The sequence below is a fragment of the Paenibacillus sp. R14(2021) genome (genome assembly GCF_019431355.1).
Classification (GTDB): domain Bacteria; phylum Bacillota; class Bacilli; order Paenibacillales; family Paenibacillaceae; genus Paenibacillus_Z.
In genome coordinates this window covers 2,577,501-2,692,843 of record NZ_CP080269.1, presented here as the reverse complement: position 1 = coordinate 2,692,843, position 115,343 = coordinate 2,577,501, and the positions used below count along the sequence as shown (strand labels likewise).

At 52.6% G+C, this 115,343-nt stretch carries 100 protein-coding genes and 3 pseudogenes (1 of these 103 only partly in view); 89 read left to right on the top strand and 14 right to left on the bottom strand.

All coding sequences use genetic code 11. The features are described 5' to 3' along the window. Together KXU80_RS12565 and KXU80_RS12560 are read right to left on the bottom strand one after the other, a co-directional pair. A protein-coding gene (locus KXU80_RS12565) for an MFS transporter (protein WP_219838531.1) crosses the window boundary here: on the bottom strand, positions 1–780 show its 5' portion. Its footprint begins 633 nt before the window's first position; only the first 780 of its 1,413 coding nucleotides appear in the window; its start codon is at positions 778–780; its stop codon lies beyond the left edge, outside the window. 34 nt (positions 781–814) lie between these two features. Continuing rightward, the gene (locus KXU80_RS12560; protein WP_219838530.1) at positions 815–1,531 is read right to left on the bottom strand and encodes a DsbA family oxidoreductase; all 717 of its coding nucleotides are present in this window, start codon (positions 1,529–1,531) and stop codon (positions 815–817) included. A 602-nt stretch (positions 1,532–2,133) separates the two neighbouring features. Here KXU80_RS12560 and KXU80_RS12555 point away from each other — a divergent pair. From KXU80_RS12555 to KXU80_RS12545, 3 genes are all read left to right on the top strand, one after another. After that, the gene (locus tag KXU80_RS12555; protein WP_258171371.1) at positions 2,134–2,679 is read left to right on the top strand and encodes an RDD family protein; all 546 of its coding nucleotides are present in this window, start codon (positions 2,134–2,136) and stop codon (positions 2,677–2,679) included. Between the two features lie 159 nt (positions 2,680–2,838). Further along, entirely contained in the window at positions 2,839–3,021 is a 183-nt protein-coding gene (locus KXU80_RS12550; RefSeq protein WP_219838529.1) for a hypothetical protein, read from the top strand. Between the two features lie 39 nt (positions 3,022–3,060). Then, positions 3,061–4,236 carry a phosphodiester glycosidase family protein gene (locus KXU80_RS12545; RefSeq protein WP_219838528.1) on the top strand — a complete coding sequence of 392 codons (1,176 nt, stop codon included), beginning with the start codon at positions 3,061–3,063 and terminating at the stop codon, positions 4,234–4,236. Positions 4,237–4,310: 74 nt separating this feature from the next. Here the strand turns inward: KXU80_RS12545 and KXU80_RS12540 are convergent, their stop codons facing one another. Together KXU80_RS12540 and KXU80_RS12535 are read right to left on the bottom strand one after the other, a co-directional pair. Beyond that, positions 4,311–4,571 carry a hypothetical protein gene (locus tag KXU80_RS12540; RefSeq protein ID WP_219838527.1) on the bottom strand — a complete coding sequence of 87 codons (261 nt, stop codon included), beginning with the start codon at positions 4,569–4,571 and terminating at the stop codon, positions 4,311–4,313. A 53-nt stretch (positions 4,572–4,624) separates the two neighbouring features. Next, positions 4,625–4,921: a DUF3055 domain-containing protein gene (locus KXU80_RS12535; protein ID WP_219838526.1), complete on the bottom strand. Its 297-nt coding sequence runs from the start codon at positions 4,919–4,921 to the stop codon at positions 4,625–4,627. A gap of 274 nt (positions 4,922–5,195) precedes the next feature. Between KXU80_RS12535 and KXU80_RS12530 the strand changes: the two genes are divergently transcribed. Further along, positions 5,196–6,206 carry an HRDC domain-containing protein gene (locus tag KXU80_RS12530; RefSeq protein ID WP_219838525.1) on the top strand — a complete coding sequence of 337 codons (1,011 nt, stop codon included), beginning with the start codon at positions 5,196–5,198 and terminating at the stop codon, positions 6,204–6,206. Here the strand turns inward: KXU80_RS12530 and KXU80_RS12525 are convergent. Continuing rightward, a complete protein-coding gene (locus KXU80_RS12525) occupies positions 6,201–7,190 on the bottom strand; it encodes a zinc dependent phospholipase C family protein (protein WP_219838524.1) in 990 nt (329 codons plus the stop codon). The two genes, KXU80_RS12530 and KXU80_RS12525, sit on opposite strands and share 6 nt — an antisense overlap. Positions 7,191–7,344: 154 nt before the next feature. Here KXU80_RS12525 and KXU80_RS12520 point away from each other — a divergent pair, with 154 nt between their 5' ends. From KXU80_RS12520 to KXU80_RS12495, 6 genes are all read left to right on the top strand, one after another. Beyond that, positions 7,345–7,806 carry a chemotaxis protein CheX gene (locus KXU80_RS12520; protein WP_219838523.1) on the top strand — a complete coding sequence of 154 codons (462 nt, stop codon included), beginning with the start codon at positions 7,345–7,347 and terminating at the stop codon, positions 7,804–7,806. 110 nt (positions 7,807–7,916) lie between these two features. Further along, entirely contained in the window at positions 7,917–8,690 is a 774-nt protein-coding gene (locus KXU80_RS12515) for an SDR family NAD(P)-dependent oxidoreductase (protein ID WP_219838522.1), read from the top strand. A gap of 23 nt (positions 8,691–8,713) precedes the next feature. Beyond that, positions 8,714–10,180 (top strand): DEAD/DEAH box helicase, encoded by a 1,467-nt coding sequence (locus tag KXU80_RS12510; protein ID WP_219838520.1) that lies wholly within the window; start codon positions 8,714–8,716, stop codon positions 10,178–10,180. A 324-nt stretch (positions 10,181–10,504) separates the two neighbouring features. Then, complete coding sequence (locus tag KXU80_RS12505) at positions 10,505–11,716, top strand: S-layer homology domain-containing protein (protein WP_219838519.1); 1,212 nt, start codon at positions 10,505–10,507, stop codon at positions 11,714–11,716. Between the two features lie 135 nt (positions 11,717–11,851). Then, on the top strand, positions 11,852–12,622 hold the full coding sequence (locus KXU80_RS12500; RefSeq protein WP_219838518.1) for an ABC transporter ATP-binding protein: 771 nt from the start codon (positions 11,852–11,854) through the stop codon (positions 12,620–12,622). Beyond that, complete coding sequence (locus KXU80_RS12495) at positions 12,606–13,847, top strand: ABC transporter permease (RefSeq protein ID WP_219838517.1); 1,242 nt, start codon at positions 12,606–12,608, stop codon at positions 13,845–13,847. Before KXU80_RS12500 ends, KXU80_RS12495 begins: the two co-directional genes overlap by 17 nt. Before the next feature lie 422 nt (positions 13,848–14,269). Here KXU80_RS12495 and KXU80_RS12490 read toward each other — a convergent pair whose 3' ends face one another. Beyond that, positions 14,270–14,803: a GNAT family N-acetyltransferase gene (locus KXU80_RS12490; RefSeq protein WP_219838516.1), complete on the bottom strand. Its 534-nt coding sequence runs from the start codon at positions 14,801–14,803 to the stop codon at positions 14,270–14,272. 255 nt (positions 14,804–15,058) lie between these two features. On the opposite strand from KXU80_RS12490, the gene KXU80_RS12485 reads away from it, so the two are divergent. The 9 genes from KXU80_RS12485 to KXU80_RS12445 all read left to right on the top strand — a co-directional run bounded on the left by KXU80_RS12485 (position 15,059) and on the right by KXU80_RS12445 (position 23,344). Further along, positions 15,059–15,955, top strand: a complete 897-nt coding sequence (locus KXU80_RS12485) for a LysR family transcriptional regulator (protein ID WP_219838515.1) — start codon at positions 15,059–15,061, stop codon at positions 15,953–15,955. A gap of 186 nt (positions 15,956–16,141) precedes the next feature. Continuing rightward, positions 16,142–17,008 (top strand): transporter substrate-binding domain-containing protein, encoded by an 867-nt coding sequence (locus tag KXU80_RS12480; RefSeq protein ID WP_219838514.1) that lies wholly within the window; start codon positions 16,142–16,144, stop codon positions 17,006–17,008. A gap of 21 nt (positions 17,009–17,029) precedes the next feature. Next, positions 17,030–17,818: an amino acid ABC transporter permease gene (locus tag KXU80_RS12475; RefSeq protein WP_219838513.1), complete on the top strand. Its 789-nt coding sequence runs from the start codon at positions 17,030–17,032 to the stop codon at positions 17,816–17,818. Beyond that, entirely contained in the window at positions 17,815–18,525 is a 711-nt protein-coding gene (locus KXU80_RS12470) for an amino acid ABC transporter permease (RefSeq protein WP_219838512.1), read from the top strand. The genes KXU80_RS12475 and KXU80_RS12470 overlap by 4 nt, the downstream gene beginning before the upstream one ends. After that, entirely contained in the window at positions 18,522–19,274 is a 753-nt protein-coding gene (locus tag KXU80_RS12465; protein ID WP_219838510.1) for an amino acid ABC transporter ATP-binding protein, read from the top strand. Before KXU80_RS12470 ends, KXU80_RS12465 begins: the two co-directional genes overlap by 4 nt. 22 nt (positions 19,275–19,296) lie before the next feature. Beyond that, a complete protein-coding gene (locus KXU80_RS12460) occupies positions 19,297–20,313 on the top strand; it encodes an LLM class flavin-dependent oxidoreductase (protein ID WP_219838509.1) in 1,017 nt (338 codons plus the stop codon). A gap of 16 nt (positions 20,314–20,329) precedes the next feature. Continuing rightward, complete coding sequence (locus tag KXU80_RS12455; protein ID WP_258171370.1) at positions 20,330–21,490, top strand: amidohydrolase; 1,161 nt, start codon at positions 20,330–20,332, stop codon at positions 21,488–21,490. A gap of 26 nt (positions 21,491–21,516) precedes the next feature. Then, on the top strand, positions 21,517–21,996 hold the full coding sequence (locus tag KXU80_RS12450) for a DinB family protein (protein WP_219838507.1): 480 nt from the start codon (positions 21,517–21,519) through the stop codon (positions 21,994–21,996). A gap of 13 nt (positions 21,997–22,009) precedes the next feature. Further along, entirely contained in the window at positions 22,010–23,344 is a 1,335-nt protein-coding gene (locus tag KXU80_RS12445) for an LLM class flavin-dependent oxidoreductase (RefSeq protein WP_219838506.1), read from the top strand. A gap of 123 nt (positions 23,345–23,467) precedes the next feature. Here KXU80_RS12445 and KXU80_RS28020 read toward each other — a convergent pair. Beyond that, positions 23,468–23,647: pseudogene (locus KXU80_RS28020) on the bottom strand (GNAT family N-acetyltransferase); the annotation flags it as partial. On the opposite strand from KXU80_RS28020, the gene KXU80_RS28450 reads away from it, so the two are divergent. From KXU80_RS28450 to KXU80_RS12350, 19 genes are all read left to right on the top strand, one after another. Beyond that, positions 23,595–23,933 (top strand): hypothetical protein, encoded by a 339-nt coding sequence (locus KXU80_RS28450; protein ID WP_219838505.1) that lies wholly within the window; start codon positions 23,595–23,597, stop codon positions 23,931–23,933. The pseudogene KXU80_RS28020 and the gene KXU80_RS28450 sit on opposite strands and share 53 nt — an antisense overlap. A gap of 412 nt (positions 23,934–24,345) precedes the next feature. After that, entirely contained in the window at positions 24,346–25,542 is a 1,197-nt protein-coding gene (locus KXU80_RS12435; RefSeq protein WP_219838504.1) for an NAD(P)/FAD-dependent oxidoreductase, read from the top strand. Beyond that, complete coding sequence (locus KXU80_RS12430) at positions 25,539–26,540, top strand: proline racemase family protein (RefSeq protein ID WP_219838503.1); 1,002 nt, start codon at positions 25,539–25,541, stop codon at positions 26,538–26,540. The genes KXU80_RS12435 and KXU80_RS12430 overlap by 4 nt, the downstream gene beginning before the upstream one ends. 34 nt (positions 26,541–26,574) lie before the next feature. Continuing rightward, the gene (locus KXU80_RS12425) at positions 26,575–27,576 is read left to right on the top strand and encodes a proline racemase family protein (protein WP_219838501.1); all 1,002 of its coding nucleotides are present in this window, start codon (positions 26,575–26,577) and stop codon (positions 27,574–27,576) included. Between the two features lie 58 nt (positions 27,577–27,634). Next, positions 27,635–28,507: a dihydrodipicolinate synthase family protein gene (locus tag KXU80_RS12420; RefSeq protein WP_219838499.1), complete on the top strand. Its 873-nt coding sequence runs from the start codon at positions 27,635–27,637 to the stop codon at positions 28,505–28,507. A gap of 46 nt (positions 28,508–28,553) precedes the next feature. Then, a complete protein-coding gene (locus tag KXU80_RS12415; protein ID WP_219839009.1) occupies positions 28,554–29,990 on the top strand; it encodes an aldehyde dehydrogenase family protein in 1,437 nt (478 codons plus the stop codon). A gap of 10 nt (positions 29,991–30,000) precedes the next feature. Further along, positions 30,001–30,276, top strand: a complete 276-nt coding sequence (locus KXU80_RS12410) for a (2Fe-2S)-binding protein (RefSeq protein ID WP_219838497.1) — start codon at positions 30,001–30,003, stop codon at positions 30,274–30,276. Then, the gene (locus KXU80_RS12405; RefSeq protein ID WP_219838496.1) at positions 30,277–30,606 is read left to right on the top strand and encodes a (2Fe-2S)-binding protein; all 330 of its coding nucleotides are present in this window, start codon (positions 30,277–30,279) and stop codon (positions 30,604–30,606) included. After that, complete coding sequence (locus tag KXU80_RS12400) at positions 30,603–31,835, top strand: NAD(P)/FAD-dependent oxidoreductase (protein WP_219838495.1); 1,233 nt, start codon at positions 30,603–30,605, stop codon at positions 31,833–31,835. The genes KXU80_RS12405 and KXU80_RS12400 overlap by 4 nt, the downstream gene beginning before the upstream one ends. A gap of 7 nt (positions 31,836–31,842) precedes the next feature. Next, entirely contained in the window at positions 31,843–33,282 is a 1,440-nt protein-coding gene (locus KXU80_RS12395; RefSeq protein ID WP_219838493.1) for an NAD-dependent malic enzyme, read from the top strand. Positions 33,283–33,357: 75 nt separating this feature from the next. Then, entirely contained in the window at positions 33,358–34,437 is a 1,080-nt protein-coding gene (locus KXU80_RS12390; RefSeq protein WP_219838491.1) for a M24 family metallopeptidase, read from the top strand. A gap of 176 nt (positions 34,438–34,613) precedes the next feature. Then, entirely contained in the window at positions 34,614–35,159 is a 546-nt protein-coding gene (locus KXU80_RS12385; protein WP_219838489.1) for a helix-turn-helix domain-containing protein, read from the top strand. Between the two features lie 44 nt (positions 35,160–35,203). Continuing rightward, positions 35,204–36,739: a response regulator transcription factor gene (locus KXU80_RS12380; protein ID WP_219838487.1), complete on the top strand. Its 1,536-nt coding sequence runs from the start codon at positions 35,204–35,206 to the stop codon at positions 36,737–36,739. Then, complete coding sequence (locus KXU80_RS12375; protein ID WP_219838485.1) at positions 36,708–38,567, top strand: cache domain-containing sensor histidine kinase; 1,860 nt, start codon at positions 36,708–36,710, stop codon at positions 38,565–38,567. Before KXU80_RS12380 ends, KXU80_RS12375 begins: the two co-directional genes overlap by 32 nt. A 109-nt stretch (positions 38,568–38,676) precedes the next feature. After that, entirely contained in the window at positions 38,677–40,083 is a 1,407-nt protein-coding gene (locus KXU80_RS12370) for an ABC transporter substrate-binding protein (protein WP_219838483.1), read from the top strand. A gap of 163 nt (positions 40,084–40,246) precedes the next feature. Continuing rightward, positions 40,247–41,050, top strand: a complete 804-nt coding sequence (locus KXU80_RS12365; RefSeq protein ID WP_374987786.1) for a carbohydrate ABC transporter permease — start codon at positions 40,247–40,249, stop codon at positions 41,048–41,050. 4 nt (positions 41,051–41,054) lie between these two features. Then, positions 41,055–41,885, top strand: coding sequence for a carbohydrate ABC transporter permease (locus tag KXU80_RS12360; protein ID WP_219838479.1), 831 nt, complete (start codon positions 41,055–41,057; stop codon positions 41,883–41,885). Positions 41,886–41,891: 6 nt separating this feature from the next. Continuing rightward, positions 41,892–44,198, top strand: coding sequence for a glycoside hydrolase family 127 protein (locus KXU80_RS12355; RefSeq protein WP_219838477.1), 2,307 nt, complete (start codon positions 41,892–41,894; stop codon positions 44,196–44,198). A gap of 29 nt (positions 44,199–44,227) precedes the next feature. After that, positions 44,228–45,298 (top strand): M24 family metallopeptidase, encoded by a 1,071-nt coding sequence (locus KXU80_RS12350; protein ID WP_219838475.1) that lies wholly within the window; start codon positions 44,228–44,230, stop codon positions 45,296–45,298. Positions 45,299–45,642: 344 nt separating this feature from the next. Here KXU80_RS12350 and KXU80_RS12345 read toward each other — a convergent pair whose 3' ends face one another. Further along, positions 45,643–46,944 carry an aminotransferase class I/II-fold pyridoxal phosphate-dependent enzyme gene (locus KXU80_RS12345; RefSeq protein WP_219838473.1) on the bottom strand — a complete coding sequence of 434 codons (1,302 nt, stop codon included), beginning with the start codon at positions 46,942–46,944 and terminating at the stop codon, positions 45,643–45,645. A gap of 224 nt (positions 46,945–47,168) precedes the next feature. On the opposite strand from KXU80_RS12345, the gene KXU80_RS12340 reads away from it, so the two are divergent. Next, positions 47,169–47,954: a helix-turn-helix domain-containing protein gene (locus KXU80_RS12340; protein WP_219838471.1), complete on the top strand. Its 786-nt coding sequence runs from the start codon at positions 47,169–47,171 to the stop codon at positions 47,952–47,954. A 25-nt stretch (positions 47,955–47,979) separates the two neighbouring features. On the opposite strand, the gene KXU80_RS12335 is transcribed toward KXU80_RS12340, so the two are convergent. Next, positions 47,980–48,612: a pyridoxamine 5'-phosphate oxidase family protein gene (locus KXU80_RS12335; protein WP_219838469.1), complete on the bottom strand. Its 633-nt coding sequence runs from the start codon at positions 48,610–48,612 to the stop codon at positions 47,980–47,982. A 134-nt stretch (positions 48,613–48,746) separates the two neighbouring features. Here KXU80_RS12335 and KXU80_RS12330 point away from each other — a divergent pair, with 134 nt between their 5' ends. Beyond that, positions 48,747–50,237, top strand: coding sequence for a MocR-like pyridoxine biosynthesis transcription factor PdxR (locus tag KXU80_RS12330; protein WP_258171369.1), 1,491 nt, complete (start codon positions 48,747–48,749; stop codon positions 50,235–50,237). A gap of 45 nt (positions 50,238–50,282) precedes the next feature. Here the strand turns inward: KXU80_RS12330 and asd are convergent, their stop codons facing one another. Continuing rightward, a complete protein-coding gene (gene asd, locus KXU80_RS12325; protein ID WP_219838467.1) occupies positions 50,283–51,071 on the bottom strand; it encodes an archaetidylserine decarboxylase in 789 nt (262 codons plus the stop codon). Between the two features lie 151 nt (positions 51,072–51,222). Between asd and KXU80_RS12320 the strand changes: the two genes are divergently transcribed. From KXU80_RS12320 to KXU80_RS12265, 13 genes are all read left to right on the top strand, one after another. After that, positions 51,223–51,513, top strand: coding sequence for a hypothetical protein (locus KXU80_RS12320; RefSeq protein ID WP_219838465.1), 291 nt, complete (start codon positions 51,223–51,225; stop codon positions 51,511–51,513). Positions 51,514–51,621: 108 nt separating this feature from the next. After that, positions 51,622–52,779 (top strand): glycosyltransferase family 4 protein, encoded by a 1,158-nt coding sequence (locus KXU80_RS12315; RefSeq protein ID WP_219838463.1) that lies wholly within the window; start codon positions 51,622–51,624, stop codon positions 52,777–52,779. Positions 52,780–53,066: 287 nt separating this feature from the next. Further along, on the top strand, positions 53,067–54,005 hold the full coding sequence (locus KXU80_RS12310; protein WP_219838461.1) for a copper amine oxidase N-terminal domain-containing protein: 939 nt from the start codon (positions 53,067–53,069) through the stop codon (positions 54,003–54,005). Positions 54,006–54,966: 961 nt separating this feature from the next. Further along, entirely contained in the window at positions 54,967–60,885 is a 5,919-nt protein-coding gene (locus tag KXU80_RS12305) for a glycoside hydrolase family 78 protein (protein WP_219838459.1), read from the top strand. Positions 60,886–61,059: 174 nt separating this feature from the next. Further along, entirely contained in the window at positions 61,060–67,383 is a 6,324-nt protein-coding gene (locus KXU80_RS12300; protein WP_219838457.1) for a WIAG-tail domain, read from the top strand. An 844-nt stretch (positions 67,384–68,227) separates the two neighbouring features. Then, on the top strand, positions 68,228–68,611 hold the full coding sequence (locus KXU80_RS12295; RefSeq protein ID WP_219838455.1) for a hypothetical protein: 384 nt from the start codon (positions 68,228–68,230) through the stop codon (positions 68,609–68,611). Then, positions 68,569–68,712, top strand: coding sequence for a GT-D fold domain-containing protein (locus KXU80_RS28445; RefSeq protein ID WP_374987766.1), 144 nt, complete (start codon positions 68,569–68,571; stop codon positions 68,710–68,712). The genes KXU80_RS12295 and KXU80_RS28445 overlap by 43 nt, the downstream gene beginning before the upstream one ends. Then, positions 68,712–68,870 (top strand): GT-D fold domain-containing protein, encoded by a 159-nt coding sequence (locus KXU80_RS12290; protein WP_258171448.1) that lies wholly within the window; start codon positions 68,712–68,714, stop codon positions 68,868–68,870. Before KXU80_RS28445 ends, KXU80_RS12290 begins: the two co-directional genes overlap by 1 nt. Before the next feature lie 48 nt (positions 68,871–68,918). Then, positions 68,919–70,238, top strand: a complete 1,320-nt coding sequence (locus KXU80_RS12285) for a glycosyltransferase family 2 protein (RefSeq protein ID WP_219838451.1) — start codon at positions 68,919–68,921, stop codon at positions 70,236–70,238. Positions 70,239–70,364: 126 nt separating this feature from the next. Next, on the top strand, positions 70,365–70,652 hold the full coding sequence (locus KXU80_RS12280) for a nucleoside-diphosphate sugar epimerase (protein WP_219838449.1): 288 nt from the start codon (positions 70,365–70,367) through the stop codon (positions 70,650–70,652). A 26-nt stretch (positions 70,653–70,678) separates the two neighbouring features. Continuing rightward, positions 70,679–71,014: an alpha-helical endospore appendage domain-containing protein gene (locus KXU80_RS12275; RefSeq protein WP_219838447.1), complete on the top strand. Its 336-nt coding sequence runs from the start codon at positions 70,679–70,681 to the stop codon at positions 71,012–71,014. Further along, positions 71,014–71,352 (top strand): hypothetical protein, encoded by a 339-nt coding sequence (locus tag KXU80_RS12270; RefSeq protein WP_219838445.1) that lies wholly within the window; start codon positions 71,014–71,016, stop codon positions 71,350–71,352. The genes KXU80_RS12275 and KXU80_RS12270 overlap by 1 nt, the downstream gene beginning before the upstream one ends. A gap of 52 nt (positions 71,353–71,404) precedes the next feature. Continuing rightward, entirely contained in the window at positions 71,405–71,596 is a 192-nt protein-coding gene (locus KXU80_RS12265) for a hypothetical protein (RefSeq protein ID WP_219838443.1), read from the top strand. 133 nt (positions 71,597–71,729) lie between these two features. Here KXU80_RS12265 and KXU80_RS12260 read toward each other — a convergent pair whose 3' ends face one another. Beyond that, on the bottom strand, positions 71,730–72,332 hold the full coding sequence (locus tag KXU80_RS12260) for a metal-dependent hydrolase (protein WP_219838441.1): 603 nt from the start codon (positions 72,330–72,332) through the stop codon (positions 71,730–71,732). A gap of 312 nt (positions 72,333–72,644) precedes the next feature. Continuing rightward, entirely contained in the window at positions 72,645–72,857 is a 213-nt protein-coding gene (locus KXU80_RS12255; protein ID WP_374987765.1) for a cold-shock protein, read from the bottom strand. Positions 72,858–73,149: 292 nt separating this feature from the next. Between KXU80_RS12255 and KXU80_RS12250 the strand changes: the two genes are divergently transcribed. The 14 genes from KXU80_RS12250 (at position 73,150) to KXU80_RS12185 (ending at position 87,103) form a co-directional block, all read left to right on the top strand. Next, positions 73,150–73,386 carry a hypothetical protein gene (locus KXU80_RS12250; protein ID WP_219838438.1) on the top strand — a complete coding sequence of 79 codons (237 nt, stop codon included), beginning with the start codon at positions 73,150–73,152 and terminating at the stop codon, positions 73,384–73,386. Beyond that, the gene (locus KXU80_RS12245; RefSeq protein ID WP_219838437.1) at positions 73,376–74,359 is read left to right on the top strand and encodes a polysaccharide biosynthesis protein; all 984 of its coding nucleotides are present in this window, start codon (positions 73,376–73,378) and stop codon (positions 74,357–74,359) included. The genes KXU80_RS12250 and KXU80_RS12245 overlap by 11 nt, the downstream gene beginning before the upstream one ends. Next, on the top strand, positions 74,356–75,189 hold the full coding sequence (locus tag KXU80_RS12240; RefSeq protein WP_219838435.1) for a dTDP-4-dehydrorhamnose reductase family protein: 834 nt from the start codon (positions 74,356–74,358) through the stop codon (positions 75,187–75,189). The genes KXU80_RS12245 and KXU80_RS12240 overlap by 4 nt, the downstream gene beginning before the upstream one ends. A gap of 94 nt (positions 75,190–75,283) precedes the next feature. Next, the gene (locus KXU80_RS12235; RefSeq protein ID WP_219838434.1) at positions 75,284–75,580 is read left to right on the top strand and encodes a hypothetical protein; all 297 of its coding nucleotides are present in this window, start codon (positions 75,284–75,286) and stop codon (positions 75,578–75,580) included. Between the two features lie 176 nt (positions 75,581–75,756). Then, positions 75,757–76,989: a GIY-YIG nuclease family protein gene (locus KXU80_RS12230; RefSeq protein WP_258171368.1), complete on the top strand. Its 1,233-nt coding sequence runs from the start codon at positions 75,757–75,759 to the stop codon at positions 76,987–76,989. Between the two features lie 182 nt (positions 76,990–77,171). Continuing rightward, positions 77,172–79,904, top strand: a complete 2,733-nt coding sequence (locus KXU80_RS12225; protein ID WP_219838433.1) for a winged helix-turn-helix domain-containing protein — start codon at positions 77,172–77,174, stop codon at positions 79,902–79,904. A 211-nt stretch (positions 79,905–80,115) separates the two neighbouring features. After that, on the top strand, positions 80,116–80,430 hold the full coding sequence (locus KXU80_RS12220) for a DUF8691 family protein (RefSeq protein WP_219838432.1): 315 nt from the start codon (positions 80,116–80,118) through the stop codon (positions 80,428–80,430). Continuing rightward, positions 80,427–81,128: a hypothetical protein gene (locus KXU80_RS12215; RefSeq protein ID WP_258171367.1), complete on the top strand. Its 702-nt coding sequence runs from the start codon at positions 80,427–80,429 to the stop codon at positions 81,126–81,128. Before KXU80_RS12220 ends, KXU80_RS12215 begins: the two co-directional genes overlap by 4 nt. Further along, positions 81,106–81,870 (top strand): DUF2306 domain-containing protein, encoded by a 765-nt coding sequence (locus KXU80_RS12210; protein WP_219838431.1) that lies wholly within the window; start codon positions 81,106–81,108, stop codon positions 81,868–81,870. Before KXU80_RS12215 ends, KXU80_RS12210 begins: the two co-directional genes overlap by 23 nt. A gap of 254 nt (positions 81,871–82,124) precedes the next feature. Next, positions 82,125–82,685, top strand: a complete 561-nt coding sequence (locus KXU80_RS12205) for a GNAT family N-acetyltransferase (RefSeq protein WP_219838430.1) — start codon at positions 82,125–82,127, stop codon at positions 82,683–82,685. A gap of 13 nt (positions 82,686–82,698) precedes the next feature. Continuing rightward, the gene (locus KXU80_RS28290) at positions 82,699–83,754 is read left to right on the top strand and encodes a GNAT family N-acetyltransferase (RefSeq protein ID WP_219838429.1); all 1,056 of its coding nucleotides are present in this window, start codon (positions 82,699–82,701) and stop codon (positions 83,752–83,754) included. Positions 83,755–83,775: 21 nt separating this feature from the next. Beyond that, positions 83,776–84,711 (top strand): cysteine synthase A, encoded by a 936-nt coding sequence (cysK, locus tag KXU80_RS12195; protein WP_219838428.1) that lies wholly within the window; start codon positions 83,776–83,778, stop codon positions 84,709–84,711. 63 nt (positions 84,712–84,774) lie between these two features. Beyond that, positions 84,775–85,566, top strand: a complete 792-nt coding sequence (locus tag KXU80_RS12190) for a lipid II flippase Amj family protein (protein WP_219838427.1) — start codon at positions 84,775–84,777, stop codon at positions 85,564–85,566. Positions 85,567–85,972: 406 nt separating this feature from the next. Next, positions 85,973–87,103 carry a sn-glycerol-1-phosphate dehydrogenase gene (locus tag KXU80_RS12185; protein ID WP_219838426.1) on the top strand — a complete coding sequence of 377 codons (1,131 nt, stop codon included), beginning with the start codon at positions 85,973–85,975 and terminating at the stop codon, positions 87,101–87,103. Positions 87,104–87,324: 221 nt separating this feature from the next. Here KXU80_RS12185 and KXU80_RS12180 read toward each other — a convergent pair whose 3' ends face one another. Together KXU80_RS12180 and KXU80_RS12175 are read right to left on the bottom strand one after the other, a co-directional pair. After that, positions 87,325–88,236, bottom strand: a complete 912-nt coding sequence (locus KXU80_RS12180) for a J domain-containing protein (protein ID WP_219838425.1) — start codon at positions 88,234–88,236, stop codon at positions 87,325–87,327. A 123-nt stretch (positions 88,237–88,359) separates the two neighbouring features. After that, positions 88,360–89,352 (bottom strand): ketoacyl-ACP synthase III, encoded by a 993-nt coding sequence (locus KXU80_RS12175; protein WP_219838424.1) that lies wholly within the window; start codon positions 89,350–89,352, stop codon positions 88,360–88,362. 275 nt (positions 89,353–89,627) lie between these two features. On the opposite strand from KXU80_RS12175, the gene KXU80_RS12170 reads away from it, so the two are divergent. The 22 genes and pseudogenes from KXU80_RS12170 (at position 89,628) to KXU80_RS12070 (ending at position 114,803) form a co-directional block, all read left to right on the top strand. Then, on the top strand, positions 89,628–91,127 hold the full coding sequence (locus tag KXU80_RS12170) for a spore germination protein (protein ID WP_219838423.1): 1,500 nt from the start codon (positions 89,628–89,630) through the stop codon (positions 91,125–91,127). After that, positions 91,124–92,245 (top strand): Ger(x)C family spore germination protein, encoded by a 1,122-nt coding sequence (locus tag KXU80_RS12165; RefSeq protein ID WP_219838422.1) that lies wholly within the window; start codon positions 91,124–91,126, stop codon positions 92,243–92,245. Before KXU80_RS12170 ends, KXU80_RS12165 begins: the two co-directional genes overlap by 4 nt. A 31-nt stretch (positions 92,246–92,276) precedes the next feature. Continuing rightward, positions 92,277–93,380, top strand: coding sequence for a GerAB/ArcD/ProY family transporter (locus tag KXU80_RS12160; protein ID WP_219838421.1), 1,104 nt, complete (start codon positions 92,277–92,279; stop codon positions 93,378–93,380). Positions 93,381–93,554: 174 nt separating this feature from the next. Beyond that, positions 93,555–93,803 (top strand): annotated as a pseudogene (locus KXU80_RS27995) (spore coat protein); the annotation flags it as partial. A gap of 21 nt (positions 93,804–93,824) precedes the next feature. Further along, positions 93,825–94,043 (top strand): annotated as a pseudogene (locus KXU80_RS27990) (spore coat protein); the annotation flags it as partial. A gap of 784 nt (positions 94,044–94,827) precedes the next feature. Continuing rightward, entirely contained in the window at positions 94,828–95,832 is a 1,005-nt protein-coding gene (locus KXU80_RS12150) for a LacI family DNA-binding transcriptional regulator (RefSeq protein ID WP_219838420.1), read from the top strand. A 16-nt stretch (positions 95,833–95,848) separates the two neighbouring features. Further along, entirely contained in the window at positions 95,849–96,721 is an 873-nt protein-coding gene (locus KXU80_RS12145; protein ID WP_219838419.1) for a carbohydrate ABC transporter permease, read from the top strand. Positions 96,722–96,734: 13 nt separating this feature from the next. Next, positions 96,735–97,553, top strand: a complete 819-nt coding sequence (locus KXU80_RS12140; protein WP_219838418.1) for a carbohydrate ABC transporter permease — start codon at positions 96,735–96,737, stop codon at positions 97,551–97,553. A gap of 140 nt (positions 97,554–97,693) precedes the next feature. After that, entirely contained in the window at positions 97,694–99,049 is a 1,356-nt protein-coding gene (locus KXU80_RS12135; RefSeq protein WP_219838417.1) for an ABC transporter substrate-binding protein, read from the top strand. A 70-nt stretch (positions 99,050–99,119) separates the two neighbouring features. Further along, positions 99,120–100,373, top strand: coding sequence for an amidohydrolase family protein (locus tag KXU80_RS12130; RefSeq protein WP_219838416.1), 1,254 nt, complete (start codon positions 99,120–99,122; stop codon positions 100,371–100,373). 24 nt (positions 100,374–100,397) lie between these two features. Next, positions 100,398–102,434 (top strand): YyaL domain-containing protein, encoded by a 2,037-nt coding sequence (locus KXU80_RS12125; protein ID WP_219838415.1) that lies wholly within the window; start codon positions 100,398–100,400, stop codon positions 102,432–102,434. A gap of 68 nt (positions 102,435–102,502) precedes the next feature. Further along, entirely contained in the window at positions 102,503–103,192 is a 690-nt protein-coding gene (locus KXU80_RS12120) for an aspartate/glutamate racemase family protein (protein ID WP_219838414.1), read from the top strand. Between the two features lie 77 nt (positions 103,193–103,269). Next, entirely contained in the window at positions 103,270–104,190 is a 921-nt protein-coding gene (locus KXU80_RS12115; protein WP_219838413.1) for a class II fructose-bisphosphate aldolase, read from the top strand. Between the two features lie 72 nt (positions 104,191–104,262). Further along, entirely contained in the window at positions 104,263–106,695 is a 2,433-nt protein-coding gene (locus KXU80_RS12110) for an alpha-mannosidase (protein ID WP_219838412.1), read from the top strand. A 1-nt stretch (position 106,696) separates the two neighbouring features. Then, positions 106,697–107,389 carry a class II aldolase/adducin family protein gene (locus tag KXU80_RS12105; protein WP_258171366.1) on the top strand — a complete coding sequence of 231 codons (693 nt, stop codon included), beginning with the start codon at positions 106,697–106,699 and terminating at the stop codon, positions 107,387–107,389. Next, complete coding sequence (locus KXU80_RS12100; protein ID WP_219838411.1) at positions 107,386–108,720, top strand: four-carbon acid sugar kinase family protein; 1,335 nt, start codon at positions 107,386–107,388, stop codon at positions 108,718–108,720. Before KXU80_RS12105 ends, KXU80_RS12100 begins: the two co-directional genes overlap by 4 nt. Positions 108,721–108,742: 22 nt before the next feature. Next, complete coding sequence (locus KXU80_RS12095) at positions 108,743–109,372, top strand: D-sedoheptulose-7-phosphate isomerase (RefSeq protein ID WP_219838410.1); 630 nt, start codon at positions 108,743–108,745, stop codon at positions 109,370–109,372. Beyond that, the gene (locus KXU80_RS12090; protein ID WP_219838409.1) at positions 109,369–110,340 is read left to right on the top strand and encodes an ROK family protein; all 972 of its coding nucleotides are present in this window, start codon (positions 109,369–109,371) and stop codon (positions 110,338–110,340) included. Before KXU80_RS12095 ends, KXU80_RS12090 begins: the two co-directional genes overlap by 4 nt. Before the next feature lie 30 nt (positions 110,341–110,370). Beyond that, positions 110,371–112,500, top strand: a complete 2,130-nt coding sequence (locus tag KXU80_RS12085) for a Sip1-related alpha-galactosidase (RefSeq protein ID WP_219838408.1) — start codon at positions 110,371–110,373, stop codon at positions 112,498–112,500. A gap of 102 nt (positions 112,501–112,602) precedes the next feature. Beyond that, positions 112,603–114,099 carry an FGGY-family carbohydrate kinase gene (locus KXU80_RS12080; protein WP_219838407.1) on the top strand — a complete coding sequence of 499 codons (1,497 nt, stop codon included), beginning with the start codon at positions 112,603–112,605 and terminating at the stop codon, positions 114,097–114,099. A gap of 193 nt (positions 114,100–114,292) precedes the next feature. Beyond that, positions 114,293–114,457: a hypothetical protein gene (locus KXU80_RS12075; RefSeq protein WP_219838406.1), complete on the top strand. Its 165-nt coding sequence runs from the start codon at positions 114,293–114,295 to the stop codon at positions 114,455–114,457. Positions 114,458–114,584: 127 nt separating this feature from the next. Continuing rightward, complete coding sequence (locus KXU80_RS12070; protein ID WP_219838405.1) at positions 114,585–114,803, top strand: hypothetical protein; 219 nt, start codon at positions 114,585–114,587, stop codon at positions 114,801–114,803. The last annotated feature ends 540 nt before the right edge of the window (positions 114,804–115,343 follow it).

Here is a 115,343-nt window from a genome sequence, read left to right as displayed (position 1 = left end):
TCGGAGCGGCATGAGCGGGTTTTTGGCGTATTTCTCGATCATGACGAATCCGACCAGAATAAGCGCTCCGATGATTAAGGTTCCGATTTTCGCGGTCGACCAGCTGCCGTCTACATCGGGCATGGACAACCTGTACACAAGAACGAATATGCCTAACAGCACGGCAATCGCGCCTGGCAAATCGACGGATTGTTTGTTCTTCTGCTCCATCGGTCTTTCTTTAACAAAAACTAACCCGATTATGATCGCAATCCCGAGCGGAACGTTCAAGAAAAACAATGACCGCCAGCCGACCGAGTCCGTCAGCAGCCCGCCGACGATCGATCCCGCTGCGAAACCGCCAGAGCCTAAAGCGCCGAAGATGGCAAAAGCTTTATTCCGTTGCGCGCCTTCGGGAATCGACGTACTAATCAACGACATTGCCGCGGGAATGGATAGCGCCGCGCCGATTCCTTGTATCGCCCTGCTCGCGATAAGCCAAACCGGATTCATCGCGAATCCGCCGGCAAGCGAAGCGGCTGCGAAGATCGCTAAACCAAGCGTTAACACGCGTTTCCTCCCGATCAAGTCGCTTGCGCGTCCGCCGATGAGCAAAAAACAAGCGAAGGTGAGGACATAAGACGTGACGATCCACTGTAGATTATTCGCATTCATATGAAGCGCCGTTTGGATCGACGGTATCGCTACGGTTACCGTGGAAGAATTCATGACTTCCAGAAATTGTGCGAAACAAACTAAAATCAATAACAACATATTCGCTTTAGAAATCCGATCGCTCATGTAAGTAACCCCTCTCTTTTAATATTCTTAAGTCTTAGCGCTCCAATGAGCATGAACCATCCAAGCAAGCCGGCGCTTCCGTATCCTCGACTGCGGAACGAAATTGAACGACGGGATGCTCTTCCGCCCAAGCCTGCTCTAACACCTCGGTAAATACTTCCTTCGTCTGTGCGCCGGAGGTGGCGTATTTTCCGTTGATTACGAAATAAGGAACGCCTCGAATACCTAATTTTTGCGCTTTAAGCTCATCCGCCCTTACTTCGGCGGCGTATTGCTCACTTTCCAGCATCGCGGCCGTCTCCGCGGCGTCCAGTCCGGCTTCTAAGGCAATCGCCACAAGCGTATTCAAGTCCCCAATATGCAAGGAATCGGTAAAATAGGCTTTGTACAGCCGTTCCAACAACTCTTTCGTTTTACCGAATTGCGCCGAATAATGCAGTAGACGGTGCGCGTTAAACGTATTCGTGTGTATCGCAGTATCATAATTAAATGTCAGGCCGTCTTGTTCTGCACGCTTTGTGATATCGTCATGTACGGTTTTCATATGTGCTCTCGTCGATCCGAATTTTTTGGCGGATAGCCCATAAATATCGTCATTTACGTTAATTTCCATGTGAGGATCAAGTTCAAAGCTGCGGTATACGATCTCCACCGAATCGCGATGCTCGAACTTCTTTAACCCTTCTTCAAACTTTCGCTTTCCGATATAACAATATGGACACACGATATCTGTCCAAATCTCTACCTTCATATGGTTCCCCCTGCTTTCTGGATGCATGCTGGATAAGGAGAAACATGCTCCTCCTCTTCATAACCGTTACCTTTTAGGCCTTGCTTAAGTTTACATTTTGTATTCACGCCCTAATCTATAATTGGCGATCGCGGTCCTCGAACTTACCTGCCTATAGAAGATGGATAAGATATGTTCTAAAAAGAGTCATCCGAGCACATAAGTGGACTGTGTTCCGCTTGTTAAAAACTATAACCGGACTACGTTCCGGTTGTCAACTGGATAATGCTCACGAATAGTTGGAAATCTTTCGCAAAGATGGGCAAGAACGCAGACATATCATTTTAGAAGCGTGTGATGACATTCATGGCGACTGCCTTGTGGATCTAAATTGGTTCAGAATGTGACTTAGATTTTAAAACAATGTGCCTATCCAATTGGATAGGCATTTTTGAAGAATTACAGATGTGCTTATTATGGCAGAATGTTACAATTGTAGTGGGCTTGCGGCAAGTGCATGGCTATGGAACCCGGTGTAACAATGTGAACCAGTACAAAGATAAGGCGTAGAAAAAATCCGGAGCCCGTACAACGAAATATCCGCTTGGGTCAGGAGGGGTAGAGTGGAACGAGGGCATGAAGAAGGTAAACGTGCATCTATTCGAATTCGAATGATGTCGTTCGTATGGGACTACGTTATCATTTCGGGTTATCTCCTGCTGTTATTCGGCGTCTCTTTTCTTGCAAAACCTCTGCTGGTTCCGTTGTTTACGACAAGTCCTTGGTCGGGGGAGATCACGGGGTTTCTATTGATTACGCTGCCCGTTTATCTCTACTTTGCAATAAGCGAAGGTAGCAAATCGCACGCGACATGGGGAAAGCGGAAAATGGGAATCGTAGTGGCGGGCGTGCATGGCCAGTCGATCGGATTGGGAATCTCTTTTTTTCGCTCGGCTCTGAAATTCCTTCCTTGGGAGTTGGCGCATTTTACGATTTGGCATATTGTTATCCCGACTGCGTACGGGGATTATTTACTTTATTCGTTATTTGCTGCTGTTTACGGGCTTGCCCTCATTTACTTGATAAGTCCCTTATTGAACACAAATAAACAAACCGTATACGACTTTATTGCGCGGACCGTTGTCATTTCCAAGGATAAAGCTGCATAGACCTCCGGCGGAGAAGCTGGGCCGGACATGTCATGAAGAAGCTCTGTGACCGCGTTTACCGGTCTTGGAGCTTCTTGTCGTTCTGCTTCACAATAGCCTTCTATCTACCGAAATAGGAGAGAGGAACAACGGAATGATGAACAGAGGAGATTGAACATCATGATGAAACGAAGATTGCGAACGATTGCCGCGGGTACCGCATTGACGGCAATGCTCACGGTTTCGCCAGCCGCATGGGCGTCACAGCCCGCCGCTCCTTACGCTGCAAGCATTGGAGCAGTGCAGCCGGTGCAGGTTAAGCTGTCTTATCCGGCAGCTGTCATCGACCTGCCGCTCGGATAGCAGCTGCCTGTCGCGGCGAAGCTCCAGCTGTCCGCGCGCGTGCAGCTGATCTATACCACGGGAAATCCGGTTATCGCGAAGGTGAACGAAGCAGGCGTGCTGATTCCTGTGTCGACGGGCCAAACGACACTGACGATCACCGTTTCGCAAGCCTCACCCGGATATGTCGGCTCGTTCAAGCTCCCGGTCAGCGTGACCGGCACGAAAAGGGCGCAGCTTGTCTTTACGCCGAAGCTTGAGGTGCGCACCGTGAAAGCAGGCGGAGGAAGCTTTACGGTACGGACGGTGGCCATACCGAAGGGAATGCCTGTAACGACAGGCTATGCGAACCGCAAGGTAGGCACAACGCAGCCGCTGAGTGCCTTGGACGCAGCTTATCATGCCGATATGGCCATTAACGGAGCTTTTTTTGATTCGTACAGCGGCGTGCCGGACCCTTACGACAACCTGATCAGCAGCGGACTTCCGCAGCATATCGGCAATACCGGTACTTCGATCGGTTTCAAATGGGACGGCAGCGCCGTCATGGATTCGCTGCGTCTTAGGATTAGCGGCACGGCTTTGACTTCGGATGGCCGCTCGAACTCGTGGTACGCATACGTTATGAACAGGCTTCCTTCCGGCCGAACGACCGCGACGCTCTTCACGCCGCAGCGGGGCAAAGCGATCGGCTTCTCGGCCGAGAACGCCATCGTCGTTCGGAAGGGGATCGTGACGGCCATTCACCACGGCGTGAATACTTCTATTCCGGCAGATGGCTGCGTGCTTGTTTATGAAGGCGGGGAGGCTGGTCAAGCCAAGCGATTTGAAGTCGGCGCTCGGATTGCATATTCGCTGCGAACGACGAATATGGACGGAGACGCTGTCGACTGGAGCGATGTTCACACGGCTGTAGGCGCTGGGCCAAGGCTTGTCACGAACGGCAAAGTCACGCTTCATCCGGCTGCTGAAGGCTTCCGGGATCCGAAGATTCTGACCGGCGACGGAGCCCGAAGCGGCATTGCCATTCGTAAGGACGGGTCGATTCTGCTTGCGACCGTGCCCGGCGCGACGATGAAGCAATGGGCGGACATTATGGTGCAATTAGGCGCGCAGCAGGCGATGAATCTGGACGGCGGCGCTTCCTCCGGCATGCTGTATGAAGGCCGTACCGTTACTGTGCCCGGCAGAGAGCTCAGCAATGCGCTGCTGTTCGGCAAGCAGCTGCGATACTAGGGCTGGAAGACAAAAACCCGCTTGCTTGCAATGGCTGTCAGCCTCGCAAGCAAACGGGTTTATTTTACATGCAATCAAGGTTCATCTATCGCATCCGGATAACTGTCCTCGCCGGGATAATTCCGGTCCATGCCGGCATGCTGCTCGCGGTCCTCGTAATCGAACCGGTTCGGCGAACGCATGTCGATCCGCCACGGGGTGCTTTTTCCAAGCGATGCAGTGACAATTCCAGAGCCGTAAGGCCCTTCGGGAAACTCTTGCGCAACAAGGTCGTTGCGCTGCGATTCCACCGACTTCAAATCGGTATACAATTGGCGATCTTCTTTCTTAAACATGGCAGCTACCTCCTGAGACGGTTTTGGTTGACTACCGTTTCAGTGTACCCACGTTAGTCGGTAAAATTCACCGTGCCTACCACGAGTTCTAAAAACTGGCGAAGATCGGCGCCTTCTTCTTCCGTAAGCTTGTACGTATATTCCAAGAACCCTTCTTCGTCCAAATCGTCTTGTCCGACGATCGCCGTGCGGCCGCTCTGGAGATCGGTAATCAGCTTCTTCCCGTAGAAGCGGTTCGTCGTCATGATCGCAAGATCAAACCTTTTCAGGTTCGGCGTTATGAAGGTAACGAAACGAGTCGTCGTTTGTTCGGTCGTATCGGACATGAAATCGTAATCAGGCAAAAGCATAGCATGATCCTCCTTTATTGGCTCTATCATAGCATAGCATTGCGTTCCGCTGGCGGGCAATACGGTACGGGTTCGAGAAACTTGGCTATTGCCATCCATGTAAGCGCTGTGCTATGATGTGAGCAATCAAATCGATGTACGTGAGGAAGCACCTCTTTTGCCATTAATGATGGCTGAAGGGGTGCTTTTTTTGCGTTTACCGGCCGCTCTATTGGCGCCATTCTCGCAGCGTTCGGGTTTGATCCATACCAATTTCTAATGGAGGTGTAGCTGCATGCAGGTCGTATTTCTAAACACATTCGAAAAAACGGACAGCGATAACGGGGCGGTTGGACAAGCACAGCTGTCGATTTGCGAACAGAACGGAGTTTGGTCGGTGATCTGGACGGATTCCGCGCAGGCTCAAGGAGAGGAACAATTTGTCTGGTACGAAGGCGGCTCATGGGAAGAGATGATGACGGCTTTCCGCCACGGTGTTTCCGTGCAGATGGGCGAAGGCTTCTCGCCGCTCATTGACGGCATGCTGGAGGATCGCAGGAGCTCGGAAGGGTCGGGCACGCTCTACTCAATGATACAATGCTATGGCGAGATGAACGGGGATGCGGATTTGTTCGAAGCGCTAAGGGAATGGCGGCGTTCGAAGGCTGTGGCAATCAAGAAATCGGCCTATCTGGTGGCGACGAACCGGATGCTCTGGATGATCAGCGCATTCGTGCCGCAGAAGCCGGAGGAGCTGCTCCAGATTCCAGGCTGGGGCGAATCGAAGCAGGCTGGCTATGGGGAAGAAGTATTGGCAATTACGCAAGCCTTCCAGCGCGAGACGCAGTTCCCCCTCGATTGGGTGGCGGAGATACTTGATCCGAAGAGCTATACGAAGTGGATGTTTAAACAGAAGGAGAATAAGTATAAAGCCCAGATGAGCCGGCAGCAGGAGAAGCGCGAGCTGCTTCGGGCAATTGCGGAAGGTAAATCGATCGAAGAGCTGCAGATGCAGATCGAGCTGCCGCGGCGAGACTTGATGGAACGAATCGAGCGCTTGGACAGCGAAGGCTATGACTTGGAGCCGTTGATCGAGAAGGAGCTGTCCAGCATGCCGGAATCGGAGCAGCAGCTGGTGTGGAATGCGCTTGGCACGATCGGTGATCGTTATCTGAAGCCCGTGCTTCATCAGGTCTACGGCGTAGAGGTCTCGCAAGGGAGGGGGAAGTCGGTTGATCTGCTCTATGATCGGCTTCGTCTTATACGGCTTCGTTACCGCAGGTCGAAGAGCAGTCATGTGTCATAGCGCCCAGATGGGATCCTCATATGCGATGATAGCGCCGTTGCTGCAAGGCTGACCGGTCTCGTAGGAACGGGAGCCTATTAATTGGACAGCCGCTTCGCGAAGCTGGTGCTTAGACGGCGCTTCCAGGCGTTCCTGCCATCCTTCTGAATCATTCGCTCGCAGCCATGCGAGTACGGCTCGCAGTACGGGAATGCTCTCATCCATGGCTTTGTCCCACATCGTCCAGACGCAGTCGTCGTGCCTGGTTTGTCCATCGGTTGGATCAAGCCAGGGGCGGCGGGCTTCATTGAGTATATCGAGCTTCGGCAGCTGGCATTTATACACGAACGGCTCGATTTGCCTAAAGGTTAAGAGACGCTTCAAGCCAGTCGGATCGTGGAACAGCCGCTGCGCCTTGATCATGTCGCGCATCGCGCTGCGCCAATGCTCTCTGGGAATCAGGGGAGCGAGCTCCCGATAGTGCACCGCTGTAATTTGCTCGAACGCATCCACAATAGCCTCTGGAAGCTCGCCTCCGTTATCGATTTCCCGCCAGACTTCCGTTTTCCATGTCTCGATTCCAAGAAGCTTGCGTACGATCAACGTATCCATCATGATCTCGAAGCGCTGATGGTCCCATTTGCGGAAGCCGGAACGGCTGAACACATAGGGATGCATGACGCGATCCAATAGATGATGCAGCAGGAAGCCGAGCGCATAGACAAGTGCGTTCTCCTTTGCCGTATCGCGGTCCGGCAGATGATCGACCGAATCCAGCAAATCCATCAGGACAGGGCCGCAATGCTGCGCGTGCATGTCATTGCCGAGCTTGGTCATGGTCCGATCCTTCTGCCAAGGCAAGAAATGATGATAGAATAGGAAATCCGGGCCTTGACAGCCCATATTAAACATGCGGCGTCTTGCCGGTATTGCGATCAGCGTCTCTTCGCCAAGCGCTTCTAGGCATCGCTGCCCGAAGATGAAGTGAGTCCATATATTCGGCACAGTCATCCTCCTTAGGACTATCGTTCGACAATTTTCTGCAAATCTTTAAAATATTGATTGTGATGTATAGTATACTTGTCCTAATTATTCCTGTATAATCAAATTTAAAGATGAATTGCAATCGAATCGAGTCGAAAAGGGGCGCTACCTCAGGATGAAGGCTGAATATATTAATCCCTTCTTAGAGTCCGCTAAAATAGTCATCGAGCAAGTTATTCAGATTAGACCTTCGACAGGACAGCTTGGCGTTAAGGACATCAAGTTCGTTGAAAGTTACATATGGATACAGATTGGCATAAACGGTCAAATGAACGGTGATATCGTATTCGGCTTGAGTGAGGAGGTTGCACTCAAAATGGTTTCTGCGATGATGGGCGGCTATGCGATTTCCGAGATGGACGAAATGGGCAAAAGCGCGATATCGGAGCTTGGCAATATGATCAGCGGCAATGCAAGCACGATGCTGTTCAATCAAGGGGTTCGAGTAGACATTACTCCGCCGAAAGTCGTGCATTCCGCGCAGGCAGCCGGGTTTAAAGAAACGAAGGCACTTACGATTCCTCTTATTATGGATGGCATCGGAGAGCTGGACATTCAGGTCTTAATTGCATCGTAACATGATTCTAGCTCCCTTGGGAGCTTTTTTTCGTGTTTGGGGCATCAAAAAGACCTGTGGTTTTGCCTATTTGTACCTGTTGCAGTAAACTGGGAAGCAGGTGATTGTTTATGCTGCATGGGAAAATTGTACTGATAACAGGCTCGGCAAGCGGAATCGGTGCAGAAACAGCCAGACAATTGGCCGTACAGGGAGCTGTACCGATTTTGACGGGGCGAAGCCGGGAGAAATTAGAGCAGGCTTCTGCTTCCATCGGAGGCAAGCATGGGTGCTATGTCCTGGATGTGACTGATTTCGACAGCATACAGGCTGTTGTCCGTCAGATCGAAGAGGCATATGGACGAATCGATGTGCTGCTGAACAATGCAGGGTACGGCGTTTTCGAATATTTCGCCGATGCGCCTCTCGAGCGGTTTGAAGCCATGATGGATACGAACTATATGGGAATCGTTCGATGTACGAAGGCTGTGCTTCCGATCATGCAGAAGCAGGGCGGCGGCCATATCATCAATGTGGCTTCCATGGCGGGCAAATTAAGCACGTCCAAGTCATCCGGTTACGCGGCGACCAAACACGCTGTGCTGGGATTGACGAATGCGCTGCGGATGGAACTAGCGGGATTGAACATTGCCGTATCCGCTGTAAATCCGGGACCGATCGATACGCCTTTCCTTCAGACGGCTGATCCTGAAGGTACCTATGCGAGCCGCGTGCGCGGTTATATGTTGAAGCCGGAGCAGGTTGCAGCAGCAATCGTCAAGGTCATCGAGCGGCGTACGCCTGAAGTGGACTTGCCGTTGTCGGCCTCGATCGGCATCCGTCTATATGGATTGTTTCCGCGTTTGGCGGACCGAATTGCGGGCCGTTGGCTCAATCGCAAATAGCAAGCAAGAACAAGAGGAGTTTGATGAATTTGACATGGGAATCGTTAGAGCTGCGGCCGCAGCTCGTCGAAGCGCTTAGAACTAATAAAATCGAAACACCGACACCGGTGCAGGCGGAGACGATACCGCTGCTGCTGGCTGGGCACGATATTTCGGCCAAGTCGCAGACCGGCACGGGAAAAACACTGGCTTATATGCTTCCTGCTCTGCAGCGGGTCGACGTGGCAAGAAGCGGCGTGCAGGTGATGGTGCTGGCGCCGACGCAGGAGCTCGCGATGCAGATATTCCGCGTAGCGGAGACGTACGGCGAAGCGATCGGCGTGAAGACGCAGCAGCTGATCGGGGGCGCATCGATGCAGCGCCAAGTAGAGAAGCTTCGCGAGCATCCGCATATCGTAGTCGGAACGCCGGGACGCATTCACGAGCTGGTGAAGTCCGGCAAGCTGAAGCTGCACGGCATCCGTCTTGTCATTATCGACGAAGCGGATCAAGTGTTTAATTTGGGTTCCACGATCGAGGTGGAGACCTTGCTGAAGGGTATGCTACGCGACCGGCAGATCGCTTTCTTCTCCGCGACGAGACCGCAGGAGATGGCGGATGTTGAGGAAAGGTGGATGCGGGAGCCGAAGCAGGTGAACGTTAGTCCTGATCAGAATGCGGGCAAGCAGGTGGCCCACTATTACATCGTCTGTGACAAGCGCGATAAAGTGGATACAGCGCGAAGATTGATCAGGCTGCTAAAGCCGGCAGCGGCGCTATTGTTCATCAATGAAACGGATGAGATCGCCAACTATGAAGCCAAGCTTGCCTACGAGGGTTTCTCGGTGGAAACCTTGTATGGCGATGCGGACAAGCAGCGCCGTGCGGCAACGCTTGCCCGGTTCCGTGACGGAAGGATCCAAATTCTGTTGGCTACAGACGTGGCGGCGAGAGGACTTGATATTGTCGATCTGCCGCTCGTCGTTCATTTGGACCCTGCACTGGATGCGGATCACTACGTGCACCGTTCCGGCCGGACGGGACGCATGGGCAAATCCGGTACCGTCGTCTCCATTGTGACGCGCAGCCAGCTGTTCATCATGGATAAGTTCCGCAAGAAGCTCGGCATTGATCTGCAGGAGAAGGTGATGGCTCGGGGCAAATTATGGAGTCCGGGCGAAGAGCAGGGCAGCCGGGAGTATGAACGAGGCGGCCGCGGCGGCGCCAATGGAAGAAGCGATAGCGGCGCTGAGCGTACAGGAGCCAGACTGGCCGCCGGACCATCGACGGGGCAGGCTGTCCGCAAACCGTCGGCACCTGTTCGATCGGGCGAGCGTTCCTTGGAGCGGGGAGCGGGCGGTTCCGATGACGGAACAGGAGCAAGAAGCAGTGCGCAGCCCAAAGCGGCGGCTAAACCGCAAGTTAAATCCAAAAAAGAACTGGAACGCGAACGCAAAAACAAAGGCGCGCCGAAGTGGCTGAAAGCCAAACGCGACGGAGAGCCGCAATAGCTTGCTGCTGATCGCAGACAATATGCACGAGCTCAAGAGCTGCCCAAACGTCATCTTCGGATGGCCGGGGCGGCTTTTTTTGGCGTTTATCTTGGGCGAGGGGTCTTAGGCGAAGCCGCTCAAATCCGTAGGATTTAAATTCATAAACCATGCATGAAACCTGCATTCAGGCACCTTTCAGGAGGCATTATTCGACGCTGTTTTCTTTCGAACTTTGACAAAACTTTCGGCTGTACCCCCTAAAATAAACGGGTTGCTCCCGAACGGTATGAGCGAAAGTAAATAAGCGGCATTGACCGCATTCGCGAGGAGAGTGGCAGCACCATGAAAAAAGCCATGTTTAAAAAGGCGGCAATTACATCTATGGCGTTACTGACCTTGGCAGGCGGCGCGACTAGCGCATTTGCTGACGGTAAAGGACACGGACACAACGGCAAAGGAAACGACAACCATAACGTTAAAAATAATAACAATCACAAAGGCGGCATCAATCTTCACTTCGAAGACGAGAAGGACTTGAAATGGGCGCTGGAATATATCATTCGTCTGGCATCCAAGGGCGTATTCAACGGCTACGAGGACGGCACGTTCAAGCCGCAGAAGGAAATTACCCGCATTGAATCCATCGTTGCAGCGGTGCGCTTGATGGGGCTTCGCGAGCAGGCGGAATCGCAGGCTGAAATGAGCACGAAGCTGAATTTCAAGGATGCGGATCAGCTGGCGCGCAAATACCCATGGGCAGTCGGTTATGTAGCAGTCGCTCTGGAGAAGGACTTGTTCTCGGAGACGGAAAATGCGATTCAAGCGGACAAGCCCGCGACGCGTTTGTTCGCGGCAACGCTGCTCGTGAAGGCGATGGGCCTAGAAGCGGAAGCGAAAGCGAAAGTAAACACGCAGCTTACATTCCGCGACGCGGATAAAATTCCGGCCGGCTCCGTCGGCTATGTCGAAGTCGCGATCGAGAAAGGCTTGATCACCGGCTACCAAGACAACACGTTCCGTCCGAATCAGCCTGTAACTCGTGCCGAGCTGGCAGCTTTGCTTGGCCGTACGGACGAGCAACTTCCGGATCACGATGCGACGGCAATTACCGGCAAGCTGAAAGCAGCGGCGACGAACGGCTCGATTACGGTCGTGAAGGCAGACAACAGCGAAGTTGCGCTGGCGCTTGATCCCAATGTCTTTATTTTCCGTGATAACGTGAAAGCAGCAGTTACGTCCCTGAAAGCCGGCGACGAAGTGCTTGTCCGCACGTACCAGAACAAAGTGGTATTCATTGAAGTAACGAAATCCGCAGTTGATCAGCCGGCCGTAACGACGCAGACAGGCACATTCAACTCGCTCGCGCTGAATGCCCAAGGCAAGATCGCAACGGTTTCCATTACGAAAGACGTAAACGGCAGTACGCAAGCGCTCGTGTATAACGTATCCCCGGATGCTGCCATCGTCGGCAATGCAGCACTGCTTACGAGCGGTCAAGCCGTTGAGCTTACTGTGCTGAACAATGTGGTTTACTCTATCAAAATTATCGCGTAGTCTTCAATAGAAGCAATAAAGCGAGAAGCAATCAAGCGGCTGTCCCGGTCATGAGCGATGACCCGGGCAGCCGCTTGTTTTTCATTTCTTCGATAATTTGGTAAAATTCAGGGTGAGAATGATGAGGTGAGCGCGATGAAGCCCGTATTGGAAGTGAAAGGGCTGACCGGCGGGTACAGTCCACGTCGGCCGGTTCTGCATGATTTGAATTTTGAAGTCGGCGCAGGTGAAATGGTTGGTCTGATCGGCTTGAACGGCGCAGGCAAAAGCACAGCGATTAAACATATCTTGGGCCTAATGCAGGCGCATGAAGGCGAAATTCGCATTGGCGGCCACACGCTTGCGGAAGAGCCTGAGCATTATCGCCATTCGCTGGCTTACGTGCCGGAGACGCCGCTGCTTTTTGACGAGCTGACGGTGGAAGAGCATCTTCGGTTAACGGGGATGGCCTATGATGTCGAAGAGGCGGCCTTCAATCAGAGAAGCGAGGGTTTGCTGGAAGAGTTCTATATGCTGCCTAAGCGAAAGGCGTTTGCATCACATTTATCCAAAGGGATGCGGCAGAAAGTCATGATCATGAATGCCCTGCTGGCTCGTCCTTCTCTCTACGTCATCGACGAGCCTTTCCTCGGCTTGGATCCGCTTGGCATTCGGTCGCTGCTGGATAAGCTGGTCGAGGTGACGAAGGAAGGCTCGTCGGTATTCATGAGCTCGCATATTTTGTCCACGGTGGAGTCGTACTGCAGCCGTTTCATTGTCCTGCATCAAGGCGTGATCGTGGCGCAAGGTACGCTTGCCGATGTTTGCGGGGCTGCCGGCATGTCGAGAGACGGCGGCGCGGGTTCGCTGGAGGAAGCTTTCTACCGGCTGGTTGCGGATGGGGGAACTCATGGATCGTTCCGTTGACGTGCTGTGGCGCAAGCGCGCCGGCGATTTCTGGCGCGGATGCATGCCTTATATTCGCGATATGACGCAAAGCGGTCTGCCCGGCGTCACGATTATGCTGCTGCTTGCAGGCCTCGCGGGATATGGGCTGCTGCTGCGGAATATGCCGGCTTCGTTTCCCTTCACGAGGACAGGCGTTATCGTGCTGACGCCGATCCTTTGCTGGAGTCCGCTTCGGACATGGCTGCGCGAAGCGGATGTTGTCTTCCTCGTGCCGCGTGAAGCGGAGATGCCTGCCTACCTCTGGAGGTCGTTTCGATATAATGGACTGGCTTGCTGTGCCGGGGTGCTGTTCGTTTGCGCAGCATACCTACCCTTATATCTGGCAGGGCCATCGTTCACGCCGGTGTCGCTGGTGGTTGGCGGCGCGCTGCTGATGAAGCTGTTGAATACGGGAGGCGCATGGCGTGAGCGTCAGCTTGTCGGGCGGAGCTGGAGACGAAGCTTTCGCTTGATGCGCTGGGCGGCGACGGCTGTGGCGACTGCGGCTTTGCTGCAGACAGAAATTTGGAAAACAGTGATTTACCTTGCGGTGGTTAGTGCGCTGTTCGGGCTGCTCTATTGGCGCGCTTCCAGGTATGCGTTTCCTTGGATGACGCTGATTCATGAAGAGCAGCTGACGCGCCGGAGGTATATGGCTTTCTTCAGCTCCTTCGCCGATGTGCCGACGGAGTCCGCGGCTGTGCGCTCCAGGCCGTACCTTTCTTGGATGACCCGGTTTGTCCGCTATGGCAAACGCAGTGCCTTCATCTATCTCTATGCGCATACGCTTATTCGGACCGAGCTTGGCGGAATTGTCATCCGGTTCACGGCGCTCGGTATCATCTCCGGCATACTGGCAGCTTATGCCGGGCTATTGCAAGGCTGGGGCTCGGCCGCGGTGTGTCTGTTATTCGTCTGGCTCAGCGGCATTCAGCTGGGGTCGCTTGCTCAGTCGCACCGCCATTCAGTGTGGCGGCTCGTATATCCGCTGCCAGACGTTACCCGTCATGATGCGGTGCTGCGCGTCGATCGCGTTGCTTCGCTGATCTGTGCGATTGTCATCTGGCTTCCGCATGGTATTTTGCTGCCGAGCCGGGGAGCGCTCGTGCCCGCCTTGGCGGCACTTGTACTGGCGATCCTCTATGTGCTGGTGCTGCGGCCGGCTCGGGTAAAGCGGCTGCTGTCGTTCGACGAGGACGATTAGGGGCTCCGGTGTTTGCGATTGGCGCTCCCGTGGTGCTTCGCACCAAAGTCGCTCCAATGCGCAAAACCTTCGCTTGCAGCTTGATGGGGGTGTACTCGGGGAAGCGATGGGCTCCGGTGTTTGCGATTGGCGCTCTCGTGGTGCTTCGCACCAAAGTCGCTCCAATGCGCAAAACCTTCGCTTGCAGCATGATGCCAGGTCTCCGGTGTTTGCGATTGGCGCTCCCGTGGTGCTTCGCACCAAAGTCGCTCCAATGCGCAAAACCTTCGCTTGTAGCTTGATGGGGGCGTACTCGGGAAGCGATGGCTCCGGTGTTTGCGATTGGCGCTCCCGTGGTGCTTCGCACCAAAGTCGCTCCAATGCACCAAAACCTTCGCTTGCAGCGAGAATACAGCAGCATAATGCCAACAAAGCAGCTTCCTTTACAGGGGAGCTGCTTTTGCTTTGAGGTCGAGGCGATAGCCCTTGACGAGGGTTTCGCCGTTCATGACGTCGGTGTTGAAGGCGCGTTCGAAGCCGAGCCGCTCATAGAGGCTGACGGCTGAAGCCATCATGTCGGAGGTATGGAGATGCAGCCAATCCGCGCCGAGCTGGACGGCTCTTGCCGCGGCTTCGCGGATTAGCGATGTGGCGATGCCTCTGCCCCGCTGTTCGGGAGGGACGGCAAGATAGCGGATGATCGGGCTCGTGATCCCGAGCTCCGGTGCGCCGTAGGCCGCTTCCGAGGAGAGAAACAATTGCACCGATCCGACGATGCGTCCTTCGATTTCCGCAAGGATTCGAGCGGCCGGGCCTTCGTTGTCGAAGGAGGCAAGAATCGATTGGCGGTACAACGCCCATTTGTCAGACGGCAAGGTCTCCTCGTATTGCCGATAGGCTTCAATCATAACTTGCAGCACCTCCTCGCGGTCCGCAGCTCTCGCGTCCCGGATCGTCACCGTGATGGCATCGCTCATTTCTAACTCCTCCTTGAACGGCTACAACTTCCAGCCAGTTCTTATATGCGCTTACTATACGCCATTATTCACACTAATCATATGGGATATATAAGAATTTAATATATCGATAGATATAATAAATGCTTCTTCTGCCTATTTTCAGAAGAGTGATCGCATTAACAGTAATTGACGGTCTAAGCTAACGTGCAGTAGAATATTTTTAATTCCAAGTTATTTTATGGGAAAAATAAGGTATAAAGGGGCGAGCGAACGGTGAACATCGAAAACATTGAAGCCTTTGTCTATGTCAATCATTATGGGAGCTTCAATAAAGCCGCCGAGGTGCTGTTCTTGTCCCAACCTTCCGTTACGGCTCGAATCCAAACGCTGGAGCGGGAGCTCGACTGCAAGTTGTTCGACAGACTGGGTAAGCAAATCGCGTTAACGGAGAAAGGAAGGCAGTTTCTGCCGTACGCGCAGCAAATCATGCAGACGTTCCAGAAGGGCAAGCTGCATATGCAGCAGCGCAAATCCGTCCCCCACGAGCTGCGGATCGGCGCGACGGTATCGGTATCGAACTACGTGATTCCGAGTCTGCTGCCGAAGCTGAAGCAGCTGTATCCGGACCTCCATATTAAGCTCGCTACGGCATCAACCGACGATCTGGTAAACAAGCTGCACAACAAGGAGATCGACTTGGCGTTCGTGCGTAAAGTGGTCCATCCAACGCTGCTTTCTTATACCTTTTATGAGGATCCTATAAAGCTTTATGTCTATGAGGAGCACCCCTTTACGCAGCAGAACGAAATCTCGATCGAGGAGATCAGCTTTCAGCCGCTCGTCTTTTTCGAGTGCGGATCCTTCGATTGGATGCGGGTACACCGCGTATTCGAGAGCTTGAATCGCCAGCCGAATATCGAGTATCTGGTCGATAATTCAGAGGCGGCGAAGAAGCTTGTGCTGGAGCGCGCCGGGATCTGCTTCCTGCCTGACCTTTGCGTGCAGGAGGAGGTGAGAGAGAAGCGGCTGTTTCCGATCGCTTTTAAAGAAATCAACGGAATTATGCTCCAGACGAACTTGATTGCCCGAAACGGCGAGCATGCGATGTTCGCAGAAGCGCTCCTCGAAATCGGCCGGTCTCTCTTCGGGCAAGGCGGCAGAAACGATTGAATGTCTAGATCGACGTATAGAAAATCTCTATTGGCTGATGGATTGACGGCAATGAAACCGGAATGATAAATTAGTTTCAAGATAATTCCGACTAAATCTATTGGAATTATAAAAATTAGAGAACGCAACGATCTACCATTCCTGTGGAGGTCCGAACGCATTCCACAAGTGGAGGTAGAAGCAGATATGAAGAAGACGTTTATGGGGACGGCGGGATTGGCGCTTATCGCGCTTACGGTGGTAGTGACAGGATGCGGTGCGAAGCAAGAGGCAGACGAGGCAAGCGCAGGAAGCAACGCGAAGGCGAATAATTCGGCGAATGCAGCAAATATCGCGGCAGAGGTAAAGAAAATCATCGTCGGCACGGGGACGCAGTTCCCGAAGGTGTGCTTTCTGGACGAGAACGGCAAGCTGACCGGCTTTGACGTGGAACTGGTGAAGGAAATTGACAAGCGGCTGCCGGGCTACGAGTTTGAATTCCAAACGCTTGATTTCTCGAATCTGCTCCTCAGCCTGGAGACGAAGAAAATCGACTTTGTGGCGCATGAGATGGAGCAGAACCCGGACCGGGCCAAGAAATATTTGTTCAACAAAGAAGCTTACGCCCATTGGAAAACGAAAATCATCGCTCCGAAGGGAAGCGGCGCAGCCTTCAAGACGCTCGATGACTTGAAGGGCAAGAAGGTGCTGACGACCGCAACCAGCGCCGAAGCCACGTTGCTGGAAAACTACAACAAATCGCATGATAACGCGATTTCGATCGTGTACACGAACGGGGCGGCGAACGATACGGTGAACCAGCTGACGACAGGCAGGGTCGCGGCGACGCTCGGAGCCGACTTCACGCTGTCGCTCATTGATCCGCAGGGCAAGCTGGAATCCGTAGGGGACGCGCTGGAGGAAGCGGACGTTCAGTTTGTATTCCGCAAGGACGATCCGGATGAGCAGCAGCTTGCAGATGCCGTTGATGGTGCTTTGAAGGCGATCAAATCGGACGGCACGTTAAGCAAATTGAGCATTCAATGGCTGGGCGCCGACTATACCCAGCAATAGCGCTGAAGGAGGGAAAGGAAGATGGGAGAGAAGTTCGACATTAGCTACGTCTTCACGTTTTTCCCTAAACTCGCGGGTACGCTTCAGACCACGCTTCTCATAGTGGCGGGCGCGCTTGTTGTCGGCATCATCGTCGGGATTCTCGTTGCGCTGCCGCGCTTATACAGCGTTCCTGTGCTTCAGCGCGCATCCCAAGTGTACGCTTCCTTCTTCCGCGGTACGCCGATTCTGATCCAGCTCTTCCTGTTCTATTACGGCCTGCCCGAGATTCTGAAGCTGCTTCACTTGGATGTCAGCCGAGCCCCCGTGCTGTTCTTCGTCATCCTGACGTACGGGCTGCATACGGGAGCCTATGTATCCGAAACGATCCGCGCGGCCGTCACTTCGGTAGACCGGGGCCAAGTCGAAGCTGCATACGCGGTCGGAATGTCCGGCATTCAAGCGTTCACCCGGATCGTCTGGCCGCAAGCGCTGGCGATTGCCGTACCTGTGCTCGCGAATGTTATTCTCGGGCTCCTGAAGGACACATCGCTCGCCTTTACGCTCGGCGTCATGGAGATGACGGGAAAGGCGCAGTCGCTCGCGACGCTTACGAATCATTTTGTCGAGAGCTATATTTCGCTGGCGCTGATTTACTTGGTGATCAGCTTCGCGCTGGAGCGGCTTCTGCTGGCATTCGAACGAAAGCTGCTGAGGCACGAGGTTCGAGTCATCGATGCGTATCCCGTGTTCAGACGCGATAAATCCCGAGGGCTGCGTCAATTGTTCGCGCGACATGCACGGTTCAGAGAAGAGGTGCAGAAATCATGAAGCTGGATCCATCTTTTATCTGGACGGCGTTAATTGAGCTGCTGCCCGCGATCCCGACCACGCTGCTCGTTACGGCAGTATCCGTTCTCTGCGGATTCGTAATCGGTACGGCCGTTGCTCTTATCCGCATGTATAAAGTGCCGTTGCTGTATCCAGCCGCTGTAGCTTATGTGACGGTCATACGGGGCACGCCGATGCTGACGCATCTGCTCATCATATATTTCGGTCTTCCGCTCATCATTGACGGCATCAGCTCGCTCCTTGGTCTTGGATTCCGGTCGTCATCGATCCCGATGATCGACTTCGCTTTTATCGCGTTTTCCATTACGGCGGGCGCCTACATGTCGGAGGTCGTGCGATCCGGTCTGCTCGTCGTGAACCGCGGTCAGATCGAAGCGGCCTATTCCGTCGGGATGTCCACGCCCCAAGCGCTCCGACGCATCGTATTTCCGCAGGCTTTCGCAGCCAGCATTCCGAACCTGGCGAATTCGGTTATCGGCATGCTGCATGCGTCGACGCTCGCTTTTACCGTATCGGTCGTTGAAATTAATGCAAAAGCGCAGATCGTGGCATCCACCAACTGGAAGTTTTTCGAGGCTTATCTGGCAGCTGCCGTTATTTTCTGGGGACTTACGGTCTTGATTGAACGCTTAGCCGCGCTTCTGGAGAAACGCATTAATTCCTACAATCGAGGTGGAGTCGCATGATCAAGTTAACCGGTATTTCCAAATCGTTCGGCAGGCAGCAGGTGCTGCGAAGCATTGATCTGCAGGTCATGAAAGGCGAGGTCGTCGTCATTCTGGGGCCGAGCGGCTCCGGCAAGACGACGCTGCTGCGCTGCATTAATTATCTGGAGCGGCCAAGCGAGGGCAAAATCGCAATCGGCGAATTCGAGGTTGATTACAGCGGCATCCACAAGCGGGAAATTCATGCGCTGCGGAGCAAAACGGCGATGGTGTTCCAGCACTATAATCTGTTCAAGCACAAGACGGTGCTGGAGAACGTTATGGAAGGCCTCGTTGTCGTGCAGAAGATGCCAAAGGACGCGGCTCGCCGAAGAAGCATCGAGGTGCTCCAGAAGGTTGGCCTCGGGGAAAAGCTCGATGCGTACCCCAGCATGCTCTCAGGCGGACAGCAGCAGCGCGTTGGCATCGCAAGGGCGCTTGCCCTTAATCCGGAGGTTATCCTGTTCGATGAACCTACTTCGGCTCTCGATCCCGAGCTTGTCGGTGAAGTGCTCGCAGTTATCCGCAAAATCGCGCAGGAAGGCATCACGATGATCGTCGTGACCCACGAGATGGGCTTTGCCCGCGATGTCGCGAACCATGTGGTTTTCATGGATGGCGGCGTTATCGTCGAGGAAGGTCCGCCGGCGGAGATTTTCAACAAACCGAAGGAAGAGCGGACGCAGCAGTTTCTGAAACGAATCATGCCTGAGCCGGCTTATTTTATATAAGGATGAACGGGAGGAAACACGGATGGGGATTACGTTAAGCATATTGGATCAAACGCCGATATTCCCAGGTGAAACGGCGCCGGAGGCCTTTCGTCATACGATTACGCTTGCCCAGCGAGCCGAGGCACTTGGCTATCGGAGGTTCTGGGTATCGGAGCATCACGATTCGAACTTTGTCGGCGGCTCGTCGCCGGAAGTCTTAATCGCACATCTGCTGGCCAAAACGGAACGGATCACGATCGGCTCCGGCGGTATCATGCTGCAGCACTATAGTCCGTATAAGGTTGCTGAAAATTTCAACGTGCTTGCTTCGCTGGCGCCAGGCCGCGTCGATCTTGGCATCGGGCGGGCACCCGGCGGGCTGCCGCGTTCGACGCAGGCGCTGCAGCGCGGCGTTCAAGACCCTCCCACCTTGACGGAGAAAATCGTCGAGCTGGAGCAGTTCATTCACGACAAGCTGGAGGCGGATCATCCGCTTGCAGGCTTGAAGGCTACTCCGCTGCCTGAGACTGCACCGGAGCTGTACGTGCTCGGAACGAGCGTGGCCAGTGCTGAAATCGCAGCAAGTCACGGTTTGCCCTATGTATTCTCGCAGTTCATTAACAGCGACGAGGAAGTTGCCCTGCAAGCCTTCGCGGCTTATCGCGCGCAGTTTAACGAAGCTCATGGCCGCAGGCCGGAAGCGATCTTCGCCTTGTCTGTCATCGTCGCCGGGTCCGACGAGGAAGCGGAGCAGTTGGCGGGCGACCAAAAGCTCGTCAAGATCCATCTGGCAAGCGGGCGAACGCTTACTGTTGCAACGATTGAACAGGCCGAAGAATACGGCAAGCAGTCCAATGAGAAATACCGTATCGAGGTGAAGGCTCCGGAAATCACGAAAGGCGCCAAAGAAACAGTACGCGACCGCTTACTTGAACTGCAGCGGAAGTTCGGCGTCGAGGAATTTATCGTAACGACGGCGGTGCCTGATTTTCAGAAACGGCTTCGTTCGTTCGAGCTGCTCAAGGAAGCTTTTGCCGAGGTATCGGTATCAATATAGCTTGGGAGGGAACATCGTGAGTGATGAATGGCCGGTAGATTTCACGCAGGATCTGCAGCAGCAGCTGATTGCCATAAGACGGCGGCTCCATCAATATCCGGAGCTCTCGCATGAGGAGTATGAGACAACGGCTGCCATTCGGCGCTGGCTGGAAGAGGCGGACATTCGGATCTGCAGCTATGAGCTGAAGACCGGCATCGTCGCTGAGGTTGGCGGACTGCTGCCGGGGCCGATCGTCGCCATTCGAGCGGATATCGATGCGCTGCCGATTCAGGAGGAAACAGGGCTGCCGTTCGCTTCGCTGGCGGCCGGGAAGATGCATGCTTGCGGTCACGATTTTCATACGGCGGCTGTTGTTGGAGCGGCGCTGCTGCTGAAGCAGCATGAGGATCGGCTGAGAGGGACGGTCAGGCTGCTGTTCCAGCCTGCAGAGGAGAAAGCGAAAGGCGCCAGAGCGCTCATTCAAGCAGGCGCATTGGACGGTGTCAGCGCCATATTCGGTATGCACAACAAGCCGGATCTGCCTGTTGGCACGGTGGGCATTAAGGAAGGGGCGATCATGGCGGCCGCAGACGGATTCGTCGTGGAAATCACAGGTCTTGGTTCACATGCGGCGGTGCCGGAGGCAGGGATTGATCCAATTGTTGCGGCTGCGCACATTGTAACCGCCCTACAGTCGGTCGTCAGCCGAAATATTGGACCGCTGCAAAGCGCGGTTATCAGCGTGACGCAATTGCACAGCGGCACAACCTGGAATGTCATTCCGGAGAAAGCTGTGCTCGACGGTACGATCCGAACCTTCGATGAGCATGTGCGAGCGCATGTGCTCGAGCGGTTCAGAGAAGTCGTCCAAGGCGTCGCGGCGGCATACGGAACGACTGCGGAGATTCGTTGGATTCAAGGTCCGCCGCCGGTTATCAATGACGCGTCGCTCGTACCGCTTGCACTTGCGGCTGCGGAGGAATCGGGACTGCGCGCAGTGGAGCCGGTGCCTTCTCCAGCAGGGGAGGATTTTGCCTGGTACCAGCGGGAGGTACCGGGGGTGTTCGTCTTCATGGGGACCTCGGGAAGCCGTGAATGGCATCATCCTGCGTTCGATCTCGATGAAGCGGCGCTTGCTCCGAGCGCGAGATTCTTCGCCCATTTGGCTGGGAAGGCATTGCTGGAACTATCGTAAACGAAACGAAATAGGGAGGGTTTGGCATGACGGAGCTTCAAATCGAGACGCTGCTGTTTGACTATTCGCTGCTTCCTCAGCAGCTGGCGAATGCCGTATCCGAATTAAATGAGGATCAGCTCAGATGGAAGGCGGCTCCTGGCGTATGGAGCGTGACGGAAGTGCTGTCGCATTTGACGGACCATCATATCGTCGTCGGGTTTCGGATCCGGGAGCTGCTGTCGGGTTCGACAGCTGTTTTGCCGGCGTTCAGCCAGGATCCGTGGGTAGCGGCTTCCCATGCCAATGAGGGGGATGCAAGCGACATTCTGGCATTTTACGAGGCGTATTCGGCCTATAATTTGCAGCTACTGAAGCGTCTGCATCCCGAAGATTGGGCGAAGAAGGGCATTAATTTCAAGGGAGAGACCGTCACGCTTCGCGAGATCGTCTGGGGCTTCATCAAGCATGTGCATGTGCATCTCGCTCAGATCGAGCGCATTACATCCGCGTACGTCGTGGTATAGGAGGAGATTATCGATGAGCAAATCCCGTAGACAGTTGAAACTAGGTGCGCTTCTGCACGGTGTGGGCGGCAATCCCGCCATGTGGCGCCATCCGGAGACGCTGCCGGATGCCAGCGTGAATTTTGAATTATACAAGAGCTGGGTGCAGAAGGCGGAAGCAGGCAAGCTGGATCTAATCTTCATCGCGGACGGCTTGTACATTAACGAGAAGTCGATCCCTCATTTCCAAAATCGATTCGAACCGATCTCGCTTCTGAGCGCGCTTGCCTCGGTCAGCCGCAAAATCGGACTCGTCGGTACGTTGTCGACCTCGTACAGCGAGCCGTTTACGGTTGCGCGTCAATTCGGCTCGCTGGATGTGCTGAGCGGCGGGCGCGCAGGCTGGAATATCGTCACTTCTCCGCTGGAAGGCTCGGCGCTGAACTACGGCAAGAAGGAGCACCCCGAGCATGATCTTCGCTACCAGATCGCAACGGAGTATCTGGCTGTAACCCGCGGGCTGTGGGATTCCTGGGAAGACGATGCGTTCGTGCGGGACAAAGAGGCGGGTATCTTCTTCGATACGGAGAAGGTGCATGCGCTGAACCATGAAGGCGAATTCTTCTCGGTCAAAGGGCCGCTTAATATTGCGCGTTCCAAGCAGGGACAGCCGGTGATTTTCCAAGCCGGGTCCTCCGAAGTCGGCAAGAATTATGCGGCGAAGGAAGCGGATGCGATCTTCACGGGCCATGAGAACATCGAGGAGGCGGTCGCCTTCTATGCGGATGTCAAAGCGCGTGCCGTCTCCTTCGGCCGTTCGTCGGAGGAAGTGCTGATCTTTCCGGGGATCGGTCCCATTGTGGGCGCGACGGAGGAGGAAGCGGAACGCAAGTACCAAGAGGTCGCAAGTCTCGTCACGATCGAGACGGCGCTTCAATATTTGGGCCGGTTCTTCGAGCACCATGATTTCACCCAATATCCGCTCGACGAGCCGTTCCCGGAGCTCGGCGATCTGGGGCGCAACAGCTTCCAGAGCGGCACGGACAAGATCAAGCGGGATGCGAAGGAACGTAATCTGACCCTGCGGCAGGTAGCGCTCCAAGCGGTTACGCCAAGAGGGAATTTCATCGGCACGCCGGAGAAAGTCGCCGATCTCATCGAGGAATGGTTCGTCCGCGGCGCGGCGGACGGCTTCATGCTGGCGGAGGCCGTTCCGAACGGACTGGTGGATTTCATAGACCACGTCGTGCCGATCTTGCAGCAGCGCGGCCTGTTCCGGGAGGAATATGAAAGCGACACATTACGCGGCAATCTCGGCTTAGCCATCCCGGCAAACCGCTATACAAAGGAAAAAGCGCCGATTCAATAAGCAGACAGCGGCGCTGATCGCTAAACGCAAAAAAGGCAGTTCCATCAGGTCATCGACCTGAGGGAACTGCCTTTTAATTTTGTTCGCTTGAAGGGTTCATCCATAAAGCAAAAGCAACCTCTCTTACAGGGAGGCTGCTTTTGCTTTGAGGTCGAGGCGGTAGCCTTTGACGAGGGTTTCACCATTCATGATGTCGGTATTGAAGGCGCGCACGAAGCCCAGACTTTCGTAGAGGCTGACGGCGGAGGCCATGATGTCCGAGGTATGGAGATGCAGCCAGTCCGCGCCGAGCAGGACGGATCTTGCGTCACTAATGACGTACTTCCGTAAGCGACTCGGCAGCGATGGTATTCAAGAAGTGAATGAATGGATTGCCATTGAAGAGGCTAAGAAACAGGCGAGTGATCAAGGCTCCGGTGACAACGACTCAAGCGGCGGCAGCGACGCAAGGAGCGCAAACGGGAGTCTCCCGAATCTGACCACCGAACCGCCTCTTTATCAAGGAAAGCTGCTCCTTGACGCTACTTGCTCCCCCGCCGACATGGCCTACCCAACTGACCTGTCGTTGTTCAATGACGCGCGCGAATAGCTGGAAACCATCATCGACCTGCTTCACGAGCCTAAGTGTGGAAAGATGACAAAACCGCGCACCTACCGGGAAAAAGCAAGGAAGGCGAACCTTGCCGTGTCCAACCAGCTGCGTGTAAAGCGGGGCACGATGCGCAAAGCGATTGGAAAGCAACTGCGATTCGTTGCGCGTAACTACGCACACCTGTCTCGTCGTAACTTTCCCTAGTCCTTCGAGAATTTTCAAAGACGTTTTGCCTGTTGAGTTAGAAATTCGTGGAAAAAGTGATTGACGATTCAACACTGTTGAATTAAAATTAACAATATACAAAATATAGGAAGTTAATTCAACTTAGATGAATCATATAACCGAATAGGAGGGCTGTAAGGGTTTGTGAAAAGGACGTACAAAAGTAGAAAAGATGTGAGCAAATATGAAGCATGAATCAGCTGAGGTTGTCATTATTGGCGGTGGAATTATCGGTATGGCGATCGCCTACTACACAGCAAAGCTTGGTATGGAAGTGGTTGTCGTTGAACAAGGAGAGATTGGTGGTGGAACATCCTCGAAGTGTGACGGCAATATTCTGGCGATTGACAAGGATCCTGGCTTTGATAGCCAGATGTCATTAAAGTCACAGGAGTTAATTTCTGCATTGGTTCATGAGTTAGATGAAGAATTTGAGTATCGGGCACCTGGCAGCATCTTGGTGTGTGAAAGTGAAGAAGAGATGATTGCGGCCGAGCGTTGGGTACGTCGGCAACAGGAAGCGGGACTTTCCTTTAAAATGCTCGACCAGAAGGATCTTCGTGATGAATGGCCGTACATGGCAAGCGATTTATTAGGCGGACTGGAGTGTGCGACCGACTCAACCGTAAATCCCGTTCTGCTGACGTATTCATTAGCTGCTACGGCACGACGGTATGGTGCTCGCTTGTTGACGCATACAGAGGTATTTTCGATCTTGTTGGATGAAAAACGACGTGCATGCGGTGTAGAGACCTCCAAGGGCACTATTTATGCGAATCATGTGATTGTTGCAGCAGGCGTTTGGACAAAAAAAATAATAGGTTCAATTGGGCTGGACCTTCCAATTGAACCACGTAAGGGTCATATCCTTGTCGCGTCACGGTCCACGAATATTGGAAAACGAAAAGTGATGGAGTTCGGATATTTAATTAGTAAATTCGGAGGCAAGCGTAAGGTAGATCCGGAGATTGAGAAATACGGAATTGCGCTCGTATTTGAGCCAACGGCCTCTCAAAACTTTTTAATCGGGTCGAGCAGACAATTTGTCGGTATGAATACGAGAGTGGACCAGCATGTCATTCGATTAATAGCAGAACGGGCGATCCGCTTTTTCCCCGTTATCGAGCATATTCCTATGCTGCGAACCTACGCTGGTCTACGTCCATGGACGCCTGACCATTTACCGATTGTAGGGCATGTTGATGAAGTACCCGGCTTATATGTAGCCGCCGGCCATGAGGGCGACGGAATTAGCTTGGCTGCTGTCACTGGCAAACTGGTGAGTGAAATGCTTTGCGGTGTTCCGACCTGTATTCCTGCCTTGCCTTTGCGTTATGACCGCTTTAATAGCGGCATGGTTCACCAGGAGGTACTTATATGAGGTTATCTAAAATTGTAACTACAATTGATACGCATACCGGTGGAAATCCAACTCGTACAGTAACAAGCGGTGCTCCTGTTTTAATCGGTAAGTCGATGACGGAGAAGATGGTCTATATGTCCGAACATCACGATGCATTTCGGCAGAGATTGATGTTTGAGCCTCGTGGTCATGAAGTGATGTCGGGTTGTATTCTTACAGAACCCTGTCATCCTGATGCTGATATTGGAGTGGTTTTTATTGAAACGGGCGGGTACTTACCCATGTGCGGTCACGATACAATTGGCGTTTGTACTGCGTTAATAGAAGGCGGAATCTTCCCGGCTGACAAGGATATGCTTCTGCTTGATACACCTGCAGGACTTGTGGAGGCTAGGCTGAGCATTGAGAACGGTAAAGTAAAGAGAGTGACGTTTACCAATATTCCATCTTTTCTCTACCAGAAGGATTTGAACGTTCAAGTCGATGGACTGGGCGAAATCGTACTTGATATTGCTTATGGCGGTAATTTCTATGGTTTGGTAGATGCGCGGGATTTAAACCTGCCCTTGCGACCGGAAAATGCTTCCAGCATTATAAGTCTAGCCGTTCAAATTAGAAATGCAGTCAATGAAAAATATGATATCGTACATCCTGAGATACCAGTGATTCAAGGCTTGACACATATCGAATTTTACAGTAATCCAGTTTCATCATGGGCACATTGTCGTAATACGGTAGTTGTTCCTCCTGGTGGAATTGATCGTTCGCCATGCGGTACAGGTACTTCTGCAAAGGTTGCGGTCTTATATTCTAAGGGCGAACTTGGGTTGAATGAGGAATTTGTGCACGAGAGTATTGTAGGCTCCTTGTTTCATGCCAGAGTATTAAAGGAAACACATGTTGGAACACTCCCAGCAGTTGTTCCTCAAATATCAGGGTCTGCGTGGATCACTGGTTTCCATCAATTTGCTTTTAATGAACAGGATGAACTGAAAAACGGTTTTTTTCTTCTTTAGCATGATGGAAGTACTCTATATTTAGGAGGCAGAGATGGAAATAAGCAAATGGTATTCGGCCATCGATATGCATTCGGGCGGAGTGCCGGTTCGCATTGTTACTGGCGGCTTGCCACAGGTGCCAGAGGCCTCACAGAATGAGCGGGCCGAATACTTCGCAGCTCATTTTGATCAAGTGCGCCAGTTATTAATGGCAGAGCCTCGCGGCCATCATGGTATGACAGGTGTAATTGTAACAACTCCTGTCAGAAAGGACTCACATTTCGGTCTATTGTTCATGAATAATGAAGGTTTTGCTCCAATCAGTGCATCTGGTATTGTAGCCATGGTAACCGCTTGGCTGGAATCAGGGCAGATTAATCAGGAAGAAGCAGTACGTGGAATTCGTATTGACTGTGAATCCGGCCTTATTACCGCTTATGCCGATTGTGAAGGCAACGAGTTAAAGTCAGTCACTGTGGAGGGTGTTCCGAGCTTTGTCATTGCTAAGAACCTAACTGTTATGGTTAATGGCATAGCATTTACAGTGGATGTAGCCTACAGTGGGGCGTTTTATGTAGTCGTCGATGCAAAAACTTTCGGGGGAATTACAACTTCATTATCCGAGATGCAGTATTGGGGCAGTTCGATTCGCCTGGCAGTGGAAACCGTTGTTCATGCTGTGCATCCAAATAAAGTGTTCATTCATGGTATACATGGGGTATTTATGTATGAATCCGTGATCGAAGATTCTTTAGAGCGTCATTTTCGAGCTGTTACTATTCTTGCAGATGATCAGTGTGACCGATCACCCGGAGGTACTGGAACATGTGCGCATGTAATGGTTATGTTCGAGCGAGGAGAACTTATGCCGAATGAAAAGGTAATCTATAGTGGGATTGCTGGTGCTAAAGCAACGTGTACCTTAATTACTTCTGGTAGTGATCAACAAATCTCAATTACACCAAGATATAAAGCAGATGCTTATTTATTAGGTTGGATGAATTTTGTTCTGGATCCTTCGGATCCTTTTTCCAAGGGTTTTCTATTAAGATAGTTATTCATTTGAAAATTATTTTTTGAATATTCAAAAAAATGAGAGGGGATTATGATACATGGCACGTTTTGAAGGTGTATATGTCGCGATTGTTACTCCATTCACATCCACATTTGAGGTTGATTATAAACGATTAGCAGAACTGTGCGATTGGCTGATTCAACAAGGTGTACATGGTCTGGTGCCTACAGGTTCGCTTGGGGAATATGCGACGATGTCCAACGAAGAACGCGCAAAAGTGGTTGAAACCGTTATTGCTGCATCTGCAGGACGTGTGCCGGTTGTTGTTGGTTCTGCTTCTCCTTCAACTGGGCAGGCTGTTGCCTGGGTACGGCATGCGAAAGAAACAGGAGCAGCAGGGGTCATGGCGTTACCACCTATTAACTATAAGCCATTGGAGCATGAAGTAATTGCACATTATGAGGCGCTAAGTACCGTTGGACTACCAATCATTGCCTACAATAATCCTCATGATTATAAAGTAGATTTGACACCTGATCTACTAGCAAGACTATCCCAAATTGAAAATGTTGTAGCAGTCAAAGAGTTCTCTGGCGACATCCGTCGTGTTCATGAGATTTTGGAAAAAACGAATTTAGAGGTCATGATTGGTGTAGATGACCTTGCAATGGAAGGACCATTATTCGGAGCTACAGGCTGGATTTCCGGTGTTCCGAATGCATTACCGAAGGAAGGTGTAGAGCTCTTTAAGCTTGCACGAGAAGGTAAGCTTAAAGAGGCTAAAGAGCTTTACCGCCATCTGTTACCGCTGTTCCATTATGATGCAAGCCCGCAGCTTGTTCAATCCATTAAGTACATGATGGAATTAGCCGGATTCCCAGTCGGCCCAACACGCCCGCCGAGATTACCGCTACCTGCAGCAGACTATGAAGCAATCAAAAAGGCTTACGAGTTCGCAGTTCAACGTTAATAGCCATTATGAATTAATAACGACACAAGGAGGAGATTCATGCATGCTGAGCAGCCAAAACTGGATCGGAGGCGAGTGGGTGACTCCGAATGCAGGTACAATTGTCATAAAGAATCCGTCGAATCTGAACGAGGAGGTCGGCGTGCTGCATTTATCTGATGCATCTCATGTAAGGCAAGCGGAGGATGCGGCTAGTACGGCATTCAATAGTTGGTCCCGTCAGACAGGAGCGGTAAGAGCGAGCCATCTTTATAAAATGGCAGCTGCTCTGGAAGTGAAACTTGATGACCTCGCTATGATCGCAAGTAAGGAGATGGGTAAACCTATCACCGAAATGCGCGGAGAAGTGATGCGCGGTGTTAACCTCCTTCGGTATTATGCTGCCGAAGGTGTTCGGGCCAATGGACAGGTCATTCCATCCAGCGAGGCAGATGTACTTCAATTTACGAAGAGAACGCCTCTTGGTGTTGTAGGCATTATCACACCATGGAATTTTCCAGTCGCTATTCCAATTTGGAAAATAGCTCCTGCACTGATTTGTGGAAATACGGTCATATGGAAGCCGGCGGAATTTGCCTCACTGACAGCAAGCAAAATGGTGGAAATTTTCGCTGCTGCTGGATTACCGGAGGGGACGTTAAATCTCGTAATAGGCAAGGGAAGTAAAATAGGTGATGTATTGCTGGAACAAGTTACACTTCATGCCGTCAGTTTCACGGGATCTACCGCTACGGGGCAGCATGTTGCCGAAGTATGTGCCCGAAGAAATATAAAATACCAAACCGAGATGGGCGGTAAGAACGCAGCAATCGTGTTAAATGATGCCAATCTGGATAAGACAATCTCCATGATTATTAGCGGTGGATTCCGCTCTGCTGGACAAAAATGCACTGCGACAAGTCGGATTATTGTCGAGAATGGGATTTACGACCGTTTCGTCGAGATGTTAATTAAGGCAATGTCATCTGTTAAAATGGGTGATTCACTCGATTCCTCCGTCTACTTGGGACCAGTTGCTTCTGAAAGCCAACATAAATCTGTCATGTCGTATGTGAACCTAGCCCGGGAACAAGCAGAGATTGTTGTTGAGGGGGGTCGATCGGAAAGTATAAATGAAGGCTACTACATCCGCCCACTCGTAGCAGCGAGTGTAGATGTAAATCATCCATTAGTACAAGAAGAAATTTTTGGTCCAGTCGCGACCCTACTTAAGGCCTCTGATTTCGAGGAAGCAATTTCACTCTGCAATCGAACCGTATTTGGCTTAAGTGCTTCATTATTTACGAGCGACTTATCTTATGCTCATCGTTTTCTTGATGAAGCTCAAGCAGGCATGGTACGGGTGAATCAAGAGACGGCAGGTGTCGAATACCAGGCTCCATTTGGAGGCGTGAAAATGTCCAGTTCGCATTCCCGAGAGCAAGGCCAAGCCGCTTTAGATTTTTACAGTGAAATTAAAACCTGCGCAGTTAGTTACGCCTAAGAGAGGTTCGATGATGAAGGAATCCTCATTCATTGTATGCCGCTGCGAAGAAGTAACGATGGAACAATTGGAATCGGCGTATCAGTCCGGCTGCTGTACGTCTCGTCAATTGAAAATGAAGACAAGGGCCACAATGGGGGCATGCCAGGGACGCGTATGCAGGAGATTAATTGAGACTTGGTTGTATGAACATGATCCAAAAGCGTCTCCTAATGCGGAATTGCTATCCTGCCGCCCGCCAATTCGACCAATAACATTCGGCTGCTTAGCAAAGGGTGAATCTTAGATGGAACGAATACTGGATCATCCCATTTTGGGAAGAAGGAAGTTTCAAGAACAGGTCACCTACTCCTATAACGGGAAACAAATGTGTGGCTATCGAGGTGAGCCCATTGCTGCAGCGCTATTGGCAGAAGGGGTTCGTATTCTGCGCAAACATGAAGAATCCGGTAGTGCAAGGGGCTTCTATTGCGCAATTGGACATTGCATGGAATGTCGACTAATGGTTCAGGGGAGAGGCATTGTACGTTCATGTCTCATTCCACTTGAGCAAGGAATGATTATTAATGAGGGGCAACAGCTTCCAAACGAGATTACTGGGAGGAAGCTATCATGACAGAAGTCATACAACAGACCGATCTAATCGTCGTTGGTGCAGGTCCAGCAGGATTATCAGCTGCAAATAGAGCGGCGGAGTTTGGTTTGCAGGTGACGGTTATTGATGAGTTTCCAGAGCCGGGAGGCCGTATGCTAGGACAATTCCACGAAGAAGGCGGGCATTGGTGGGTCGGCAAAAAGATAGCTGATGAGTTGATTGCAGAAGCTATTGGGCATGGGGTTCGCATTCATTGTGGTGTTTCCGTGTATGGGATGCTTCAGGTGGACGGCAGATGGGAGGTCTCCACCTCTAAAGGTGCTATATTTGCGCCCCGTGTGCTGCTTGCAACCGGTGCGGCGGAAATACCTATGCCATTGCCAGGGTGGACACTGCCGGGGGTAATGTCTATAGGCGCTGCTCAAGTCATGACAAATGTGAATTTTGTTAAGCCTGGCAGAAGAGGACTTATTATCGGGATTAATGTCCTCGCAATGGCTATTGCCAGGGAACTTTCAGTAAGCGGTGTTTCTTTAACAGGGATTGTACTTCCGCCAGCCGGACCTTTAGCAGGAACGGCCGCTCAACCCAAAACGAATCTTCGATTGCTAATGGGCTTGTCCCACCTTGCTCCTTCACAGTTACTTAGGTGGGGCGGTAAAATTGCAGTCGCTTGCCGTCTTACAAACCTAATTGCAAAATTCTATCCTAAGAAGGGGATTCGCATGTGGGATATCCCGCTTCGAATGCGAACCGCTGCATTGTCGATTAATGGGAATGAACGAGTCGAATCTGTTACACTTGCCCATGTCAACTCACAAGGTGAAATAATAGAAGGCAGTCAGTGGGAAGAGAAAGTAGATTTCGTAGCTCTAGCCGGTGGGCTTTATCCACTGGCTGAGCTTACCTCGGTGGCAGGCTGCCCTTTTATTTACACACCAGAGCTTGGCGGCCATATACCACTGCATAGCGAACAGATGCGAACCCCTGTTAAGGGTTTATACGTAGCCGGTAATATTACTGGCGTAGAAAGTGCATTAGTGGCGATGTCACAAGGTCGACTAGCCGCGGCTTCCATCTGCTATGACGCTTCCGTGCTCGGCGACGATGGTGAACTGAAAGTAGTTGAAGCAATGGAGGAAGTTAACCATATTCGGACTACAGCGCTGATCCAATTTCATCCGGGTATAACGGAGGCAAGACGAACGATTTACGGTATGTGGAAGGAAACCTTTGGAGTTGGAGTGTGAAGAACGTATGGCTGTTAATGTGGGGAGCAGTACAAACATTATTATTCGGCTGGAAATGGATAAGCAACAAATCACTTTCGGGCAGATCATAACAGCCATTGGTGAAACAGGCGGTGAGATTCTCGCGGTTGATGTAAGTGGAACCTCGAAGCAGATGATGATTTATGACTTGACTATTTGTGTAAACTCGAATTTAACCTCATCGATCGTAACGCAGATGAACGGGCTAGAAGGCCTTAAGGTGATTAATGTCTCGGATCAAACGATGCTCATGCACCTCGGGGGCAAGATAGAAGTAGCATCTAAAATACGCATTAAGAATCGTGATGATTTATCACGTGTATATACCCCAGGTGTTGCGAGAGTAAGTATGGCAATTCATGAGGACCCCTCTAAGGCCTATTCGCTTACCATTAAACGGAATACGGTTGCTGTTGTCTCTGACGGATCAGCTGTTCTTGGACTTGGTAACATTGGTCCGCTCGCGGCAATGCCAGTTATGGAAGGTAAAGCTATGCTGTTTAAGCAGCTTGCCGATGTCGACGCGTTCCCGATTTGTATCAATACGCAGGATACCGAGGAAATCATTGAGACGATTAAACGAATCGCGCCTGCCTTTGGTGGTATTAATTTGGAAGATATCTCATCCCCGCGATGCTTCGAGATTGAACGTCGGTTAATTGAGGAACTCGATATTCCCGTCTTTCATGACGATCAACACGGTACGGCAGTTGTATTATTGGCCGGTTTATACAATGCCGTTAAGCTGGTTGGTAAGCGGCTCTCGGATTGCAGCGTTGTGTTGTGCGGCGTTGGAGCAGCTGGATCGGCCTGCACGAAAATATTGCTGTCTGCAGGTGTAACCAACATTGTTGGCGTAGATCGATACGGTGCACTCGTTCGTGGACAACAATATGATTACGAGGCGTGGACATGGTATGCAGAGCATACGAATCCTTACTTAAAAACCGGGTCGTTGTCTGATGTGATTCATGGAGCGGACATTTTCATTGGAGTTTCGGGTGAAGGCGTTTTAACAGCGGCAGATGTAAGGAATATGGCGAAAGATCCTATTGTATTTGCAATGGCCAATCCGACACCGGAAATTCTTCCGGAAGAGGTTGAAGGTATCGTTAAAGTGATGGCTACTGGACGTTCGGATTACCCCAATCAAATCAATAATGTATTGTGCTTTCCGGGATTGTTTAGAGGGGTACTCGATTGCCGGGCATCACGTGTAACTGAATCCATGAAGCTGGCAGCTGCCAAGGCGATCGCTTCCGTTGTAAAAGAACATGAGCTGAATGAGAATTTCATTATTCCAAGTATTTTTAATCAAGAAGTGGTGGAGAAGGTACGTAAAGCTGTCATGGATGAGGCATATGAATCAAACGTTGCACGTCGACGTGATCTTCGTACGAGAGAAGTTTATCCTCTACCGACATGAGATCGAAGTATGGCTGAATCAAATGGATGACCGATCATTATAAATATCTGTGCATGTCTTGGAGGAGGGTCGTTAATGAATGTTCGTATCAAGCAAATAGAACGATTCATGGAGCGGGATAATCTAGATGTCGTTTTTATTACGTTTCCAAAGCATATTTACTATTTGACAGGTTATTACTCAGAACCTCACGAGCGCTTCTTAGGTTTGATCATTCCTAGAGGGGAAGAACCATTCTTGTTAGTGCCGGCTTTAGATCATGAATCAGCGGAGGCGGAGTCTTTAGTAAGTCGGATCTATTCTTATGCCGATACCGAAAATGCTTATAGCGTGTTGAAGCAATATCTGCCTCCAGTCAGACGTATGGGTGTGGAGAAAAATCATCTTACGTTAAAGCAATACGAGCTCTTATCAAGTATTACAGAAATTCAAACGGTTATTGATATTGAACCTCGATTAATCGCCATGCGAGCTCTCAAAACGGACGATGAATTGATCAGAATACGTCATGCAGTCCGTCTTGCAGAGCAGGTGCTTCAACAGGGGATAATGCGTATACAGGCAGGAATGAAAGAGTCGGAGATCGCTGCCGAAATTGACTATTTGATGATGAAAGCAGGCGTCACCCCAGCATTCCAAACAACCGTGCTATCTGGGGAGAGATCGGCACTTCCCCATGGTGCAACAGGAAACCGAATTGTTCAGCAGGGGGACCTGCTTCTATTTGATATGGGTGTTGCCGCTGATGGATATCTCTCTGATCTTACACGAACCTTTGTTATTGGGGACGCCAATGAGATGCAGGAGCATATTTATGAAGCCGTACTTCAAGCCAATTTAGAAGCTATTGCAGCAATTAAGCCCAACGTTCCTATGGCAGAGATCGACCGTGCTGCAAGACAATGTATCTCAAGCAAAGGGCATGGCCAATATTTTACACACAGGGTCGGACATGGGCTCGGAATTGAGATTCACGAATATCCTTCGGTGCATGGGGAGAATCAAGATCTACTGAAGGCCGGGATGGTCATTACAGTTGAACCAGGCATCTATTTGCCGGGTTTTGGTGGTGTTCGAATTGAAGATGATGTACTTGTTACTTCTAAAGGAGCGGAAGTTTTGTCATCATTCACTAAAACGTTAATGGTTCTCTGAGTACGAAATGGAAGGTCATGTTTACTAGAGCTTTGAGGTACATAGGTATTGTACCTCTTTTTCTATTATTTTCATTTCGAGTCACTCGACTTATATCATTTGACAATGATCGCTATCTATAGTTATTTTAAGTAAACTACCTTGAATACATTTCACACTTTAGGGGATCGATATCTGTGGAACTTGGCAGCAAAATTAGGAAAATACGCAAGGAGCAGAACCGCAGCCTGGAAGACATAGCGACGGTATGCGGATTTACAAGGAGTTTATTATCAAAAATTGAAAACGGGAAAACAGTCCCGCCAATTGGTACTTTGATAAAAATTGCAGAAGCGCTGGGAACGAAAATATCGATACTGTTAGACGATGAAGATCAAAATGGTACAGTTCGCACAACAATGGATACAACGCTTAAGAAGATGGTAAGAACCGACAAGGGCTATTCTTTCGCAGCAATTGCAGCAGAGAGACCGGAGAAGTTGATGCAGCCATTTTACTTTATCGCCCAGAAGGGGAAGACATACTCTAATATGCATTCTCATGTAGGGCAAGAATTTATTTATGTCATCGAAGGGACGATGATTTATACGGTGGGCAATGATTCGCATATGCTCGCGCCAGGGGATAGTCTTTACTTTGACTCCATCGAAAATCATACCTATACCCTCATTACCGATGAAGTGAAATACATTTCCGTATTCTGCTCGGATTCAAAGGCGTAAGAGCTTTCTCGCATGCTGTTCATTAATTGTGGAGGGGAAATCATATGCTGAATGTTTTGGTTGTAGATGATGAACCTAAACATCGTAGAGGACTTTCCAGAATGATAAAGGAACTGCGACCTGATTACGAAATACATAGTGCAATGGATGGGAAGGAAGCGCTTGAAACAATAGCTGCCCAACCTGTTGATATTGTGTTTACGGATATTGAAATGCCAGTAATGGATGGACTTCAATTTATTGAGTGTATGAACCGTCGAGGCGGGAATGAAAGCATTATTATTATGAGTGCTTACTCTCATTTTGAATATGCGCAAAGGGCCATTCAATTGGGAGCGATGGATTATTTGCTCAAACCGATCGAAGAGGAGAGGGTTAACCAGACGCTATTAAAAGCCGAGCAGAGAGTGAAAATAGAACGATCAGCCTCAATGGATACCCTTCTATCCAGAGTGTTTGAGGGTACGTCTTCTCGAGAGGATATCACATTCTTGGCTAAATGCTGCCCTGCTAGTGCAGGTATCGTGCAGGGAGCTGAGTTCTCTTCCAGCCAAGGTCCTAGCCATCTTGCCTCAATCCGAAGAGAAATAAAAGAGCGACTTGGACATGTATTTAAGGAAATGGGCTTTATGTATAACTTCTATGAGTCTGATCGGAAAGAGCTTTTGATCTGGATACTTACCACATGTGAGGACGATTCCTCTATTTTTCTACATACAAAATTCGACGAGTGGTTTCAACGGGTAATGAATAAGATTGCTGAAGACTTTAATATCGAATTGACGATAGGAGCGGGGGAGCCATTCCGATCTTGGGATCCGCTTCAGGTAAAAAGATCATATGAACTAGTACTTTTAGCAATCAAGTCGAAGTTTTATTACGGGTGTAATGTCTTCATTCCAGCGAACTTTATATCGGGACGAACCCCTTTTTCTATGGTTAAGCTTGATACAGGGGTGATGATGAGGGCCATTCAAGCGGGCGATAAGGAGACTGCGCTTAATAGTTTACGAGTCGCTATAGATCGAGTGCTTGAGAAGAGTCTGCCGTCGCCAGACAAATTAGTCCTATCCGTCGCGGCCTCAATCCATCATCTTCATGTGTGCTTATCAGAGAAGGGGCATGTGGTTAGTGATATCGTAACTCATGAAGAAGCGATTCTGAAAAGCAAAAGTTGGGCTGAATTATGGCATGCTGCACAATCATGGGTATTATCTCTTGCTAACCAACTAGATAATAAGAAGCAAAAAAGAAATGAATCTATTATTGATACTTGTAAGTCTTATATTGAAGGTCATTATGCTGAAGAATTATCACTAAGCACATTGGCTGAAAAGTTCCACTTTAATGCATCGTATTTCTGCATGCTTTTTAAGAACAATACCAACACAACTGTAAGTCAATTTATTATACAGACAAGGATGAACCGTGCCGCCAGTATGTTGAAGCAAACCTCACTAAAGGTTTATGAAATTGCAGCTATGGTCGGCTATAAGGATGTAAAATATTTCATTAGGCTCTTTCGAAAAGAGTATGGTGCAAGTCCAGATGAATTCCGTCATATTACCGCTACCCGATAAGGATGAGGTCAATTTGCATGCAAAAATGAAGCGATCGTGGTTTTTTGTGAAACGTCGAAGCTTCAGGTCGAAGCTTCTGATCTCCTATGCCTTGCTTGTACTGATTCCGATTTCAATCATGGGTACTAAATACTATTATGCCAGTAAAGGTTTTATAGAGAAATTTACCCGTGAAAACTTATATTCCATTGTAAAACAAAATAATGAGATCATTGATGCGGAACTCTCTAAAATTGAGGACAATAGTTTGGCAATGATCGGGGACCCTGTTCTATACGAGCAATATTTGAACGCCAATCCGAGAGATGAGTACGGCATGGTGACGATGGAAAAGAACGTTCGAAAAGCCTTGGAGAAATATTTGCCCGAGTCCTCTCAACTATACTCTTATCATTTACTTACGAGCTACTCTAACATTGGTAATTCAGCGTTCATTACGTATCAGACCTTCTCTCATACAAAGCTGTATCAAGCTGCGCTGGCTGGAAATGGTGCAATGAGATGGGTCCCTACATTTTCATTTCAGGATATGTTTGGAGCATTTGGGCAAGAGTCATCAACATCATCCAGCTACCCTAATCTCATGGCTGGAGTTAGGATGCTGAAATTATTTCAAATTAACAACAATGCTATTTCGGAATTAAGCGGCATAGCTGAGCCCCCTGTGTTGGTGATCACTTTTAAGCCAGAAATGTATACTGCTCGGTTCGAAAGTACGATGCCTTCCGACGGCGCCTCCTTCTTTATCGTAAGTCCACAAGGAACTTTTATCTCGGGCAGTGACAGTGAACAAGAAGGAAAAGATTTCAAGCCCCCATGGCTAGAGCAAATGAAGCGATTAAAAACGGGCGCAATTAAGGTAGAGCAAGATGGAAAAGCCTTGATCATCTGCTTTGATACATCTGAGGTCACGGGCTGGATATCGGGAATAATTGTATCTCCGAATATGTTAATAGATACTTTTATGCCTCAAATCACGTCCTACACCATTTATCTTGGACTCGCTTTGCTTCTTGTATCTTTAATTCTTGCTTTCTTTTTTGCGGAGTCGATCACACGTCCGATTAACCAACTCATCAAGGCAATTAAGAAAACGGGTGATGGTGATTTCGGTACACGTGTCCCAATAAGGGCTTATGATGAGATGGGTCACTTGATCCGTAAGTATAATCAGATGAATGAGAAGATTAATTCCCTGATTGAGGAGAACTACATCGTCAAGCTAAGAGAAAAAGAGACACAGATTATGTCACTCAATATTCAGCTTAATCCCCACTTTTTGTATAACACACTTAATATGATGAACTGGACAGCACTTGAAAACAATCAAAAAGAGTTAAGCCGCATGATTGTCAGTCTGTCTTCCATGCTCCAATATACGTCCGAGAATCATCAGGACATCGGAGAATTCCATGAGGATCTAAAATGGCTTCACAACTATTTCTATATTATTGATCAAAGATTCGAAGGAAAGTTTATTGTTCAATATGACATTAATCCAGAATTGTACCCATATACGGTCCCGAAGTTATTTCTACAGCCGTTTGTGGAAAATGCAATTATACATGGATTTGCTCACATTCATAGAGGTGGCATCATTCAGATTAGCGGTTATATGATCGATGGGAAGCGCTGCTTTACCGTGCAAGATAACGGGAAGGGAATCTCGTCTAAACAAATGAAACTCATTTTAAAGAGAGATAACAACTCCATTGGCATCCAAAATGTAGATAAGAGAATCAAGCTTATTTACGGCGAAAGTTTTGGGGTTACGCTGCACTCGGAAGTAAATAAGGGAACGACGGTGAACATTGTTTTGCCTTTGTAAAAACAAGTGAATATCCTCCACTAATACAAAAATGATCCAATTTCATCTATATTCGGATTCTAATAAACTGAATATATAAACAATTTGTTTGATGGAGGGTGATGATTACATGAGAAAACCTAAACGTGTAAAACGCAAGCTTTTCTACTCACTCACGTTCACAGCATTGCTATTGTCCGCTTGTTCCAACGGAAACACAGGAAACACAGGAAATACCGGAAATAACGAGCCTAAAAACACGGCTGTCGAGAGTAATGCAAACACGCCAAAGGAAAAGATTGAGCTGAAGTTTGCTTTCTGGGGAGACACCATTGAGAAAAAAACGGTGACTGAAGCGCTGAAAGCCTTTGAGGACAAAACGGGAATTAAGGTCGAAGCCATGCATATTCCGTCTGATTATTTGACTAAAATTACGACCATGGTGGCAGGTAACGTAGCACCAGATGTAGGATACCTAAATTCTGGTGCTGCGATGACTTGGGCTGAGGAAGGAAAGATTCTTGATTTGACACCGCTTATCGATAGTGATCCTGACTTTAAAAAAGAAGACTATCTGGATCAGATTTGGTACAACTGGGAGCCAAACAAGACTCTTGGCATGAGTACTGCTGTTGAAGGTTATGGTCTTATGTATAACAAAAATATGATCGAAGAGGCAGGTCTTGAATTGCCGCCAACAGAGGCAGATAAAGCCTGGGATTGGGATACCTTCGTGACATATGCCAAGAAATTAACCCTGGACAACGAAGGTCATAATGCACTTGACCCCAACTTTAATCCTAACAAAATCAAGCAGTTTGGATTCCAGTATGATCCTTATAATATGATGGCTGCTGTCGTATCAAATGGAGGTAACTATTTGACCGAAGACGGGAAGGGCTTTGGGCTAGCTCAACCTGAGGCTGTAGAAGCTATTCAGAAGCTTGCCGATCTGATGTACCTGCATCATGTATCGCCGACGCCGCTCCAGACGAAAAGCCTTCCAGATATGGCGCTTCAGACGAAGAAGGTTGCAATGACGGTATCCGGAAACTGGGCACTTCAAGCATTTGCAGAACAAGATTTTAATCTCGGTGTAGGTGTACTTCCGAAACTTAAGAAGAGCAATACGCTGCTTGATGGTGCACCGACAGTCATCTTTAGTTCGACGAAGCATCCGAAAGAAGCATGGATGTTGTATAAATGGATGGCAGACCCAAAGAGTGTACTGCCGCTTATTGAGAGTGGTCTGTGGATGCCGCTGAAGAAAGACTGGTATACAAATCCGGAGTTAATTAATAAATGGGCTTCAGGAAATAAAGCACATCCTGACGACTATACCAAGGCTTTCATGAAACAAACACTTGAGAATGGTATCAGAACGCCGGGCTTTGAGGTGAAAAATTTTTCGAAGATCAGCGCACTCGTAACCCCAGCGCTTGATAAGGTATGGACCGGTAAGGAAACTGCCGAGGAGGCGCTTAAAGCTGTCGAATCGAAGGTGCAACCACTAATAAAAGGCTACTACGGCAAGTAATCTAAATATGCGAGCCGAAAAAATCCTCGGCTCGCATGTTTACAATCCATCTAACACATCGAGAGGAGGTATTTTTATTATTGGCAAACGTCGGTTAGCACTCTCAGGAATATTATTTGCCCTTCCAAGCATTATTGGTTTAATACTATTTGTAGTAATTCCGATGGTATCGAGTCTGCTGCTGAGCTTTACTGATTACCGAATTGTTAACAGTCCAAAGTTTATAGGACTTGGTAATTACACGCGATTATTTGATGGAACGGACCCTTACTTCTATAAATCTCTTTGGGTAACCTTTAAGTATGTAGCCCTCCGTGTCCCACTTGGACTGATCGTTTCTTTCATTGTCGCGTTGCTATTAAACCAAGATTTCATTCGAGGCAAATCCATATTCCGTACCATTTATTATTTACCGGTCATCGTCCCTGCTGTCGCTTCTTCAATGATCTGGATCTGGTTGTTCAGCCCAGACCTCGGGCTAATTAATAATGTGCTTACTGCCATTCATTTGCCGACATTTAACTGGCTTGACTCAGAAGCCATGGTCGTGCCATCAATCGTAATGATGAGCTTATGGGGGGTAGGAAGTACGGTTATCATTTTTTTGGCTGGTCTTCAAGGAGTGCCAAGATCTTTGTATGAAGCTGCTACGGTCGATGGAGCTGGCTTTATGCGAAAATTTTTAAATATTACCATCCCTATGATGACACCTATTATTTTCTTTAATCTCATTATGGGCTCTATCGGTGCATTTCAAGTGTTTACTGAGGCATTAATCATGACTCAAGGCGGCCCCAATAATGCCAGCTTGTTCTATAATTACTACATTTATCGTGAAGCATTCCAATTCGGAGAGATGGGCCATGCTTCAGCAATCGCCTGGATCCTGTTTATTATCATACTTGCCGTAACCGGTTTGTTTTTCCGTACATCCAAAGCATGGGTGTTTTATGAGAGCGAGGTGTAAGAACATGCAAAGCAGCAAGAGCATTTCTCAGATTGTTGTATATTCCTTCCTGATAATAGGCTCACTGTTTTGTCTACTGCCTTTGTTCTGGCTCATCCGCAGCTCATTCATGACGTCATTACAAATTTTTGAGATGCCGCCAGTTTTGATTCCATCGCCTTTTAGGTTCCATAATTATGTGGAAGCTTTGACGACGATCAATTTCGGACGTTTTTTCTCAAACACACTAATAATAACCATTTGTTGTTTATTCGGTGCACTGATCAGTAGTTCACTTGGTGCCTATAGCTATGCGAGGCTAAGGTGGCCGGGGCGTAACTTCTTTTTCGCGCTGCTGCTCTCGAGCATGATGCTTCCAGGAGCAGTTACTTTAATTCCTACATTCATCGGATGGAAGATGGCTGGGCTGATTAACACCTATTATCCGCTCATCCTTCCGGTATGGTTCGGGGCTGCCTTTGATATTTTTCTGCTGCGTCAATTTTACTCCACCATACCTAAGGATCTGGATGAAGCGGCTTATGTCGATGGAGCGGGACTTTGGACCATTTATTGGCGAATTATGATTCCATTATCTAAGCCGGCGCTCATCGTTATTGGATTATTCTCATTCATGAACTCTTGGAACGATTTTATGGGGCCCCTGGTGTACGTTAACGAAGAGAAAAAGTTTACTATGGCTCTCGGACTTCAAATGTTTCAATCGATGCACAGTGCCCAATGGCATCTCTTGATGGCTGCTTCTACCGTCGTTATTCTACCGGTCATTATCGTTTTCTTCATTGGTCAGCGATACTTTATCGAGGGGATTACACTAACTGGATTGAAAGGATGAGCGTGGATGAAAGCAGATGTGGTCGTGAAACGAAAAGTAAGGCCTTTTTCTCTAGGTGAAGTTACCTTGTTGGATGGACCATTTAAGCACGCCATGGATCTGAACCGCAGCTATCTCTTAGCGCTTGAACCAGATCGTTTGTTGGCTAGATTTAGAGAATATGCGGCTCTGTCACCTAAAGCAGTTCAATATGGGGGGTGGGAGGCTGAAAGTCTTTCGGGCCATACACTTGGACATTATTTATCTGCTATATCGATGATGTATGCTTCACTAGGAGAAGAGGATTTTAAACAAAGAGTGGATTATGTTACGGATGAATTGGAAACTTGCCAAAATGCTCATGGAGATGGGTATGTATCAGGTATTCCAAGAGGAAGAGAAGTATTCGAGGAAGTTGCAGGCGGTGATATTCGTTCCAAAGGGTTTGATTTAAATGGGGCATGGGCGCCACTTTATACCTTACATAAATTATTTGCCGGTCTACGGGATGCGTATCGACTAACTGGTAACAGGAAGGCATTGGATGTTGAACGAAAACTGGCAGATTGGCTTGCTGGTATCCTCATGCCACTAAGTGAGGATCAGATGGAAGAAATGATGATATGCGAATACGGCGGTATGAATGAAGTGTTGGTGGATCTATATGCTGATACCGGTGAAGTCAGCTATTTAAAGTTAGCACAGAAATTTTGGCATAAACAAGTGCTGGATCCACTATCCAAACACGTTGACAGTCTTTCTGGGAAACATGCAAATACTCAAATTCCGAAGTTGATTGGGCTTGCCAAGGAATATGAGTTGACCAATGATCTGCTGAAGAGAGAGACGACTGAATTCTTCTGGGATAGGGTGGTAAATCATCATTCTTACGTCATAGGCGGAAATAGTTTTGGTGAATATTTCGGGGACCCGAATAGCTTGAATGATAGACTTGGTCCCCATACAACTGAAACGTGCAACACCTACAATATGCTCAAGTTGACGAAGCATTTATTCGAGTGGAGCGGGAATGCACAGGAGGCAGATTATTATGAAAGAGCCCTGTTTAACCATATTCTGGCCTCTCAGAACCCAACAACTGGAGCTGTGACTTATTGCCTTTCGCTCGCCATGGGAGGACATAAGTCCTTTGATGATAAGTTTGAGGATTTTACTTGTTGTGTTGGAACAGGAATGGAGAACCATGCAAGCTATGGCAGCGCGATATACTTCGAAGGCGAAGAGTCGCTATATGTGAATCAATTCATTCCATCCAAACTGGATTGGAAGCACAAAGGCATGACTCTCGTTCAAACAACGAATTATCCTACAACTGATCAGTCGAATCTGAAAATATGTACAGAAGAACCGGTATCGTTTAGTCTCTTCATTCGTTATCCATACTGGGCGAAACAAGGCATTGAAATTCGAATTAATGGTGAGAAAATCGAAGTCAATCAACAGCCAGGTTCATTTATTTGTTTGAATCGGACATGGGTGGATGAGGATCAAGTCGATATTACAATTCCGATGTCTCTTTGGATGGAATCGATGCCTGATAATCCGGATCGAGCTGCAATTCTTTATGGTCCCCTTGTACTCGCAGGTGTTCTGGGTCCAGTGGACGACCCAGCAGTAACAGATTACCTTTATACTCCGGTCATGATTGCCAAAGATAAGCCAATGACAGAATGGATTGTTCCTGTGACTGATAATCCGCTTACCTTCCGTACAAAAGGAATAGGCGCTCCTAGAGATGTCGAACTCATTCCTTTCTATCAAATCTATGACAAGTCATACTCCGTATATTGGGACTTCTTTACAACTGAGGGTTGGAAAAAGGCGGAGAGCGAATATACGGAAGTCATGCGAAAAATAAAGCTGCTGGAGCAATGTACAGTTGATTACGTGCAGCCCGGTGAGATGCAGCCAGAGCGTGACCATAACTTCCAAGGAGATTCTAGCAATCGAGTCGGTTTATTGAACCGAAGAACATACAGGACGGCTGGACAAGAAGGATGGTTCTCGTTTGATTTGAGCATCAATTCGACACAACCGATGATGCTGGTTGCGACTTTTACATCCGCACAAGAACTGCCTAATAGTGATTTTGATATTCTCATTGACGGTGAACGCTTAACACTAGAGCAGCAAGGGTTTGAAGAAAACGATAAGTTCTATAACGTTCATTATCCTCTTTCTGCTGACCTCTTGGCCGGGAAAGAAAAAGTGACAATCAAGTTTCAGGGGAAGAAAGGGCGTCGTATTCGCAGACTCTTTGGATTGAGAATGGTAAATCAGGAGCAATATAAAAGGCTTGGAGAGGACGCGTAAGGGATAATGGGGAGAGGTGGGATCGGGAAATGGAAGCCATGCGTCTTATGCGTGTCAGAAAATGGCTTGAACAAGAAGAGTTAGATGCCTTATTGATTGCAAGTCCTTATAACCGTAGGTACTTAACAGGCTTTACGGGATCTTCAGGTTATGTCCTGATTACAAAGGAGCATGCACTGCTTTTGACTGACTTCCGCTATATGAGTCAAGCAACTGAGCAAGCTCCAATCTATGAGGTTATTCAGCATGCGACTAAGCCTCTATCTACAGTTTCAGAAAAATTGCAGATGTTTCAGGTGAAGCGACTAGGGTTTGAGAAGAATCAGGTCAGCTTTGCTGTCTATCAGGCGTATTTGGAGCAGTTTGAGGGTGTTACTCTTGTTCCAACTGAGAATATCGTAGAGCGGTTGCGGGGTATTAAGGATGAAGTAGAGATAAGCTTAATAAAAAGAGCGATCGATATTACAGAGAGGGCATTCAATCATATTCTGGGGGTCTTAAAGCCAGGGATTTCAGAACGTGATATTTCGGCAGAACTGGAGTATTTCATGCGCATGAATGGAGCGGCTTCTTCTGCTTATCCTACCATTGTCGCTTCGGGAGAAAGATCTGCATTGCCGCATGGACTCGCGAGCAGCAAGCGAATTGGCAATCATGAATTCGTTACACTTGATTTCGGAGCTAATTTCGAAGGCTACTGTGCCGACTTAACTAGAACCGTGTTTATCGGCAGCCCTACCCAAAAACACAAAGAGATCTACCGTATCGTACTTGAAGCTAATCTTGCCACCTTAGCCAGTCTCAAACCAGGTATGACAGGTAAAGAAGGCGATGAACTTGGTCGAGCTATCATTGCGAGCTATGGATACAGCCCATATTTTGGACATGGTTTAGGTCATGCTTTCGGTTTGGAAATACATGAATTAATGCGCTTCTCCTCACAAACAGAAGATCTGCTTGAACCAGGGATGGTTATGACGGTAGAGCCGGGGATCTATCTGCCAGGCTTTGGCGGAGTGCGTATCGAGGACAATATACGCTTTACAAACACGGGGATTGAGGTACTGACCCAATCGAGCAAAGAGCTTATTGCGTTGTAATACTGTAATCTCTAAAACACGGGCGCTGCGCGGCAACCTCGGCCTCACGATCCCGGCGAACCGTTACGCGAAGGAGAAAGCCGCGATCGAATAAGCAGCACCTCAGCGGCGCAGCCGCGCAAAAAGGCAGTTCCACCAGGTCATCGACCTGAGGGAACTGCCTTTTTGTGATTTGCGATTGCAGCGGAGGTTTTGTAAATTTGAGCGACTTTGGTGCAAAGCACCACGGGAGTGCAAATCGCAAAACCGTAGCCCGCAAGGTTTCCCCTGCCGCGAAGGTAGAGCGAATGGAGGCGACTTTGGTACGGAGTACCACGGGAGCCTCCATCGCACTACCGTAGCCCCTATTTGGAAGCTACAGCCACGTCCTGCACCGCTTTGTAGATCGAATCAAACAATTCCTCGAGGTTCGCTTCCTCGATGCAGGAGAAAGCGACGCGCAGGTCGGTCTCACCTAGGGCGATCGTGCCGATTGCGTACTCGTCTAGAAGCCGCGTACGGACTTTCTCCGCATCCACGTTTAGCTTCAAGCACATGAAATAGCCGGAATTGAACGGATAGTACGACCATACATTGCCGAAACGGCCGCTATCGAGCAGACGCTTGACCGTGTTGGCGCGGCCCTTCATGATCGCGTATTTCTCTTCCTTCTGCGATTCGAATTCAGGCGACTGCAGCGCCTTCAGCACGAAGGTTTGGGACGGATGTGGTCCGCTGGAGATCGTCGCGCGGATGATGCCGAGCGTCTTCTGCTCCAGTGCGTTCAGAATGCTGTCCGAGCCCGTCGCGTAGGTGATGAAGCCGACACGGAAGCCCCAGACGTATTCTTCTTTTGTCGCGCCGTCGACTTTGATCGGCAGGACGCGCGGATGCAGGCCGGCCAGCTGGCCGAACAGCGACTCGTGCATGGAGCCTTCGAAGAAGAGTCCGAAGTAGGCATCGTCTGTTACGGCAACGACGTTAATGCCGGCTTCCGCCGCGTCGCGGATCGCGGCTACGATTTCGGCGCCTTCTTGCGCGCCAGGCGTGTAGCCGGTCGGGTTGTTTGGGAAGTTCAGGACAACAATGGCTTTGCCCTTGTCTTTCTGCGCCAGCAGCGCTTCGCGCAGTCCTTGGCTGTTGAAACGGTTGTCGCTGTTATACAGCGGATATTCAACGATGGCTGCCCCGCGGCGAACGCCGAAGGTCAGCTCGTAATTTTCCCAGTTTTTATTTGGAATGATGACGGCATCTCCCGCATCCGCGAATAGATCCGCGACGATGCTGAGGCCGTGCGTCAGGGCGTTGGTTACAATGGGATTTCCGTACGTTTTATCGGCCAGCGAAGGGTTTTCCTTCAGCATTTTGGCGCGCCAAGCGGTACGAAGCTCCGGCTTGCCTGCGGGAGGCGCGTATTCGTACAGATCTTTCGGGTTGTAGGCAGAGAGTGTATCTTGGATGACTTTCAAGTGCATGGGCTGACCGTTTTCGATCGCGATGCCGATTGTTGCGTTGTATTTCTTCGCCTTCGCTTTTGCTTCGGCAGATTGGCTCAAAATGCCTTCTTTCGGAAAATAGATGGCTTTACCGAGTGTGGACAACATGGCGAAAACGTGGCCATTTTCTTGCTCAATCGCCGTGTTCAATTGCTGGGCAAGTGGGTTCATGGACTTCATTCATCCTTCCAGTGATTCATTCTCGTAATGGATTTCCCTGCGTAAACCGTTTAGGTGATATTATATCACTTTTGGGGATTGGAAGGCCATGATTGAGACTCACTTTGCGACAATAATTTAAAATGGTTGTTTCGGCTGCCGAGCAAAGTTGGCAAAGGTTACGCAGTATTGTATGATGACAACGACATTGTTTACGCGCTAAGGAGGAAGCCGAGATGCTGCACTGTTCGCCGACATCTTTTCTATTGAAGCCCGCATTTGCGAAGATCGTCTGTGAGCCGGGCTGGAAATGGCAGAAGCGTGAGAATCCGCTGGCCAACTATGATTTGTTCTATGTGTGGAGCGGGAACGGAGAAATTATGCTGAACGGCGTGCCAATCCCCGTCAGCAAAGGAAGCTGTTTTCTGTTCAAGCCGGGCGACTTCACGAGCGCGACTCATAATCCGCAGCGGCCGCTCGTGCTGACCTATATTCATTTTGACGTGAAGGAACCTGTCGACATCGTGCCGCGTTCGTACCGGATGCTGCATGAAACGGTCGATTTCGAATACCTGCTCTCTCGTTATGTCCGCCTGTTTCTTGTGAAGACGTATGCGGGTGAAGAGGAAGCGCAGCTCATATTGAAGCAGCTCATCATCTATCTGCTGCGCGAGGATATGGAAGGTCCGGTGGAGCGCAAGGCAAGCAACCAGCTGACGGAGGCCATTCACGAGGTTGCTAACTTTATTCGGCAAAATCCCGGCATTGCCCACCGTGTCGAGGATTTGGCGCAGCGCGCGCAGCTGTCGCCGAGGTATTTCTCCATTAAATTCAAGGAAATCGTCGGTACGTCGGTGCAGTCTTATATGATCGGAACGCGAATAGAGCGCGCGCAGCATCTGCTGAAGCATGCCGGCATGAACGTGACGGAAGTTGCGGACGCGCTGGGCTACCGGGATATTTTCTTCTTCAGCCGGCAGTTCAAGCAGTACACGGGAAAAAGCCCATCCGAGATTCGATAATGGGCTGTTTGTTCGTCGTATCCAGCTAGTCGCTGGCTGCGTTCCTTGCATGCGGGCAGTACTGATTCATAAGCGCAATCGTCTCTGCATCCGTCGGCAAATTGCGTTCGGCGAGCTGGGCCGTAATGGACTGCCGCTCCGCAGCCTTCAGGTTCTGGCCGAATTTGAATTTCCCGACAATCCGCTCGGCATCGATCCGAACGACCGCAACGCCCTTCAAGCGCGGCACATAGTCAGGGTCTTCGGCATCGATCGTCTTATACCCTCCTTCTGGCTGCAGCTTGCGCATTAGCGCTTCCAGCGCGGCTGCCTTCTCTGCCGGATCATCCACGACTACAGCCTGTCCGTCCATTCGCACTGATTTGAAATATGCCGTCGCTGGGCAAGCCATCAGCGGATCGCTGAAAAACGAGGGAATGATCGCATACTCCTTCGCCGCCATGAAGGTTACGCGCTGGTTCTGCTTTAACTGCGTCATTTTCTCCCCGATGCGGCTCCCGTGAAAATAAATGCTTCCGTTCACATAAACGAAATTGAGCGGCGTCATGCTCGGTTCCCCGTCTGAGGTAACCGTACCGAGAAAACCAAAGCTCATCTCTTGTAAAAAGGCCTCGATTTCCGCTTGCTCGCCATCGATCTCGAATTCTCTTCTGCGCATGGGCAATCCCTCCAATATGAAATGAATAGATCCCAGCATACCGTTTGCATTGACAATTAAAAAGATCCAATTATGATTGATTCTATTGGACCGCTTTATCAGCGGGGGATGTGCATAAAGGCGGTGAAGCAGGGATGGATATGAAATTCCGGATTCCTTATGAGTGGTATTATGAGGAATTGGGGCGCAAAACGGATGCATTGTTTCATGCGATGCGCGAAAGCATCGTGAATGGCACGCTGGCGCAGGGGACGCGGCTGCCTTCGAGCCGGAGACTGGCCGAGCTTTACGGCGTATCGCGCGGCTCCGTAAATGCGGCTTATGACATGCTGATCGCTGAAGGATTCGCGCGGGCAGCTGGAGGAAGCGGCACATTCGTCGCGTACTCGGATCCGTTGTCGGGAATGGTGCACGGAGCTGCCGTACGGGCGCCGCTTGCGCTGTCCGAATGGGGGGAGCGCTTGGTGTCCGCGAAGGCGTTATTCCGTGTGGGGGAAGCTCATCCTCTCCTACAAGTACCCGGTGTTTCGGAGGAGATGTGCTTCCGTCTTCGGGAACCGGACGTTTCCTTGTTCCCGGTAGAAGCATGGAGGCGTACGCTGTTCGCTGAGGTTCGGGACATGATGGCGGTATTTCCGGCCATTACCGCTCCCGTCGAAGGCTACCTGCCGCTGCGCGAAGCGATTGCGCAGGATTTGCGCCGTGAACGCGGCATGCGCGCGAATGCCGCGAATATTTGCATCACGAACGGTTCGATGCACGCCATTGCGCTCTTGATGAAGCTACTGGTGAATCCCGGCAGGCCGGTGGTGGTCGAAAATCCAAGCTACGCCGGCATCCGGCGGGCGATTTACGCCGAAGGCGGCTCGATCTTAGCCGCTGCGCTCGATCATCAGGGAATCGTTCCGGAGGAGTGGCGGTCGGAGCTGCTATTCGTGACCCCGACGAGGCAATTTCCGACCGGAGCCGTACTGTCCGCAAGCCGAAGAACGGAACTGCTGGCGTGGGCGTCGAGGCAAGGGGCAGTCATCATCGAGGACGATTACGACAGTGAATTGCAATGGGGCGGCAGGCTGGTGGAGCCGCTGAAGGCATTGGACAGCGAAGAGCGGGTCGTCTATATCGGCACGTTCTCGAAGACGATGTTCATGGATTTGCGGCTTGGCTATGTCGTGCTGCCGGAAGCGCTCCTAGAACCGTTTCGACTGGCGAAAGCACTGCAGGAGCCGCATCCGTCCGCGCTCGTGGAGCAGCGGGCGATGGCGCATTTTATCGGGAGCGGGGATTATGCGAGGCATCTCAGGCGAATGAAGCGGGTGATCGGCCGAAGGCTGCTTGTGTTCCGCGACGAAGTCGAGCGGCGGCTCAGCCGTTGGTTCCGGTTCGTGCCGGCGGATGCAGGGCTGCATATGTATGCGGTGTGGCGGGGAGATGCCGTGAGCTATGCGAAGCTTCGGGAACGCTGCGCGGCGCTGGGCGTTACTTGGACCGTGGGCGATGCGTACTGGGAAGGCGATATTCCGCACAGCACGGCATTGTTCGGCTTCGCGCAGCTCCAGGAAGCACAGATCAAGGAAGGCGCGCTTCGGATCGAATCGGTCTGCGAGGCGCTCCAAACCTACTAAAAATAAGCGGCAGGCTGCGGGCCTGTCGCTTATTGGTATAGCTGTTTATTGCGCGTCCAGCGTTCCCAGCTTCTCGCCCATGCGGACCTTTAACCCGGTCTTCAGATCCGGACGCGGGAAGAAGCTGTCGTCTTCGGTCAGCAGCACGACGGTTGAACCGAACTCGAAGTAGGCGAGATCGTCGCCCTTATTCATTTTGTCGCGGAGGGGCTGCACGTATTTAATGCTGCTTACGTTCATGGCGCCGACCTTGACGATGGCGGTCTCGGCGCCGGCATGGCGCATATAGGTGATGAGACGTTCGTTGCGGCTAAGTACCCGGCGCATGTAGCGCAGGCCGAAGTCGTTAACGGGGTATACTTTCCCCAGCACGTGCTCGCGTTCTACAATCGTGCCTGAAACAGGCGTATGTATGCGGTGGTAATCGGTTGGACTTAAGTAAAGCACCATATAGTAGCCGTTCTTGTAATTTTCCAATCGCGGCGAACGGTTCAGCAGCTCTTCTATGGTATAATCCTGGCCTTTCACGTTCAGAATCGTACCGGATTCGATCGGACCGCAGCCGGTAATGAGTGCGTCGACCGGACTTACGAGCGCGTTAGGATCAGAATCAATGACACGTACGCCTGGCTTAAGACGCCTGGTGAAAAATTCATTCAGCGTGCCGTATTCATGCAGCTGTTTCTCCGCTTCGTGGACGGAGATGCCGTACATGCGGGCAAATCTCGGAATAAAGCGCCGGCTAGCGGGCGACTGGGCAAATCGACCGGTTATGCGCGAAATCCATTTGCGCGAGCTAAGCTCGGTCATTGAGCGGAGCAGCCATTTGGTCATGCCGGTAGTTCACGTCCTCTCTTGATATAAGGGCAGCATCATGATGGTCTTCGACTAGTTTGACATATCGCGACTTAATTATCAATAGAGTACCGGGCCGCCTGTTTAGGGTGCGGCGTTGTTGCGAATGCTGGGGGTGAGGTGATGGCTAGTGATGGTTTGGATTTTGATTAGCGTATTGATTGGCGGCATACTGCTGGCATGGGTAAGATTGGCATTCGGCGGCGTTCGTAGAGCGGCGGACCTGCTTGCTGTCGCGGCTTATCTCGGATTCTTCGGTGAAGCAGCTCATGCCGTTGTGAAGACACTGATCGACAATACGGTGTTCATGACGCAGGTGCACGAGGTGCTGCTCAGCACGATTTTTCTCGTCAGCGGTGCTTATTTGGGCGTATACGGGCTCTGTCTATTAATGACGCTCACTTGGGGACGGAGCTCATAGTTGGGCCGAGCGCTGACAGAGATTGGGGCGCATGGCGGGTAGCATGTATGCTCAAGCGGCGTATGCTATAACAGCAAGTCTTCCTGAAAGCGAGGCTGAATTCGCACCATGGTCAGACCAAGAATCGCATTCATAACGCCGGGGACGTTTCCCCTTCCTTCCTTGAATAGCAGCTCTGTCGAACGCGTTGTGGAGAAAACAGTACCGCTTCTCGTGCCGCGGATCGAAGCCCATATCTACGGGAGAACCGGGCATATGCTCGGCAGACGAGGGATGCTCGGCGGCGCGGTCGTAGAGCGCTTCCCGGCCCGTAATAAACGATTGTATTTGAAGCGCGTCAAGCAGGCGCTTGCCGCATATCGGCCAGACCTGCTGCAGGTGGAAAACCGGCCCCGATACGTGCTTAGGCTGAAGCGGGCGCTGCCGAATCGCCGCATTTGGCTTAATTTGCATTCCTCGACATTCATCCGGGAGCGGGCAATTCCGAAAAAGCTGCTCGCGGCCAGCTTTCTTAATGCGGAGCGGATCATCGTGAACAGCGAGTATCTGCGAGAGGATGCCGCGGCGCGCGTGCCGAATTGCGCGGATAAGCTCCGGGTCGTCTACCCCGGCGTGGATACGGAGCGATTCCCTTCGCAATATTCGGCTGCGGGTGCCCGTAGAAGAGCGGAGCTTCGAACGAAGCGCGGATGGACAGGGCGGAGCGTCGTGCTGTTCATCGGCAGGCTGCAGGCGATCAAAGGCGTGCACCATCTGCTGAAGCTGATGCCCCAGCTGATCAAAGAGCATCCGAGCGTGCTGCTTGTCATCGTCGGAGGTGCGTTCTACGGCTCGAAACGCACGACTCCCTATGCGAGAAAGCTTTTTCGGATGGGGCGAGCTATGAAGGGACATGTAAAATTTGTCCCGTATGTCCCCTATTCCGAGGTGCCGGACTGGTTTCTGGGCGCCGACGTAGCTGTGGTTCCCTCCGGCAGCCGGGAGGCATTCGGTCTGGTCAATGTGGAGGCGATGTCCTGCGGTCTGCCGGTCGTTGCTACACGGGCGGGCGGCATGAAGGAAATTATTAGAGACGGCGTAACGGGGTACTTGGTGAATCCCGAGCAGGTCGAGACTGAAATGCGGGCGCGCCTGCTGGAGCTGCTAAACGATGATCAGCTGCGCATGGAGATGGGATTGCGAAGCCGTGAGCGGGTGGAGCAGCATTTTACATGGCAGCATTCCGCGGATCGGTGGCTGGAATTATTGCAGGAGCCCTTAACGTAGAGTGATTGTAAAAATTAGGTTGAAATTTGTCGGACTCCTCAGTATGATAGGAAGTATTGAAAGACGATGAACGCTTTTGGACGTTGGAGCAGGAAGCACCTGCTTGCAGACTGATTATTCAGTCTGCAGGCTGGTGCTTTTTTGTGTCTTCTGGCGGTTGGGGAGCCGCGGGAGACAGAGGATTTTGCAGGCAGGTATCGTCGAAATCTAGTGAAAGGTGGTAGAATGTGTAAATAAAGTGAGCGTGTTAGATAGACCAACAAAATCTATTAATGGGAGACAACAATATGAAGAAGAACAATAGGATTGCGGCTGTTGTGGCCGTAACGATGCTGGCAGGCAGCTTGATGGGTGGAGGGGCGGCTTTGGCGGAAACGCCTAAATTGACGACCAGCTTGCCGATTAAGCTGCTCTACAATGCACGCCAATTGCTAAGTGAAGTACAGCCTGAGAAAGTAAATGGAACGACGCTTGTTCCATTACGTGTGGTATCGGACAAGCTTGGCGGCACGCTGATGTTGACGGGCAAAGACATTCGCATTGTAAAAGGGAAGAGTACCCTCGCCCTTACAATCGGTGTGTCGACGGCCTCGATAAATGGAAAAACGACTAAGCTGCCTGTTTCAGTTAAGGTAGTAAATGGGCGGACGCTCGTTCCACTGCGTGTCGTGAGTGAGGGGCTTGGCGTGTCGGTTGAGTGGGATGCGGTAAATCAGTTCGTCTGGATCGGCAATAAGGATGTACCGAAGCTAGAGGATGCGATTAAGCCCGTAGATATTAAGCCATATGCACACTTCTACGCGAAAGATCCGTACTTCCTCAAAGATTTGCTGAATGAAGGAAAGCCATTCACCAAGGCCCGAATTATTACACAGCAGGACTTTCCATTAATCATCTCCGGTGATATTTACTATCGAATGGATCTAGCTAGGGATCCGAAAGGGAAAACTTACACGAGGGCAAGTACGACAGATAAAGGCGTTATGGGCCGTACATTTCTGTTCCTTCAAACTGGCGAACGAGTAAAGTTTCGAAGCGAAACTCCATATTATCGCGAGAGTATCGGTACGGATATACGCATACATTACAACCCTGTAGTATCCAAAGATGACTTCTCGAGACTGAAAATTAAGACTTATGAAAGTCTATCCATTAAAAGCATTGAATATATCGATATTCGAGCCGATTCCGACTCCAAGATTCTATTTGAGAATCTATGGAGGTAAAATATGGGGCGATCAAGCAAACGAAGATTATCTCTTTTACTTCTGATTATCTTTTTGTTTCAATTTCTGTCTCCTCTAATACTAACTAGAATATCGGATGCGGCAGGACTTGATTTTGGAAATGCCTATTAAACCTTATCCAGTAGGAACAAAGCGATATGCCGTCGGTTTCATGAGTTACGAAATATGGACAAACTCAGCGGGCGAATGGACAACCTATTCACCCGGTCAAACGGTTCCGGCAAGCAATTTATCATGGTCATACTCCTTTAGCTTCCCTGGTAGGTCGGTTAAAAGTGTCAAAGTGTATAACTTTGATGGTAGCAGTACCCATCAAACATATTTTAAGGAGTCCCGGTCTACGGATGATTATTTCAACTATACCGATTACTTCGCAAATACCGCTGGCTCACCAATTACAACCGATCTTACAGGTAAAGGGACAGGTCATGTCAGTTTCAAGGTGAGTTTGCCAGGGAAACTGGAAACAAACTCCGGTACATGGTGGGATGTTCTGGTGAATGATCACCCAAATGAAACCTACAGCTCATTAGTTGAAGCTCGACGCTATTATTTTCCTATCGTGTTCGAGTTTGAGCTGGAAGGTCAATATGAAACGCATAGCTTCTCTACGACCGGTGAACCTTTGGACAGCTTATCGCCAAGTAAATCAGGGGATATGATTGCTGGTCAATCCTACCCGCCTGCCCCACCTGCCATTCCTGGATACACGTTTGCGGGGAAGTATAAGAAGAGCGTTGATGGTAGTGACCCACAAAATTCCTCCTACATTACAGGGATACCCTCGTTTATCTACAATGGGGATTTTGACACGTACAAGGTAAATTATTACTATGACGTGGGTGATGGCAAAGTAATCATCAAGCACTTAGATATAAACGACAACAGCCTCGATGGCATTGCCGGGCTTAACGATCGGGAACAAGTATTGAAAGAAGGAATGAACTATCCTTTTACACATACCGATCCTACTAGTGGCTCAAGTTACAAATATGCTGGCTATAAGAAATCAACGACCGATAGCCTGCCAAGCGAGGCAATGGTCGACGCGCCGGCCGAATATAACCTTGGTAAGTATACAAGCGCTGCATTTCCGAAGCCCGTCTATCTAAATTATTACTACAAGATGGATTCATCGACAGCTGCGGGAGAAGTCAACATCCGCCACATGGTACGAACCGGGCCGACCGGACAGTATGCACTCGCGAAGCAGCAAACGGTCCCGATCGCCTCGCTGCCGTTCAGCCATTCTTACAGCTACGACGATACTTACGGTAATATGCAAGGCAGCAACTTGTCCTACGTGGCCTACTCCGACACGGTTACCGTCAAACCGAGCCAATCGGTAAGCCTGACATCCGCACTAAGTAAAGCGTATGTGTCCTTCTTCTACGAAAAACCAGTCGCCTTCACCGGCGATTTCGACGTCCTGCCTGACAACCTCCCCTATAAATCTTCTTTTACGCTTCACCCCAAGGATTTTCAGCTGAAAGGCTGCATTTATCAATCTCATTCCTTCAAAATCGAGCGCAACGGTACTTGGATCGGCAATCCGGTGTATGGTCAAACGACCGATTCCACCTTTACATTCAGCAGCTATCCATGGGTTGTTGGCGTGGGTACGCATAATGTGTTTATGCGCATCGTGACGAGCTGCGGCACTTCGGACTGGATCGGTCCAAAACCACTTACGGTCACGGGGCCGACCGTCAATAATCCGCCGACCTTTCAAATCGGTTTCGTCCAACAGTCTCAGGCAACAAAACCGCTGCATCAAGTCGTTGAAGGTACGACGCTCGATCTGATTTACATAAACGATCCGACCGTGCCTACGCCAAACGATCCGGATGGCGACGATCTGTACTTCATGGGCTTCGATTTCTCGGCAGGGACATCCTTCGTGCAATCAATTCCTTCCAAGAGCTTGGCATATACAGACGGTCAGCACAATTTGACGATGGATACGCTTGGCTTCCAATACGTTTGTGCGCAGATGCGGGATGAGTTCGGGGCTGCGGCTACCGCATGCACGTATATTGAGGTTGTGCCGAAGAACCCGGTGCCCGTTATTAGCTGTCCGCCAACGGTCATTGCCAACCACCCGCTGCCGGCTGGATCGATAAATGGAAACGGCAGCTACAGTCCGATGGGATTGAAAATCGACCATACACGCGATGAATGGACGAATAAGCAAACGAGCTACGACAATCCCGGAACGACGGACATTACGGTCGAGGTATCGCTATCGGTTTACGATGAAAATGGCCTTAAATCGCTGGAGCCGGATACGTGCACCATTATCGTCAAACCGGATTTGCCGCCAATCGCGAAGCTCGTCGTTCCACCGCTGTCGGTTCGCGATACGGTGCTGGATTTGCTTAATAAATCGACTAGTCCTGACGCAGATCCAATCGTGTCGGCCGAGTACAAGTATAAATACGATGCGAATAATAACGGATTTTCTGATGATGCTTGGAAATCGGCAGCAGGTACGCTGTCCAAGCTGCAGTTTACGCCAGCCAAAGTTGGCAAGTACTTGTTCTATTTAAAGGTCGCAGAGCAGTACGGGCAATGGGATGATACGAATTCTGATTCACCAACCACGCTCACACTGAATGTTGTGAACAATGCGCCGGAGGTTTCGTTTGATCTCGAAGGAAAGAATCCGCAGCCGAATCTCGATCCGTATACGCGGGTCCAGCCGGCCGACATGCTGAGCTGGCCGGTTTATGTTCCGGGAACCAATAATCTCGTCTACAATGCAAATAACCTGTGGCGGGCCAGCGCTGGTAATCTGATTAGCGGAGAAGGACGGAATTTCGGTAAGCAGGGGGAAGAGGTTTACCTGTATAACATGACTCGTTTTGGCAGCACCCAGAAGCGCGCAGATGCGTACCCGCTAACGAACAATGGTTATGGATCCAATGAACTGAATCCTTGGCGATCCACGCTGCAGTCAACGGTGGCAGCTAATTTATTATATAAAACCGGTAAGAAGTTACTGACGTATTACGGCGGCTCAGACGGATATCCGAAAGTGAGGTCGACCAAAAAATTACTGTTCTTCGATCATCACTATACGACGTACAGTTATGACTATAATCACCAAACTGGAACCTACAGCTACGAAGACGAAATCTTTGCGCTGAATCCCAAAAAATTATCGCCTGTCGTGGATGTTTTTGGCCAGTGGGGCGATGTATCCCAGAAATACCGGGACGGTGATCCTTATGAATTCATCATTACCAATTCAGGACCGAACAGCTATCGCACGGTTACCTTGAGCAAGAACGGGACAGCCTACAAAACCAGCGTTTCGTTAGGGAAACTAAGCACATACGAGCTTGCGGATCAGTATCTCTACGTCACACGATACTGGAAGTACGGCTCCAGCAGCGCTGTGGATGAGATTGGGATTTACAATGCGCGAAACGGCCAAGAGCTCACGAGCACGTTCAATATGTCTGTGGAAGACCAAACCATTATCGATACTTCAATCATTATGAGCACGCAAGGCAGCAGCTTAATATTGATGCAGAGAAATTACTACAATTCGACGGTCAATTGGTATAAGCTAAGCCGTGATTTGGTGTTGACGAAGCTCGCTTCGTGGAAGCCCCCTGTACCCGTGAATACTAACATCGCATCCAACTGGCAATATGACGGACTTGCTTCCATGACGGATGCGGCGGGCAACTTGTACCGCTACGAAGGGTACACGAATCCAAGCTATAATTCAGGGGTCTACGACCTGAACGTCACGAAGTATAACCCTGATTATACGCTTGCATGGCGGAAATATATCGGAGACGAAGTTAGAAACGATCCTAGCATTTATGGAGGGAATCTGGGGATTACGGCTGTGAATTCCTTTCTGTCGGCGTATTCATATGCGGAGACGTATGGCGGATTCTTCTTCAATCCTGCCAAAAACGAACTTTACGCCAAGGTCTATTACGATCATACGATTCAGGGCAACGTGATTCCGAACTTGTATGAACGTGTGTATGTCCTTAATACGTCATCAGGAGCGATCAAACGCAAAGCCGATAGTTTAAAAGGCGATGACCTCACGATGTATCATTACGGAGACAGTGATTATGGCTTTGGGTCAGCAACCCAGTTTTCGACCGATTTCGCAGGCAATCTAACGCAGAAGAGCAGACTCGGGCAAACGGCGGACGGTTACCGAACCAGCCAAGACCCGGCTAGTGGAATTACATGCGATGCCGGTTCTGCGTATTACTCCATCTACGGCAAATTACCTGTGTATGACGTGGCAGGAACGAGGGCTGGTACGACCTTAATGGGCTGCAACTACTCGTCATCCCCGTTCTATGGTGCCTACTACATGGATGGCGTGTATGTGAGCATGTCACAGGCAAACCCAACGTACAGCTACGAATCGACGACCTATCAGGACCCGCTGCGTTTGACGGTGTCCGTCGGAGCGCCGACTACCAACACTTTGACTGTGAAGCCGTTTACGAGCGGACAATTCTACTCGCCGTTCTCGTTATCGGATGCCGAGGTAAAGTTCAACTTCAAAATCGACGACGTCGATTACGACAAGGAATGGCTCGGTTATTCTTTCCGGATGAAGGATCGGCAGAACGGCTATGCGCTGGAGACGGATACGAATAAAATGGAGCTGGTGAAATACGCCGCCGGTGTGCGCACTGTTCTAGCAGCCCAAGACTATCCGCTGCTCAGCCAGAAGACGTATGCCGTCAAGCTGCAGACAAACGGCAGTCACTTCGCTGTCTTCTTGGACAATACGCCGCTTATCGAGGCTGATGACGACACTTATGCATCTGGACGCTTCGGTTATTTCTCGAACAAATCATTCGTTACGTTCAGTGGTCTGGCGTATAAACCGATGCTGCAAAACGATGTGTGGTCCGATCAGTATGCGATTTGGGATGCCGGAACCGCTTCAGCGGACGTCCAGTACAACAATATCGTGTTCAGCGATCCCGAGAATGACCCGCCGGCAGGGGGCGTGTATGACTGGACCGTACAGCATACGCTTCGCTTTATCCATAACCAAGGCGTGTCGGGCTTGAACGGAAAAACGTTCCATGACGCTCAGCTGAAATTCGATAAAGTGGGCGATTATGTGGTATCGCTGCGCGCTAAGGACGATCCGAACCCGGATTATCTTTCGCCGGTCAATAATTTTGACGAGTATCGGAAGCCATCCAACGCATTTACGAAGAAGATTACCGTTCATCGGCGGCCGATTGCGGACTTCACGCTGGACATCGCCGCGGACAACAAGATTCTGTGGACCGATAAGAGCTGCGATCCGGACCGTTATTACAGCAGTACGGACTACTCCACGGAAGGTACCGGGATCGACTACCGAGCGACGAGGGGGATCCTTCAGAAGAAATTCTATTATGTGACGCCAAGCGGCGTCTATAAAGAAGCGAAGCTCGTCTCGCCGCAGGAGCTTGGCACGTATGAAGTAGGCATGGCGGTTCAGGATGAATACGGCGCTTGGAGCGACTGGGACGTGGTACTGCTGCCCGTCACAACACTGGCCGCGCCGAACCATCCGCCGGTGCCAGGATTTACGAGCAGTCATGTGAACACGTTCCGAGGGGTACCGGTGACGCTGAATTCGACGGCCTATGATGTTGAAGACGGCGACCGCACGAAGCTGCCGCACGCGTATTATGTGAAAGAAGTTTCCGCAGGGGCGGAATCGCTTCAGAGCAGCTCGCGAACCGATTGGGTGAAGACGTTCGGCACGCTGGGCAGTTTTAATATCCGTCAGGTTGTGCAGGATTCTGAAGGCGGCGAGGCGGAATTCAGCTTGCAGGTGAACATCGTTAATCGAATTCCAGGGGCGACGATTACCGTACCGGAGAGCAGCGATCAGAACAACCCGACCAAGCTAACGCTGCTTCGGCCGGATTTTAGCTGGATGTACGGAGACGGGGACGATGACCCGCAGACCGCATTCCAAATGAAGATTTACCGATATGGCGGTACGCTTGAGCACGATTCGGGTATCAAGAATACAGCAGCCGCCCATTGGATGCCTGGCATCGATTTGCCGGAGAAGGTGAACATGTACGCAGTCGTCCGCGTATTCGACGGGTATGACTGGAGTCCTTACAGCGCGCCGAAATACTTCTATATTGAGACGAACCGGCCGCCGGAGGCGGACTGGGATTGGCAGTCGAAGCCGCCGTACGAAGGCGATGTCATCACGCTGTCCCAAGCGCTAAAAGATCCAGATCATGACGATCTTTCCGTGCTGTACACAGTCACAGACCCGGCAGGTGTGAAACAAACGTTCAGCAGCAGCGCGAAGTTCCCGTACGCGGCCGCAGGCCCTTCCTTCAAGGGCGCTATGGCCGGTACATACAGCGTGAAGCTGACGGTGTCCGACGGGAAGGCGCCTCCCATTACGGTTACGAAGAATATTATCGTGCTGCCGTTGTCGATCAGCGGAATGGTGAAGCATACGGAGCTGTGGGATCTGGCAAGGAAGGCGAGCAACAAGAAAACAAGCGGCGATGAGGAAAGTCCGCGCGCGTACAATGTCTTCTGGGCAGGCGAGCGTTTCCTGCTGCGTGCTTCAACGACAGATACCGCGACGGCGACCGAGGCTTCGGAAGTCAAAGTAACGATGAACGGCATAACCGTAGGCTTAACGGCGACGAATGCGCAGCGAACAAGCTGGAGCGGGGAGATGTGGGATGCGGATTTCGAGAAATTGCCGAATGGCCCGCTCACGTTCACGTTTAAGGCGATTTATAGTAATGGCACGGTTAAGCAGACGACGGTGACGATTGTTATTTCCGGAAATATTCAACAAACCGTAGGCGTTCACCGCGTGCATTGATGTGCGGCAGGAATCTAACAATCTGCGAAAATATGGCTGGTTTCAAAGAGAAGCTGCTCCTTCAAGGGGGCAGCTTTTGCATTTTTCAAATAATTTGAACGCCATGTATGTGACCTGCCCATGGGTGAATGCATATGATACCTATGACATTTGAGGTGGAAGAAGGAGAGGGCTATGGCGAAGAGCAGCAAAGGAAAAAGCCCCAAAGGGCGGAAGCCGTTATTTTACGTGGATAATCCGAACGCGTCGGAGTTGAAATGGCTCGAGGAACTGAAGAAGCAAAAACCGACAGCGCCGAAGCAAGCACAGGCGGACAAACGGCCGGTGCAGGTCAATACGGCACCTCAGGTGCTGGAATCTCCTATGCCGGAGATCATACAAGAGACTGCGATTCAATCGGAAGTGGAAACCGAACAAGTACAGCAGGAACCGATTGCCGCGGAGCTTCTGCAAGAAGCGTCATCAGCCGATTTCAGTGAAGACGTCATTGTCGATGCAGCCGCCGAGCCTGACCAACAGCCGCAACCTCAAGCGGAAGTTCAAGATCAGGAATCGGAAGAAGAAGCATCCGTAGAAACGGACGAAGAAGAAGCGCTGCATGTGGCGCAGTTGGAAGAGCTGCTACAGCAGGAAATCTTGAAGCAGGAAGCGTTCATTGTAGAACGCCGCATGCCTGATTCTCCGCTTCCGTTCGTGCATACTGACGATATCGCGGATGATGCCGTTTCGACGGAGAAGCTGGCTTATGGCGCGGTCGATTCTTCCCGTATCAAAGCAGGCGCAGTGGTCTCGAAATCCATTGCGGATTATGCCGTTGAAAGCATCCATATCGCGGAAGGCGCCGTCGGCGCATCCAAGATCGCCTCGGAATCCATCACGGGCGACCATCTGACGAAGAATGCCATTTCCGGCACGAAGATCAGAGACCGTTCCATCACCGGCGAAAAAATTCGCGACAACAGCATCACCTCGGAGAAGCTGGCTGACCGAACCATTAAAGCCGACAAGTTCGCGGAGGGCTCCATCGAAGCGAAGCATTTGAAGCCGCTTGTTATCACGACGGAGCTGATCGAGGATCAGTCGATTACGACAGCGAAGATTCGCAGCGCGGCTGTCCGCACGGAAAGCATTGCAAACGACGCAGTCTCCACATCGAAGCTTGCCGAAGGCTCGGTAACGCGCTCCAAGCTGCGCGACGGTGCGGTGACAAGCGAGAAAATAAGCAGCGGCGCCATTGAATCCGAGCATCTGCAGCCAGGTCTGCTGCTGGCTGACCATGTATCGCCGGGCGTTCTGCTCGGGAAGCATTTGGCAGCGGGCGAAATTACGGCAAGCCACCTGGTCAAAGGCGCGGTTGGACCAAGAGAGCTGCAGGCCTCGGCCGTTACCTCGGAAGCCATCGCGCAGGAAGCGGTCGGCTCAAGAGAGCTTCAAGAAGGAGCAATTAAGGCGCAGCATGTCGGCATTCACGAAATCGGCACCGACCACCTGCAGGATCTGGCGATCTCGACGTCCAAGATGGCGGATCTGTCGATCTCGACAATCAAGCTCGTCGACCATGCCGTAACATCCTCCAAGATTGCCGACAAGAGCATAACAACGAGCAAGCTGATGGATGATGTTGTTCACGGCAAGCATTTGAGCCGGCTCAGCATTAGCGGCGATAAGCTGCTTAACGATAGCATTGAAGAACGCCATTTGAATGAGAAATCCGTCGGAGCGAAGCATCTCCAGGTCAGCAGCGTATTGGAAGGCCATTTGGCCAAAGGCGCCGTAACTGAGCATAAGCTGGCAGCGGGATCGATTAAGCAGCTGCATATCAGCAGCGCGGCCGTGGGCCGTGTGCAGCTGCAGGATGAGTCCGTCGTCGAGCAGAAGTTGGCGGAAGCCAGCGTAACGAGCGAGAAGCTCGCGGAACTGTCGGTGCAGACGAAGCATCTGGCCGATGAGTCCATTACCTTCGACAAAATCGCGCCTGAAGCGATCCGTGCCTTTCATTTGTCGCCGGGTGCCGTCGTCGAAGAGACGATTTCGGCTGAAGCCATCACCGCGCTGCATCTACAGCCGGGTGTCATCGACGCGTCCCATATCAGAGAGGGCTCCATCGAGACGTCCGCAATTCAAGACGGCGCGATCAAGTCCATCAAGCTGGCAAACGGATCCGTGTCGGAGCGTCATCTGGCTGCCGGCGCGATCTATTCCCACCATCTGGCGGATCATGTGGTGAACTCGCTTAAGCTGTCGCCCGAGAGCGTGTCGACAGATAAGCTGACCGACTGCGCGGTGACGTCCGGCAAGCTCGCGGACAGCAGCGTAACGACGGCGAAGCTGGTGAACGGCTCCGTGACAAGCGACCAGCTTGCGGCGGGAGCCGTCAACGGGAAGCATCTAATTAAAGGCGTGATCGAAAGCAGCCACTTGAAGCACGGTGCCGTAAGCGAGCAGCATTTGGCGGCGGGAGCTGTCATGAACGGCGCGCTCGGCGCAGGATCGGTCACGGGCGATAAGCTTGCGGCTGGAGCGGTGAACGGCAGCCATTTGGCGAATGAAGCCGTGGACAGCCGGCATTTGGCGGAGCAGTCGATCTTTAGCGCGCACTTGTCCCCGGGGAGCGTTCGTGATCTTCATCTCAGCACGGACGCGGTAACGGAATCGAAAATCGCGGAAGGCAGCATTGCCAGCCATCATCTGCAAAATGAGTCCGTCGGCGCCCGCAATATTGAGTCGTCGGCTGTGCGGGGACAGCATGTGGCAGCAGGTGCGATTGATGCCAATCATTTGGCGGACGGTTCGGTCGGCAGCTCGCATTTGAAAATCGACAGCGTTCTGCAGCTTCACTTGTCGGCGGAATCCGTCGGCACGGAGCAGCTTTGCGAGGAGACGGTAACGAGCTCGAAGCTGGCGCAGCTGTCGGTTAGCGGCGATCATGTTCAGCTGGAAACGATCGCGGGCAAGCATTTGAAAGCCGAATCCATTCAGGGCTATCATATCCGCAAAGGATCGATTACGCAGGCCCACCTGTCAGCCGAATACTTTTCGTTCGACAAGGCGCCGGACGGTATCCTGCATGGAAGCAAGCTCAAACGAGGAACGGTCAGCGGCGAGATGCTCGTCGACGGAGCTGTAAGCAGTGCGAAGCTGACGAGAGGCGCAGTCGGTCCAGATGCGCTTGGCCTGGCTTCCGTCGGCGAGAACCATCTGCAGGCAGGAGCGGTGACGCTTAGCAAAATTTCGGCCCGTTCCATCTCCAGCGCGCACATTGTTTCAGGCGCAGTCAGCAGCGATGCGCTTGCCGAAGGTGCGGTGGTCAGCACGAAGCTGGCGAGCGGCGCAGTCGGCGCGGATGCGCTCGACGACGGCGCGGTGCAATCGTCGAAGCTGGCAATCGGAGCTGTCGGCACGGAGGCGCTGAGCGACGGCGCGGTCATTAGCGCCAAGCTGGCGAAAGGCGCAGTAGGCACTTCGGCGCTCGGCGACGGCGCGATTGTCAGCGCGAAGCTGGCGAGCGGCGCAGTCGGCGCGGAAGCGCTGGGCGACGGTTCGGTCGTCAGCGCGAAGCTGGCGAAAGGCGCGGTCGGCACGCCGGCGCTGGGCGACGGCTCGGTCGTCAGCGCGAAGCTGGCGAAGGGTGCGGTCGGTACGGAAGCGCTGGGCGACGGTTCGGTCGTCAGCGCGAAGCTGGCGAAAGGCGCAGTAAGCACGGCGGCGCTTGGCGACGGCTCGGTCGAAAGCGCGAAGCTGGCAAAGGGCGCAGTAGGTACGGAAGCGCTGAGCGATGGTTCGGTAGTCGGCGCGAAGCTGGCGAAAGGCGCAGTTGGCACGGCGGCGCTTGGCGACGGCGCGGTTGTAAGCGCGAAGCTGGCTGCCGGCGCGGTCGGTGCCGAAGCGCTGAGCGACGGCGCGGTGGTCAGCGCCAAATTGGCGAAAGGCGCAGTAAGCACGGCGGCGCTCGGCAACAGCTCGGTGGTCAGCGCTAAGCTGGCGAGCGGCGCGGTCGTTGCGGAAGCATTGGGCGACGGTGCGGTAATCAGCACCAAATTGGCGAAGGGTGCAGTCGTAACAGCAGCGCTCGCCGATGGCGCGGTAACCGGTGCAAAGTTGGCCGCAGGTGCGGTCGGTACCGAGACGATCGGATTCGGCGCAGTGGTCAGTGCGAAGCTGGCAAACGGCGCGGTGGGATCGGAAGCGCTGAGCGACGGTTCGGTGGTCAGCGCGAAGCTGGCCGAAGGCGCAGTAGGCACGGCGGCGCTCGGCGAGGGCGCGGTGGTCAGCTCGAAGCTGGCAAACGGTGCGGTCGGATCGGAAGCACTGAATAACGGTGCAGTGATCAGCGCGAAGCTTGCCAATGGAGCCGTAGGTACGGCAGCGCTCGGCGAAGGTGCGGTCGTAAGCTCGAAGCTGGCTATCGGCGCGGTAGGCGCGCAAGCGCTAAGCGACGGTGCCGTACTGGCATCCAAGCTGGCCGTCGGTGCGGTCGGCGCGGATGCGCTCAGTAACGGCGCAGTGAGCGGCATCAAAATAGCACTTGGCGCTGTCGGCACGGCAGCGATTCAAGACAACGCGATAACGGAAGGCAAACTGGCAAGCGGCGCAGTTGGCACAGCAGCATTATGCGACGGCGCGGTGGTCAGCGCGAAACTGGCAGACGGAGCCGTAGGTACGGCAGCACTCGGTAACGGCGCGGTCGTCAGTGCGAAGCTGGCACATGGCGCAGTCGGTGCAGAAGCGCTGGCTGACGGCGCAGTAGTCAGCGCAAAGCTGGCAAGCGGTGCGGTTGGAGAGGCAGCTCTCGGAGATGCTGCAGTCACAAGCACGAAGCTGGCCGAAGGCGCAGTCGTGACGGCAGCGCTGAGCGACGGCTCGATCGTCAGCTCCAAGCTGGCAAGCGGCGCGGTGGGTGCCGATGCGCTTGCAGACGGAGCGGTCGACAGCGCGAAGCTGGCGCATGGCGCAGTCGGAACGGAGCAGCTCCAGTACGCGGTCGTCACCGCGGACAAAATCGCGCCGAAATCCATCGGTGCAGAGCATCTTATTCCGGGCGCGATCACGGGCATATTACTAAGCGAAGGCTCGATATTAACGAACACGCTCGGCGATGGCGCGGTTACGGGAGCGAAGCTGGCAAGCGCAGCCGTCGGAGAGAGTCATCTGCAGCCGGGCTCGGTGACGCTGAGCAAAATCGCCGCTAAATCCATCACGGCGGCCCACATCATCTCGGGCGCAATTGAAAGCAATGCGCTGTGCAGCGGCTCGGTAACGGCCGATAAGCTGGCGCCGGGCGCAGTCGAAGCCGAAGCACTGGCTAACGGAGCGATCACGGCCGATAAGCTCGCTCCTGGTGCAGTCGAAGCCGAAGCACTGGCGATTGGAGCGATCACGGCCGATAAGCTCGCTCCTGGCGCAGTCGAAGCCGAAGCATTGGCGAACGGAGCGATCACGGCCGATAAGCTGGCGCCGGGCGCAGTCGAAGCCGAAGCACTGGCGAACGGAGCGATCACGGCTGATAAGCTGGCGCCGGGCGCAGTCGAAGCCGAAGCACTGGCGAACGGAGCGATCACGGCCGATAAGCTGGCGCCGGGCGCAGTCGAAGCCGAAGCACTGGCGAACGGAGCGATCACGGCTGATAAGCTGGCGCCGGGCGCAGTCGAAGCCGAAGCACTGGCGAACGGAGCGATCACGGCCGACAAACTCGCACCGGGCGCGGTGACAGCCGAAGCATTGGCGAACGGAGCGATCACGGCCGACAAACTCGCACCGGGCGCGGTGACAGCCGAAGCACTGGCAAACGGAGCGATCACGGCCGATAAGCTCGCTCCTGGCGCAGTCGAAGCCGAAGCACTGGCGATTGGAGCGATCACGGCCGATAAGCTGGCGCCGGGCGCAGTCGAAGCCGAAGCACTGGCAAACGGTGCAATCACGGCCGATAAGCTCGCACCGGGCGCGGTGACAGCCGAAGCATTGGCGAACGGCGCGATTACGGCCGACAAGCTCGCGCCGGGCATTCTGCCGGAAACGAGCTTCGAGCTGCAAGACGGCTGCGTCACGACATCCTATTTGGCCGACGGCGCGGTAACAGGCGGCAAGATTGCGCCGCAGAGCATTACAGCCGAGCATCTCTCGCCGAGCGTTCTACTGGCCGCGAGCGCCGACGCGAACCCCATCCTCGACGGAGCGAATTTGTCGGATGGCAGCGTGGGCGCCGATAAGTTAAGCTTTACGCCGGTATCGACCGTGAAGCGTCAGTCGCCCGTCCTGCAGCAGTTCGGCCTCGCGCCATATAACTTCCAAGGTCAGGGCGAACAGCTTGATATTACGATCGGCTTCGATCAGCCGTTTGCGAACAACTCGTACGTGTTCGTTGCGACGACCGATCAGCCTTCCTGCTTCGCCGTCATCAAACAGAAAACAGCCGCTTCCATCCAGCTGACCATCGTGCGCACGCGGATTAGTCCGGAGCCGATCGGCCTCGTGAACTGGATCGGAATGGGCTTGCAATAATAAGAGCAGACCACAGCACAATAACACCCTGCCGAAATCGGCAGGGTGTTATTGCGTTAGGAGCGTTTGAAATAGACGCGCGTGCACAGCTGAGAGGCGCATGGGCTTACTGATTTCACAATGGACGCAACGGGACCCGGATCGCCGTGAATAACATATACACGGTCTCTGTATACGATGGAACGCAGATTGCAAAGCAGTCTTTTGCTGAAAGCGACACTCCAGTATTTGCGGAAATAGGCGGAAGCTGAATATATTCGGTCCCGCCGATGGTAGTGACTTTGCGGCCGAAGCTGGATTCGTAGACATCATCTCCTATTAGCGACAGCATATGTGGAATTGATAGATTCAGTTCTTGTACAATGGCGTAAATTCGCCGATTAGGCAACAGCCTTAACGTACAACAGCCGTTCCTCTTACTCTCAAACGTCATACACTAACTGGTAACAAGAAGATTTAAGGGTGGTGAAAGAGATGATGAAGCCCAGTGGAGAAAAAACAGCTTCGTGCAAGGGAAGGCTGCTTTTCATCGCCAAGCGGAGCACCTCTGCCAGGCAACTTTCCGGCGGCGCGCGTAATTCGGCATTCCGCGCACGGAAGGCTTCCTCATCGCCTTCTGTGAACAGGGGGCTGCATGACGATAGCGGCATGTGCGTGCATCGCCCCTTCGACCTGCTTGCCCTGCCGGAGCGGGAAGCCCGCCGACGGTCCCGGAGCCTTTGACGCAGCAATCGGGTAATCTACTCGTGTCCGTCATCATTCCCGTTATGAATGAACGCCGAACAATCGGACGCGTTATTGATGAAGCTAGGCGCATCCATAAGAACACGGGTGAATAATGCGTATGCCGCGGGCGGCAGGCTGGTCTATAGGCACGCGCGCGACAGTCGCGCCAAAGGAGCAGACGCCTGCATCCAAGAAAGGGACAAGAGCGCGGAAGGGCGGCTCGATCAAGCGCCGCGGCCGAAACCGCGGCTCGAATCGTTTCGTGCAGCAGGAGCAGCTGACAGGCTTCTCCGCGAAGAAGGATGGCTACCATGAGAATGCGTATACAGCCGGGTATGAGCTCGGCAAGTATGAGGGCAGCGAAATGCTGCTGGAGCAGGCGTTGCCCCTCCATTTGCTGCTTCCGGAGGTGAGCTTGCGGGATGTCATCGCGCTCGGCGCGGAGCAGCTTCGTGCGTTGTGCCGTTCGCTCATGGATGTGCACAGGTTGTCGACGAGCTGAAATCGGCGATTCATCAGCAGCGGCCCTGCTCCTTCGTAAGGCTCGGCGACGGCGAGCTGCTGACAGCCCCGTTCAGGGCGCGGGCGACGTTGAACGCGTGATGCGCGAGGTCAGGCAAACCGATTTCGACTTAGCGCTTGTATCCGCAGGCATAGCCGCTGTCATCCTGTGCACCCGAATCGCGGGCGAGCTCGGTAAAGCGGTACTGGATTTCGGCCATATGGCAGACGGCATCGTAAAAGGGCAATATCCGATTTAACCGCTGCTCCCAACACTTGCAAGAAACGAGAAGGAGATGGCTGACAGAATGAGAAAGCTTGGACGTACAAAGCGCCAGCGGCAGAAGCAGGTACGGCGTAACGCCCGCAAAGCGAAGAAAACCGTACGATACGAGGCAGGAATGGCAGCCGGATACCAGGAAGGAGCGCGCATCGGCCTTAGCCGCTTCGGCACGTATTTCGACGGAACCAGCATCATTATTCCCAGCTATAACCAGGTTGATTTCTTGAAGAAATGTTTGACCAGCATTCATAAGCATACGAACGTCGCTTACGAGATTATCGTCGTGGACAATGCGTCCTCGGACGGCACGGCTGCTTACTTGCAGTCTGTCGACGGAGTCGTGCGTTATCGGGTATTGGAAAGAAACTGCGGATTCGCGGGTGCCGTCAACGTCGGCATGATGATGGCCAAAGGCACGTCGCTGCTGCTGCTCAATAACGATACGATCGTTACGGATAATTGGCTGAGCAACCTGCTTGCCTGCCTGAACAGCGACCCCGGCATCGGCATGGTTGGGCCGGTCACCAACAATATCAGCGGGGATCAGCGGATCGAGGTACCGTATACGACGGAGAAGGAAATCGCGTCCTTCGGCCGTCGATTCAATGTGCATGATCCTGCCAAATGGCAGCGGACCGACCGCCTGAAGGGTTTCTGCCTGCTGTTTCGGCGCGAGCTATGGGACCGAACGGGCTATTTGGACGAAGGCTTCGCGATCGGGAACTATGAGGACGATGATTTCAGCATCCGTGTTCGCCTACAGGGCTATTCCCTTGTCACCGCGCGCGATACGTTTATCCATCATTTCGGCAGCGTCAGCATGAAAGCGCTCGGCGAGCGGTTTAACGAGGTGAATGACCGCAATCTGCATGTCTACATGGATAAATGGGGTAATCCCCACGAGCTCATTCATGAGGTACATGCGAGGGGGCTTGGTCTTGCGGGCCAAGGGGAAACCTCATTCTTCCCGGAAGGCGTTGTCGTCCGGGGGGTGACGGCTGCGCTCTATTGGGTGGAGAACGGCCGACGCAGGCCGATTGCAGGCACTGTCTCCGTGCCCGCCATCCGTCTATCACAGGTGGATTTGCGCCGCTGGCCAGTGGGTGAGCCGATCGCCGCCGAGGCAGTGGAAGCGGCGTGGCTGCAGCAGCCGCAAATATCGGAAGCAGGCGGATTGCCTTATATTGTGGAAAACGGGCTTCGGCGAAGGGTGACGACTGCGAAGGCCGGCGAGGCTTGGGGCTTGGGGCTGCGGCAGGGAAGTCCGTTCCCGGCGGGGCAGCTCGGAACACTAGCTGAAGGTTTGCCGATTATCGCGCATGTTCAGGTTGCGGAGCGCTTGTAATTCGGGATGTTGGCTGCCGGTTCATCCCGATCCGGCTCGACCAGCTGTACCGCGCGGCGAATGCCGCGCATATGCTGGTTAGTGACCGTTTACCGGGTAGAACCACGGTTGAAGGAGGACGGTGTCATGCAGCATATCGTAACGGAAATGGTCGAGCATATGTCGCATTCCCATGAACAGATGGCGCGTGTCCTGGAAGCCAAACGCCACGTTGCCGTAAGGATGGCGCAGCTCGTTCACGCGCTGCCGGATCAGCATCCCGGCTTTGGCGGCTTCGATAAATTAATGGACAATTCCCAAGCGGTGACGAAGAACGTCGTCGCTTATTTGAACAGTATCGCGGAGCTGCAGGAATCGCTAGCGATGACGATTTCAGCGGTCATGAGAGAATTCGCGAACGAGGATGAGGAGTAAGGCGGAGGAAAGGGGCGTTTTGGAACATGAGTCGGGAAGCGGCATATACAAGGATGCTGGACGCCTCCGCCAAGCTGCAGTGGAATGTGGCGATGATTTTGGAGGCGAAAGCGATCGAAGCGGAGAAGGTGCGGTCGTGGCTTATTAATCATGTTACGCCGGGTACCTTCACGGAGCAGCAGGAACGTCTGAAGACGGCGCTGCATGTCCATCAGCAGCTTGTGGAAGTCATTGAAGGGCTGACGAAGCTCCATATGGGCATGACGAATGTGCTGAAGGCTGCGCTGCGCCACGAGGAAGATTCGCCAGGTGGATTTGGCGGTATGACCGATAACCCCTTCGACATGGGAGAGAAAGCATAATGGAGGGGTTTAAGAAGGAGCGCGAAGCCCGGATTGCGCTCCTTAATGCGTTGTCCAGAAGCCAGCAGGCGGTAGCCCGCATTCTGGACAGCGTCGCGGATACCGCGCATTATGCACCAGGCATGGCACAGTCCATTGCAGGCAACATGAAGTCGATCGCGGCCATGCAGCAGTCGCTTACCGCGATGGTGCGCACCTTGGAGCACCGTCCCGGCAAGCGCAGAACAGGCAGCGCGGCCGCCAAGCCATGGCTGAACAGCTGCACGACGATGCAAGCCGGCAAGCGAGCAGCCGCAGCGCCAAAAGGGGGAAACCGGAGTGGTCTCAGCCGTAACTAGCAGCAAACGGCGCAAAGCAGCGGGATTGGGAGGCAAACGGAGTGCAAGTCCCATGCAGAAGAGCAAGCGGACCCGGTCTTCTCGCAAAGGTAAGCTCGCACCAAGCAGGAAACGGCGTTCCGGCAAGGGCGGGAAGAGCTATAATCAAGCCTTCGATCAGGCGTATAACCAAGGCTATAACCTTGGCTTCGCCAAAGGCTTCGAGGACGGCCATCAGATTGCCTACGAGCAGCAGAACGGATAGCAGGACAGATTCAAAAAAGGAGCCGCTGCCAACGTCATCGCGGATGACAATGGACGGCTCCTTTTGCCGTATTTATGGAGGAAGCAAGTTCGTTCAAGCCCATCAATCCTGGCCCCTGCGCGTTCTCTCGCCTTCAGCCGCCAAGCAGCACATCGCTCAGCAAAGAGCCGAGCAGCAGCAGTCCCATGACGGCTGCGGAAATACAGGTCTGCTTGAACGCCCATGTACGATTGGCGGCCAAGCCTGTGCCGACCGTGCGCGATCTGCGAAGAGCAGAGCGGAAATACAGGAGGAAGCCTCCGGCAATCAAAATCGATTCGAGTAGGATGCTTACCGAGGGATGCTGCCACAGTCCAAACCCGAGCAGGGGAAGGGCGCCGGCGTTGCCCGGCAGGAGAGGCAGATCCGGCTGGTGTACAAGCAGGTCGAGGAGCCAGTGGCTGAACACGATCAGCCCCATGGCGCCGCCGGATCTTGTGCCCCATAACCGCCGGGCCGCGAGCATGGCAAGGAGCGATATTATTATGGCGCCGAGCAGCGAGTGCGTGTAATCCGCGTGGATAATTGCGCTGCCGTAGCCTTCGCCGTGGACGGATACGATGGTTTCCTTCCCGGATACGAACAGAGGCACGAAAATAACGTCCAGCAGCTGCGTCCCCAACATCAGCGCCCACATAGGCGTGTTTTTCTCTGTCGCCTTAACGGCAGCGGCCAGCCCGAAATGTCCTGCAAACATCTACTTCACTCCCTTCGACTTCAGGTGCTCATTGCTGCCTATTCTTGCATCAAGCCATCCGCAAACCACCGTGAATAACAGCATGAAGCTAATAAAAATCATGAGTGCCGGCCTCCTGTTACATATTATAACCAACGGTTACTAACCTATGGTTATAATATAACCGACGTAAATCCATGTCAATGTGTTTACCAAATAAATAAACAGGCTTTCCTCGCCGCCGCTTCGCTTGGACGGGAGGAAAGCCTGTTTGATGACGTCTGTCTGAATCTTCCTCCTACTTGAACATCCGACTTAACAAAACAGCCTGTCTTATTGGAAGCCGCGCTTGGTACCGTTGGTCAGGATCGGCAGATTCTTCATATCGCTGGTCATGCTGGAATTGCAGATCGGACAGGTCGGAAACTCGCCGAACGAAAAGTCGCTTCGCATCCAGCAGGAGCAGGATTCATTGGTGCATGCCCAAATCGCCGTTTCTTCCTCCGGGATAGGCTCGGCTTGCTTTTTAGAGAAATGAATAATCAAGACCTCCTTCTATGTGCATGGCTTTAACCTCTTTTAATATGTGATGGAACTGCCAGATTTATACTCTTTTTTTATGTTCATACGCCTTGGGGGTCATGCGCCAATTTTGCAGCTCAGGCGGGATAAGTGACCAAGAGCCTTGCCTGTCACGCGCATATAAATGGTGACAGAAGAAATGTCAGGGGTGGCGACAGTGCAAGCATAAAAATACGTTAAAGCTAAAGCGTTAAAATACGAAGCGGTCCTGCAAAGCATCGTACATCCGCCGCCTCCTTTGAAGCAGGCACATGTCTTGTTCGTCGCGACGGGCAAAGGATGCCCTTATTCTCCCTTTGACGAGGCGATCGCAGGCGCTTTTCGAGGCGGCAGCAACGTGGTGTGCGGCCTTACGGCGCAGCGCATTGAAGAAGCAGCGGCGGTCATGACGGCGCTGCCTGCAAGCTGGCAGTGTCCGGAAGGATATTTGGCTGGCGACGTATCGGATAAAGTGGTTAAATTTGTGCTTGGAGGGAAATGGAATGTTTACTAATCAGCGCATACTGGTCACCGGGGGAACAGGGTCTTGGGGCTACGAATTGATTCGCCAGCTGCTGCCTCAGCAGCCCAAACAAATTATTGTTTTCTCCCGCAACGAGTCGAGCCAAGTGGCGATGAGCCGCACGTTCGAAGATTCGCGTCTTAGCTTTTGCATCGGGGATATCCGGGATAAAGAAGCCTTGATGCGCGCATGCGAGCGGGTGGATTACGTGTTTCATTTGGCAGTGCTGAAGCATGTGGCCGTGTGCGAGGATCAGCCGTACGAAGCGCTCAAAACGAATGTCATCGGCACGCAGAACGTAATTGAAGCCTCCATTGCAAACGGCGTGAAGCGCGTCATCTATATCTCGACGGATAAAGCAGCGAATCCGTCCAACTTCTACGGTATGACCAAAGCCATCGGCGAGAAGCTGATCGTATACGCGAACCTGCTTCGTTCCGAAACGACCTTTGTCTGCGTGCGCGGCGGCAACGTGCTTGGCACGAACGGCAGCGTGGTCCATCTGTTCGCCAGCCAGATCAAGAACAAGGGCCAAGTGTGCATCACGGATAAGAAAATGACGGGCTTCTTCCTGGCGCTGCAGGACGCCATCAAGCTGCTCTTCAAAGCTTCGGAGGAGAGCATCGGCGGCGAAATCTTCGTCATGACGATGCCGACCTGCCGCATCGTCGATCTGGCCTCCGTGCTGATGGAGGATATGGGCATCAGTGCCGAAATGATTGAGACCGGCATAAGTCCGGGTGAAAAAATACATGAGACCCTGCTGACGGATCATGAGAGCACGACGACAATCGTTTACGACCAAGAATATTTGGTTATTCTGCCGACGATCGACATTCCGGGGCTTCGCCAGCGCTACAGCGTGCAACCGAAGGTGGACTTCGAAAGCTACTGCTCCAGCCAATCCTTGATGACGAAGGAAGAGATTCGTTCGATGCTCGTCAGAGGCGGGTTTCTGTCATGAAGCTGCTCATTATCGGGGGCAGCGGCATGGCGGGCCATGTCCTGCTCCGATATTTCCGGGAGAAGCATCCGGGGTACGGCATCGCTTATACGACGCGGCAAGCGGACGGCGCAGGGAGTATCCCGCTCGACGTCACGGACGCCGAATCGGTGGTCGACGTCGTTCAGTTCGTGCATCCGGACGTCATCATCAATGCCGTGGGCGTCCTGAACCAGGACGCGGAACAGCATCCGCATGCGGCGTATCTGGTCAACGGCCTGCTGCCGCATAGGCTTCGCTACGTCGCGGATCTGATCGGCGCGCGCGTCATTCATATCAGCTCGGACTGCGTGTTCAGCGGCAGCCGCGGGTCGTACACGGAGAGCGACGATCCGAACGGGACTACGGTCTACGCACGCTCAAAGGCGCTCGGAGAGATGAGATACGGCAGGCATTTGACGATTCGTACGTCTATCATCGGACCGGAAATCCGGCCGCAGGGCATCGGCCTGATGAAGTGGTTCTTGGCGCAGCAGGGTGTCGTTCACGGGTATTCGCGCGTCTACTGGAACGGGGTAACGACGCTGGAGCTGGCGAAGGCCGCTGCCTATGCGATCGAACATCCGGAGATTGGCGGTCTCGTGAATATGACTGCGAGCGAGACGGTCAGTAAATTGACCCTGCTGCTGCTGTTTCAAGCGGCTTTTGAAGTGGAAGGCGTCAAGATCGTTCCGGACGATACGCTCTATCTCGACCGGACGCTGGAGACAACGCGCAAGGATTGGGGTTATCGGGCGCTGGGCTACATTCCGATGCTGGATGAGCTTACGCAATGGATGAAGCAAGGATGAGCCGGCCGCGCCTGCTAGTAACGGGTGCCGGCGGCGGACGGAGCGGGGGGCTGCAGCCGTCAGTCCGCAGCATCCCTATAGCCTGAGCAAGACGATGCAGGTGCTCGTTGCCCAGAGCTGGGCGGCGCTCTATGGTATGGATGTCGTCGTTGCAGAGCCGTCCAACCTGATCGGCCCTGGCCGGTCAGGAGGCCTCTGCGGGCTGCTTGCCCGATACGCGCCGCTGCCTGCGCCGTTTCGGCTCTCGTCGATAGCGAGCAGCGCGATCTGCTCGACGTGCGCGATAAAATCCGCGCGTATGAGCTGCTGCTCCGCCGCGGGGCGAGCGGCAGCGTCTACGCAGTGGCGTCAGGCGCTATGCGGACGCTTGGCGAAATCGCTGGCGAGGTGAGCGCGCTGGCATCCGCGCGCGGGCAGGCATGACGATGCCCTGTTTTTTTGTCGCCATTCATGAGCGGATTAGCCGGTGCTCGTCTTCCTTTTTATTGCCGCCGGCGATACAATGGAAGTCCGAATAAGCGGAGCCATACGATAGGTGCGATGGCTGATGGAGGTGTAAGTACGGAGATGGATCAAACGGTGCCGTTCACGTTCAAGCCAGGCGATTACCCGGAGAAGCCGGGCTGCTACCTGATGCGCGATGCATCGGGCGTCCTGCTGTACGTCGGCAAGTCCAAGAAGCTGAGAAGCCGCCTGCGGTCGTATTTTCAGACGACGCACGAGCGCAAGCGAACCCGCGATCTTGTTGCGCGTATCGCCAGCATCGAGATTATTCTCGTTCATAACGAGACGGAAAGCCTGCTGCTTGAAAATAACCTGATCAAAATACATAAGCCGCCCTACAACAGGGCGTTAAAGAAGGATAACAGCGGCTACGCGTACCTGACGCTGACAGACGAACGCATCCCAAGGCTGGATATCCATTATCGGGATCGGCGTGAGGCTGTTTCCGCCGAACGCGGAGAGCCGATGAACGGAGAAGCAAGGCAGCCGCTTCAGCGGAAGAAGGGAAGCAGCCGCGGCGGTTCGACGGAGGCCATGTATACCCGTGAAGCATCGCCCGCTTACGGGGCGAAACGCTTCGGGCCTTTCGCCAGCGCGCGGTTCCGCAACGAGCTGCTGGAGTTTCTGGCGGATCATTACAAGCTGCGCGCCTGCACGGTGCTGCCCAAGCGCGCCTGCCTGCTCTATCATATCGGCAAATGCAGCGGCATTTGCGAAGGTCACATCACGGAAGCGGATTACCTGGAGGACGTCAAGCAGGTCGCGAATTTGCTCTCCGATAGCAGCAAGGAGGCATTGATTGCGCGGATGTACGCGCAGATGAGCGAGTACGCGGAGGCGATGAAGTTCGAGAAGGCGCAGAACGTCTTGGCGCATATCCGCAATTTGGAGAAGACCCCAGGCCATCAGGTTGTCGACCGGGAGACGAGCGTGAACCAGGAAGTGCTCTATTTCGGCAGCGAAGGGGTCATGATCGCGAAGGTCCAGCAGGGTATGCTGCGGGATTTTCAGCTCCATGAACTGGAGCGCGGCTTCGCGGAAACCGCCTGCGACCGGTTTCTGATTCAGCGGTACCGGGCGGAGACGAAGCCGGATGAGGTGATCGTCAACCGGATCTTCGATCCGGCTTCCGTGCGCCGAGCGCTCCGGCGCCCAGGGGAAGGACAAGCCCCGCCCCTGCGGATCACGCAGCCGAAGCGGGGGCTGAAGCACGCGCTGCTGCAGCTGTGCAAGGAAAACTACGACTACCGAAAAGGCGGGGACGTTCAGCGAGCTGACGATCCGTCCGAGGGCTGAACGTACGCGGCAGGTATCCAACAAATTTCGCTTCTATAGGTCTGGAGGTGATGTCTTTCCCCTCGTTCCAAAGCATTTCGGTGTCTATCTATCAAACCGGGACTCACTTGAAAGAAGCTCCTGCTGGGCTATAATTAGAGCAATCATATAATCTATCAAGTCATAGGATGGGGCAATCCGGTATGCCGATTTTATCTACCAAGCTGTATATTCCCCCGCCACGGAGTAAAGCCATCCAACGGCCGCGCCTGATCGGGCGGCTGAACGAGGGGCTGGAACGCAAGCTGACGCTCGTCTCCGCCTCCGCGGGCTTTGGCAAGACGACTCTGATCAGCGAATGGGTCGCTGGCTGCGGCCGGCCTGCCGCTTGGTTGTCGCTGGACGCAGGGGATAACGACGCTGCGCGCTTCATGCTTCACCTTATCGCTGCTCTGCAGACGATTGGGGAGAAGGTTGGAGAGAGCGCAGTTCGTGCGCTCAAATCCGAGCCTCCGCCGTCGATCGAATCGATTCTCACGATGCTGCTCAATGACATCTCGGCCCGCATGCGCACATCTGTCCTCGTGCTTGACGACTACCATGTTCTTGATGCCAAATGGCCGGGCGATGCCCTGAGCTTCCTGCTCGAGCATCTCCCGCCGCAGCTGCACCTGGTCATTGCCACACGTGAAAATCCGCAGCTTCCGCTGGCACGGCTGCGCGCCCAGGGCCATTTGACCGAACTGCGCGACTCCGACCTGCGCTTTACTCCAGGCGAGGCGGCCGCATTTCTCAATCAGGTGATGGGACTGGGACTTACGGAAGACGAAATAACGTCTTTGGAAACACGCACCGAAGGCTGGATAGCGGGGCTTCAACTGGCGGCGCTCTCGATGCAGGGGCGCAACGACATTCCTGCGTTCATTCGGGAATTCGCCGGAGACAATCGGTACGTTATGGACTATCTTGTCGAAGAGGTCCTTCAGCGTCAGTCCGGCCCGATCAGGAGCTTCTTGCTTCAAACCTCCATACTCGACCGGCTTCATGGCCCATTATGCGACGCCATCACCGGTCAGGAGGAAGGCACCGAGCGTCTTCAGTATCTGGAGCGGGGGAGCTTCTTTGTCGTTCCGTTGGATGACAGGCGCCTGTGGTATCGCTATCATCACTTGTTTGCAGAGGTACTCTCCGCGCATTTAAGGGCGGATCAACCCGATCAGATAGCTGATCTGCATCGGCGCGCAAGCATATGGTATGAGCAGCATGACATGGCGGACGAGGCGATCCGTCATGCGCTGGCCGCCGATGATTTCGCGCGAGCGGCGGACCTGGTTGAGCGGGCGATTTCGACGCTCAGAAAGAGTAGACAAGAGGCTGTAATGCTGGGCTGGCTGAATGCGATCCCTGACGAGTTGGTTCGCTGCAGGCCTGTGCTTTGCGTTTGGTATGCCGGAGCGTTGCTGGCTAGCGGCAAGCTGGAGGACGCCCAGGACTGGCTGCATGACGCCGAGCAGTGGCTAGTGAGAGCGGCGGACCTGCGTGAGCGGCAGCAAGCGCTGCCGGCTGAGTTCGTTGTTGTGGACGAGGAGGAATTTCTCCGTCTCCCGGGTTTGATTGCCGTATATCGTGCCGGACTGTCCCTGGTTCTCGGCGACGTGCCCGCCGCTATTGCACACGCCAGACGGGCGCTCGACCTCGTGCCCGAGGACGACCGACTCACGCATGGAGCGGCAACAGCGATCCTCGGACTCGCATGCTGGAGGAGCGGCGAGCTTGAGGAAGCGCGCCGGATGTTCGCCGAGGGCATAGCAAGCGTGCAGCAGGCCGGGGCTATCTCTGACGCGATCAATGGCGCGATCGCGCTGGCTGAAATATTGATGGTGCAAGGCCGGCTCCGAGAGGCGATGCATACCTATGAGCGGGGCTTGCAGCTTGCGGCGGATCAAGGAGAGCCTAATCTGCGGGGAACGGCAGACATTTATGTGGGAATGAGCGAGCTCTGCCGTGAACATAATGATCTGCATGCCGCTACGCAGGCACTGCTGAGAAGCAAGGAGCAGGGCGAGCACACCGGTTTCCCGCAATATAAGTACCGCTGGCGTGTCGCAATGGCTCGAATTCGGGAGGCCGAAGGAGATCGGAACGGCGCGCTCGAGCTGCTCCACGAGGCTGAGCGCTTGTATAGGAGCGACTTTTTCCTGAATGTGCGTCCTGTTGCGGCGTTGAAGACACGGGTGTGGATCGCGCAAGGAAGGCTTGGCGAAGCTCTTGACTGGGTTCGAGAGCAGGGCCTATCCGTCAATGAAGACCTTTGCTACCAGCGTGAATTTGAGCATATCACCCTGGCCAGGGTGCTCCTGGCCCGGTATAAGAGAGACCATGAGGGCCGCTTCATGCTTGAAGCAATGGGACTTCTGAAGCGTCTCCTTCAAGCAGCGGAGGAAGGCGGGAGGACGGGGAGCGCAATCGAAATCCTGATCGTGCAGGCCGTCGCTCACCATATGCAGGGCGACATCTCTGATGCGCTTGCGCCGCTGGAACGTGCCCTGAATCTGGCAGAGGCTGAGGGCTGCGTCCGCATCTTCGTGGACGAAGGGCAACCTATGGCGGTTCTGCTGGAAGCAGCTGCGAAAAAGGGGATCGCCCCGAGCTATGTCCGGCGCCTTCTAACATTTCTTGGCAAGGTTGAAGGCGGAACGCCGGATAAACAGGTTGCGAATAAGCAGCCGATCGAGCGTTTGAGCGAGCCGCTGAGTGAACGTGAAAGCGACGTGCTTCGTTTGCTCGGAACCGATCTGAGCGGTCCGGACATTGCCCGCGAGCTCATGGTGTCCCTCAACACCCTTCGGACGCATACCAAAAATATTTACGACAAGCTTCAAGTTAACAGCCGTCGGGCCGCAGTCCGACGCGCTAAGGAGCTCGATTTGTTGTAGCAAGCCGCAAGCCATATTACGATCACACCTCGCCCAAGCGGATTGCTTGGGCTTTTTTTTTGCAAAGCCCTCGATTGAAAAACCACCACATCAATCACCACATATGGTGATGCCGTCTCACCACATGAAGCTGTATCTTTGGATTACGATAGGAACGCATGAATTGACGTGAAGATGCAGCCACTGAGAAAAATGATGGAGGAGGTTAAGTATGAGCGAAACACATGGAACAACGAAAGACCTTCGCGAGCCTGAACTGTACGAATTTCGACTCAAGGGCCACCTGGATGCACGATGGAAAAATTGGTTTGACGGGCTAAACCTCACCCACGAAACCGATGGGACGACCGTTCTCATTGTCTTGGTAGCCGATCAGTCCGCATTACACGGCTTGTTCAGGAAGGTGCGTGATCTCGGCCTGCCCTTGGTGTCAGTCATTCAGATGGATCCCAAACAGGCGAACGGACTGGGTGACTGCGTGAGTACGGATCACAATTATTCGAGAGAAAAGGAGCCAAACACATGAACACGAATCGACTAACCGCAGACATGAAAGGCAGCCGCAGCCCGTACACCAAGCGGCGAGCTGCGATAACAATCCAACAGCTCATTCGCAGCACAGGCTTAGTAGCTATGGCATCCGGAATCCTGTTCATCGTCATTCAGACGATCCATCCAGCCGATATTCTTTCGTCAGTTACCACTGGGCGGTGGGCAATCGTTCACTGCTTGGGCATCGCGATGTGCTTCCTCGGCCTGATCGGTATTGCGGGGATCTATGCCAGGCAAGTGGAAGAGACCGGTTGGCTGGGTTTGGCAGGTTATCTCGTACTAAGCCTGTTCTATGCGCTCACCATGGCCTTTCAATTCGTGGAAGCCTTTATCTCGCCAGTGTTGGCGACCCATGCGCCGAAGCTTGAGGAGAGCATCTTGGGAATCGTGAGCGGGACAGTCAGCGAGGTGAACCTCGGGGCCATGGCAACGGTATATATGCTGACAGGAGTCCTGTATTTACTCGGTGGCCTGCTGTTTGGAATCGCTGTAATGCGTGCCGGCATCCTGTCGCGCTGGGGGGCTGGACTGCTTGTGTTCAGTACCATTCTCCCCCTCTTATTGTCTTCGTTGGTCCATCACCCCTACGATCGGTATTTTGCAGTACCGATGGGAATAAGCCTAGCTTGGATGGGATATTCGCTCTGGCGTGAGCGGCCTGAGAAAGCCTGATATGCAAACGAATGCCTACACGGAACATCAAGACCCCGGCGTGCCTCGGCACAAGAAGTCAAGAAAATCTGCGTCTAAGAAAGTCAAAGCGGCGGCAAAAGAAGGCTCGGCTAAGCGGCTTGTCGCCGTACTTCTTCTTCTGTGCGTCATTCCGCTCTTCGGAGGAGCTTACCGTCTTGTCACGCTTGCAGTCGGTGCGGAAATTACGCCGGACAACGCACGGTTCTTTGCGTCGCCCCTGCCGGTTGTGCTGCATATCCTGAGCGCCAGCGTGTATGCCGTCCTTGGCGCATTCCAGTTTGCACCCGGTTTCAGGCGGCGCAGTCCGGGCTGGCACCGCGCGGCAGGGCGGCTTCTGGTTGTATGCGGCCTGTTGGTCGGGTTTACAGGGCTGTGGATGACGCTATTCTATTCAATCCCGTATAGCGGTAAGCTGCTTTATGTCTTGCGGTTACTGTTTGGCTCGGCCATGGTCGTCTTCATTCTCCTCGGCTTTACCGCGATCCTGCGAGGGGATGTTGCCCGGCACCGGATATGGATGACACGCGCTTACGCGATTGGGCTTGGCGCGGGTACGCAGGCGTTAACCGAGATGGCCTGGACACTCGTCTACGGCCCGGCGGGTGAGCTTAGCAAAGCGCTGCTGATGGGTGCGGGCTGGGCGATCAACCTCGCTGCAGCCGAATGGGCCATCCGCAAAAAGTCAGCCTCGGCGTCCGCGGCGGATATTTTCGGGCAGTGAGGTCGTGCTAGAAATGCAAACACCTTCTTGAAATGAAATTCCGAGCAGCCGGCACGTTTTGCAGCTTCTCTATAGTCTATCTCTTGCGTGAGCCCCTCTTCGATCTAAGAGAGGGCTTCTTTCATTGTGGCGAGCACATTGCTTCGGCTTGTCGGGCCGATGAATTCTATGAATCGGCTGTAATTTGGTATACTTGAAATGAATGGCCAGACATAGGCATAGCAATAGGTGTAGAAGCAGGAGGAGGATAAACGATGAATCCATTGCTGATCGACATTCCTACGCAATTCGAAACGCAGCGGCTGCTGATTCGCGTGCCGCGTCCGGGAGACGGCCGCGCCGTCTACGAGGCGTATGCGGCATCCGTGGCCGAGCTGAAGGCATGGCTTCCCTTTGCGCAAACGGAGCAAACCGAAGAAACCATCGAAGCGAACCTGCGCTTAGCCAGCTCGAAATTCATACTGCGGGAAGACATGAGGCTGCTGATCTTCGATAAGAGCAGCGGCAGCTTCATCGGCTCTTCCGGCCTTCATAATCCCAACTGGAGCGTCCGCAAGTTCGAGATCGGCTATTGGATCGACACGCGGCAGAGCGGCAAGGGCTATATGACGGAAGCCGTGGAAGGAATCACGGCGTTTGCTTTTACCGAATTGCTGGCGCGCAGGGTCGAAATCCGCTGCGATGCGCTGAACGAGAAGAGCCAAGCCATTCCGATGCGTCTAGGCTATTGGCATGAAGGCACGCTGCGCAACGATGATTTATCAGCAGATGGAAGCACACTGCGGGATACGTATATTTTTGCCATGATTCCCTGAAAGGCGGATGAACATGAATAGACCCCAGCTCATTCTGGATGCAGGCGGTGTCCTCGTCACGAATTTGACGCCGGCATACTGGCAGGAGCTTGCGGACGCCGCTTTCCTGACTTATGAAGAAATCAGAACCGCATACCGGGCGGACATTCGCGGGAGGCTGTGGACGGGCGAACTGACGGAGGGCGAATTCTGGGACTGGCTTCAGGCTCGCTGTCCGGGCGTGGAGATCCGCCTAGCGAAAGAGCTGCTCAATCAGCATCTAAGTCCGCTTCCGGGCTATCATTGCCTGCCGAGGTGGAGCGAGCTCGCGGATATTCATATTTTGAGCAATCATCGGGCGGAGTGGCTGCTTCCCTTGCTGGAGGATGCGAAGCCATACCTCCGCAGTATCACGATTTCAAGCGATGCGGGCATGAGCAAGCCGGATGAAGGCATATTTGCGCTTGCGAACACGCAGGTCATACAAGAGGCGCCGATTATGTTCGTCGATGATTCGGGCAACAATTTAGAGGCCGCCGGCCGGCTGGGCTGGAAAACCTTGCTGGCGGATTCGGGCGGTGCATGGATACAGCATGTGAATGCGTGGTTGGAAAAGGAGAAAACGGACATGAATGATATTGTACTGAAAGACGCGGCAATTAAGGATCCCGATTTGCTTGGTTTGATCGATAAGCTTGACACCTACCTCTACGAAATCTATCCCCCGGAGGAGGTATTCGTTGTCGACCTGGATGATCCGGATTTGGCTGCTATCCATTTTGTCGTTGCGTATGCGGACGGGAGCCCGGTCGGCTGCGGCGCGATTAAGGAAATCGATGAAGCGTCTACCGAGCTAAAACGGTTCTATGTCGATCCGGCGTATCGAAATCGAGGCATAGCAGGGCGGATTCTCCGTTATTTGGAGGGGAAAGCCGCAGAGAAGCAGTACACGTATATCCGGCTTGAAACCGGTGATCCGCAGTTCGAAGCCATTCAGTTCTATAAGAAGAACGGGTATTATGCTATCGCGCCTTACGGCGAGTACGTGGATTGTCCGTCAAGCGTTTGTTTCGAGAAGAAGCTGGGATGAACCCCAAGAGGAGGTAATAAAATGACTGGCATTGCAAAAAACTTGACGGAATTGATCGGGAATACTCCGCTGCTGGAGCTTGCTAATTTTGCGGACAAGCAGGGGCTTCAGGCCAAGCTGATCGCCAAGCTGGAATATTTCAATCCCGCGGGCAGCGTGAAGGACCGCATCGGCTACGCGATGATCAAGGACGCGGAGGCGCGAGGGCTGCTCCAGCCGGACTCCGTCATTATCGAGCCGACGAGCGGGAACACGGGCGTCGGACTTGCCTTTGCGGCAGCTGCGCTCGGCTATCGGCTCATCATTACGCTGCCGGAGAGCTTCAGCGTTGAGCGCCGGAAGCTGCTGACTGCGCTTGGCGCGGAGCTTATCCTTACGCCAGCGCAGGAAGGGATGGCAGGCGCCATTCATAAGGCTGAGCAGCTGGCAGCCGATATTCCGCATGCGTTCATTCCGCAGCAGTTTAATAACGCAGCGAACCCTGATGTTCATAAGCGTACGACCGCGGAAGAAATATGGCGGGACACAGAGGGCGATGTCGATATTTTCGTAGCCGGCGTCGGTACGGGCGGTACGATCTCCGGCGTAGGCGAAGTGCTGAAGCAACGGAAGCCATCCGTGCGCATCGTGGCCGTGGAGCCGTTCGATTCCCAGGTGCTTGCCGGTGGGCCGAAAGGCGGGCATATGATCCAAGGGATCGGCGCGGGCTTCGTGCCAGGCAACTTCAATCGGGCTGTTGTGGACGAGATCCTCCCTGTTCGCAACGAAGAAGCGGTGGAGACCGCGCGTCAGCTCGCTAGAGTGGAGGGACTGTTGGTTGGAATTTCGTCCGGAGCGGCCGTGTTTGCCGCGATGACGCTCGCCAAACGGCCTGAGAATGAAGGCAAGAATATCGTTGTCTTGCTTCCGGATACGGGAGAAAGATACCTGTCGACAGCGCTGTTTGACGAGGCTTAGCTTACTGGCGCGTCCGAGCCGGAGGCGCGCGAAAATCACCCCGAAGCGGAGTTGATGCGGGCTTTGTTGACCAATCTCGTGATTGTCTTCATCATGACGTCGATCATCCATACGGCGGAGACGCTCTCCTATGCCGTCCGGTTTGCCGGCGTTCGTCTGAACAAGATCGCCGTGGCGCTGTCCTTGACCGGCATTATCGTGCTCGTGTCCAGGACGGCGAATATGGTACAGGGGCCGATTGCTGCGAAGTTCGTGGACTACGCAAGGGCACATGCTTCCTTCGACATGCTGCATTATTTGCGCGTCACGCTGCTGGCTTCGTCGGTTGGGACCTTGGCGGCCATCATGCTGTTTCCGACCTGCGTCAACCTGTTCGGCAGGCTGATCGCGAAGCTGGAGGTGGCCGGCTCGATCCCGAAGCTGGTCTCCAGCGTCACGATCGGGCAGTTGAAGAACACGAAGCATTATATCCGGCTGCCGCGGTTTCGGATCAGCCGCTTTCGCTATCTCGGCATTTCGAAAACATTTATCCTCATCAACGTCATCGTTACTTCGTTCTATACCGTCGGAGTGCTGGCGGCGCTCTACGCCGCGCATTTGTTTCCCGCGCTCAGCACGACAGCGTCGCAGGCCTCCGGCATCATTAACGGCGTTGCTACGATTCTGCTCACCATCTTCATCGACCCGCAGCTTGGCCTCATTACGGACAAGGCGCTGAACAACACGGAATATCGCACACAATTAGGCAAAATTTATGTACTACTGATGACGACACGTTTCCTCGGGACGATGCTCGCCCAGCTGGTGCTGGTGCCTGCGGCATTGTTAATCGGCTATTTCGTGAAGATGATATGACTTGTTACTGGCGATCCGCTTGCCGCTCGAATGGACTGCACTTCTATTAACTTCATAATAATGGCATGAACCGGCTGGAGCTAGCGCAGGGCCGGTTTTTTTGCGTTCTAGCGACGGCAAGCCCGCGCGGACTCGGCTACCAAGGCGCGATGACCTATTCCAGCACATGCCGGGTTTCAAAATCGTTATTCGTCACGAAATGCGGTATGTCCGCCATGTTTTGCCTTCCGGTGCCGTCCCACAGGTAAAGCGCATGGTAACGAAGCCGGTTAAGCGTCTCGATCCCGCCGCAGTTTATGCCCCGAGACGCCGGCCCGATTGGGTACTCGTCTCCTATTCTTGGAAGACTTGGAATCTAGCATGTGATAAAATGGCCCTAAACTCAGCTAAAGGGGACTGAAGCGGAATGAACATTCGAGCAGCGTTAAGCCAGGTCAATGATGCAGCCGTTAAGCAGCCTGAAGGCGTCGTGTACGCGCCGATCCAGATGGAAGGGGTATTGGAGGCAGGAGCACTGAAGGAAGCGGCTCCTTACTTGCGGAAGAAAGATTACGGCGAAGTCGTTCTCGTCGTCGATGCGAATACGTGGGAAGCGGCAGGCAGTGCGCTTGCGGAGCTGCTGAAGCAGGAAGGCATTGCGTTCGGCGTATGTAGCCTGAAGCCTAACGGTCAAGGCGACGTTATCGCAGACGAGCGTACGATCGTTCAGGTTCTGCTAGAGACGCCGCAGCGGGCAAAGGCAGTATTGGCCGTCGGCTCAGGCACGATTCACGACGTCGTCCGGTTCGTCTGCAGTCAGACAGGCCGCGATTTTATCTCGGTGCCGACCGCCGCTTCCGTTGACGGCTTCACGTCCGTCGGCGCGCCGATCATCGTGGACGGATTCAAGCAGACGGTGCCGGCGATTGCTCCGGTCGCAGTATTCGCCGATCTGCTCGTCCTTGCGGCGGCGCCGCAGCGCTTGACGGCTGCGGGCTTCGCGGACATGCTGGGGAAGTTCACGTCGCTCGCGGACTGGCGGTTCTCGCACGAGATGGCGGAAGAGCCGTTTTGTCCACTTGCTTACGAGCTGACCGAGCGGGCGCTGCAGCAATGCGTGGAAGCGGTTGACGAGATCGCGACGGGATCGCAGCGCGGGGTTGAAGTGCTGATGGAGGCGCTGCTGCTTTCCGGCTGGTCGATGCTGCTGGTCGGTCATTCGCGTCCTGCATCCGGCGGCGAGCATCATTTGTCTCATCACTGGGAGATGGCGTATATCCAGGAGGGCCGCAGGCAGCTGCTGCACGGGGCAAAGGTAGGCGTTGCTTCGGTTATGCTGGCCAAGCGTTACCGCGAGGAGCTCGGCGGCGCTTATCCCGCGATATTCGGCAAGCTGCCAGAAGCGGAGCAGCTGCGCGCTTGGCTGCAGCAGGCGGGCGGGCCGGCGGATCCAGCCGGGATTGGCCTCACCGAAGCGCTGATTGAGGATGCGATGAAGGAAGCATATAAGCTGCGTGATCGGTACACGGGGCTGAAGCATCTCGTGCTGAAGGGCTGAACGAACAAAAAGGCTGCGCGAGCGTCAGGTGGTAATGACGTTCGCACAGCCTTTTTCGAGGGTGGAGCAAAATCCAGGTGTACTTCAGTAGAAGCATCGATATATCCTGCGCTCAGGTATAAGTCTACGCTCGAATCATCGGTACGTTCAGGCGCTTTTTGCTCGGAACCGCACCCGGATCGATGAGATCCAGCTGCGGTTACAATCGGCGCGGATACGCGCTATTCCAAATATTTCGCGATAAACTTAAAGCCGTTGTCAGGCTTGTCGGCATTGATGCGGATGCCGGCGATATATTCCTTGCCGACAACGGGGAGGCCTTTCAAAAGCGGACTGGCGGAAATATCGACGCCGTACACATGCTCGGTCGGGTCGTCCTGCGTCGCGGACTTCAGGCCGAGCTCGGGCTTGAAGCCGGGTCCCAGTTTACTCGCATTGCTGCCGTCGAGCGGAAGCAGCGAACCTTCCTTCGCGAGCTTCTCAAAATTAACCTTATCCAAGATATAGACGTCGGCTTTGTTCATCATGAGGTCAATCATGCTTTTTTGGAGGAGGGCGGAATCCTGCTCGCTCTTAATGTCGGTCGGCACATACGTGAAGAAAGCAGAAACTCGCTTCCAGTCCGGGAACGACGATAAGAATTTGCTCTCGAGCGGCTTCAAGTCACCGATCGGATAGCTGCCGTCCTGGCTGTAAAAATCGCCGAAAAAGGAGACGCTTACATCGATTGGCGGCAGCTTAGCCAATTCGGCCTGCTCATGACGGTGGTCGATATAGGCTTTAGTCCCGAAGATGATAATGAGGATGACGGCAATGGCACCCAGCACATGGAACTTATAATAGCTGAAGAAATGATCGAATTTCTGGGCGGATCCAGCCATTCCTTTGTACTTGCCGTAAGCGGCTTGGTTAAACTGCTCCATCGTCTTCTTCTCTTCATGATCCAAAATGAGCTTGTACGCTCGATTGATGTCCTCCAAGCTAATACCTGGCTCGGACGTTTGCTCGGATGCTTCGCGCTGTTTGTTCGAGCGGTCGCGCCGGATCAAGAGGAAATAGCGTTTCTCGACGTCTTCCTTCGCTGCGCCTTCAGTCAGGCCGAGCAGCTCATAAGCCTGTTTCAGTTCGTCCATGGCGGGGCTACCTTCGCTTTCTATAGGTTCTTGTATCTCCTAGTATAGCGCCTTTATCCCCAATCGACAAAATAAAACAAAACGGCTCCTTGGCAGCAAGCCGAAAGAGCCGTTTATTGTGCATTACAAGGTCCAGCGAAGAAGCAGGGCCGATTCCGTCAAGCCGCCTCCGAAGCCGTAGAGCAGCAGCGTATCGCCGGTTTTGATCCGCTCTTCCTTCAGAGCAAGGTCGATGGACAGCGGGATGGAAGCCGCCGAGGTGTTGCCGTATTGCTGCATGCTCGTCAGCGTCTGATCCAAGGAAATGCCTGTCCGTTCGCAGATGGATTCAACGATCCGCATATTGGCACTGTGAGGCACGAACCAATTGATATCCTCGGTTGTGAAGCCATTTCGTTCAAGCAAGGCATTAATGCCCTTCGGTACCGTCGTAACGGCCCAGCGGTAAACCTCGCGCCCATTTTGCACGATGAGGCTGTTCGTTTGGATCGGCACGCCCGCGATCGTCGGCGATAGGGACGATCGGTACAGGTTATGGCCGTTGCTGCCGTTCGTCAAATTGTACGAGGCAAGGAATGCTCCTTCTTCGCGGCGCTCGAGCAGCATGGCGCCGGCGCCGTCGCCGAACAGGATGCAGGTTGAACGATCTGTATAATCGGTCGCCTTCGACAGCGTCTCAGCACCGATGACGAGAATTTTACGGTAGGCGCCGGATAGAATCAGGCCGTTGGCGAGCTGGAGCGCGGAGACAAAACCGGCGCATGCAGCTTGAATGTCGGCTGCGCCGCTTGCCGGAATGCCGAATTCCGCTTGAACCCGGGCAGCCATGCTCGGGAAGTACGTATCCGGTGTAGTTGTCGCAACAAGTACATAGTCTATATCTTCAAGAACGACGCCATAACGAAGCTGCAGATCCCGGACGGCGCCGAAGCACATATCGCTGCAGAACTGCTCTTCAGCCGCGATGCGGCGCTCTTTGATGCCGGTCCGCTGGAAAATCCACTCGTCGTTGGTATCAACCATTTGTTCCAAGTCATTATTAGATAAGATCCGGTCAGGGACATAGGCACCGAATGCCGTAATTGCCGCATGCGACTGCAGGGGATGTTGCTGCATGGCCGTTCAACTCCTTAGTATTAGATATTAGTATCAGGTACTAATTAGTTTACTCCTTTTTAATCATATTGTCTAGCATGCTAGCGGCGGCGCGTATGCGATTGCAATCATCAAAGTCCAATAGTTTATCTCACTGGAGAAGATCATGGTATCCATCGAAAGTCTAGCACTTATGCCGAGGTTCCTGCGACGGGCATGAGACATGCACTGCATAACAAATGAAATAGGGGGAATAATTCACTTATCTGAAACACGGCAGCGGAAGGAAGGCAGTTATGACACTCGTTAATCAAACAGATCTATCTGTAAAAAAGTCAATGTCAGAAAACATAAATGATTTACAACAGCTATTTTACGACTGTCCCGACCTGATCTATAAACATTATTCTGAACGGAATACGAATGCCTGCCTTGTTTTTTTTGTAGGTCTAATTAAAGAAGAAAGAATCACCTTTCATATGTTGGAACATCTTTTAAAGCACGTTGAACGGATGGATGCTAATCTAATCGAACTTGAAGAGAATGCAATTATAACAGTCCCTGTTTCGGAAACAAGAGAAATGACCGAAATCGTAAGTTCCATTCTAGAGGGTAGTGCGATTTTATTCATAGATAAGCTTGACAAAGCATTAGTGATTAAAGCACAGGGAGGATTGTTTCGAGATATTACCGAGCCTAAGAATGAGTCGGCTCTTCGTGGATCGAAAGAGGGGTTTATCGAGAATTGCTCTGCAAACATTGCACTGCTTCGGCAAAAAATTCACAGCCCGCAACTGAAGATTGCTTACAAAGAATTAGGCGAGAACACAAAAACAAAAGTCGGGGTCGTGTATTTGGGGCATGTTGTTAAGCAGGATCTGCTTTTAGAAGTTCATCGTAGATTGGATCGAATCAAAATAAACGGTGTTTTAGAGAGCGAATACATCGAAGAAATGATTGAAGATCATCCCAATAGCCTATTTCCGCAAATTCAGAATACGGAACGGCCGGATAAGGTGGCGGGCAATTTATTGGAAGGACGTATTGCCATTATTTGCGACGGGTCTCCTTCCGTGCTTATCGTCCCGAGCACATTCTGGCAAATGATGCAAAGCAGCGAGGATTATTATAATCGATATTATTTCTCCATCTTTCAAAGAGCAGTGCGTTACTTCTCTGTATTAGTCTCTTTTCTGCTCCCCGCTCTATATGTCGCAATATCCACCTACCATATTGAAATGATTCCCACTAAGTTTCTGCTTACTTTCATGGCCAGTCGGGATAAAATCCCGTTCCCTGCCGTATTAGAAGCCTTTATGATGGAGCTATTGGCGGAAATTCTCAGGGAAGCAGGTCTTCGTCTTCCGAAAGCCGCCGGGCAAACAATCAGTATTCTTGGCGCGATTGTCATCGGAACCGCTACGGTTGAAGCGGGTATCGTATCGGCGCCCATGGTCATTATTGTGTCGTTTACTGGGATTTGCGGATCGACGATTCCGTTAAACAATATCGCTAATTCATTTCGATTACTACGTTTTCCTTTAATCATTTTAGCCGGAATATTCGGTCTGTTTGGTATTACAATAGGTCTTGCTTTCGTAGCCGCTCATCTATGCAGTATGCAATCTTTCGGCACACCCTTTTTGTCTCCGGTGGCCCCATTATCTTTGACGGGCTTGAAAGACACCTTAGTAAGGTTACATTGGTCAAAGTTGAAGAATCCTAGGGGACATGCCAATTCCGGTTGGATGCAGAGCCTATTGATCAAATATGTTAGGAGTCAAGGGAGAAAATGAGACTGATAAAATGCCTGACTGCCATTTTCTTATTTATGACCTTACTCCTATCTGGATGTTCAGACAGCAGAGAGCTTAATAATGTGGCTGTCGTACTAGCGACCGGCATTAAGAAAGTAAATGAAGGCGTTCAAGTTAGCCTGCTGATTGCGATTCCCATGTCTACGAACAATGGCGGATCGTCACCCGAGAAAAATCCTTATTATGTTGAAACAAGCATGGGCCGGAATATTCTTGACGCGGATCAAAATATTCAAAACCATTCATCCCGAATCCTCCGATTTTCGCATAGGCGCATCATTCTCATTCATGAGAATATCGCCAAAGCGGGAATTACAGAAGTCCTTGATTTTATTAATCGAAACCTAGAGTCCAGACTTTCTACCCAGGTCTATGTGACGCGCAATGAAATTACCGATATTTTAAAGGCACATTCCGAATTGGACAAAATTACATCAGAACATATAAGAGAGATAGGAAAAATAATGGGGTTTTCGGTTACCGCAAGAGAACTGCTTTCGGAAATAAACAGTAAGGGGAAGGATCCCATCCTGCCCGTTGTTCATTATGATCATGGTAAAGTTTCGATTAGCTCCTTTGCTGTATTCCATGACAATACGATGAAGTTCGAGACGAAGAAAAATGAAACAATAGGAGTTTGCTGGTTGAAAAAAAACTGTCTAAAGGGAAAAACGCTGACATACCCAGTTGAAGGCGGTTATGTTTCGATTTTAATTACGAAACAACATTTCAAGATAAAAACGTTGTTAAAAGGGGCAACACCTGAGTTCAGTATTCAAGTCAAGGGAAGAGGTATTATTCGTGAAGGAGAGCAAATTAATAAATTACAAAATAAAAGGGAGAACCAAGAGCTAGAGGGACAACTTGAAGAACAGATCCGTAACAATATAAAGAGTATCCTTGATAAAAGTTTTGCGCATGGGAGCGATTCGTTTGGATTTGGGAACTATGCACGCATATTTCATAATACAAGCTGGGAATCAAAATGGAAAAACAACTGGGAGCAGAGACTGCACAGCATACATACGAACATCGACGTAAAATTTGTTCTTGAACAAACGGGACTAAACGTTGATCGTGCTTCAAGTCCAAAATAGAAATGCAAGAAAGCCAACAAGAAGGAGTACGATGATGCGAGCATTGATAACACATTTTCAGTTAGCTCTGTTGCTTGCCAATTTTGTTGTGACCACTTCATTTATTCAATTCCCAATAACTCAGGTCGTGCCGGCTGGAAGTAATGGTTGGTTCGTTTTTTTTCTCATCGTCCCTTTTCCGGTACTGCTTATCCTTTTGGGACTGAAGGGTTACCAAAAACTGCCCACTTGGAATCTGTTTTCTGACCAAAGAAAAAAGCACCCGGCAGCAGAAAAGGGAATGGCGATGCTTTTTATTTTTTTTATTACATTACTGCTTTTGAACGATGTTCAATCGTTTATTAGTGCCATACAGCTCGCACTGCTGCCAATGACATCTACAATTATGACCACGATAATCATCATGTTATTAGTAAGCTATGTCGCTAAGAAAGGCATCGGGACAATTGCTAATTTCAATGGTTTATTTTTTTTCCCCTTCGTCCTTGTGATGTCAATAAATCCAATCAATTTGTTGCCTAAAATCGATTTTTTAAATGTCGTGCCTATTTTAAATCCAAACACGTACTTCTCATTGATGCAGGCTGTATATAATGCTGTGCCTTGGGCTGGAGAAATCGTCATTTTATATTTCATATTAGGCCATATGCAGCCGTTAAAGTATCTTCGTTTAGCCGCAGTCACAGGGACGATAGGCGGCCTTGCATTTTTATACGTCATTATTTTTTTGGAAATCGGCGTATTTGGAAGTGATTTATTGAGTACTCAGGTTCATCCTACGTTGTCGTTAATTAGAGAACTGGCATTTACCGAGCAGTTTGACCGATTGGATTTAGTTCTTTTTTTATTTTGGATTCCTACCGTGTTTGCGAAGCTTTCCTTGGAGGTGTACGTGTTATTTCGAAGCATTCAAATTGTTTTTGGGATCCCCAATAACAATCTCATTTATTTGATAGGCGTCGTTTTTGGTCTGTTAAGAGCGTTTTTCTTTAGGGACAATATGAATCATTACCAATTCTTTTTAAAAGCGAACAGTTTGGGAGGAATAATGACGGGGGCAGTTGAACTGCTTATTGTGCTGGGAGTGATCATACTGTTACGTTTAAATAACCCGAAGGAAACGGAACAACCCTAACGCCAAGTGATTGTTTTGAACTTATCCAGGATGCTGTGCAACAAGGCTCGGGCCGAACTTCAGGCCATTGGGCCCTCGGTTCGAACTGAACATCATTACGCTAACACATTTGAATAAATTGACTTATCAGGGACAAGATACTCATGCCGTAATTTCTCAGAAAAAGGTGGGTACATGAACCAACAACAGCAGACCTTAGCCGCTCATGAGTCCCTTGAACTTCACGAAATGATTAACTTCAAAACGTTATGCCTGGCCAAGTCCAAACTCATGCAGGGCTTGGTGTTCGATCAAGAACTGAAGGACCTGATGCAGAAGGATGTCTGGCAGTCCATCCAGGCGATTGCGGACTTGCAAGACCTGTACGCGAAAGCCCCATTCCATGCCCTCGTCCCGGAATTCCGGCCGACGCCAATCCTAAACGGAGGTGAACGACATGAACACACATCGAAGAGCGGTGTGAGAGACTATGCGATGGCCGTCACGGAGGCCGGTACGCCCGAGATCAAGGCGATATTGACAAGGCAGCTGGAGGAAGCGATCGACACCCACGAAAGGATCTTGACGTTCATGCTCGATAAGGGATGGTATCATCCGTGGCATCTGAAGGAACAGTTCCGCTTGGATCTGCAAACGATGCAAACGGCATTGGATTTACCTTGATTAGGCCGGTATGGCCAGGCTGTTCGAATTGCGCCGCCAACTTGTGCAAGCTCGTCTGCAATTCGTTACCAAACAAGGGGTGGCCATGCCCCCGGTAATGGCTGGTTCAACTGCTGCTTCTCGCGCTCGATACGGAGCCGGGACGGCGGACTGTGCGGAAGATCGTCATTCCGACGGAATTAATCGTCCGAGAGAGCTCTGGCGGTGCTCAAATGAAAGCGTACGAGCGCTGAGATTCTCCAATAACCAACTGCTGCGGAAACCAAACTTGGTCTTGGTTTCCGTTTTTCAGCATATGCATACGGAGAGGAGAAAAAACGCAATCCAGGATGACATTCCGGTGATTAACTGGGCGTTACATGCCGCTTTGGAGAGTAAGTATAGGCTAATATTCGTCTTTGAAATAGTGAAAATCAAAGGTTGACAACAGGTGTTGTAAGCGCTACTATTATCTCAATAGTCTTTTCAAAGAAAATTGGAACGTTCCCAAAAGTATGGTTTGGGAGTTTCAATAATGTAGGTGGCCATGTGTTTTATTTTTAAGGAACAGCTATTTTGGGAACGTTCCCAAAACAATAATTCAAATTGATGTTGTTTCATCTAGTAGTGATCCAACCACGCCGCACAGCTGTAATAAAAATATATGTCGGCCGATTATTACAAAATGGGAACGTTCCCAAAATGGTTGTATCGAGAATCCATTCCCTTTGTTAAAATGGGAACGTTCCCAAAAAAAGGTTGCAGATCTGAAAGGGGAAACAATAAAGGAGAAGAGTGATCGTAAGTGGGGCCGACAATTCACGATGTAGCAAGATTGGCGGGGACGTCCAAAAGTACTGTATCCCGATATTTAAATGGACAGCAGGTTAAAAAAGCGACGCAGGAAGCACTGGAGAAAGCGATTAAAGATCTTAACTTTCATCGTAATGCCAATGCACGAAGGCTTGTTCTCGATCGGACTAACATCATTGCCGTCGTCGTCGACAACATCTCCAACTATTTCTATTCCGGCATTATACGCGGGATCGAAATCGTAGCGAACATGAAGGGCTACAATTGCATTTTCCTAAGCTGGACCTCTAATTACGAGGAAGAGATTTCGTTCCTAAACATGCTTTACGAGGGCCAGGTAGACGGTGTCATTCTCGTCAGTTTCCAGAAACGCGCGAAGCGGGACCTGGAGCAAATCCGTGATTCCAGTTATCCCGTAGCGCTGGTCGGAGATCACGGCGAAATGGAGGATATTTTATCCGTCGATGTGGATAATGCTGCAGGCGTTTACGAAATCGTCCAATATTTGCATGGCCTCGGACATCGCGACATCGCCTACATCTCGGGTCCCGATCATGCGGCCGCGAACAAATACAGGTTCAAAGGTTATTTGAAAGCGATGGAAACGCTTGGTCTCAACTATAATCCCGAGTGGGTTGTTCAATCCGACTGGAGCAATCAAGGCGGCTACCAATCCATGAAGAAACTTCTACTTGCCAAGGGATTCACGGCCGTCATTGCTTCAAACGACGAGACGGCGATCGGAGCCCTGCGGGCCACGCAAGAGCATGGATTGAATGTGCCGAAGCAGATGTCGATCGTCGGGTTCGACGATATTCCGATTTCCGAATGGGTCTATCCGTCGCTTACGACCGTCCGGCAGCCGTTTCAGGATATTGGCATGAAGGCGGCACATGGTTTGTTCCAGAAGATCGACGGTACCGCGAACGGCGATCAGGACAACCATTATCTGTTAAAGCCAAGGCTCATCATACGCGATTCCTGCGGAAAATATTAGAAAGAGGTGAGAGGGAATGGGCTCGAAGGTTAACAAATCGTATTACGGCTACTTTTTCATCGCGCCTTTTTTCATCGGGTTTGCCGTATTCGGTTTGGCGCCAATTCTGTATACCTTGTACTTAAGCTTCATGAAATGGGACGGCTTCAACGATCCCGTGTACGTCGGCATCGCGAACTATACGCGTCTGCTGCATGACAGCTTCTTCTATCAGACGATCGGGAACTCGCTCCTGATTTGGATCTTATCGAACGCCCCGCAGCTTATTCTCGCGATGCTGCTGGCTTTGGTGCTTAATGAGAAATTTATTCGGGGCAAGCATTTCTTCCGGGCGGTGTACTTTTTCCCGCACATCATTACACCGGTCACGCTGGGCGTTATCTTCTCCCTGATGTTCGACTGGCAGACAGGCAGCATTAACAAGATTTTGCTGAGCCTTGGCATCATCGAGAATCCGGTTAACTGGTTCAACAGCCCTTGGTGGGCGCGCGTGATCACCTCGGCGGTCGTGGCTTGGCAGTATTTTGGCTTTAACATGATTATCTTTATTGCGGGGCTGCAATCCATACCGAACGAAGTATTCGAAGCGGCGGAGGTAGACGGCGCGACGAAAACGCAAACGGCCATCCATATTACGCTCCCGCTGCTCAAACCGGTATTTCTGTTTGTTTTTATCACCTCCGTCATTGGCGGGCTGCAGTTGTTCGACGCGCCGCTAATCCTCGGAGACGGTCCGGATAATACGGCCAGAACCATGGTGATGTATTTGTATGAGACCGCATTTAAAAACTTCGATTACAGTTATGGCGCAGCGGTTGCTTACGGCATTTTCATCGTCGTCATGTTCTTCACGGCTATTACCGCCAGAGCCTCGAAGCTGAACGACTAAGGAGGCGAAGCACATGAAAGCAATTAATAGAGTCATATTGTATCTGTTTCTCATTGTGGTCGCGGCTACGTGCCTGCTGCCGTTTTACAGCATGATTATCACTTCGACGCACACCAATTCAGATATTGCCCGCAAGCTGCTGCTTATTCCGGGAGACCAGTTTCTGGATAACTATGCGCGGCTTAAGGAAACGGTTAACATTTGGCGCGGGTTTGGAAACTCGGCATTCATTTCGGTAACGGCAACAATCATTAATGTTTATTTCGCAGCACTGGCCGGCTACGGCTTCTCGAAATACAACTTCCGGTACCGCGGCGTACTGTTTCTGTTCGTGATCGGAACGATGATGATTCCGGGACAGCTCGGCATTATCGGGTTTTACAAGCTCATGGACGCGCTGCATATGCTTAACACCTATTGGCCGCTTATTCTTACGTCGCTGTATAACGCCTTCGGCATCTTTCTGATGCGGCAGTTCGCCGATGCGTCGGTGCCGATGGAAGTGATCGAATCGGGCCGGATGGACGGCTACGGCGAGCTGCAAATTTTCAACCGGATCGTGCTGCCGATTATGAGCCCGGCGCTCGCGACCCTGGGCATCTTCGCCTTCATCGGAAAGTGGAACGATTTCTTGACGCCGTTGATCGTACTGTTCGACAACAACCTGCAAACGCTGCCGGTAATGATCGCGAGTCTGAAGTCGCAGTTTACATCGGATTTCGGCGCACAATATGTCGGTATCGTCATTGCCGTCGTTCCAGTACTGGTCTTCTTCTCCCTCATGTCCAAACGGATCATCGACGGCGTTGCGGCAGGAGCAGTGAAAGGTTAACGGCGTGAGAAGAAGACTCCATTGAAAGAGGTGATGCGTCAGGGCAAGGAATAACAAGGCTATCAATGAAAGCGTTTTGCTACCAAGGGGATCATCATTTAAGCATCTCATTTAAACCACATTTAAAGGGGAGAACGGTTTTGAAAACGAAAAAATGGCTGACCATGGCGACTTCCGTTGTTCTGGCTGCCGGCCTGCTTGCAGGCTGCGGCAACAGCGGTAACACTAACAACGGCGGTAATGCTAACGGCACGAAGGCGGATACCGGAAATGCAAACAGCGGCGCAGCGGATAGCGGCAATCAAGCTGGCAATAACGGCGGCACTACAGAGCTGAAGGGCAAACTGGTTATCTGGACGTTCTTCGATCAAGTGAAAGATATGGCTGAGCAATTTCATGCGAAGAATCCGGGTGTCACCGTAGATGTGAAAATGTTCCCGGGTGACCAGTACCAAACGAAGCTGCTTTCGGCGCTTCAATCGGGCAGAGACGTTCCCGATATTTTCGATCTGGAGCGCGGCTATATCGGCAAATTCATCGACTCCAAGTTCCTGACCGACCTTTCGGCCATGGGCGGCGACGATTTGGTGAAGGATTACATTCCTTACGTGCAAGAGCTTGGACGTTCAACTGATAACAAGCTTCGCGCGATATCCGACCATTCCTCGCCGGGCGGCTTCTGGTATCTGAAAGAGAATGCCAAGAAAGTGCTGGGCACGGACGATTCAGACAAAATCAGCGAGATGGTCAGCTCCTGGGATAAAGTAATCGAACTCGGCAAAAAGGTAGCTGCGGACAGCGGCGGCAAAGTCCATCTGATTCAAAACTCGGGCGACCTGTTCGACATCGAGGCGTACAACACGCAGCCATGGGTAATGGACGGCAAGCTGAATATCGATCCGAAATGGCAGACGGTATACGAAACACAGCAAAGCATCCGCCAAAACAACGTGGACGCCAAGCTATCTTTCATGTCGGCTGGCTGGGGCAATGCGCTTAACGACGGCAGCGTCGTGCTTACTTCGATGCCAGCTTGGGCTGGCTTCATGATTGATAACAAAGACGATAAAGCAAAAGGCAAGTATGGCGTGGCCAAAACGCCGGAAGGCTTCTACGTCGGCGGCACATACCGCGGCATTTACGACAAATCGGACAATAAAGAGCTGGCGTACGAGTTTATCAAATATATCGCCGGTGAAGAATGGCAGCAGCACAACCTGGAGAAAACCGGCAATATGCCAGGTAACGGCAAAGTATATGAGAGCAACCTCGAAACGTTTAAAGCCCCGTTCTTCGGCGATCAGAACATTTTGAAGCCGTACTATGAAACGGTTACAAAAATTCCGGCAACGAAGGCGGACAAATACGGCGAGGAAATTCTCAGCAGATGGAGAAAAGTCGCCGGCGCTGGCATTACGAACAATAAGAGCTTCGACGATGTAGTAGCAGCATTCAAGAAGGAAGTCAAGAACGCCTTCCCAGAGCTTAAGATGTAGATTAATTGAGGGGAGACTGCTTCTCTCGAATGAGAAGCAGTCTCCCTATTTTTGGAAGGAGAAAGGCCCGATGAGCAGCATTCATGAATATGTAAATCAACTCCGGATCATCGATGGACATGAGCATCTGGCGACTCCGCAAATCCGCAAGAAAGAGAACCACGATTTTTTCTCATTGCTTCATTATTTGGATTCCGATCTAATTACGGCCGGTATGGTCCGAGGCGCTCTCAGCAGAAATGGCCGCAGCGACGAGGAGAAGGCGGCCGTGTTCATGAAGTATTGGGAACGAACGAGCAATACGACTTACGCGCGCATGTTCCGAACCGCGATGAACGATTTGTACGCGTTTAACGACTGGAGCGTTACGGGGATTTTGGACGTGAACGAGAAAGTGAAAGCAGCGTCGCATAACCCTGACTGGTACAACCAGGTATTGTTTGAGAAATCGGGTATTGACTTGGCTTTTACGCTGATTCAAACGACAAAGCTGGACTATGAGCTATTCCGGCCGATTATGTTCTTGGATTTCACCTATAAACTTCGAACACGCAAGGATATTCACGACGTCGAGCGGAACGCGCGGATGAACGTGCATACGCTCACGGGCTACCTGGATGCCGTGGATGCCTTATTGCATAGATACAAGCAGGAGGGCATGGTCGCGACAAAGCTCGGTCATGCTTATTGGCGGTCGCTGGCATGCACGAAACCGTCTCTCCAGGATGCCGAATCCATATTCAATCGGCTGATGGGCTGCACGCTGGAGGACGGACTGTCTCAGCGGGAGACGGAGGCGCTTCAAGACTATCTCATTCATTTTATTATCCAGCGTTCCATTGCTTATGAGCTGCCGATCCAAATTCATACCGGCCATCACGAAACAAGCGTCTCAAGCAACGGGAATCTGATTCCGAACTCTAATGCGGCGCTGCTTCTTCCTTTGCTGGCCGAATACACGGACGCCAAGTTCGTGCTGCTGCATTGCGGCTTCCCTTATCACGATGCTTACCTAAGCATTGTCAAAAACTATCCAAACGTGTACGCCGATTTTACATGGACTTATATTATTTCTCCGACGGCAGCCAAGCAGATCCTGCATCAAATGATCGAGATGGTACCGCAGACGAAGATTCAAGGCTTCGGCGGAGATTACAGCCACATCGAAGGCACCTATGCGCATTTGAAGCTGGCGCGCGGCATCATCGCAGACACGCTGACCGAGAAGGTGGCAGAAGGTGCGATGAAGGAAGCGGACGCGCTGCGCTTCGCGGACCGAATTTTCCGGGACAATCTGATTGAACTCTACAAGCTGGACATCTAAACGAATCGGAAGGGGGCCCGGACAGTGGGATGGAGAGCAGAACAAAACGGCAGCGAGCTTCGGGTATACGAACCTGGGAAGGATGACGGTCCGGCGTACATGCGGTTCGCTCGTCTTCTCGGCATATGGAATGCGGAAGGCCGCGAAATCGCCGAGCTGGCGATCTCGGACATCGCTCCGGACGGTGAAGGCGGACTGCGGATGACGGGCGCTTCGGAGTTGTTCGAGGCGGAAGCGGCATGGACGGCCGTAACAGATGATGAATGCGGCGGTTACGACGTGAAGCTTCGGTTCGTCTATAAGGGCAGCGAGCCTGCGGATTTCGGGCTGACCTTCGGCTGCGAGCTGATCGGTCCGGGTCGTCCGGATTGGATGATCCCCGGCGCATTCTACAAAGAAAACCGGTTCGAGAAAAATTTGCGCCGGTATCCCCGGTACGATTACCGGGGCGGCAATTCGGATGAAATGGTGTCCGATTACTGGTCATTTCGTTCGGACCGCGCGGCGCTCCCGGCAGTATTCGCTTGGAACGACGAAGCTTGCGGCGCCTTGTGCACCGACGAAATGTCGGAGCTTGGCTTGTCCGGCCTCGGCTTCAAGGGGAATGCCGAAGGGACGGCGATTTGGCTGAATTTCCCTTACCGGGAAGAGCCGGTGACATTTGTCGGTGATCCGCTGCCAAGGCCCGCTGATATAGTGTCTGCCCGCTTTCAGCCGGGCCAGCAGGTGATGCTGAAGCTGAAGGTGTACGCCGCGGGGCCCGACCCCCATGCCTACGATCCGTTTGTGCGGCGCATGTACCGGCAGCATGCGGCGGAGCATGACCTGAATCCGTGGATGGGACTGGAAGAAGCAGCGGAGCTGACCGCTCATGGACTTTATACATGGCACTACAATAAGGACCAAGGCATCTTGAACGAAACTGCGGCATTCGACCGGGAATTCAATAATAACGTGAAAGGGATGGGCGACCGTCCCCATATGCATGTCGGCTGGGTTAGCGGAGCGCCATATGCCTATGCGCTCCTTGCGTACGGCAGGAAGAAAGATATCGGCGCCTATACGGAAGCTGGAATCGCAGTGCTGGATAAGATTGCGGGCGGCGTTTCGCCGAGCGGCATTTTCTGGGCATCGTGGGTGGAAGGCAAAGGCTGGACCGCCGGGTGGAATCCGAAATCCGACTGGCTGCAGGCACGTACGATCGCAGAGGCCACGCTGTTCATGACGCGCGCGCTTACCTTCGAACGCGAACGCGGAGCGGCGCATCCCGACTGGGAAGCGGCCGTAGCGTCCAATCTGCGCTTCGCGGCTTCCCATCAGCGGGAGGATGGAAACTTCGGCTCGTACTACAATTGCCAAACAGGCCATGTAGAGGAATGGGATGGCGCCGGTGGCATGCTATGGATTGCCGCGCTCCTCGAAGGAGCAACCTATTTTGGAGAGAATGCATTCTCTGAATCGGCTGTGAAAGCCGGCGCTTACTATGAACGCTTCATAAGAAATGAGTATATTTACGGAGCCCCCGAGGACGTCCACTTGACGCCAACCTCCGAGGATGCATACAACGCGGTCGCCGCATATGTGCATCTGTATGAATTCGACAGGAACCCGCTGTGGCTGGAGCTTGCATCCAGCGCGGCGGATTGGATGATGACGTTCCGGTGGACGTACAATCTGAATTTCCCGCGCCATTCTTTGCTCGCGCAGTATGATTTCCGCTCGCGGGGCGCGGATCAGGCATCGACGTCTAATCAGCATCTGCACAACTATGGCCTGTTCTGCGTACCGGAGATGCTGCGTTTGTGGACGTACACGAAGGACCGTTATTATCTTGATCGCACGAGGGACCATATCGCCTGCTTCCTGCAGTTTATCGCAAGGGAAGATGGCGATTTCAATGCGTATAAAGGGATGGTAACCGAACGTTTCTATAACACCAACTGCTTTCAACCCAAAGGCATGATGCTCACGTTGTCGCATTCTTGGTGCATCGGGCTTATCTTATACGCGTCTCAAGAGGCGGAGGCTTATGCGGAAGCGCTGAACTTGCAGCCGGTTTAGGTGAATTCGATTCCAGGCGGGGCTGAGAGCATAAACAGAATGGCTGCAATGAAGAAAGGGTGATAGGTATGGGAGAGAGTAAACCGGCGTACTGGTCCGGCCGCAAGCTGGCCATTATTCATACGACGCCGCTAACGGTCGAAACACTTAAGGTGCTCGCGAACGAGCAGATGCCAGGCATCGAAATCGTCAATCTGGTTGACGATTCGATCCTGCCGCAGCTCGCGGCAAACGGTGACCGCGTGGAAGAAATCCGGGTCCGCTGGAGCGAATATGCCCGTATCGCGGAACAGCTTGGGGCTGAATGCATTCTGAACGCTTGCTCGTCCATTGGCGAGCTGTGCGGGCAAGTCCAGCCGGAAATTGGCGTTCCGATCGTCAGAATCGACGAAGCCGTGGCGGAATATGCAGTGCGGACGGCATCGAAAATCGGGGTTGCCGCAACACTGGCTACTACGCTCGCACCTACGCAGCGTCAGCTGCGGGCCAAAGCGGAGCAGGCCGGCAAGGAAGTCGAGCTTGTTGCCGTTGTCGCCTCTACTGCCTACAAGCTGCTGCTTGCCGGCGACAAGGATGGACATGATACCGAACTGGCGGAGACCCTCCGCCGATTGGCGGAGGATACGGAAGTGGTCGTGCTGGCGCAGGCATCGATGGCCCGGGTGGTAGAACGGTTTTCGCCGGAAGAGCGCAAGCGGTTCCTGACAAGTCCGGAGCTTGGCATGGCTCGCGTAAAGCAAGTTTTGCAGAACCAATAGGATAGATAAACAGATAAATAACCCAGATAGATAAATAGGCAGATAAATTGTTTACCATTGGAGAGGAGAGGGACAACTTGTTTAATCAAACAAAACCTCAAAATGTAATCACGCTTAAGAAAGCATTGGAATTCGCGGAAGCGGGCCGGTTCGCGATCGGCTCCTTCTCGCCTCGGTATACGCCGATGATTGCGGCCGTATTGCAGGCCGGTCAGCAGGCGAGCTCGCCGATGATCGTGCAAATTTCGCACAAGGAGCTTATTCGCTATGGGATAACGCCGGCGGAATTCGGCGACGAATTTTACGCTCAAATTGGAGCACTGAACATCACCGTTCCTGTCGTGCTCCATCTGGATCATACGAAGGAGCTGGCGACGATAGCCGAAGCCATCGATGCCGGATTTACGTCGGTCATGATCGATGCTTCCGAGAAGCCGTTCGACGGCAACGTCAAGGACAGCAAGGAAGTCGTCGACTATGCGCACGCCAAGGGCGTATCGGTCGAAGCGGAGCTCGGCATGATCGGCACGACCGACTTCGTTGAAACAGATAAGGACGAGGAGCTGTACACCGATCCGCAGGAAGCGGCTGAATTCGTCCGTTTGACCGGCGTCGATGCGCTTGCCGTATCCTGCGGCACGGCACACGGCGTTTACAACGTGAAGCTGCCGAAAATCGACTATGCTCGGTTGTCCGCTATCCGCACGTTAACGCCGGTCTATCTTGTCCTGCACGGCGGCTCGGGCGTTCCGGCCGAGATGATGCAGCAAGCATTCCGTTTGCCTGGCGGCGGCGTAAGCAAGGTGAATATCGCTACTGACCTGGAGCTGTCGCTGCTTGCGGCACTCGGCCGCGAAGAGCGGATGACGAACGCGGAATGTCTGTCGCTCGCTCCGGATCGTCTGGCACTCGGCCGTGATGCCGTTAAACGCACGGTTATCGATAAAATGGAAAGCTTCGTATGCAGCGCGGGTGAAGCCGGTCGATTTATACTGTAATGCTTAGCTATGTTCCGAAACGAAATTCATTCATAGATTTTAACTTGCTTACGAGGAGATGAATGTAATCATATGAAAGACAAGAAGCTTTATATGATCGGCAACGCGCATCTGGATCCAGTGTGGCTGTGGCAGTGGCAGGAAGGCTTTCAGGAAGCGAAAGCAACGTTCCGTTCCGCGCTCGACCGGATGAAGGAATCGGAAGACTTTATTTTCACATCCAGCTCGGCCGCGATGTACGAATGGATCGAGAACAACGACCCCGGCATGTTCAAGGAAATTCAGGCGCGCGCAGCCGAAGGCCGCTGGAACATTGTCGGCGGCTGGTGGATTCAGCCCGACTGCAACATTCCGAGCGGCGAATCTTTTGTCCGCCAGGGGCTGTACGGACAGCGCTATTTCAAGGAGAAGCTTGGCGTTACGGCTAAAGTCGGCTACAACGTGGACAGCTTCGGCCATAACGCCATGCTGCCACAAATTCTGAAGAAAAGCGGTATGGACTATTACGTTATGATGCGCCCGATGCCGAACGAAAAGGGCCTCCCGGGGCGTCTGTTCTGGTGGCAGTCCGACGATGGCTCGAAGGTGCTGACGTTCCGCATCATGTTTGAATATTTGTCGTGGGGCAAGGATCTGGAGAACCATGTACGCCGCTGCTTGGGTGAATTCAAAGAACCGCTGAACGACCTGATGCTGTTCTACGGCGTAGGCAACCACGGCGGCGGTCCGACGAAAGAGAATATTTCGAGTATTCGCAGAATGAACGGGGAAGCGGATTTGCCGAAGCTCGAGTTCGCGACGCCCGATCAGTATTTCGAGGATATGGAGAAATCGGGATTGTCATTCCCGGTCGTCCACGATGATCTTCAGCATCATGCCAGCGGCTGCTACGCCGCGCATTCCGGTATTAAACAGTGGAACCGTCAGGCGGAGAACCGTTTAATCGCCGCGGAGAAGTTCTCCGCGCTCGCTTCTTGGATCACGGGACAGCCGTACCCTACGGATCTCGATCGCGCATGGAAAAATGTGCTCTTCAACCAGTTCCATGATATCTTGGCAGGCACAAGCTTGGAGCCTGCTTATGACGATGCCCGGTATTTGTTCGGCGAAGCAATGGCGATCGCCGATCGTTCCCTCAACTACGCCGTCCAATCGCTGTCGTGGAATATCGGCATCGAGCAGGACGAGTCCATGCGTCCGATCGTCGTGTTCAATCCGCACGCGTGGCAGAGCCGCGTTAATGTCGAGCTCGAAGTCGGCGGGATCAAGGAGAAGACCGTGCTGCTTGACGAGACCGGCAAGCCGGTTCCGTTCCAGACGGTGAAATCACAGGCTGCAGCACGCGGCCGATACCGGCTCAGCTTCATGGCGGATCTGCCGCCGCTCGGCTACCGCCTTTACAAGCTCGTGACGGAGTCCGCTTCGATCAAGCCGGTCGGCGAACCGATTACGGCAAGCGATCTCGTGCTCGAGAACAGCCTGCTTCGTCTTGAATTCGACCGGAATACCGGATTCATCAAGAGCCTGCGCGACAAGAAGCTGAATCATGAGGTGCTGAAGGGCGAGGGCGCGAGGCCTGTCGTTATAGAAGATACGTCGGATACGTGGAGCCATGACGTGCTGCATTTCAACGGACCTTCGGAAACGTTCAAGGCAACGAAGGTGCTCCGCATCGAGCACGGGCCGGTCAAATCGGTCATCCGCGTCGTGAGTGAATACGGCAGCTCCAAGCTCGTACAGGATTTCGCGATGTATCCAGGCAGCAGACAAATCGACGTCAGCGTAACGGTGGATTGGCGCGAGAAGTTTAAGATGCTTAAGCTTGTCTTCCCAGTCAACGTCATCTTTAGCAAGCAAACCTATGAAATTCCGTACGGCACCATCGAGAGAGAGCATAACGGCGAGGAAGAGCCGGGCCAAAGCTGGGTTGACTACTCGGGCATCGTGCAGGAGACAAACGATGTGTACGGGCTCAGCCTGATGAACGACGCCAAATACAGCTACAGCATGCATAACAAAGAGATGGCGCTGACGGTGCTTCGCAGCCCGATCTACGCGCATCATGTCCCTTACGTGCCTGAAGCGGACGGCGAGTATGCATTCATCGATCAAGGCATTCAGCGCTTCAATTATTCCTTGCTGCCGCATGAAGGCACTTGGGAGCAGGCGGGCACGGTGCGCCGCGCGGCCGAGCTGAACTGCAAGCCGGTAGCGGTCATTGAGACGTTCCATGAAGGCAAGCTGCCGCAAACCGACTCCTACGTTTCCGTCGACAAGGAAAACATCATCGTCAGCGCCATTAAGAAAGCGGAAGATAACGATGACTTGATCGTACGCTGCTACGAGACGGACAAACGGGCGACGTCAGCCGAAATCCTGCTGCCAAAGTGGAACCGGGTCATTCGTGCAGACTTCAAGCCCTCGGATATCAAGACGTTCCGCGTGCCGGCTAATGCCGACCTTCCGGTGACGGAAACAAGCATGCTCGAATGGGAGCTGGAGTAAAATGATGCGGCGGGAGGAGACGGTTTCCGAGCTTCGCGCAGCAGGTAAATATATGATGGATAACGGTTTGGCCTGGGGCAACGCCGGTAATATAAGCGCCCGTCTTAGTGACGGTAGCTTCTTAATTACGGCGACAGGCACGTTTCTGGGAGAGCTCGGCGAGGATGATTTCGCCGAGTGTTTCCTCGTGGAAGGCGGACCGGCTTCGGCCGAGACGGGCGCAGGAGTAAATCCAAGCCCAGGGAAGAAGCCTTCCAAGGAAGTGCCGATGCACCGGGCGATATATGAATCAAGACCAGACATCGGAGCGGTGCTTCATGCTTCTCCTTTCTACAGCACGCTGTTCGCATGCGCCACGGAAGGAATTCCTTCGAACTTGTTCGTCGAAACGATGTATTATCTCGAGCGGATCGAGCGCATAGGCTACTATCACCCCGGCTCCGCGGAGCTTGGCGATGCGGTGGGGAAGAAAGCGCGTCTGTCCAACGTGCTGCTGCTGGACAATCACGGGGTGCTTGTTTATGACGTGAATATCAAGGAAGCAAGAATGGCTCTGCAGACGCTGGAAATGGCATGCCGGATGATCATTGAATCACGGAGCGCGGGTATATCGCTGAACGCGCTGCCGAAGACGATGGAGCGCGATTTCCTGGAGCGTTCCGGCTACCGGACGAGAAGGAAGTGGGAAGCATGATCGGCATCGTCGCTGACGATATCACGGGCGCGAACGATATTGGTATTATGTACGCGAAGGCGGATTACAGGACGGATGTCTATCCGCTTGAGCTTTGGCATGCGGAAGCGGCTGCGGGAGATTTGCCGGATGTGCTCGTGCTCGACACGAATTCCCGGCTTGACAGCGCGGAAGAAGCATACCGCAAGGTGTTCGCGGCAACCAAAGCGGTGCAGGCCGCCGGCTGCGACCGCTTCTTCAACAAGACCTGCTCCGTCTTCCGGGGCAACGTCGGCGCTGAATTCGACGCCATGCTGGATGCACTCGGCGCTTCGTTCGCGGTCATCGTGCTGGGTTTCCCGAAGAATGGCCGGACGACGATTGGCGGCGTTCATTACGTCCACGGGAAGCTGCTTGAGGCTTCCGAGTTCCGACGCGATCCCGTTCATCCCATGACAGAATCGAATTTGATCTCGATCTTGCAAAAGCAGACCAAACGGACCGTTGATTTCGTTCCGATCGCGCTTATCGAGCAAGGACCGGGCGCGCTTCGGGCAGAGATTGAACGAATGCGGGAGCGGTGCTCCTACTTGATCCTCGATGTGCGCGACCAAGGTTCGCTCCGCATCATCGCGGAGGCGGTGCAGGATGAGCCGATTCTATGCGGCAGCTCCGCGCTGTCGGAGGAGCTGGCGATTCTGTCGCGGTCCATGCACCCAGGGGAGTCCCGGAAAGCGGGGATGGAGAGCGGCGGCTTCCCGCGGGTACCGTTCGATCAGGCAGCGCTTGGCAGACCTTCAGGCAGCGTGCTCTGCGCAGCCGGCAGTCTGATGCCGCAGACAGCGGCACAGATTGAATACGCGAAACGGAGCGGCATTGCGGCATTTGAGCTCGATTCGCTTATACTGCTTCAGGTGGAAGGGAAAGAAACCCATCTCGAACAGCTTATCGTGCAGGCAAGCGCCGTGCTGCAAGCCGGACGCGACGTATTGGTGCATGCTTCGAATGATCCGGACAAGGTCGCGGAAACGAAGCGTCGGGCAAGTAAGCTCGGCACCGGCAATACGGACATATCGCGGATCGTATCGGATGCGTTGTCGTCCGTCGTTGCCGCAATCTCGGAACGGACCGGCCAACGGAAGCTGCTCATAGCGGGCGGCGAGACGTCGTCAGCGGTATGCGCGGCGCTGGGCGTGAGCGGACTTCGTTTGCTGCGTGAGATAGAGCCGGGATTACCTTCGTGCCTGGCGATCGGCGGCACACCTTATGAACTGGTGCTTAAATCGGGCAGCTTCGGCAGCGAATCGTTTTTTGTCAAGGCCATCGCGCATTTGAAAGAAACCATTGCGTAACGGGGAAAGGGAAGTGATTGTAATGAGCACGGTCTTTAGCGGGCTTTTTCATAAATATCCGGATCTGGAGCCTTGCAGGGAAGAAGTTAAGGGAGCCTTCGAAGCCATGAAGCGCTCCTATGAGCAGTGTGGGAAAATGCTGCTTGCCGGCAACGGCGGCAGCGCGGCCGATTGTGAGCATGTCGTCGGCGAGCTGATGAAAGGCTTTATGTCACAGCGTCCGCTTCCGCCGTCCGAACGGGAGAAAATGCTCGTTCACGGCGAAGAAGGAGCTTATATCGCCGACAGGCTGCAGGGCGCACTGCCCGCGATTTCGCTTGTCAGCCAAAGCGCGCTGGCGACGGCCTACATTAATGACGTTGCGGCGGATATGGTATTTGCCCAGCAGGTGTATGGTTATGGCCGACAGGAAGATACGCTTGTCGTGTTCAGCACGTCAGGCAATTCCGCCAATGTGGTCCGCGCCGTGCAGGTAGCCAAATCGCTCGGCATGACGACGATCGGTTTCACCGGCCAAGGCGGGGGCCGGCTGAAGGAGCTATGCGACATTACGGTCCGCGTGCCGTACACGAGTACGCCGGATATCCAGGAGCGGCATCTTCCGATTTATCATGCGCTGTGCATGATGCTCGAGGAGGCTTTTTTTGCATGAGTGTGCTCCTTGGAGGTTTCGATATCGGCGGGACTAAATGCGCAGCCGTGCTTGGCTCCGCCGCGGACGGCAAGGTCGAAATAACGGCGAAACACAGCTTTCCGACACCCGCAACGCCGGAGGAAACGATTGCGAAGTTCTCCGAAGCGATGGGCGAGCTGCTGAAAGCCGCCGATGCCGCCTCGCCGCTTAAGGCAATCGGTATCAGCTGCGGCGGACCGCTCGACAGCCGCAGGGGGCTCGTCTTGTCCCCGCCGAATCTGCCGGGCTGGGATAGAATTGATGTTGTGACGCCGCTGCGCGAGCGTTTCGGTGTGCCCGTTGCGCTCCAGAACGACGCGAACGCTTGCGCGCTTGCCGAATGGCGTTGGGGCGCGGGCCGGGGCGTATCGAGCATGGTATTTCTAACGTTCGGCACGGGGATGGGCGCAGGCTTGATTTTGGACGGCAGGCTGTATGCCGGAATCAGCGATATGGCAGGCGAGGCCGGTCATATGCGACTTGAAGAAGACGGTCCCGTCGGATACGGGAAAGCGGGTTCGTTCGAAGGCTTTTGCAGCGGCGGCGGTATCGCGCGGCTTGGGCGCACCTTGGCGGAGGCGCATATCCGCCAGGGAGGCACAACGGCCATTTGCACGAATCTTGAAGGACTTGAGGGCATCACGGCCAAAGCGGTGTTCGACGCCGCAAACGGTGGCGATGCGCTGGCGCTTGAGACTGTGGGGATCGTAGGACGGAAGCTTGGCAGAGGTCTGGCGCTGCTTGTCGACCTGCTCAATCCCGAGCGCATCGTCATCGGCAGTATTTATGCGCGGCAGGAAGCGCTGCTGCGGCCGCTTGTTATGGAGGAGCTGGCCCGCGAGGCACTGCCATTATCGCTTGAGGCATGCGAAATCGTGCCCTCGAAGCTCGGCGAGCATGTCGGAGACGCGGCGAGCTTGTCAGTCGCGCTGCATGCCTTGGAATAGACGCTACTTATAAAATGGCAGGAGGAGCTCATGTTGCAATTCAACGATACAGGCGCATTTGATTCCATTACGGATCCATCATCGGCCCTATTCGGCCCTTTCGGCGTTGCGGTAAAGCTGGATTCCCAGACGCAGCCGGAGGTGCTGACGCCTTGCGGGACGGACAGCGAGGAACAAAAGACGGTCGTTTATCATTATAAAAACGAAGCCGATAACGTACGGGCGCATATCCGCGTATCCATGAGCGAGAATGGCAGCGTGCTCGTCACCGTGCGTGCAGAGGCGATCAACGAGAACGACTTCGGCCGGCAGCGCGTGTTCGCTGCCGAGCATGGTATCATCGTAACGGTTCGTCCAACGGAGACGATTGAAGGGCTGATGGCTAATTACCAGCATAAAGACTGGTGGACGCGTCCGCACTTCAGCACGTCGACCGCAGACCTTCCGGGTCGGACGCAATCGATATTATGGCAAACGGAAAGCGGCTATTATCACCTGCTGCCGGTCGTTGGACCGGTGTGGAGGACGGATGCCATCGGAACAGAGGACGGCTTCGCGCTCCGACTGTCAGCTTACGAAAGCGGCCGCACCCGTTGCGATGCACTAGCATTTGCATTCTCGGCTGGCGACGATCCGTATCGTCTCGTACAGAGCGGCGTCGCTGCCGCGCTGAAGGAGCTGGACTACCCCACGCTGCCGCGCGAGAGCAAAACGTATCCCGAGCTGCTTGACCGGCTCGGCTGGTGCAGCTGGGATGCGTTCTACCACCAAGTCAACGAGGAAGGGCTTCTTACGAAAGCTGAGGAGCTGCAATCGCTTGGGCTGCCGGTTGGATGGGTGATGATCGACGATGGCTGGTCCGATACGAAAGACGGCAAGCTCGTCTCCTTCGAAGCAGACCCTGTCAAATTCCCGGGCGGACTGAAGCGGACCGTATCCGCGCTCAAAGATCGTTTCGGCATTCGCGACGTCGGCGTCTGGCATACGATCGCCGGGTACTGGGGCGGCGTTCACGAGGACAGTATCATCGCCCGGGACAGCCGCGATTCGCTCTATCAGGTGCCGCGCGGCAATCTCATTCCATATCCCGAGGCGGGGAGAGGCTTCGGCTTCTGGCATGCCTGGCATAGCTTCCTGCGCCGGCAGGGCGTCGATTTCGTCAAGGTGGACAGCCAAAGCGCCGTGCTGAACTATTTAAAAGAACGCCGCTCCATCGGCGAAGCGGCAGCTGCGGCGCACGAGGCGCTTGAAGCGTCGGTGGCGCTGCATTTTAACGATACGATCATCAACTGCATGGGGATGGCGTCCGAGAACATCTGGCATCGTCCGAAATCGGCTGTTTCGCGCAACAGCGACGATTTCGTGCCGCAGGAGGAACGCGGCTTTCCGGAGCATGCATTACAAAACGGTTATAACTCCTACTATCACGGAGCCTTCTATTGGGGTGACTGGGATATGTACTGGTCTAACAACCATGACGACAAGCAAAGCGCCGTTCTGCGCTCCGTTAGCGGCGGGCCGATTTATATCAGCGACGCGCCGGGGTCTACAAATCCTGCGAACGTTTGGCCGCTTATTTATGCCGACGGAACCATCATTCGCTGCAACGGCACGGCAAACCCGACGCCGGATTGTCTGCTTGCAGATCCCGCCGCACGTCCCATTCCAATGAAGCTGTGGAATACGGCTGGCGTCGCGGGCGTCGTAGCAGCGTTTCATATTCACCCGGAAGCCGCTGTGGTGGACGGCTTCATCGGCCCAGGGGACGTTCCTGGGCTGGCAGGCACCGAGTTCGCGGTATACGAGCACTTCACCCAAAGCTGTTCGTTCATGAAAGCGGATCAGCGCGAAGCGGTCCGTCTGGAAGAGCGGGAATACGCGTTGTTCGTGATCGTGCCAGTCACAGGCGGAGTGGCGCCGATCGGATTGGCGGATAAATATATGTCCCCGGCATCTGTGACAAGCAGCGCTTCGGAAGGCGGTTCAACGGTGTTGACGCTGCGCGAAGGCGGACGTTTCGTGTTTGCCGCCAAGGGGCATCCTCTGCACGCCAGCGTCAACGGGAAAGAGGCCGCAATCAATCAGATCGGCGACTACGTGTACGAGATCGACAGAGGAACAGCGGATCGGTCCGTCCAAATCGAGATCGTTATGGCGTAATGAAGGAACGCCGGATGAAGAAGCTAAGGAGCGACCGCGCCGCGATTCCGGTGCCGAAAGAAGCGGCATCGGCCCCGTACGGCATAAAGGAGGCTGCGTGGCATGCTGCTTGCCATCGACATTGGCACCACGAATATTAAAGCAGGGTTATTCCGTGACGATGGATTTGCCGTCGCGCAGGCGGTGAGTCCAAATACGAGGGTTCCCGGTCCGGCAGGGACGGTGGCCTGCGATCCCGACCGGCTGTGGGGAGCGGCTGCTGACCTCATTCGAGACGTCATGGCAGCCGCGGGTTCTCCTCGTGTACAAACGGTCGGCATAACGAGCATGGCGGAAAGTGGATTGCTGTTGGATCCGCGGAGCGGGAAACCGCGTTCACAGATCCTGCCGTGGTTCGAAACCTGCTCTATCGAGCAGGCCGAGCTGGTGAAACGGGAAATCGACGCAAAGGAGCATTTCTGTCGTACAGGCCTTCATGCTTCGTTCAAGTATGGGCTGCCCAAGCTGCTCTGGCTGCGGGAGCAATGCCCGGAAGCTTTTGTAGGAAGCGGCGTGTGGGTGTCGGTATCAGCCTATATTGCCCATTGCCTTACTGGTGAGATTGCCGAGGACGAAACACTGGCGGCCCGTACGTTCGCTTACCTGATCGACCGCCGCGAATGGGACGTACCGTTCATCCGCCATTTCGGCTTCGAGCCGGAGCTGTTTCCTCGCGTCGTGCCTGTGGGCAGTGCCGTCGGGACGGTAATGCCCGATGCAGCGGCCAAACTGGGATTGAGCAAAGATACTGTTGTCTGTCTGGCGGGACATGATCATATTGCTGCTTCGGTCATTTGTTCGGCCGGAGGGAACGATGTCTATAACTCGATGGGTACCGCGGAGACGCTTGTCGGCGGCTTTGCCGAACGAGGACTGGATACGAGAGACTTCGAGTCCGGTTTGTCGTTTGGACGCAACGCCTTCCCGAATCAGATGTTCTGGATGGGCGGACACTCTTTCTCGGGCGGCTCGGTGGAATGGTTTCGCGAAACGCTCGGCGACACTCGATTTTCCTATGAGGCATTAATGAAGCTGCTGGCGCAAACGGAGCCCGGTCCGACAGGCATTCTTTATTATCCTTATCTGGCCGGCAGCGGCGCGCCTCAGGCGAATCCAGCGGCCAGAGCAGCGTTCATCGGCCTGATGGCAAAGCACGGCAAAGGAGACATGCTCAGAGCGGTGCTGGAAGGCAACGCCTATCAGTTGGAGTTTATTCGCAGGAGCGCCGAGCAGATCAGTGGAAGTCCGATCGAACGAATGAATGTGGTCGGCGGGGGCGTGAAGAACAGCGTCTGGCTGCAGATCAAGGCCGATGTGTCGGGTATCGAATTGATCGCGCCCGACATGGCTGAGGCGACACTTCTTGGGGCAGCCGTGTCTGCCGGTGTCGGATCCGGTGTCTACAGTTCGTTCCGGGAAGCGGCCGCTGCGGTCCGCAGGCCGGAAGGAAATCGGTTTGTTCCTGATTTAGAGCGCCATCACCGTTACGGGAAGATCTATGAAGAGGGCTTTATGACGCTAATGGGAGCGTTGTCGAGGTTTTATAACGGGCTAGCTTGACATTACGTCCTTGAAGAAGCCATTCGTAGTATAGAAGCCAGCCATTTGGATATACCTTGCCATATGTTCCAGGATGAAGCCCGCGGATTCCGCGGGTTTTCGTGTATCGTCAGACAGGCATGGGGGAACCACCGAAACAGGACGCAGCTTTCTAGATTTTCTTCAGGAATACAGACCGGGACAGGCGAAGGCGATGGTTGCGCAGTCAGATCTCAAAATCTGCGAAATCTCCACATTGGTCGGCATAGCGAATCCGAGATACTTCTCGCTGCTGTTCAACGATAAATACCGGATCATTGGGAAACGACGAAACGGCATCCAGTATTCGATTCCGTCGTCGCGTACTCATCCAACCTAAGAGGCATTGCTGTTATATCATGGTTTTCAATGCGGCTTGTGCTTATGGCTATTCTCAAGTTTTAAGCGACCGTTTATGATATAATAGGGGTAGGTTAGAGAGAGAAGAGAGAGAAAGGAGCAGTACCATGACACGATTTCTTTTTGAATATGAAGTTCCTTCTTCAGGCAAGAAGGCAACGTTCAGCTGGATCGGCAAGAGCGAAGAAGAAGCACGCACTGCCGTCCACGCGAAAGTAGCTGATTTCGAATTTATGGAACTAACGGATATTGTAATCGGCAAGGTTCTTGAAGCGAAAGAAACAACAGGCAATCAATATTACGAATGCGAAGGCTGCAGCGCGTAAGACTAAACAACGAAACAGGGATGGAACAGAGTTATATCTGTTCCATCCCTTTTCTATTTTGATTGATTTCTGCTTCGTCATGCATGAAAACAATAACGGAGCATGAATGATTTTGGAGAAGCGTGGTTGTGTGGATATGCCATAGGCTGCACCTGAATTCCTGTGCATGAAATAATGACAGGAGGCAGAGGATATTAGATGTCCGTCAGTCCGCTGAAAGAGATGTGCTTACTTGCATATTCATCTGTCCAAACATTTCGAGCTGCAATTGGCATTAGCTGCTTTGGTCTCCATCTGGTACGCTTTCGCCAATTTCACGTTTGTCAAAAAAGAATCTTCATCGGCCGGCCGATGCTTACAAGGATTGCATGCCCAGCATACGAAGCTTTTGTGGGCGATCGCGCTGACAATTCTTTCGGCAGATTTGTACTCGTCCGTCGCCTAGGGGCCCGAAGCTGGCGTGGATCGGGGTCATCGCCTATCCGAGCGGCGGAGACGCCTACGCCATTGAAATAAAACTCCACCAAATCATGGCCTGCG

Bases quoted from the DNA above. Each gene is read 5' to 3' on its own strand.
- KXU80_RS12560 (WP_219838530.1), bottom strand. From the start codon at position 1,531: ATGAAGGTAGAGATTTGGACAGATATCGTGTGTCCATATTGTTATATC.
- KXU80_RS12550 (WP_219838529.1), top strand. From the start codon at position 2,839: ATGATGAAACGAAGATTGCGAACGATTGCCGCGGGTACCGCATTGACG.
- KXU80_RS12540 (WP_219838527.1), bottom strand. From the start codon at position 4,571: ATGTTTAAGAAAGAAGATCGCCAATTGTATACCGATTTGAAGTCGGTG.
- KXU80_RS12535 (WP_219838526.1), bottom strand. From the start codon at position 4,921: ATGCTTTTGCCTGATTACGATTTCATGTCCGATACGACCGAACAAACG.
- KXU80_RS12530 (WP_219838525.1), top strand. From the start codon at position 5,196: ATGCAGGTCGTATTTCTAAACACATTCGAAAAAACGGACAGCGATAAC.
- KXU80_RS12520 (WP_219838523.1), top strand. From the start codon at position 7,345: ATGAAGGCTGAATATATTAATCCCTTCTTAGAGTCCGCTAAAATAGTC.
- KXU80_RS12515 (WP_219838522.1), top strand. From the start codon at position 7,917: ATGCTGCATGGGAAAATTGTACTGATAACAGGCTCGGCAAGCGGAATC.
- KXU80_RS12510 (WP_219838520.1), top strand. From the start codon at position 8,714: ATGAATTTGACATGGGAATCGTTAGAGCTGCGGCCGCAGCTCGTCGAA.
- KXU80_RS12505 (WP_219838519.1), top strand. From the start codon at position 10,505: ATGAAAAAAGCCATGTTTAAAAAGGCGGCAATTACATCTATGGCGTTA.
- KXU80_RS12500 (WP_219838518.1), top strand. From the start codon at position 11,852: ATGAAGCCCGTATTGGAAGTGAAAGGGCTGACCGGCGGGTACAGTCCA.
- KXU80_RS12495 (WP_219838517.1), top strand. From the start codon at position 12,606: ATGGATCGTTCCGTTGACGTGCTGTGGCGCAAGCGCGCCGGCGATTTC.
- KXU80_RS12490 (WP_219838516.1), bottom strand. From the start codon at position 14,803: ATGAGCGATGCCATCACGGTGACGATCCGGGACGCGAGAGCTGCGGAC.
- KXU80_RS12480 (WP_219838514.1), top strand. From the start codon at position 16,142: ATGAAGAAGACGTTTATGGGGACGGCGGGATTGGCGCTTATCGCGCTT.
- KXU80_RS12475 (WP_219838513.1), top strand. From the start codon at position 17,030: ATGGGAGAGAAGTTCGACATTAGCTACGTCTTCACGTTTTTCCCTAAA.
- KXU80_RS12470 (WP_219838512.1), top strand. From the start codon at position 17,815: ATGAAGCTGGATCCATCTTTTATCTGGACGGCGTTAATTGAGCTGCTG.
- KXU80_RS12465 (WP_219838510.1), top strand. From the start codon at position 18,522: ATGATCAAGTTAACCGGTATTTCCAAATCGTTCGGCAGGCAGCAGGTG.
- KXU80_RS12460 (WP_219838509.1), top strand. From the start codon at position 19,297: ATGGGGATTACGTTAAGCATATTGGATCAAACGCCGATATTCCCAGGT.
- KXU80_RS12450 (WP_219838507.1), top strand. From the start codon at position 21,517: ATGACGGAGCTTCAAATCGAGACGCTGCTGTTTGACTATTCGCTGCTT.
- KXU80_RS12445 (WP_219838506.1), top strand. From the start codon at position 22,010: ATGAGCAAATCCCGTAGACAGTTGAAACTAGGTGCGCTTCTGCACGGT.
- KXU80_RS28450 (WP_219838505.1), top strand. From the start codon at position 23,595: ATGATGTCCGAGGTATGGAGATGCAGCCAGTCCGCGCCGAGCAGGACG.
- KXU80_RS12435 (WP_219838504.1), top strand. From the start codon at position 24,346: ATGAAGCATGAATCAGCTGAGGTTGTCATTATTGGCGGTGGAATTATC.
- KXU80_RS12430 (WP_219838503.1), top strand. From the start codon at position 25,539: ATGAGGTTATCTAAAATTGTAACTACAATTGATACGCATACCGGTGGA.
- KXU80_RS12425 (WP_219838501.1), top strand. From the start codon at position 26,575: ATGGAAATAAGCAAATGGTATTCGGCCATCGATATGCATTCGGGCGGA.
- KXU80_RS12420 (WP_219838499.1), top strand. From the start codon at position 27,635: ATGGCACGTTTTGAAGGTGTATATGTCGCGATTGTTACTCCATTCACA.
- KXU80_RS12410 (WP_219838497.1), top strand. From the start codon at position 30,001: ATGATGAAGGAATCCTCATTCATTGTATGCCGCTGCGAAGAAGTAACG.
- KXU80_RS12405 (WP_219838496.1), top strand. From the start codon at position 30,277: ATGGAACGAATACTGGATCATCCCATTTTGGGAAGAAGGAAGTTTCAA.
- KXU80_RS12400 (WP_219838495.1), top strand. From the start codon at position 30,603: ATGACAGAAGTCATACAACAGACCGATCTAATCGTCGTTGGTGCAGGT.
- KXU80_RS12395 (WP_219838493.1), top strand. From the start codon at position 31,843: ATGGCTGTTAATGTGGGGAGCAGTACAAACATTATTATTCGGCTGGAA.
- KXU80_RS12390 (WP_219838491.1), top strand. From the start codon at position 33,358: ATGAATGTTCGTATCAAGCAAATAGAACGATTCATGGAGCGGGATAAT.
- KXU80_RS12380 (WP_219838487.1), top strand. From the start codon at position 35,204: ATGCTGAATGTTTTGGTTGTAGATGATGAACCTAAACATCGTAGAGGA.
- KXU80_RS12375 (WP_219838485.1), top strand. From the start codon at position 36,708: ATGAATTCCGTCATATTACCGCTACCCGATAAGGATGAGGTCAATTTG.
- KXU80_RS12370 (WP_219838483.1), top strand. From the start codon at position 38,677: ATGAGAAAACCTAAACGTGTAAAACGCAAGCTTTTCTACTCACTCACG.
- KXU80_RS12365 (WP_374987786.1), top strand. From the start codon at position 40,247: ATGGTATCGAGTCTGCTGCTGAGCTTTACTGATTACCGAATTGTTAAC.
- KXU80_RS12360 (WP_219838479.1), top strand. From the start codon at position 41,055: ATGCAAAGCAGCAAGAGCATTTCTCAGATTGTTGTATATTCCTTCCTG.
- KXU80_RS12355 (WP_219838477.1), top strand. From the start codon at position 41,892: ATGAAAGCAGATGTGGTCGTGAAACGAAAAGTAAGGCCTTTTTCTCTA.
- KXU80_RS12350 (WP_219838475.1), top strand. From the start codon at position 44,228: ATGGAAGCCATGCGTCTTATGCGTGTCAGAAAATGGCTTGAACAAGAA.
- KXU80_RS12345 (WP_219838473.1), bottom strand. From the start codon at position 46,944: ATGAACCCACTTGCCCAGCAATTGAACACGGCGATTGAGCAAGAAAAT.
- KXU80_RS12340 (WP_219838471.1), top strand. From the start codon at position 47,169: ATGCTGCACTGTTCGCCGACATCTTTTCTATTGAAGCCCGCATTTGCG.
- KXU80_RS12335 (WP_219838469.1), bottom strand. From the start codon at position 48,612: ATGCGCAGAAGAGAATTCGAGATCGATGGCGAGCAAGCGGAAATCGAG.
- KXU80_RS12330 (WP_258171369.1), top strand. From the start codon at position 48,747: ATGGATATGAAATTCCGGATTCCTTATGAGTGGTATTATGAGGAATTG.
- asd (WP_219838467.1), bottom strand. From the start codon at position 51,071: ATGACCAAATGGCTGCTCCGCTCAATGACCGAGCTTAGCTCGCGCAAA.
- KXU80_RS12315 (WP_219838463.1), top strand. From the start codon at position 51,622: ATGGTCAGACCAAGAATCGCATTCATAACGCCGGGGACGTTTCCCCTT.
- KXU80_RS12310 (WP_219838461.1), top strand. From the start codon at position 53,067: ATGAAGAAGAACAATAGGATTGCGGCTGTTGTGGCCGTAACGATGCTG.
- KXU80_RS12305 (WP_219838459.1), top strand. From the start codon at position 54,967: ATGAACTATCCTTTTACACATACCGATCCTACTAGTGGCTCAAGTTAC.
- KXU80_RS12300 (WP_219838457.1), top strand. From the start codon at position 61,060: ATGGCGAAGAGCAGCAAAGGAAAAAGCCCCAAAGGGCGGAAGCCGTTA.
- KXU80_RS12295 (WP_219838455.1), top strand. From the start codon at position 68,228: ATGCCGCGGGCGGCAGGCTGGTCTATAGGCACGCGCGCGACAGTCGCG.
- KXU80_RS12290 (WP_258171448.1), top strand. From the start codon at position 68,712: ATGCGCGAGGTCAGGCAAACCGATTTCGACTTAGCGCTTGTATCCGCA.
- KXU80_RS12285 (WP_219838451.1), top strand. From the start codon at position 68,919: ATGAGAAAGCTTGGACGTACAAAGCGCCAGCGGCAGAAGCAGGTACGG.
- KXU80_RS12280 (WP_219838449.1), top strand. From the start codon at position 70,365: ATGCAGCATATCGTAACGGAAATGGTCGAGCATATGTCGCATTCCCAT.
- KXU80_RS12275 (WP_219838447.1), top strand. From the start codon at position 70,679: ATGAGTCGGGAAGCGGCATATACAAGGATGCTGGACGCCTCCGCCAAG.
- KXU80_RS12270 (WP_219838445.1), top strand. From the start codon at position 71,014: ATGGAGGGGTTTAAGAAGGAGCGCGAAGCCCGGATTGCGCTCCTTAAT.
- KXU80_RS12265 (WP_219838443.1), top strand. From the start codon at position 71,405: ATGCAGAAGAGCAAGCGGACCCGGTCTTCTCGCAAAGGTAAGCTCGCA.
- KXU80_RS12260 (WP_219838441.1), bottom strand. From the start codon at position 72,332: ATGTTTGCAGGACATTTCGGGCTGGCCGCTGCCGTTAAGGCGACAGAG.
- KXU80_RS12245 (WP_219838437.1), top strand. From the start codon at position 73,376: ATGTTTACTAATCAGCGCATACTGGTCACCGGGGGAACAGGGTCTTGG.
- KXU80_RS12240 (WP_219838435.1), top strand. From the start codon at position 74,356: ATGAAGCTGCTCATTATCGGGGGCAGCGGCATGGCGGGCCATGTCCTG.
- KXU80_RS12235 (WP_219838434.1), top strand. From the start codon at position 75,284: ATGCAGGTGCTCGTTGCCCAGAGCTGGGCGGCGCTCTATGGTATGGAT.
- KXU80_RS12230 (WP_258171368.1), top strand. From the start codon at position 75,757: ATGGATCAAACGGTGCCGTTCACGTTCAAGCCAGGCGATTACCCGGAG.
- KXU80_RS12225 (WP_219838433.1), top strand. From the start codon at position 77,172: ATGCCGATTTTATCTACCAAGCTGTATATTCCCCCGCCACGGAGTAAA.
- KXU80_RS12220 (WP_219838432.1), top strand. From the start codon at position 80,116: ATGAGCGAAACACATGGAACAACGAAAGACCTTCGCGAGCCTGAACTG.
- KXU80_RS12215 (WP_258171367.1), top strand. From the start codon at position 80,427: ATGAACACGAATCGACTAACCGCAGACATGAAAGGCAGCCGCAGCCCG.
- KXU80_RS12205 (WP_219838430.1), top strand. From the start codon at position 82,125: ATGAATCCATTGCTGATCGACATTCCTACGCAATTCGAAACGCAGCGG.
- KXU80_RS28290 (WP_219838429.1), top strand. From the start codon at position 82,699: ATGAATAGACCCCAGCTCATTCTGGATGCAGGCGGTGTCCTCGTCACG.
- cysK (WP_219838428.1), top strand. From the start codon at position 83,776: ATGACTGGCATTGCAAAAAACTTGACGGAATTGATCGGGAATACTCCG.
- KXU80_RS12185 (WP_219838426.1), top strand. From the start codon at position 85,973: ATGAACATTCGAGCAGCGTTAAGCCAGGTCAATGATGCAGCCGTTAAG.
- KXU80_RS12180 (WP_219838425.1), bottom strand. From the start codon at position 88,236: ATGGACGAACTGAAACAGGCTTATGAGCTGCTCGGCCTGACTGAAGGC.
- KXU80_RS12175 (WP_219838424.1), bottom strand. From the start codon at position 89,352: ATGCAGCAACATCCCCTGCAGTCGCATGCGGCAATTACGGCATTCGGT.
- KXU80_RS12170 (WP_219838423.1), top strand. From the start codon at position 89,628: ATGACACTCGTTAATCAAACAGATCTATCTGTAAAAAAGTCAATGTCA.
- KXU80_RS12165 (WP_219838422.1), top strand. From the start codon at position 91,124: ATGAGACTGATAAAATGCCTGACTGCCATTTTCTTATTTATGACCTTA.
- KXU80_RS12160 (WP_219838421.1), top strand. From the start codon at position 92,277: ATGATGCGAGCATTGATAACACATTTTCAGTTAGCTCTGTTGCTTGCC.
- KXU80_RS12145 (WP_219838419.1), top strand. From the start codon at position 95,849: ATGGGCTCGAAGGTTAACAAATCGTATTACGGCTACTTTTTCATCGCG.
- KXU80_RS12140 (WP_219838418.1), top strand. From the start codon at position 96,735: ATGAAAGCAATTAATAGAGTCATATTGTATCTGTTTCTCATTGTGGTC.
- KXU80_RS12130 (WP_219838416.1), top strand. From the start codon at position 99,120: ATGAGCAGCATTCATGAATATGTAAATCAACTCCGGATCATCGATGGA.
- KXU80_RS12120 (WP_219838414.1), top strand. From the start codon at position 102,503: ATGGGAGAGAGTAAACCGGCGTACTGGTCCGGCCGCAAGCTGGCCATT.
- KXU80_RS12110 (WP_219838412.1), top strand. From the start codon at position 104,263: ATGAAAGACAAGAAGCTTTATATGATCGGCAACGCGCATCTGGATCCA.
- KXU80_RS12105 (WP_258171366.1), top strand. From the start codon at position 106,697: ATGATGCGGCGGGAGGAGACGGTTTCCGAGCTTCGCGCAGCAGGTAAA.
- KXU80_RS12100 (WP_219838411.1), top strand. From the start codon at position 107,386: ATGATCGGCATCGTCGCTGACGATATCACGGGCGCGAACGATATTGGT.
- KXU80_RS12095 (WP_219838410.1), top strand. From the start codon at position 108,743: ATGAGCACGGTCTTTAGCGGGCTTTTTCATAAATATCCGGATCTGGAG.
- KXU80_RS12090 (WP_219838409.1), top strand. From the start codon at position 109,369: ATGAGTGTGCTCCTTGGAGGTTTCGATATCGGCGGGACTAAATGCGCA.
- KXU80_RS12085 (WP_219838408.1), top strand. From the start codon at position 110,371: ATGTTGCAATTCAACGATACAGGCGCATTTGATTCCATTACGGATCCA.
- KXU80_RS12080 (WP_219838407.1), top strand. From the start codon at position 112,603: ATGCTGCTTGCCATCGACATTGGCACCACGAATATTAAAGCAGGGTTA.
- KXU80_RS12075 (WP_219838406.1), top strand. From the start codon at position 114,293: ATGGTTGCGCAGTCAGATCTCAAAATCTGCGAAATCTCCACATTGGTC.
- KXU80_RS12070 (WP_219838405.1), top strand. From the start codon at position 114,585: ATGACACGATTTCTTTTTGAATATGAAGTTCCTTCTTCAGGCAAGAAG.